This window comes from Pseudomonas viridiflava, assembly GCF_001642795.1.
GTDB classification, from domain to species: Bacteria; Pseudomonadota; Gammaproteobacteria; order Pseudomonadales; family Pseudomonadaceae; genus Aquipseudomonas; species Aquipseudomonas viridiflava.
In genome coordinates, this window is the sequence record NZ_LKEH01000019.1 from 86414 (window position 1) to 201439 (window position 115026).

The 115026-nt window shown below is 59.2% G+C and carries 108 protein-coding genes and 1 tRNA gene (1 of these 109 running past the window's edge); 59 read left to right on the forward strand and 50 right to left on the reverse strand.

Annotation, left to right across the window (positions count from 1 at the left end; genetic code table 11):
* Positions 1-105 precede the first annotated feature (105 nt).
* Both rlmF and AO065_RS06705 read right to left on the reverse strand, forming a co-directional pair.
* Entirely contained in the window at positions 106-1119 is a 1014-nt protein-coding gene (rlmF, locus tag AO065_RS06700) for a 23S rRNA (adenine(1618)-N(6))-methyltransferase RlmF (protein ID WP_004887977.1), read from the reverse strand.
* 164 nt (positions 1120-1283) lie between these two features.
* Positions 1284-4130, reverse strand: coding sequence for a valine--tRNA ligase (locus tag AO065_RS06705; protein ID WP_004887979.1), 2847 nt, complete (start codon positions 4128-4130; stop codon positions 1284-1286).
* A gap of 181 nt (positions 4131-4311) precedes the next feature.
* Here AO065_RS06705 and AO065_RS27165 point away from each other — a divergent pair, with 181 nt between their 5' ends.
* A complete protein-coding gene (locus AO065_RS27165; protein ID WP_004887980.1) occupies positions 4312-5448 on the forward strand; it encodes an RHS repeat-associated core domain-containing protein in 1137 nt (378 codons plus the stop codon).
* Between the two features lie 127 nt (positions 5449-5575).
* Here AO065_RS27165 and AO065_RS06715 read toward each other — a convergent pair whose 3' ends face one another.
* The 3 genes from AO065_RS06715 to AO065_RS06725 are packed head-to-tail and all read right to left on the reverse strand — an operon-like array spanning position 5576 to position 8009.
* Positions 5576-6025: a hypothetical protein gene (locus AO065_RS06715; RefSeq protein ID WP_004887982.1), complete on the reverse strand. Its 450-nt coding sequence runs from the start codon at positions 6023-6025 to the stop codon at positions 5576-5578.
* A gap of 7 nt (positions 6026-6032) precedes the next feature.
* Positions 6033-6461 carry a DNA polymerase III subunit chi gene (locus AO065_RS06720; protein WP_004887984.1) on the reverse strand — a complete coding sequence of 143 codons (429 nt, stop codon included), beginning with the start codon at positions 6459-6461 and terminating at the stop codon, positions 6033-6035.
* A gap of 57 nt (positions 6462-6518) precedes the next feature.
* Positions 6519-8009 carry a leucyl aminopeptidase gene (locus AO065_RS06725; RefSeq protein WP_004887986.1) on the reverse strand — a complete coding sequence of 497 codons (1491 nt, stop codon included), beginning with the start codon at positions 8007-8009 and terminating at the stop codon, positions 6519-6521.
* 318 nt (positions 8010-8327) lie between these two features.
* Between AO065_RS06725 and lptF the strand changes: the two genes are divergently transcribed.
* On the forward strand, positions 8328-9449 hold the full coding sequence (lptF, locus tag AO065_RS06730) for an LPS export ABC transporter permease LptF (RefSeq protein WP_004887988.1): 1122 nt from the start codon (positions 8328-8330) through the stop codon (positions 9447-9449).
* Positions 9442-10503 carry an LPS export ABC transporter permease LptG gene (gene lptG / locus AO065_RS06735; protein ID WP_004887990.1) on the forward strand — a complete coding sequence of 354 codons (1062 nt, stop codon included), beginning with the start codon at positions 9442-9444 and terminating at the stop codon, positions 10501-10503. Before lptF ends, lptG begins: the two co-directional genes overlap by 8 nt.
* A gap of 57 nt (positions 10504-10560) precedes the next feature.
* On the opposite strand, the gene AO065_RS06740 is transcribed toward lptG, so the two are convergent.
* The 12 genes from AO065_RS06740 to gap all read right to left on the reverse strand — a co-directional run bounded on the left by AO065_RS06740 (position 10561) and on the right by gap (position 25153).
* The gene (locus AO065_RS06740; protein ID WP_004887992.1) at positions 10561-11046 is read right to left on the reverse strand and encodes an RDD family protein; all 486 of its coding nucleotides are present in this window, start codon (positions 11044-11046) and stop codon (positions 10561-10563) included.
* Between the two features lie 85 nt (positions 11047-11131).
* A complete protein-coding gene (locus AO065_RS06745) occupies positions 11132-11344 on the reverse strand; it encodes a cold-shock protein (RefSeq protein ID WP_004887993.1) in 213 nt (70 codons plus the stop codon).
* Positions 11345-11737: 393 nt separating this feature from the next.
* Entirely contained in the window at positions 11738-12862 is a 1125-nt protein-coding gene (gene gcvT, locus AO065_RS06750; RefSeq protein WP_004887994.1) for a glycine cleavage system aminomethyltransferase GcvT, read from the reverse strand.
* A 74-nt stretch (positions 12863-12936) separates the two neighbouring features.
* Positions 12937-15801 carry an aminomethyl-transferring glycine dehydrogenase gene (gcvP, locus tag AO065_RS06755; protein ID WP_004887995.1) on the reverse strand — a complete coding sequence of 955 codons (2865 nt, stop codon included), beginning with the start codon at positions 15799-15801 and terminating at the stop codon, positions 12937-12939.
* Between the two features lie 10 nt (positions 15802-15811).
* Positions 15812-16195: a glycine cleavage system protein GcvH gene (gcvH, locus tag AO065_RS06760; protein ID WP_004887998.1), complete on the reverse strand. Its 384-nt coding sequence runs from the start codon at positions 16193-16195 to the stop codon at positions 15812-15814.
* A 298-nt stretch (positions 16196-16493) separates the two neighbouring features.
* The gene (locus AO065_RS06765; RefSeq protein ID WP_004888000.1) at positions 16494-18611 is read right to left on the reverse strand and encodes an EAL domain-containing response regulator; all 2118 of its coding nucleotides are present in this window, start codon (positions 18609-18611) and stop codon (positions 16494-16496) included.
* Between the two features lie 9 nt (positions 18612-18620).
* Positions 18621-19010 (reverse strand): response regulator, encoded by a 390-nt coding sequence (locus tag AO065_RS06770; protein ID WP_004888002.1) that lies wholly within the window; start codon positions 19008-19010, stop codon positions 18621-18623.
* Positions 18995-20710, reverse strand: a complete 1716-nt coding sequence (locus AO065_RS06775) for a PAS domain-containing sensor histidine kinase (RefSeq protein ID WP_032652499.1) — start codon at positions 20708-20710, stop codon at positions 18995-18997. Before AO065_RS06775 ends, AO065_RS06770 begins: the two co-directional genes overlap by 16 nt.
* A 169-nt stretch (positions 20711-20879) precedes the next feature.
* Positions 20880-22388, reverse strand: coding sequence for a sigma-54-dependent transcriptional regulator (locus tag AO065_RS06780; RefSeq protein WP_004888005.1), 1509 nt, complete (start codon positions 22386-22388; stop codon positions 20880-20882).
* Positions 22389-23040: 652 nt separating this feature from the next.
* Complete coding sequence (locus AO065_RS06790) at positions 23041-23397, reverse strand: DUF5064 family protein (protein ID WP_004878548.1); 357 nt, start codon at positions 23395-23397, stop codon at positions 23041-23043.
* An 81-nt stretch (positions 23398-23478) separates the two neighbouring features.
* Entirely contained in the window at positions 23479-23949 is a 471-nt protein-coding gene (locus AO065_RS06795; RefSeq protein WP_004878550.1) for a YbaN family protein, read from the reverse strand.
* A 202-nt stretch (positions 23950-24151) separates the two neighbouring features.
* The gene (gene gap / locus AO065_RS06800) at positions 24152-25153 is read right to left on the reverse strand and encodes a type I glyceraldehyde-3-phosphate dehydrogenase (protein ID WP_004878552.1); all 1002 of its coding nucleotides are present in this window, start codon (positions 25151-25153) and stop codon (positions 24152-24154) included.
* A 219-nt stretch (positions 25154-25372) separates the two neighbouring features.
* On the opposite strand from gap, the gene edd reads away from it, so the two are divergent.
* The 10 genes from edd (at position 25373) to AO065_RS06850 (ending at position 37335) form a co-directional block, all read left to right on the forward strand.
* The gene (gene edd / locus AO065_RS06805) at positions 25373-27199 is read left to right on the forward strand and encodes a phosphogluconate dehydratase (RefSeq protein ID WP_004878554.1); all 1827 of its coding nucleotides are present in this window, start codon (positions 25373-25375) and stop codon (positions 27197-27199) included.
* Positions 27196-28161, forward strand: a complete 966-nt coding sequence (locus tag AO065_RS06810; RefSeq protein ID WP_004878557.1) for a glucokinase — start codon at positions 27196-27198, stop codon at positions 28159-28161. Before edd ends, AO065_RS06810 begins: the two co-directional genes overlap by 4 nt.
* Positions 28162-28209: 48 nt before the next feature.
* Positions 28210-28947, forward strand: a complete 738-nt coding sequence (locus tag AO065_RS06815; RefSeq protein WP_004878560.1) for a response regulator — start codon at positions 28210-28212, stop codon at positions 28945-28947.
* A 61-nt stretch (positions 28948-29008) separates the two neighbouring features.
* Positions 29009-30415 carry an ATP-binding protein gene (locus AO065_RS06820; protein ID WP_004878562.1) on the forward strand — a complete coding sequence of 469 codons (1407 nt, stop codon included), beginning with the start codon at positions 29009-29011 and terminating at the stop codon, positions 30413-30415.
* Between the two features lie 129 nt (positions 30416-30544).
* On the forward strand, positions 30545-31831 hold the full coding sequence (locus tag AO065_RS06825; protein ID WP_004878563.1) for an ABC transporter substrate-binding protein: 1287 nt from the start codon (positions 30545-30547) through the stop codon (positions 31829-31831).
* A gap of 104 nt (positions 31832-31935) precedes the next feature.
* Complete coding sequence (locus AO065_RS06830; protein ID WP_004878565.1) at positions 31936-32844, forward strand: carbohydrate ABC transporter permease; 909 nt, start codon at positions 31936-31938, stop codon at positions 32842-32844.
* The gene (locus AO065_RS06835; RefSeq protein WP_004878567.1) at positions 32837-33682 is read left to right on the forward strand and encodes a carbohydrate ABC transporter permease; all 846 of its coding nucleotides are present in this window, start codon (positions 32837-32839) and stop codon (positions 33680-33682) included. Before AO065_RS06830 ends, AO065_RS06835 begins: the two co-directional genes overlap by 8 nt.
* 2 nt (positions 33683-33684) lie before the next feature.
* On the forward strand, positions 33685-34845 hold the full coding sequence (locus AO065_RS06840) for an ABC transporter ATP-binding protein (RefSeq protein WP_004878569.1): 1161 nt from the start codon (positions 33685-33687) through the stop codon (positions 34843-34845).
* A gap of 127 nt (positions 34846-34972) precedes the next feature.
* A complete protein-coding gene (locus tag AO065_RS06845) occupies positions 34973-36334 on the forward strand; it encodes a carbohydrate porin (protein WP_004878571.1) in 1362 nt (453 codons plus the stop codon).
* Positions 36335-36459: 125 nt separating this feature from the next.
* Positions 36460-37335, forward strand: a complete 876-nt coding sequence (locus AO065_RS06850; RefSeq protein ID WP_004878573.1) for a D-hexose-6-phosphate mutarotase — start codon at positions 36460-36462, stop codon at positions 37333-37335.
* A 125-nt stretch (positions 37336-37460) separates the two neighbouring features.
* Here the strand turns inward: AO065_RS06850 and AO065_RS06855 are convergent, their stop codons facing one another.
* A complete protein-coding gene (locus tag AO065_RS06855; protein ID WP_170969002.1) occupies positions 37461-38318 on the reverse strand; it encodes a MurR/RpiR family transcriptional regulator in 858 nt (285 codons plus the stop codon).
* A 227-nt stretch (positions 38319-38545) separates the two neighbouring features.
* On the opposite strand from AO065_RS06855, the gene zwf reads away from it, so the two are divergent.
* From zwf to AO065_RS06870, 3 genes are read left to right on the forward strand one after another with little or no spacing between them, the layout of a single operon-like run.
* Positions 38546-40015, forward strand: coding sequence for a glucose-6-phosphate dehydrogenase (gene zwf, locus AO065_RS06860; protein WP_004878578.1), 1470 nt, complete (start codon positions 38546-38548; stop codon positions 40013-40015).
* A complete protein-coding gene (gene pgl / locus AO065_RS06865) occupies positions 40002-40715 on the forward strand; it encodes a 6-phosphogluconolactonase (RefSeq protein WP_004878579.1) in 714 nt (237 codons plus the stop codon). The genes zwf and pgl overlap by 14 nt, the downstream gene beginning before the upstream one ends.
* 17 nt (positions 40716-40732) lie before the next feature.
* Entirely contained in the window at positions 40733-41404 is a 672-nt protein-coding gene (locus AO065_RS06870) for a bifunctional 4-hydroxy-2-oxoglutarate aldolase/2-dehydro-3-deoxy-phosphogluconate aldolase (RefSeq protein ID WP_004878580.1), read from the forward strand.
* A 433-nt stretch (positions 41405-41837) separates the two neighbouring features.
* Here the strand turns inward: AO065_RS06870 and AO065_RS06875 are convergent, their stop codons facing one another.
* A complete protein-coding gene (locus AO065_RS06875) occupies positions 41838-42080 on the reverse strand; it encodes a DUF3820 family protein (RefSeq protein ID WP_073163482.1) in 243 nt (80 codons plus the stop codon).
* Between the two features lie 218 nt (positions 42081-42298).
* Between AO065_RS06875 and AO065_RS06880 the strand changes: the two genes are divergently transcribed.
* Positions 42299-42769: a PA2169 family four-helix-bundle protein gene (locus tag AO065_RS06880; RefSeq protein ID WP_004878584.1), complete on the forward strand. Its 471-nt coding sequence runs from the start codon at positions 42299-42301 to the stop codon at positions 42767-42769.
* Between the two features lie 65 nt (positions 42770-42834).
* Here the strand turns inward: AO065_RS06880 and AO065_RS06885 are convergent, their stop codons facing one another.
* From AO065_RS06885 to AO065_RS06905, 5 genes are all read right to left on the reverse strand, one after another.
* Positions 42835-44361, reverse strand: a complete 1527-nt coding sequence (locus AO065_RS06885) for a sensor domain-containing diguanylate cyclase (protein ID WP_032650100.1) — start codon at positions 44359-44361, stop codon at positions 42835-42837.
* Between the two features lie 200 nt (positions 44362-44561).
* A complete protein-coding gene (locus AO065_RS06890) occupies positions 44562-45926 on the reverse strand; it encodes a heavy metal sensor histidine kinase (protein WP_004878588.1) in 1365 nt (454 codons plus the stop codon).
* On the reverse strand, positions 45916-46593 hold the full coding sequence (locus AO065_RS06895; RefSeq protein ID WP_004878591.1) for a heavy metal response regulator transcription factor: 678 nt from the start codon (positions 46591-46593) through the stop codon (positions 45916-45918). Before AO065_RS06895 ends, AO065_RS06890 begins: the two co-directional genes overlap by 11 nt.
* A gap of 10 nt (positions 46594-46603) precedes the next feature.
* A complete protein-coding gene (locus AO065_RS06900) occupies positions 46604-49705 on the reverse strand; it encodes a multidrug efflux RND transporter permease subunit (protein WP_004878592.1) in 3102 nt (1033 codons plus the stop codon).
* Positions 49702-50868, reverse strand: coding sequence for an efflux RND transporter periplasmic adaptor subunit (locus AO065_RS06905; RefSeq protein WP_004878593.1), 1167 nt, complete (start codon positions 50866-50868; stop codon positions 49702-49704). Before AO065_RS06905 ends, AO065_RS06900 begins: the two co-directional genes overlap by 4 nt.
* 277 nt (positions 50869-51145) lie before the next feature.
* On the opposite strand from AO065_RS06905, the gene AO065_RS06915 reads away from it, so the two are divergent.
* The 7 genes from AO065_RS06915 to AO065_RS06945 all read left to right on the forward strand — a co-directional run bounded on the left by AO065_RS06915 (position 51146) and on the right by AO065_RS06945 (position 58002).
* Positions 51146-51532: a hypothetical protein gene (locus AO065_RS06915; protein ID WP_004878598.1), complete on the forward strand. Its 387-nt coding sequence runs from the start codon at positions 51146-51148 to the stop codon at positions 51530-51532.
* A gap of 336 nt (positions 51533-51868) precedes the next feature.
* A complete protein-coding gene (locus tag AO065_RS06920) occupies positions 51869-52453 on the forward strand; it encodes a fimbrial protein (RefSeq protein ID WP_004878601.1) in 585 nt (194 codons plus the stop codon).
* Between the two features lie 61 nt (positions 52454-52514).
* A complete protein-coding gene (locus AO065_RS06925; RefSeq protein ID WP_004878603.1) occupies positions 52515-53261 on the forward strand; it encodes a fimbrial biogenesis chaperone in 747 nt (248 codons plus the stop codon).
* A 79-nt stretch (positions 53262-53340) separates the two neighbouring features.
* Entirely contained in the window at positions 53341-55905 is a 2565-nt protein-coding gene (locus AO065_RS06930) for a fimbria/pilus outer membrane usher protein (protein ID WP_004878604.1), read from the forward strand.
* A complete protein-coding gene (locus tag AO065_RS06935) occupies positions 55896-56672 on the forward strand; it encodes a fimbrial biogenesis chaperone (protein WP_412778556.1) in 777 nt (258 codons plus the stop codon). The genes AO065_RS06930 and AO065_RS06935 overlap by 10 nt, the downstream gene beginning before the upstream one ends.
* A gap of 1 nt (position 56673) precedes the next feature.
* A complete protein-coding gene (locus AO065_RS06940; RefSeq protein WP_004878609.1) occupies positions 56674-57678 on the forward strand; it encodes a fimbrial protein in 1005 nt (334 codons plus the stop codon).
* Positions 57679-57771: 93 nt separating this feature from the next.
* On the forward strand, positions 57772-58002 hold the full coding sequence (locus tag AO065_RS06945; protein WP_004878611.1) for a hypothetical protein: 231 nt from the start codon (positions 57772-57774) through the stop codon (positions 58000-58002).
* A gap of 1 nt (position 58003) precedes the next feature.
* Here the strand turns inward: AO065_RS06945 and AO065_RS06950 are convergent, their stop codons facing one another.
* From AO065_RS06950 to AO065_RS06965, 4 genes are all read right to left on the reverse strand, one after another.
* Complete coding sequence (locus AO065_RS06950) at positions 58004-58756, reverse strand: YkgJ family cysteine cluster protein (RefSeq protein WP_004878613.1); 753 nt, start codon at positions 58754-58756, stop codon at positions 58004-58006.
* Between the two features lie 97 nt (positions 58757-58853).
* The gene (locus tag AO065_RS06955; protein ID WP_004878615.1) at positions 58854-59177 is read right to left on the reverse strand and encodes a hypothetical protein; all 324 of its coding nucleotides are present in this window, start codon (positions 59175-59177) and stop codon (positions 58854-58856) included.
* A 42-nt stretch (positions 59178-59219) separates the two neighbouring features.
* Positions 59220-59681: a GNAT family N-acetyltransferase gene (locus tag AO065_RS06960; RefSeq protein WP_004878618.1), complete on the reverse strand. Its 462-nt coding sequence runs from the start codon at positions 59679-59681 to the stop codon at positions 59220-59222.
* Positions 59682-59743: 62 nt separating this feature from the next.
* Positions 59744-60640: a chemotaxis protein gene (locus AO065_RS06965; protein ID WP_004878620.1), complete on the reverse strand. Its 897-nt coding sequence runs from the start codon at positions 60638-60640 to the stop codon at positions 59744-59746.
* Positions 60641-61093: 453 nt separating this feature from the next.
* Here AO065_RS06965 and AO065_RS06970 point away from each other — a divergent pair, with 453 nt between their 5' ends.
* From AO065_RS06970 to AO065_RS07010, 9 genes are all read left to right on the forward strand, one after another.
* Complete coding sequence (locus AO065_RS06970; protein WP_004878622.1) at positions 61094-61603, forward strand: disulfide bond formation protein B; 510 nt, start codon at positions 61094-61096, stop codon at positions 61601-61603.
* Positions 61604-62066: 463 nt separating this feature from the next.
* Positions 62067-63008: a ubiquinol oxidase subunit II gene (cyoA, locus tag AO065_RS06975; protein ID WP_025995039.1), complete on the forward strand. Its 942-nt coding sequence runs from the start codon at positions 62067-62069 to the stop codon at positions 63006-63008.
* Between the two features lie 3 nt (positions 63009-63011).
* Entirely contained in the window at positions 63012-65024 is a 2013-nt protein-coding gene (gene cyoB, locus AO065_RS06980; RefSeq protein WP_004878626.1) for a cytochrome o ubiquinol oxidase subunit I, read from the forward strand.
* Between the two features lie 2 nt (positions 65025-65026).
* Complete coding sequence (locus tag AO065_RS06985; RefSeq protein ID WP_004878628.1) at positions 65027-65659, forward strand: cytochrome o ubiquinol oxidase subunit III; 633 nt, start codon at positions 65027-65029, stop codon at positions 65657-65659.
* Positions 65659-65991, forward strand: a complete 333-nt coding sequence (gene cyoD / locus AO065_RS06990) for a cytochrome o ubiquinol oxidase subunit IV (RefSeq protein WP_004878631.1) — start codon at positions 65659-65661, stop codon at positions 65989-65991. Before AO065_RS06985 ends, cyoD begins: the two co-directional genes overlap by 1 nt.
* A gap of 10 nt (positions 65992-66001) precedes the next feature.
* Positions 66002-66889, forward strand: a complete 888-nt coding sequence (gene cyoE, locus AO065_RS06995; RefSeq protein ID WP_004878634.1) for a heme o synthase — start codon at positions 66002-66004, stop codon at positions 66887-66889.
* A gap of 293 nt (positions 66890-67182) precedes the next feature.
* The gene (locus AO065_RS07000; protein WP_032650103.1) at positions 67183-68067 is read left to right on the forward strand and encodes a glycosyltransferase family 2 protein; all 885 of its coding nucleotides are present in this window, start codon (positions 67183-67185) and stop codon (positions 68065-68067) included.
* A 39-nt stretch (positions 68068-68106) separates the two neighbouring features.
* Positions 68107-68748 carry a CatB-related O-acetyltransferase gene (locus AO065_RS07005; RefSeq protein ID WP_004878639.1) on the forward strand — a complete coding sequence of 214 codons (642 nt, stop codon included), beginning with the start codon at positions 68107-68109 and terminating at the stop codon, positions 68746-68748.
* 135 nt (positions 68749-68883) lie between these two features.
* Positions 68884-69903: a branched-chain amino acid aminotransferase gene (locus tag AO065_RS07010; RefSeq protein WP_004878641.1), complete on the forward strand. Its 1020-nt coding sequence runs from the start codon at positions 68884-68886 to the stop codon at positions 69901-69903.
* Positions 69904-70312: 409 nt separating this feature from the next.
* Here the strand turns inward: AO065_RS07010 and AO065_RS07015 are convergent, their stop codons facing one another.
* From AO065_RS07015 to AO065_RS07025, 3 genes are all read right to left on the reverse strand, one after another.
* Complete coding sequence (locus tag AO065_RS07015) at positions 70313-71284, reverse strand: hypothetical protein (RefSeq protein WP_004878643.1); 972 nt, start codon at positions 71282-71284, stop codon at positions 70313-70315.
* 98 nt (positions 71285-71382) lie between these two features.
* Positions 71383-72171: a transporter substrate-binding domain-containing protein gene (locus AO065_RS07020; protein WP_004878645.1), complete on the reverse strand. Its 789-nt coding sequence runs from the start codon at positions 72169-72171 to the stop codon at positions 71383-71385.
* Between the two features lie 128 nt (positions 72172-72299).
* Complete coding sequence (locus AO065_RS07025) at positions 72300-72959, reverse strand: hypothetical protein (RefSeq protein ID WP_004878647.1); 660 nt, start codon at positions 72957-72959, stop codon at positions 72300-72302.
* 246 nt (positions 72960-73205) lie between these two features.
* Between AO065_RS07025 and sodC the strand changes: the two genes are divergently transcribed.
* Positions 73206-73724 (forward strand): superoxide dismutase family protein, encoded by a 519-nt coding sequence (gene sodC / locus AO065_RS07030; protein ID WP_004878649.1) that lies wholly within the window; start codon positions 73206-73208, stop codon positions 73722-73724.
* A 137-nt stretch (positions 73725-73861) separates the two neighbouring features.
* Here the strand turns inward: sodC and AO065_RS07035 are convergent, their stop codons facing one another.
* The 3 genes from AO065_RS07035 to AO065_RS07045 form a co-directional block, all read right to left on the reverse strand.
* Entirely contained in the window at positions 73862-75049 is a 1188-nt protein-coding gene (locus AO065_RS07035) for an MFS transporter (protein WP_004878651.1), read from the reverse strand.
* Between the two features lie 106 nt (positions 75050-75155).
* Positions 75156-75875: a carbonic anhydrase gene (locus tag AO065_RS07040; RefSeq protein WP_004878654.1), complete on the reverse strand. Its 720-nt coding sequence runs from the start codon at positions 75873-75875 to the stop codon at positions 75156-75158.
* 206 nt (positions 75876-76081) lie between these two features.
* Entirely contained in the window at positions 76082-77329 is a 1248-nt protein-coding gene (locus AO065_RS07045) for a DUF1835 domain-containing protein (protein ID WP_004878657.1), read from the reverse strand.
* A 218-nt stretch (positions 77330-77547) separates the two neighbouring features.
* Between AO065_RS07045 and AO065_RS07050 the strand changes: the two genes are divergently transcribed.
* Positions 77548-78384, forward strand: a complete 837-nt coding sequence (locus tag AO065_RS07050) for an AraC family transcriptional regulator (protein ID WP_004878659.1) — start codon at positions 77548-77550, stop codon at positions 78382-78384.
* Positions 78385-78432: 48 nt separating this feature from the next.
* Positions 78433-79002, forward strand: coding sequence for a LysE family translocator (locus AO065_RS07055; protein ID WP_004878661.1), 570 nt, complete (start codon positions 78433-78435; stop codon positions 79000-79002).
* Between the two features lie 23 nt (positions 79003-79025).
* Here the strand turns inward: AO065_RS07055 and AO065_RS07060 are convergent, their stop codons facing one another.
* Positions 79026-82448 (reverse strand): ATP-binding response regulator, encoded by a 3423-nt coding sequence (locus tag AO065_RS07060; RefSeq protein ID WP_080597858.1) that lies wholly within the window; start codon positions 82446-82448, stop codon positions 79026-79028.
* Between the two features lie 284 nt (positions 82449-82732).
* Here AO065_RS07060 and hmpA point away from each other — a divergent pair, with 284 nt between their 5' ends.
* Entirely contained in the window at positions 82733-83917 is a 1185-nt protein-coding gene (gene hmpA / locus AO065_RS07065; protein WP_004878664.1) for an NO-inducible flavohemoprotein, read from the forward strand.
* A 3-nt stretch (positions 83918-83920) separates the two neighbouring features.
* Here the strand turns inward: hmpA and AO065_RS07070 are convergent, their stop codons facing one another.
* The 5 genes from AO065_RS07070 to AO065_RS07090 all read right to left on the reverse strand — a co-directional run bounded on the left by AO065_RS07070 (position 83921) and on the right by AO065_RS07090 (position 89191).
* Positions 83921-84868: an alpha/beta hydrolase gene (locus AO065_RS07070; protein WP_004878667.1), complete on the reverse strand. Its 948-nt coding sequence runs from the start codon at positions 84866-84868 to the stop codon at positions 83921-83923.
* A 278-nt stretch (positions 84869-85146) separates the two neighbouring features.
* Positions 85147-86166, reverse strand: coding sequence for a transketolase family protein (locus AO065_RS07075; protein ID WP_004878682.1), 1020 nt, complete (start codon positions 86164-86166; stop codon positions 85147-85149).
* Positions 86163-87011, reverse strand: coding sequence for a transketolase (locus tag AO065_RS07080; protein WP_004878685.1), 849 nt, complete (start codon positions 87009-87011; stop codon positions 86163-86165). The genes AO065_RS07075 and AO065_RS07080 overlap by 4 nt, the downstream gene beginning before the upstream one ends.
* 18 nt (positions 87012-87029) lie before the next feature.
* Positions 87030-88331, reverse strand: a complete 1302-nt coding sequence (locus tag AO065_RS07085) for an MFS transporter (protein ID WP_004878687.1) — start codon at positions 88329-88331, stop codon at positions 87030-87032.
* A 110-nt stretch (positions 88332-88441) separates the two neighbouring features.
* A complete protein-coding gene (locus tag AO065_RS07090; protein ID WP_004878689.1) occupies positions 88442-89191 on the reverse strand; it encodes an SDR family NAD(P)-dependent oxidoreductase in 750 nt (249 codons plus the stop codon).
* 188 nt (positions 89192-89379) lie between these two features.
* Here AO065_RS07090 and AO065_RS07095 point away from each other — a divergent pair, with 188 nt between their 5' ends.
* A complete protein-coding gene (locus AO065_RS07095) occupies positions 89380-90297 on the forward strand; it encodes a LysR substrate-binding domain-containing protein (protein ID WP_004878691.1) in 918 nt (305 codons plus the stop codon).
* 8 nt (positions 90298-90305) lie between these two features.
* Here the strand turns inward: AO065_RS07095 and AO065_RS07100 are convergent, their stop codons facing one another.
* The 5 genes from AO065_RS07100 to AO065_RS07120 form a co-directional block, all read right to left on the reverse strand.
* On the reverse strand, positions 90306-90515 hold the full coding sequence (locus AO065_RS07100; protein ID WP_004878694.1) for a hypervirulence associated TUDOR domain-containing protein: 210 nt from the start codon (positions 90513-90515) through the stop codon (positions 90306-90308).
* Between the two features lie 96 nt (positions 90516-90611).
* Complete coding sequence (locus tag AO065_RS07105; protein WP_004878696.1) at positions 90612-91559, reverse strand: bestrophin family protein; 948 nt, start codon at positions 91557-91559, stop codon at positions 90612-90614.
* Between the two features lie 114 nt (positions 91560-91673).
* Positions 91674-92201: a BRO-N domain-containing protein gene (locus AO065_RS07110; RefSeq protein WP_004878697.1), complete on the reverse strand. Its 528-nt coding sequence runs from the start codon at positions 92199-92201 to the stop codon at positions 91674-91676.
* Between the two features lie 412 nt (positions 92202-92613).
* Complete coding sequence (locus AO065_RS07115) at positions 92614-93009, reverse strand: PA0061/PA0062 family lipoprotein (protein ID WP_235811621.1); 396 nt, start codon at positions 93007-93009, stop codon at positions 92614-92616.
* 122 nt (positions 93010-93131) lie between these two features.
* Entirely contained in the window at positions 93132-93437 is a 306-nt protein-coding gene (locus AO065_RS07120; protein WP_004878704.1) for a putative quinol monooxygenase, read from the reverse strand.
* 521 nt (positions 93438-93958) lie between these two features.
* Here AO065_RS07120 and AO065_RS07125 point away from each other — a divergent pair.
* Entirely contained in the window at positions 93959-94378 is a 420-nt protein-coding gene (locus AO065_RS07125) for a hypothetical protein (RefSeq protein WP_004878706.1), read from the forward strand.
* 133 nt (positions 94379-94511) lie between these two features.
* Here the strand turns inward: AO065_RS07125 and AO065_RS07130 are convergent, their stop codons facing one another.
* From AO065_RS07130 to AO065_RS07145, 4 genes are all read right to left on the reverse strand, one after another.
* Positions 94512-94922 (reverse strand): hypothetical protein, encoded by a 411-nt coding sequence (locus AO065_RS07130; RefSeq protein WP_004878707.1) that lies wholly within the window; start codon positions 94920-94922, stop codon positions 94512-94514.
* Between the two features lie 211 nt (positions 94923-95133).
* A complete protein-coding gene (locus AO065_RS07135; RefSeq protein WP_004878710.1) occupies positions 95134-95997 on the reverse strand; it encodes an NgoMIV family type II restriction endonuclease in 864 nt (287 codons plus the stop codon).
* The gene (locus AO065_RS07140) at positions 95997-96953 is read right to left on the reverse strand and encodes a DNA cytosine methyltransferase (RefSeq protein WP_004878711.1); all 957 of its coding nucleotides are present in this window, start codon (positions 96951-96953) and stop codon (positions 95997-95999) included. The genes AO065_RS07135 and AO065_RS07140 overlap by 1 nt, the downstream gene beginning before the upstream one ends.
* A 315-nt stretch (positions 96954-97268) precedes the next feature.
* Positions 97269-97353: transfer RNA gene (locus AO065_RS07145), tRNA-Leu, on the reverse strand.
* A gap of 117 nt (positions 97354-97470) precedes the next feature.
* Here AO065_RS07145 and queA point away from each other — a divergent pair.
* The 6 genes from queA to AO065_RS07175 all read left to right on the forward strand — a co-directional run bounded on the left by queA (position 97471) and on the right by AO065_RS07175 (position 103558).
* Entirely contained in the window at positions 97471-98535 is a 1065-nt protein-coding gene (gene queA, locus AO065_RS07150) for a tRNA preQ1(34) S-adenosylmethionine ribosyltransferase-isomerase QueA (RefSeq protein WP_004878713.1), read from the forward strand.
* Between the two features lie 14 nt (positions 98536-98549).
* Complete coding sequence (tgt, locus tag AO065_RS07155) at positions 98550-99665, forward strand: tRNA guanosine(34) transglycosylase Tgt (protein ID WP_004878719.1); 1116 nt, start codon at positions 98550-98552, stop codon at positions 99663-99665.
* Between the two features lie 55 nt (positions 99666-99720).
* Positions 99721-100056 carry a preprotein translocase subunit YajC gene (yajC, locus tag AO065_RS07160; protein WP_002552468.1) on the forward strand — a complete coding sequence of 112 codons (336 nt, stop codon included), beginning with the start codon at positions 99721-99723 and terminating at the stop codon, positions 100054-100056.
* 62 nt (positions 100057-100118) lie between these two features.
* Positions 100119-101987, forward strand: coding sequence for a protein translocase subunit SecD (gene secD, locus AO065_RS07165; RefSeq protein ID WP_004878721.1), 1869 nt, complete (start codon positions 100119-100121; stop codon positions 101985-101987).
* A gap of 9 nt (positions 101988-101996) precedes the next feature.
* A complete protein-coding gene (gene secF, locus AO065_RS07170; RefSeq protein WP_004878723.1) occupies positions 101997-102908 on the forward strand; it encodes a protein translocase subunit SecF in 912 nt (303 codons plus the stop codon).
* Between the two features lie 110 nt (positions 102909-103018).
* Entirely contained in the window at positions 103019-103558 is a 540-nt protein-coding gene (locus AO065_RS07175) for a glycine zipper 2TM domain-containing protein (RefSeq protein WP_004878725.1), read from the forward strand.
* A 63-nt stretch (positions 103559-103621) separates the two neighbouring features.
* Here AO065_RS07175 and suhB read toward each other — a convergent pair whose 3' ends face one another.
* Positions 103622-104437: a type III secretion system regulator SuhB gene (gene suhB, locus AO065_RS07180; RefSeq protein ID WP_004878727.1), complete on the reverse strand. Its 816-nt coding sequence runs from the start codon at positions 104435-104437 to the stop codon at positions 103622-103624.
* Positions 104438-104652: 215 nt separating this feature from the next.
* Here suhB and trmJ point away from each other — a divergent pair, with 215 nt between their 5' ends.
* The 14 genes from trmJ to AO065_RS07250 all read left to right on the forward strand — a co-directional run.
* Positions 104653-105420: a tRNA (cytosine(32)/uridine(32)-2'-O)-methyltransferase TrmJ gene (gene trmJ / locus AO065_RS07185; RefSeq protein WP_004878729.1), complete on the forward strand. Its 768-nt coding sequence runs from the start codon at positions 104653-104655 to the stop codon at positions 105418-105420.
* On the forward strand, positions 105420-106208 hold the full coding sequence (gene cysE / locus AO065_RS07190) for a serine O-acetyltransferase (protein WP_004878731.1): 789 nt from the start codon (positions 105420-105422) through the stop codon (positions 106206-106208). Before trmJ ends, cysE begins: the two co-directional genes overlap by 1 nt.
* 158 nt (positions 106209-106366) lie before the next feature.
* Positions 106367-106858, forward strand: coding sequence for a Fe-S cluster assembly transcriptional regulator IscR (gene iscR / locus AO065_RS07195; RefSeq protein ID WP_004878734.1), 492 nt, complete (start codon positions 106367-106369; stop codon positions 106856-106858).
* Between the two features lie 44 nt (positions 106859-106902).
* On the forward strand, positions 106903-108117 hold the full coding sequence (locus tag AO065_RS07200; protein ID WP_004878736.1) for an IscS subfamily cysteine desulfurase: 1215 nt from the start codon (positions 106903-106905) through the stop codon (positions 108115-108117).
* Positions 108118-108203: 86 nt separating this feature from the next.
* Positions 108204-108590: a Fe-S cluster assembly scaffold IscU gene (gene iscU / locus AO065_RS07205; protein ID WP_003380603.1), complete on the forward strand. Its 387-nt coding sequence runs from the start codon at positions 108204-108206 to the stop codon at positions 108588-108590.
* 34 nt (positions 108591-108624) lie between these two features.
* A complete protein-coding gene (gene iscA / locus AO065_RS07210) occupies positions 108625-108948 on the forward strand; it encodes an iron-sulfur cluster assembly protein IscA (protein ID WP_003365093.1) in 324 nt (107 codons plus the stop codon).
* 10 nt (positions 108949-108958) lie between these two features.
* The gene (gene hscB / locus AO065_RS07215; protein ID WP_004878740.1) at positions 108959-109480 is read left to right on the forward strand and encodes a co-chaperone HscB; all 522 of its coding nucleotides are present in this window, start codon (positions 108959-108961) and stop codon (positions 109478-109480) included.
* A 46-nt stretch (positions 109481-109526) separates the two neighbouring features.
* Positions 109527-111392, forward strand: a complete 1866-nt coding sequence (hscA, locus tag AO065_RS07220) for a Fe-S protein assembly chaperone HscA (protein ID WP_004878741.1) — start codon at positions 109527-109529, stop codon at positions 111390-111392.
* A complete protein-coding gene (fdx, locus tag AO065_RS07225; RefSeq protein ID WP_004878743.1) occupies positions 111392-111733 on the forward strand; it encodes an ISC system 2Fe-2S type ferredoxin in 342 nt (113 codons plus the stop codon). Before hscA ends, fdx begins: the two co-directional genes overlap by 1 nt.
* Positions 111734-111747: 14 nt before the next feature.
* The gene (gene iscX, locus AO065_RS07230) at positions 111748-111948 is read left to right on the forward strand and encodes a Fe-S cluster assembly protein IscX (protein WP_004878745.1); all 201 of its coding nucleotides are present in this window, start codon (positions 111748-111750) and stop codon (positions 111946-111948) included.
* A gap of 96 nt (positions 111949-112044) precedes the next feature.
* Entirely contained in the window at positions 112045-112470 is a 426-nt protein-coding gene (gene ndk, locus AO065_RS07235; RefSeq protein ID WP_002552482.1) for a nucleoside-diphosphate kinase, read from the forward strand.
* 31 nt (positions 112471-112501) lie between these two features.
* Complete coding sequence (rlmN, locus tag AO065_RS07240) at positions 112502-113650, forward strand: dual-specificity RNA methyltransferase RlmN (protein ID WP_004878747.1); 1149 nt, start codon at positions 112502-112504, stop codon at positions 113648-113650.
* A gap of 38 nt (positions 113651-113688) precedes the next feature.
* Entirely contained in the window at positions 113689-114447 is a 759-nt protein-coding gene (gene pilW, locus AO065_RS07245) for a type IV pilus biogenesis/stability protein PilW (protein ID WP_004878749.1), read from the forward strand.
* On the forward strand, positions 114447-115026 hold the 5' portion of the coding sequence (locus tag AO065_RS07250) for a RodZ domain-containing protein (protein WP_032650116.1). It continues 422 nt past the right edge of the window; only the first 580 of its 1002 coding nucleotides appear in the window; it begins with the start codon at positions 114447-114449; its stop codon lies off the right edge, out of view. The genes pilW and AO065_RS07250 overlap by 1 nt, the downstream gene beginning before the upstream one ends.

Below are 115026 nucleotides of genomic sequence, written 5' to 3' on the forward strand. Positions count from 1 at the left end.
AGACTTGTGTATCCCTGATCGCCACGTTCCTGCGTGGTAACGACGCCCAGGACGCTCCGCGTCCGCTCTTGCTATCCCACGCACCTCAAGCCGCAGGCAACTCCGTCATTGCGAGGCAGTGGTCTGCCGCCATGCACTCTGCTGCGCCTTGTCCAGATAGGTCCAGGCCACAAAGCGGCTCTGTTTCTGCCCCTGACCCATTTCCACCACCCTGACCTCCAGCGCGCCGGCTTTTTTGAGGGCGCTTTGAATCGGTGGCAGGTTGGAGGCTTTGGACACTAGCGTACTGAACCACAGCACCTGAGTCGGGATCAGTGCGCTTTCCTGGATCAGTTGAGTGACAAAGCGGATCTCGCCGCCTTCGCACCACAGCTCTTGAGACTGCCCGCCAAAGTTGAGCACCGGCAGTTTGCGTTTCGGGTCGGCTTTACCCAAGGCGCGCCACTTGCGCTGGCTGCCACGCTGCGCTTCTTCCAGCGAAGCGTGGAAGGGCGGGTTGCAGAGGCTCACGTCGAAGCGTTCGGCGCTGTCGAGCAGCCCTGAGAGGATGTGCTTGCGATTGGCCTGCAGGCGCACGCTGATGGTCTTGTGCAGGTTGTTGGCTTTGACGATGGTGGTCGCCGCCGCGATTGCCGTGCTGTCGATGTCTGACCCCACGAAGTGCCAGCCATAGTCACTGTGCCCAAGCAGCGGATAAATGCAGTTGGCGCCGGTGCCGATGTCCAGCGCCTTCACGGAGGCGCCACGCGGGATTTCGCCGCCATTGCCCTCGGCCAGCAGGTCGGCCAGAAAATGCAGATAGTCTGCACGGCCCGGAATGGGCGGGCACAGGTAATCCGCCGGGATGTCCCAATGGGCGACGCCGTAGAACGCCTTCAGCAGCGCGCGGTTGAACACCCGCACGGCCTGCGGGTTGGCGAAGTCGATGCTTTCCTTGCCATAGGGATTGAGGATCACGAACTTCGCCAGCTCAGGGCTGGACTTGATCAGCTTGGGAAAGTCGTAATGCCCCTGATGCCGGTTGCGCGGGTGCAACGTGGCTTTCTCGCGGGGTGGCGCAGGCTTGACGTTGCGCTGGGGCTTTTTGCGGGGAGGTTTGGGTTTTTCAGACGTGGTCATGGAGGGCGTTGCTCTGAGGATGCGAATGCCGAGTTCCGTAACAACGCGCTTGCCCGCGACCGCGTACGTTCAGCCAATGGTGCTCGACTGGCGTGATGCGGTCGCGAGCAAGCGCGCTGTTACAGATTCAGCTCAACCAGCACTTTCAGGCTGGTGGCTTGCGTTTACAGACTGGCGATACGTGCGTGTTGCTCGGCCAGCTTGCCCAGAGCCTGTTCGGCTTCGGTCAGCTTGGCGCGTTCCTTGGCGATGACTTCAGGCGGCGCCTTGTCGACGAACGCGGCATTGGACAGCTTGCCGCCCACGCGTTGCACTTCGCCCTGCAGGCGCTGGATTTCCTTGTCCAGACGCGCAAGCTCTGCGTCCTTATCGATCAGGCCGGCCATGGGCACCAGCACTTCCATGTCACCGACCAGCGCGGTCGCGGACAATGGCGCTTCGGCACCGTCGATGAGCACAGTCATGGACTCCAGCTTGGCCAGTTTCCTGAGCAGGTAATCGTTTTCGCTCAGGCGACGCTGGTCTTCGGCGGTCACGTTCTTGAGGAACAGTTGCAGGGGCTTGCCCGGACCGATGTTCATTTCCCCACGAATGTTACGCACGGCCAGCATCAGGCCCTTGAGCCATTCGATGTCGTCTTCGGCGGCCTGATCGATGCGTGCTTCGTTGGCCACCGGCCATGCCTGCAGCATGATGGTCTTGCCTTCGACGCCTGCCAGCGGCGCAAGACGCTGCCAGATTTCTTCGGTGATGAACGGCATGAACGGATGCGCCAGCCGCAGCGCAACTTCCAGCACGCGCACCAGGGTGCGACGTGTGCCACGCTGACGCTCGACCGGTGCGGTTTCGTCCCACAGCACAGGTTTGGACAATTCCAGGTACCAGTCGCAGTACTGGTTCCAGATGAACTCGTACAGCGCCTGCGCTGCCAAGTCGAAGCGGAACTGGTCGAGTTGACGGGTCACTTCGGCTTCAGTGCGTTGCAGCTGCGAGATGATCCAGCGATCCGCCAGGGACAGTTCGACGGCTTCGCCGTTCTGGCCGCAGTCTTCGCCCTTGTCGAGCACGTAGCGGGCAGCGTTCCAGATCTTGTTGCAGAAGTTGCGATAGCCTTCGACGCGGCCCATGTCGAACTTGATGTCGCGACCGGTGGACGCCAGCGAACAGAAGGTGAAGCGCAGGGCATCGGTGCCGTAGCTGGCGATGCCGTCGGCGAACTCCTGGCGGGTCTGCTTCTCGATCTTCTTGGCCAGTTGTGGCTGCATCAGGCCGCTGGTACGTTTCTGCACCAGGGTTTCCAGATCGATACCGTCAACGATGTCCAGCGGGTCCAGGACGTTGCCCTTGGACTTGGACATCTTCTGGCCCTGGCCATCACGCACCAGACCATGCACATATACAGTCTTGAACGGCACTTGCGGCGTGCCGTCCTCGTTTTTCACCAGGTGCATGGTGAGCATGATCATCCGGGCGACCCAGAAGAAAATGATGTCGAAACCGGTGACCAGCACGTCGGTGGAGTGGAAGGTTTTCAGCGCTTCGGTCTTTTCCGGCCAGCCAAGCGTGGAGAAGGTCCACAGGCCCGAACTGAACCAGGTGTCGAGTACGTCGTTGTCCTGCTGCAGCGCAACGTCCGGCCCCAGATTGTGCTTGGCACGCACTTCGGCTTCGTCGCGGCCGACGTAGACCTTGCCCGACTCGTCGTACCAGGCCGGAATGCGATGGCCCCACCAGAGCTGACGGCTGATGCACCAGTCCTGGATGTCGCGCATCCAAGAGAAGTACATGTTTTCGTATTGCTTGGGCACAAAGGCGATGCGGCCGTCTTCGACCGCAGCGATGGCAGGCTCGGCCAGTGGCTTGGTGGACACGTACCACTGGTCGGTCAGCCACGGCTCGATGATGGTGCCGGAGCGGTCGCCTTTCGGGACTTTCAGGGCGTGATCGTCAACGCTGACCAGCAGGCCTGCGGCGTCGAAGGCAGCCACAATGCGCTTGCGGGCTTCGAAGCGGTCCAGACCTGCGTATTCGGCAGGCAGGGTGCCGTCGACGCTGTCGTTCAGTGTGCCGTCGAGGTTGAACACCTGAGCGGCAGGCAGCACGGCGGCGTTCTTGTCGAAGATGTTCAGCAGCGGCAGGTTGTGACGCTTGCCGACTTCATAGTCGTTGAAGTCGTGGGCCGGGGTGATCTTCACGCAACCGGTGCCGAATTCAGGATCGCAATAATCGTCGGCAATGATCGGAATGCGACGGCCAACCAGAGGCAGTTCCACGAACTTGCCGATCAGCGCCTTGTAACGCTCGTCCTGTGGATTGACCGCAACGGCAGCGTCACCGAGCATTGTTTCCGGGCGCGTAGTGGCAACGATCAGGTAGTCCAGACCTTCAGCGGTTTTTGCGCCGTCGGCGAGCGGGTAGCGCAAGTTCCACAGATTGCCTTTCTCGTCGTGGTTTTCCACTTCAAGGTCGGAGATGGCGGTGTGCAGCTTGGTGTCCCAGTTAACCAGACGCTTGCCGCGATAGATCAGGCCGTCTTCGTGAAGGCGCACGAAGGCTTCTTTTACGGCCTCGGACAGGCCGTCATCCATGGTGAAGCGCTCGCGGCTCCAGTCAACGGACGAGCCCAGGCGACGGATCTGACGGCTGATGTTGCCACCGGACTCGGCTTTCCACTCCCAGATCTTGTCCAGAAACTTCTCGCGGCCGATGTCATGACGGCTCACACCCTGGGCTTCGAGACGACGCTCAACCAGCATTTGCGTGGCGATACCGGCGTGGTCGGTGCCCGGCTGCCACAGGGTGTTGCGACCCTGCATGCGACGGAAACGGATCAGGGCATCCATGATCGCGTTATTGAAGCCGTGGCCCATGTGCAGACTGCCGGTGACGTTCGGCGGCGGGATCATGATGGTGTACGAGTCACCCGCGCCTTGAGGAGCGAAGTAGTTCTCGGACTCCCAGGTCTGGTACCAGGAAGTTTCGATGGCGTGCGGCTGGTAAGTCTTGTCCATGCGCGGCGGGAACCTGTGGCATTGATTCGGAAACCGGCAAGTATAGCCCTGTGGGCAAGGGACAAGCCACAGGCGCTGGGCGACTGGTTGACTGCTTTCCTCGTAGATATGGCAGTTAACAGCGGATGGGCGAGGGATAACAATCAGGTTTTCAGCCTCTGATTGCAGAGCGTGTGCCGCCATGACCGATGCTCTCGAAACCATACGCACACTGTGTAGATACCGCCATGACGCGCAGGATCGTCTTGCCATTGTCGACCCAGGCGCTCAAGACTCAGTGTTGCGCTTCTATCAAAAGAGTCGTTTGACGGTCGAGATACAAGGCGCGGTGCGTCGCCGCATCTTTCAAAGTGGTGACCATTTGTTGGCTGAGCACAGCATGGAGGGTTCCGCTGCACGAGTGGATATGCTCGGGACTGACGTACAGCGCAGCGTGCTGCATGCTGTGACGGCGCAGGAGCGTCAGTCGCTGGTCTACAGCCCTTACGGCCATCGCTTGAAAGGCACGCAGGTGCCGGGCTTCAACGGGGAGCGTGCTGATCCGGTGACCGGGCATTATTTGCTGGGTAATGGTTATCGAGCGTTCAATCCGGTCCTGATGCGTTTCAATAATCCTGATACGCTAAGCCCGTTTGGTTGGGGCGGCTTGAACGCTTATGCCTATTGTTTGGGGGATCCGGTTAACGTGAGGGATCCGAGTGGGCACTTTGCAGTGTTGAACGCCTTATCAAGTTTGATGAATCGAGTAGGGGGTAGGCTTGGCTTTGTTGGGAGATCGGGTGCCTCGCTGGCAGTCTTTCCTATAGAAACATTACCCTTGGAGATAACCCGAAAGATAATCAATGTGACGCCTCGGCCGGATCTGGAAAGTTGGGCCAAGACGTCCAGAAAGTGGGGTTCAATAATTGAAGATTTGTTAACGATGCCCAAGAGAAATAGGAAAAGCACAGGTGTACTGTGGGATGTCCACAATGACCTGTTTGGTACCAAGCCTCGCGTGTCTCTCTCAAGGCTGAAAAACTCCGATGACTATCGAGCTGTCGTTAGACATATAGGCAGTCAGGAGGGAAGGGCGGCCGCTGAAAACCATATTTTACGTCAGCAGAAAGAACAGTTTTTCAGTCAAAACGTACGGCCGGGTGCAAAGTATAAAGACTTTGTGGCAAAGGTGTGGCGCCTCAAGCGGCCGGATCCGGAGGAGGCCAACTCACTATTGGCAGGTTACCGTGGTTTGTTGACATCTTCCTTTATAGTGGAAGATAGACGATTAACCGTAGACAAAATGATAGACGACATCCGCGGTAAATTGGATGAGTGATTATGCTCATGCAGTTCGGCTGGAACCGGATGTTGGGTCACCGTTCATGATCAACGGAATAATGATCGACGCGCCTCCTAACTGGGGCTGATGCTTTTCGATCCCGTCGATGCGCCGAGTATCGCATTCACTTATTCTGCTGCGCCAGCAACCGCTCCAGTCTCGCCTCGAGCCGACGCTTGATTTCGGTCTCGATGTGCGGCGCGAAGTCGTCGATCACGTCCTGCAGGATCAGCTGTGCAGCGGAACGAAGCTCGGCATCCAGATGCAGCAGGGCGTCCGGATTGGGCAATGCTTCGATGGGTGCAGGTGCCTGAAGCAGTGGCGCGACAGGTTGTTCTGCAACCACGGGCGTATCCGCAGTCAGCGTCGGGATGTGCGCTTCGTCGAGATCGTCGTCGTCATGCGAACTCGAGTTTCTGTTTCCGACCACGTCGAACAATAAGGGAATCTGTCCTTCGCGGTGGACGGTATCGGTCAGCAGCGGTGGCTGCAGGGAGTCGTCGCCGAGCAGTTGACGGATCGACTCGAGGTCGTCCAGCAAGTGCGCGGATTCAGCTTTTTTTGAAGTATCCATCGTGTCCTCAAAGACGCTGCAGTCGGTGATCCTGCGGAGGATAGCCCTGTTCGCGGTAAGAACGGAAACTCTCACGTGCGGCAAGACGTATGGCCGGGTCCTCGACAACCACTTCCGCCACACGGGCGAAGCGTTTGAAGAAGGGCGGGATGCGCAGGTCCAGATTGATCAGCAGGTCTTCATGTGTGCCAGCGTCATCGCCCAGGCCCATGACTACGGGTGCATCGTGATCGCTCTCGGCATTGCCGTGGGGCAGAAAGACTTCGCCCCGGAAACGCCAGAGACGGGCATCGAGGTCCTCACGTTGCGCCGCATCGCTGCAATGCAGATAAACCTTGTGGCCCAGACGCCAGGCTTTTTCGGTGAGCTTGCAGGCGAAATCCAGACGAGCTGCCGGATCCGGGCTGGGAAGAATGTAGAAATCGACTTGGGTCATGTCTGTTCCGCAAGGTGTGGCGTATCGATCAGTGATCGATACGCCACAGCGCTTTGCTTAAGCCCCGACGCGGTCGAGCAGGTACTGGGTCAGCAAGGGAACAGGACGGCCGGTGGCGCCTTTTTCCTTGCCGCCGCTCAGCCATGCCGTGCCAGCGATGTCCAGGTGAGCCCAGTCATACGCCTTGGTGAAGCGTGACAGGAAGCAGGCTGCAGTGATGGTGCCGCCTTTCGGGCCGCCGATGTTGGCGATGTCGGCAAACGGGCTGTCCAGTTGCTCCTGATACTCGTCGAACAACGGCAACTGCCAGGCGCGATCGTCAGCCAGTTTGCCCGCGTCGAGCAGTTGATTGATCAGCGCGTCGTTGTTGCCTAGCAGGCCGGAGGTGTGGCCACCCAGTGCAACCACGCAGGCGCCGGTCAGGGTCGCGATGTCGATCACGGCCTGCGGCTTGAAGCGTTCGGCATAGGTCAGCGCGTCGCACAGCACCAGACGGCCTTCGGCGTCAGTGTTGAGGATTTCCACAGTCTGGCCGCTCATGGTGGTCACGATGTCGCCCGGACGGGTCGCCGTGCCGCTCGGCATGTTCTCGGCACAGGCCAGAATGCAGACCAGATTGATCGGCAGCTTCAGTTCCAGCACGGCGCGCAGGGTGCCGAACACGCTGGCGGCGCCACACATGTCGAACTTCATCTCGTCCATGCCGGCCGCCGGCTTGATGCTGATGCCGCCGGTGTCGAAGGTGATGCCTTTACCGACCAGCACAAACGGCTTGTCGCTTTTCTTGCCGCCCTGGTAGTTCATGACGATCAGACGTGGTGGCTGGGCGCTGCCCTGCGCCACGGCCAGGAACGAGCCCATGCCCAGTTCGGCGAGTTTCTTCTCGTCGTGGACTTCCACTTTCAGATTCTTGTGTGCCTTGCCCAGCGCCTTGGCTTCTTCGCCCAGGTAGGTCGGATGGCAGATGTTCGGTGGCAGGTTGCCCAGATCGCGGGTCAGGGCCATGCCAGTGGCGATTGCCTGAGCGTGGGTGGCGGCGCGCTCGACATCGGCGACGCTGACCTTGGCGGTCAGCAGGGTGATTTTCTTCAGGGCGCGGACTTCGGCTTTCTGGGTCTTGAAGCGGTCGAATACGTATTCGCCGTCCGCCAGGGCTTCGACCAGCAGGCGAGCCTTGCCGTAGGTGTCGCGATTCTTGACCGACAGATCGTCCAGAACCAGCGTCGCATCGGTGCCGCCCAGGCCCTTGAGGGTCGAAAGCACGCCACCCACGATTTTCTTGAGCTGGCGATCGGACAGTTCGGCTTCTTTACCGACGCCGACCAGCAGCACGCGCTCGGCTTTCAGGTTCGGCAGGTTGTGCAGCAGCAGGCTCTGGCCGACCTTGCCTGCCAGATCGCCGCGCTTGAGGACGGCTGCGATGGCACCGCCGCTGAGGGTATCGATGTTCTGTGCGGCATTGCCCAGCACACGGTTCTCACTCACGGTGACAACCAGCGTTGCGGTCTTCAAGGTTTCTGGGCTTACGCTTTTAACAACCAATTCCATGTGGGGTCCCCGGCTGAGCGATGAGATTCGCTATACGAATAAGGTACGCGGCATGACGGCGGTCTTTTCAAGGACAATGCCTGCGACAAGTCTCGCAGTTTGACCCCGGCGCATGACTGCTGACAACCCCGTAAGGCCGCTTGTCGACTGTGTCTGTACGAACTATCCCGAGTGCGCAGTGACAGAAACGTACATTCACAGGATAATGCCGCATATTTTTGGGTGGCCCGTGTTTCTGCGGGCGTGAATATCCGGTTGCCGTGGCTCACAATTTTCCTTGTTTGGCTGCCTGAGCCTGACAACTCTGGAGTGTCTGGTTTGATTGTCTTTCGTTATCTGTCCCGAGAAGTGCTGGTTACCCTGAGCGCAGTCAGTGCTGTGCTGTTGGTCATCATCATGAGCGGACGCTTCATCAAATACCTGGCCCAGGCCGCCTCTGGCGCACTGGATCCGGGTGTACTGTTCATGATCATGGGCTTCCGCCTGCCGGGGTTCCTGCAGCTGATTCTGCCTCTGGGGCTGTTTCTCGGCATCCTGCTGGCCTACGGTCGTCTGTACCTGGAAAGCGAGATGACGGTGCTTGCCGCCACCGGCATGAGTCAGCAGCGTCTGCTGGCCATCACCATGGCCCCGGCTGCACTGGTGGCGCTTCTGGTGGCCTGGCTGAGTTTCAGCCTTGCACCCCAGGGCGCGACGCAATTCTCGCTGCTGATCAACAAGCAGGACGCCATGACCGAGTTCGACACGCTGGTGCCGGGCCGTTTTCAGGCGCTGCGTGACGGTACGCGTATCACCTACACCCAGGAAATGACGGAAGACCGCACCACGCTGAGCGGGGTCTTCATCTCCGAAAAACGGATGTCCACGGACAAGAGCAAAGACCGTGGCATTACGGTTCTGGTGGCCGAGAAGGGGCGTCAGGAAGTACGGCCCGACGGCAGTCGCTTCCTGATTCTGGAAAACGGCTACCGTTACGACGGTAATCCGGGCCAGGCCGATTATCGTGCCATCAAGTACGACACTTACGGCGCACAGCTGCCCAAGCCGGATATCAGTAACGATGTCAGTGATCGTGAAGCGATTCCCAGCGGCGAACTTTTCGGCAATGACACGCCACGATATGTCGCCGAGCTGCAGTGGCGCATCTCGCTGCCGATTCTGGTCTTCATCGTGACCCTGATGGCTGTGCCGCTGGCCCGGGTAAACCCGCGTCAGGGCCGTTATCTGAAATTGTTGCCCGCGATTCTGCTTTACATGTCGTACCTGACCATCCTCATCGCAGTCCGCGGTGCGCTGGAGAAGGGCAAGCTGCCGCTGGCGCTTGGCATGTGGTGGGTCCACGGTCTGTTCCTGCTGATCGGTCTGGGGTTGTTCTATTGGGAGCCGATGAGGCTGAAGATGGCGAGTCGCCGTAGCGTTGCGGAGGTGGCTCGTGGTTAAGCTCGATCGGTATATCGGTAAAAGCGTTTTCATGGCGATCCTCGCGGTACTGGGGATCATTCTGGGACTCGCTTCGCTGTTCGCGTTCATCGACGAGATGGGCGATATCTCGGACAGCTACACGTTGATGGATGCCAGCAGCTTCGTGTTGCTGACCGCGCCACGACGTGTCTACGACATGCTGCCGATGGCAGCACTGATCGGCTGTCTGATCGGTCTGGGCAGTCTGGCCAGCAGCAGCGAGCTGACCATCATGCGTGCGGCAGGTGTTTCCATCGGCCGCATCGTGTGGGCCGTCATGAAACCCATGCTGTTCCTGATGGTGGCCGGTGTGCTGGTAGGCGAATATGTAGCGCCTTACGCCGAGAATCAGGCTCAGGCCAATCGTTCGCTGGCACAGGGCACAGGCGACTCGCAGAGCGCCAAGCACGGTCTGTGGCATCGTCAGGGTGACGAATTCATCCACATCAACACGGTCCAGCCCAATGGGTTGATGTATGGCGTGACGCGCTACCGTTTCGACGACCAGCGTCACATGCTGACCGCGAGCTTCGCCCGTCAGGCTAATTTCAAGACGGACTACTGGGAGCTGAGCGACGTCGCGACCACGTACTTCCGTGAAGGCAAGACCGAGGTCGTCAATACGCCGATCGAGCGTTGGGACGTTGCCCTGAGCCCGCAGTTGCTGAGCACGGTGGTCATGCCGCCGGAGTCGCTTTCGATCACCGGTCTGTGGAGCTATTCGCACTATCTGGCTGATCAGGGCCTGAGCAACGGCCGTTACTGGCTGGCGTTCTGGACCAAGGTCTTGCAGCCGTTCGTGACCGTGGCGCTGGTGCTGATGGCGATCTCGTTCATCTTCGGTCCGCTGCGTTCGGTCACGCTCGGTCAGCGTGTGTTCACGGGTGTGCTGGTGGGCTTCACGTTCCGCATCGTGCAGGACCTGCTGGGGCCGTCCAGTCTGGTGTTCGGCTTCCCGCCATTCCTGGCGGTGCTGGTTCCGGCAACGGCCTGTGCCATCGCCGGTCTGTGGTTGCTGCGCCGCGCCGGTTGACGAGCCGCTGCATCGAAAAAGCCGACGCGATGTCGGCTTTTTTGTGGGCGACTGTTTTTACGTGCGTCTGGGGATTCGCACCAGCCGGGTGCCGGAGAAGCGGTCATGCCAGGTCAGACGCTGTTTGTCATACAGGCTCCAGATGAAACCGAGCCCGACGCACAGCCAGGACACAATCGCGCTGAAAAAGCGCAGCAACGCCTGCATCAGGGAAATGGCTGTGCCGTCAGCGTTCTGTACGCGTATGCCCCACACCTGCATGCCGAGGGTCTGACCAGCGTACGTCCAGAACTTCGCGAAAAAGGCGAACGTTACCACCAGCAGAAGTGACGAAAGTAGCGGATCGCCATCCAGTGCGCCAGACTCGGACAGTTCGCGCAGGCGTGCTTCGCCGATAAAGGCCATCTGCGACAGCTTGTAGAGGAATGTTGTAATAAGTTGCAGTGCGAGGATGAGCAGTGCGTCGTAGCTGATGGCAGCCAGACGGCGGGGGAGGCTTGCAGGCGGGAAATCGCCCTGTGGCCGGAGTACGTGTCGGGGCATCTGGCGGCTCTCGATCACGATGATTGTCGCGACTTGACCTGCAAAAAAGCCTCTGACATTGCTGCCAGAGGCTTTCGGGTTTCGCTTAGCCTTCGGCTTGGACTTCGTCAGCCTGCATGCCTTTCTGGCCTTGCACTGCGATGAAGGTGACTTTCTGGCCTTCTTTCAGGCTCTTGAAGCCGTTACCCTGAATAGCGCGGAAATGCACGAACAGATCCGCACCGCTTTCTGGAGTGATAAAACCAAAACCCTTCTCGTCGTTGAACCACTTGACGGTACCGCTCTGACGTTCAGCCATTTTCTTATTTCCTTGACGCTTGAATTGATGACAGTCCCTTTCAGATGAAAGAGTACTGGGGCTGGTTGCAGGAAGTAAGAAGCGTAGAGCGGGTGTAGCAAACCTAAAGCTACTGCCCAGGTCCCGATTCAGCGACCTATGCAAACACAGTTCAGAAACTCTACGCCAAGTCTCGTTACAAAAACAAGCCCCCGCTTGACACCCTGTTTGCAGGGGGTTGAAGCCTGCAGGGCACTGTTTCCCTGAATCAGTGCAGTAAATGTTTTGCAGCGTTTTTCTGCACTTCGTCGGTGCATTTGCGAGCCATCCAGACAGTCGTGCGCATCCCCGAAAGAGGGTGCGTAAACAGTGACTGATACACTTTCTATAGTGGCTGTCTTTTGACGCCTGCATTTAGCCGCGGAAGTAACGCTGTGCAACAAAAGGCATTTTTGCGACGAGCATCGGAACCTTCTTGCCGCGCACCATCGCCCAGACAGGGGTGTTCAGGGCGGTGTATCGGCTGTCGAGATAGGCCATGGCCAACGGGCCGCCCAGACTTGGGCCGAAGCCTCCGCTGCACACTGTGCCGATCACCTTGTCTTGCGCATCGACAATTTGGGTGCCCTCGCGCACCGGCGTGCGTTCCTGTGGCAAGAGGCCGACACGTTTTTTGTCTACCCTGGCTTGCTGTTGGGCGAAAATCTGCTCCGCGCCCGGGAAACCCCCGGCGCGAGCGCCGTCAGCACGGCGGACCTTGGAAATGGCCCACAGCAGACTGGCCTCAATGGGCGATGTGTCAGTGTTCATGTCGTGCCCGTAAAGGCACAGACCGGCTTCCAGACGCAGCGAATCACGTGCGCCGAGGCCGATGGGTGCAACCTCGGGTTCTTCCAGAAGGCGACGGGCAAGCGCTTCGGCCTTGTCGGAAGGCACCGAGATTTCATAACCGTCTTCGCCGGTATAACCCGAGCGACTGACGTAGCACGTCACCTCCATCAGCTTGACGGTGGCGAACTGCATGAAGGTCATGGTTGCCACTTCAGGGGCCAGTCGTGCCAATACTGTCACCGCCGCAGGGCCCTGCAGGGCGAGCAGGGCGCGTTCCTCGAACAGGGGTTCGATCTTGCAGTGACCGGCCAGGTGTTTGCACAGATGAGCGAGGTCCTGATCCTTGCAGGCGGCGTTGACCACCAGCATCAGCTGTTCGTTGCCCAGGTTGGCGACCATCAGGTCATCAAGAATGCCACCGGTTTCGTTGGTGAACATTGCGTAGCGCTGCATGCCGACCGGCAGGTCGACGATGTCCACGGGGACGAGGGTTTCCAGCGCCTTGGCAGCATCGGCGCCTGTGAGGCGAATCTGTCCCATGTGCGATACATCGAACAGACCGGCCTGAGCGCGGGTGTGTAAGTGTTCTTTCATAACGCCTGCCGGGTATTGCACAGGCATGTCGTAACCGGCGAACGGCACCATCTTTGCGCCCAGTTCACGGTGCAAAGCGTGCAGCGGAGTAGTCAGCAGGGATTCTGTGGACATGTTCGATTCCTTGTAGAACGGGCCGTGCGGGACAACACTGCCCGTCAGTGAGGGCAGTGTGTGGGCATGAGTGATCAGGCTTCCTGATAACTCTCGATGGACGGGCAGGCGCAGACCAGATTGCGGTCACCGAATACGTTGTCCACGCGGCCGACCGGTGGCCAGTACTTGTTCTCGATCAGCGACGCAACCGGGTACACCGCCTGTTCGCGGCTGTAGGGATGCGTCCACTGACCGACGATTTCGGCGGCGGTGTGCGGGGCGTTCTTCAGCGGGTTGTCGTCCTTGTCCAGCGTGCCGTTTTCCACTGCGCGGATTTCTTCGCGGATCTTGATCATGGCGTCGCAGAAGCGGTCCAGCTCTTCGCGGGATTCGCTTTCGGTCGGCTCGATCATCAACGTGCCGGCCACCGGGAACGACATGGTCGGTGCGTGGAAGCCGAAGTCGATCAGGCGCTTGGCGACGTCATCGACGCTGATGCCGCTGCTGTCCTTGATAGGACGCAGATCCAGAATGCACTCGTGCGCCACCAGACCGTTGCTGCCGGTGTAGAGCACCGGGTAATGATCTTCCAGACGGCGGGAAATGTAGTTGGCGTTGAGGATCGCCAGTTGCGAGGCGCGCTTGAGGCCTTCGCCGCCCATCATGCGGATGTACATCCAGGTGATCGGCAGGATGCTGGCGCTGCCGAACGGCGCTGCACAGACCGCGCCTTCCTTGCGTTCCATGCGAGCGTGGCCCGGCATGAAGGGCGCGAGGTGGGATTTCACGCCGATCGGGCCGACGCCCGGACCGCCGCCGCCGTGCGGGATGCAGAAGGTCTTGTGCAGGTTCAGGTGCGAGACGTCACCGCCGAACTTGCCCGGAGCGCACAGGCCGACCATGGCGTTCATGTTGGCGCCGTCGATATACACCTGGCCGCCATTGTCATGAACGATGCTGCAGATTTCGCGAATGCCTTCCTCGAACACGCCGTGGGTGGACGGGTAGGTGATCATCAGCGCGGCCAACTGGTCGCGATGTTGCAACGCCTTGGCGCGCAGGTCTTCGATGTCGACGTTGCCGCGCGCGTCGCAGGCCGTCACCACCACGCGCATGCCTGCCATGTTGGCGGTGGCAGGGTTGGTGCCGTGAGCCGAGGACGGGATCAGGCAGATGTCGCGGTGTTCATCGCCGCGGCTCTGGTGATAGGCGCGAATCGCCAGAAGCCCGGCGTATTCGCCCTGAGAGCCGGCGTTGGGCTGCAGCGAGATCGCGTCGTAGCCGGTCGCCGCGCAGAGCATCGCTTCCAGCTCGTCGGTCAGTTGCTGATACCCCGCGCTCTGTTCGGCAGGTGCGAACGGGTGCAGGTTGCCGAACTCGGCCCAGGTGACCGGGATCATTTCGCTGGCGGCGTTGAGTTTCATGGTGCACGAGCCCAGCGGGATCATGGTGCGGTCCAGTGCCAGATCCTTGTCGGCCAGCTTGCGCAGGTAGCGCATCAGCTCGGTTTCCGAGTGATAACGGTTGAACACCGGGTGGCTGAGGATCGCCGATTGACGTGTCAGCGCAGCTGGCAGGCGCGGCTGGACATTGGCCGACAGCTCGGCGAAGTCCGGCACGCTCTGGCCGTCAGTCGCGAAAATCGACCACAGCGTCTCGATGGCGGACGGCGAGGTGGTTTCGTCGAACGACAGACCCAGGTGTGAGTCGGTGATTTCGCGCAGATTGATGTGCTGGGCACGGGCCGCAGTATGCAGGGCGGCGGTTTTGCTACCGGTCTGCACGGTCAGGCTGTCGAAAAAGTATTCCTGCTCGATCGTGTAGCCCAACTGCTTCAGGCCGTCGGCGAAAATTGCGGTCAGGTGATGCACACGGTTGGCGATCTGCGTCAGGCCGCGCGGTCCGTGGTAAACGGCGTACATGCTGGCGATATTGGCCAGCAGCACTTGCGCGGTGCAGATGTTGCTGGTGGCTTTCTCGCGGCGGATATGTTGCTCGCGGGTCTGCATGGCCAGACGCAGGGCCTGCTTGCCATGACGGTCCACCGACACGCCGACCAGACGGCCCGGCATGTCACGCTTGAAGGCATCGCGGGTCGAAAAGTAGGCGGCATGCGGACCGCCGAAGCCCAGCGGCACGCCGAAGCGTTGGGCGGTACCGATGGCCACGTCTGCGCCGAACTCGCCCGGAGGCGTCAGCAAGGTCAGGGCCAGCAGGTCAGCGGCGACGGCGACCAGCGCATTGGCGGCGTGGAAGCGCTCGACCAGCTCACGGTAGTCAAACACGTCACCATTGCTGGCCGGGTATTGCAGCAGAGCGCCGAAGTAGTCGCTCACGTCACCCAGTTCCGCTTCATCCGCCACGACAACGGTGATGCCCAACGGCTCGGCACGGGTGCGCAGCACGTCAAGGGTCTGCGGATGGCAGTGGCTGGAAGCGAAGAATTGCTGGCTGCCCTTGTTCTTGCTCAGGCGTTTGCAGAAGGTCATGGCTTCGGCAGCAGCGGTGGCTTCGTCCAGCAGCGAGGCGTTGGCAATCGGCAGGCCGGTGAGGTCGCTGATCAGGGTCTGAAAATTGAGCAGCGACTCCAGACGACCCTGGGAGATTTCTGGCTGATACGGCGTGTAGGCGGTGTACCACGCCGGGTTTTCCAGCAGGTTGCGCAGGATTGGCGCGGGCGTGTGGGTGTTGTAGTAACCCTGACCGATGTAGGTCTTGAACAGCTGGTTCTTGCTGGCGATGGCCTTGATTGAGGCCAGTGCGTCGGCTTCGCTTTGCCCGGCTGGCAGGTTAAGGACGCTGGTGCCCTTGATGCTCTCGGGGATCACGCTTTCGCTCAGCGCTTCGATGGAATCGAAACCCAGTGTTTGCAGCATGGCTTGCTCGTCGTCGGCGCGCGGGCCTATGTGGCGAGCGATGAATTCGTTGGCGGTGCTCAGTTGAATGCGGTCAGTCATGGCTCGCTCCTCAGGCTTCGGCGTTGGCTTTGATCAGGCGGTCGTAGGCGTCCTGATTCAGCAGGCCGTGGATGGCGTTGGCGTCTTGCGGAATGAAGCGGAAGAACCAGCCGGCGCCGAGGGCGTCTTCGTTGACCAGTTCAGGTGTGGCGTCGAGGGCCGAATTGACATCGACCACTTCACCGTCCAGCGGCATGTTGATGCTGCTTGCGGCTTTTACCGACTCCACGACCGACACTTCGGCGTGTTGAGTGTAGGCCTGCAGTTCCGGGAGCTGTACGAATACCACATCCCCTAGCGATTCCTGTGCATAGGGTGTGATACCGACCGTGACACTGCCATCGTCTTCGGCGCGCAGCCATTCGTGATCGACAGTGAAGCGCAACTCGCTCATAAAAACTCCTAGGGACAGATTCTCGCGCTGGGCGCGACGTTATCCCTGAAGCAAAGCAATATCGTTGCCACTTTGTATTTGTCTTTTTGAATCAATGGTTTAGGCGTTTTATGATCGTCTTTGAAATCAGCAGGTGTAGTGAAATCGCTACAGTCACTGTGTTCCAGAAAAATCCCTGCCGATCAAGGCCTTGATTGCACAGGGTCAGCCCATTCTGGAATGAAATCATTACAATGGAATGATTTCATTACGAAAGATGCCTGCATGACGGTTGTCCTCTGCAACAGTCGATTTTCCGTTATGCAGGGACACCCTGACTCGACCGCAAATAGAGTTCGAGTTCGTCCAGTGGCAACGGTTTGCTGACCAGATAGCCTTGAATCTGATCGCAGTGGTTCTCGGTCAGGAAGGCTCGTTGCTCGGGCGTTTCAACACCTTCTGCAATAACCTTCAGGTCCAGACTGTGCGCCAACTCGATGATGGCCCGGGCAATGGCGGCGTCCTGCGGGTTGCTGGTCACTTCACGGATGAAGGCAATATCGATTTTCAGCTTGTCGATGGGGAACCGGCGCAGGTAAGCCAGGCTCGAGTAGCCTGTGCCGAAGTCATCGATGGAAATTCTTACGCCCATGTTCTTGAGGGTTTGCAAGGTCGTGATGGTGTGCGAGGTATTCTCCATCAGCGAACTTTCCGTCAGCTCGACCTCCAGCCACTTTGGATCGACCTTATGCCGTTCAAGGGCCTTACCGATGTCGGCAATCAGGCCGCTGCCCTCGATCTGCTGACCTGAGACGTTGACCGCCACCTGAAACGAGCCCAGTCCTGAACGTTGCCACAGGGCAATCTGGGCGCAGACGCTGTCGATCATCCAACTGCCGACCTCGCTGATCAGGGCCAGGCTTTCCAGCACCGGGACAAACACAGCGGGCGATATCCTGGGTTGATCCGGGCGCGGCCAGCGCAGCAGGGCTTCAAGTCCGCAGATGCTGCCGTCTTCCAGGCTGACCTTCGGCTGGTAGGCGATTTCGAAAGCGCGTTGCTGGACGGCCTCGCGCAGTGCGTTTTCAAGGTCCAGACGCTCCGAGACTTCAGTGTTCATCTGGGCGGTGTAGAACCGATAGCCATCCACCCCTTTCTTCTTGGCGTTGTTCATGGCCGTGTAAGCGTGGCGCACCAGTTCACGGGCGTCCTCGCCGTCCTCGGGGAACAGCGCGACGCCGATACTGGCGGTCATGACCACGCGCTGGTCTTCGATCTGGAAGGGCGTGCGCAAGGTGGTGCGGATACGTTCCAGTATCTGATGGGTGTCGGCCTGACCTTCGCGGATCATCAGAATCAGCGCGAACTCGTCGCCGTCCACCCGGCCGAGCGTGTCACTGGCATTCAGGCACCGCGCCAGACGTTTGCTGACCTCGAGCAGGGTCTGATCACCGAGTACATGTCCCCAGGTTTCGTTGATGTTCTTGAAACCGTCCAGGTTGACGGTCATCACCGCCAGCTTCCAGCGGCTGACGGCGGCCTGGGTCAGACCCATCTGCAGGCTGGTGTAAAACAGGTCGCGGTTGGGCAGGCCGGTCAGGCTGTCGTAGTGAGCCATTTTCAGCAGACGCTGATCGGATTCCTTGCGCCGGGTGATGTCGTGCACGATGCCGACGATGATCCAGTCGTTGCCCGCCTGATAGGCCTGGCGATGGATTTCCACTGACACATCCCGACCGCTCTTGTCGCGGATCATGGTTTCCAGTGGTTCGCTCGGGCCATTGCCGGCAATGATCTGGTCGTAGACCACTTCCAGCTGTTCCATGGAGCTGTCGCCCAGTTCCGCAGGCGTCTTGCGCTGCAACTCGTCGGCGGTGTACCCCAGCAGCTGGCAGGCTCGCCGATTGAATTCGATCAGGCTCATGGTGTTGCGGTTGATGAGGAAAATCGCATCGTCCGAGGCGTCCATCACCGAGCGAAAGCGCTCCAGGTCAATGGTCCGCTGCTGCAACTGATCCTCGAGGATCAGATTGTGGTCTTTCATGTAGTCGCCGAACGATTTGAGCCGCAGCAGGTTGCGTACCCGCAGCCACAGCTCGGCACTGTCCACCGGTTTGTTGAGGTATTCCTCGGCGCCCGCCTCCAGCCCGGAAATGCGCGCGCTGCGCTCGTCGAGTGCCGACAGCATGATGATCGGGATATTGGAAGTGGTCTTCCCGGACTTGAGCCGACTGGCCACTTCGTAGCCGTCCATGCCCGGCATCATGATGTCCAGCAGGATCAGGTCAGGCGCATGCTTCTCGACCATCTCCAGCGCCTGTTCGCCAGATTCCGCCGTCTGCGTCCGATAGTGCTGATTCTGCAGGAGCACTTCCAGCAGATCGCGTACATGGACGTCGTCATCGACGATCAATATCGTTGCGTTGGTTTCGGGCATGACGAGCACTCAGGTGGTTGGCCGTTCGGGCGGATTCTTTGCCAGCAAGGTCTCGATGACCCGATACAGTTCTTTGTAACTCAGCGGCTTGGTGATGTAGGCATCACAGCCGGCCAGACGGATTTTTTCTTCGTCTTCTTTCATCGCCATGGCGGTCAGGGCAATGACCGGGATGGTCGCGGTCCTGGCATCGCTCTTGAGCAATGAGGTGGCCTGCAGGCCGTCCATTCCGGGCAAATGAATGTCCATCAGGATCAGCTGCGGCTGACACTCCTGCGCCAGTCTTAGGCCAGTCTCGGCATCTGTTGCTGCTGTCACACCATGCCCGGCGCTGGTCAACAGCAATTCGGCAAGGCGCATGTTGGCTGCGTTGTCTTCGATGATCAGGATTTGGGCCATGGCGCCTCCACAGGTATGTGAGCGCGAATCGGCAGCCAGACCACGAAACGTGCGCCCAGGTCCTTGACGCTGGCGACCGCGACACTGCCGCCGTGCAACTCGGCCAGCTGTTTGACCATTGCCAGGCCCAGCCCGGTGCCTTCGAATTTGCGTGACAGGCTGCTATCGATCTGGCTGAAGGCCTTGAACAGTTTGCTCATGTCGCTTTGTGCAATGCCGATCCCGGTGTCGCTGACGCTCAGTTCCAGGAACTGATCATGCTCGCCGGCGGGCAACTCGAAGCCATGAGTTGGCCAGTCGCCCTTGATCGTGCCAGCCAGTGCACGGGGCACCTGACGCACGGCCAGCGTGACCCAGCCGCCGGGCGAGCTGAACTTCACTGCGTTGGCCAGCAGGTTGTAGACGATTTGTTTGGTCTTGCGCCGGTCCAGTTCCATCAGGCCGAAATCGGCTTCCGATTCCAGTTTGAGCTGAATGCTCTGCAGCGCGGCCTGCTCACGAACGATCAGCAGGCTATTGCTCAGCAGCTCGCTCAGTTCGACCGGCTCCAGCTCCAGCTCCATCATGCCGGCCTCGACCTTGGACAGATCGAGAATGTCGTTGATCAGCGACAACAGGTGCTGGCCGCTGTTGAAGATGTCGCCGATGTACTTGCGCTGCGTATCGGTCATGTCACCGACCATGCCGTCGCGCAGTGCCTCGGAAAAACCGATGACGGCATTGAGTGGCGTGCGCAGCTCGTGGGACATGGTGGCGAGGAATTCGGACTTCATGTGGCTGGCATGTTCCAGCTCGACGTTCTTCTCTTCTAGGGTGCGTTCGAAGCGCTTGCGCTCGGTGACATCGCGGGCGGCGGCAAACACACCCTTGAGCTTGCGGTCGCGGTCATGGAAGGTCGCGGCGTTGTAGGACACCACGGTTTCGGTGCCGTCGTAGGCACGCACGGTAAGTTCGTAATCGCTGACGGTGTGTTCGCTGAGCACGCGCTTGATGGCGGCTTCGGCGCTGGCCGGGTCGGTAAAGAAGTTCTTGCATGGCGCGCCGATCAGTTCGTCACGGGTTCTTCCGGTCAGCGCCATCATCTGCTTGTTGACGTCGGAAATGATGCCCTGCGGGTCGGTCATCATCAGTGCATCGGTGTTCGACTCGATCAGCGACCGGGTGTAGAAGTGCTGATCGCGAAGCCGCTGGTCGAGCAGGGCCTGGGTTTCTTCTTCCTGCTTGCGCGCCGTGTTGTCGGTGCCGATCAGCAGATAACCGATGATGGTTTCGTTACTGTCGCGCAACGAAGTGACCGAGACCATGGCCGACAGTCGACTGCCGTCCTTACGGATGTAGGTCAGTTCGTAAATATCTTCGATGCCGCGAGACGCTTTGAACACCAGTGCTTCGAAGCCTGGCGTGATGGGTGTGTTGAGTTCGTAGCTGAGGGCCGCCGCACGGGCGATCAGCTCGGTGGGGTCGGAGATGTCGGCCGGGGTGATCTTGTCGACCACATCTTCGGACTGATAGCCGAGCATGCGCTCGGCGCCGACGTTGAAAATCTGGATGACGCCGTGCTCATCGGTGGCGATGCTTGAAAAGTAGGCACTGTTGAAAATCGCGTCCTGCAGCGCGCCTGTCTTGAGCAGGGATTTCTGACGACGTGATTCCGTGATCCTTTCGTCGCGAGACTCAGGTTCTACTGGCGGGGTTTGCATCATTGCTCCCGTTACTTCGTGAACCAGCCTGAGGACGAGGCTATACCGTCTGCGACCGGCCACACCAGAAAGTGTTGCCAGTCACACTTCGACTATCAGCCGTTTGCCACTAAATAGCTACCAAAGGTTTGCGTCAGATCGGCCGTTTGTCGCTGCAGGCACGCTACTTTCAGGATTTGCCGGGAATGCCGTACTTGCGCAGCCGGTGGGCGATGGCGGTGTGCGAAGTGTGCAGACGCGTGGCCAGTTGGCGAGTGGACGGATAGTCGGCGTAGAGTTTTTCCAACAGGTCCTTTTCGAAAGACTCCACGGCGTGCTCAAGGCTGTCGACTTCGACCGTGCTCTGGCCTGCAATAGCGGTGCCCGCGATGTCCAGATCGCCGATGTCCACCACGGCGCTTTCACTGATGGCTGCCGCTCGGAAGATCACGTTCTGCAGTTGCCGGACATTGCCCGGCCAGCGGTTGCCCAGCAGGGCAGGGTAGGTGCCCGTGGCCAGACGACAGACCGGACGCTGGATCTGCGCGCAGGCCTGCTCCATGAAGTAGCGCGCCAGCAGCAGAATGTCCTGGCCGCGTTCGCGCAGGGGCGGCACTTCCAGGTTCAGGACGTTGAGGCGGTAGAACAGGTCTTCGCGGAAGGTGCCCTCGCTGACCATCTTTTCCAGGTCACGATGGGTGGCGCTGAGGATGCGCACATTGACCTTGACCTCGCGGTCGCCGCCCACCCGCCGGAAGCTGCCGTCGTTGAGAAAACGCAGCAGTTTGGCCTGCAGGTAGGGTGACATTTCGCCGATCTCGTCGAGAAATACCGTGCCCTGGTTGGCCAGTTCCATCAAGCCCGGCTTGCCGCCACGCTGGGCACCGGTGAAGGCGCCAGGGGCGTAGCCGAACAGCTCGCTTTCAGCAAGATTCTCCGGCAACGCCGCACAGTTCAGGGCCAGAAACGGCTCGCCATGCCGGGCGCTGCTGGCGTGGCAGGCGCGGGCGACGAGCTCCTTGCCGGTGCCGGTTTCGCCCTGAATCAATAAAGGCGCATCGAGTGCGGCAATCCGCTGCGCGCGCGCCTTGAGGGTGCGGATGGCCGGTGAATCGCCCAGCAGCGCATCGAAGCCTTCGGCGTGGTCGTGGTGCAACGCCGAAAGGCGTTCGCCGATCCGGCTGGGCAGGTACAAGGTGATCAGCGCGCCCGCTTCGGTGATCGGCGTTGCATCGAGCAGCAGTGCTTCGCCGTTGAGGGTGATTTCGCGCAGCGGCAGACGAAAGCCATTGTCCAGCAACGCGGTTTGCAGGCTGGGGTCGGCAAACAGTTCACCAATGGGCTCGCCCGAAGGCTCGCGGCCGATCAGTGCGATCAGCGCCGGATTGGCCAGCAGCACATGCCCGGCACTGTCCAGCGCCAGAACCGGATCGGTCATCGCCGCCAGCAGTGCATCGAGCTGCAGGTGACGACGTTGACCGGGCAGGATATCCACCACTGTGATCGCCTCGACACCCCGCACCCTGAACAGAGCGTCCTTTAGTTCTTCGAGCATCTGATGGCTCAGGGTCGGCGCGTCGATGTAGACGTTCGGCGGCACCATTTCCACGGCATCCAGATTCAGATTGCGTCCACCCAGAATCGCCAGTACTTCCTGGGTGATACCGACACGGTCGATGAAACTGACATGGATACGCATGAGGCAGAGCGGGTTCGCAAACGAGAGGCTGGCAAGTATGCCCTGTGGCGCGGCGTTTGGTGAAATTCAGCGTGATGACCCGAGAATGTGACGCGGAGCGTAGGCACGATCATCAACCTTACACCGATCGTTCCCATGCTTGTGCTCATCTTTATAAACAAGTTCGCAAGACGCGCAAAACGGGGGGGGGCAAAACGAAAGTTACTGACTGAATGCATACCCCGTGGGAGGCGGCTTGCCGGCGATGGCGTCCGTTCAGTCACTGACAGGTCGCTTCAGAAAAAGCATCGCCGGCAAGCCGCCTCCCACAGTCCGTGGTCGCAGCAAGACTCGGTTATAACGCTGAGCGCAAGCATGGGCATGATCGGCGTGCTTGAGATCACGCTGATCGTTCCTACGCTCTGCGTGGGAATGCCTCCCAGGACGCTCCGCGTCCGNTGAATGTAGCGCAGTGATGTGGCCAGGCACCAGCGTTATCCACGTCATGCGCTCGGCTCACTGAATCCGCAATCTGTGCCATTTGTGACGCGGAGCGTCANATGCATGCCCGCGCGGAGCGATGGGCACGATCAGTGTTGAGGCTGACTTGTGTCTAACGATGAGCGCTCTGCGTGGTAACGCCGCTCAGGACGCTCCGCGTCCGGTAGATGCCTTACTCCAGATGTTCAGGCTTCAACGGCTCGCCGGACTTGGCGTCCAGCTTGTCGCGGATGTCTTCGAACATGCGGTCGTAGTCCGGATGTCTGGCGATCGGCAGGGAATCGCTGTGGGGCAGACCATGCTTGAGGGCGATGCGTCCGGCGTCATGGGCGAAGTTGAAAGCCAGATCGCGGGGCAGGTCGAACGCTTCGGAAAAGCTCTTGCCATCGATCTCGCCCTCCATCGTGAAGTGCATGCCGGTTCCTTGCTTGGGATCTTGACTCACTTCGTAACGCAAATGAACGTCGTAAGCGACCTCCGATGGCTGGAACGCCGCGTGAGTCATGTGCAGATGGCCTGGCTCGAACATGGAGGTTGCCCCATTGAAATTGAGTGTCCACGTAGGACACTGTTCGCGTCAGGGCGGTTCAGCCGGATGTCGGACCGCTCTTCAGCGCGGAGGCGGGCGCTCGGCCTTGACCGGCTCGGGGCGCGACCATATCCACAGATTGCCCAGCGCCATCCCGGCGATTGCCAAATACAGCCACCAGACATGAGTCAGCAGGCTCAGCATCATCACCGCGCAGAACAGCATGCTGACCGTGGCGCTGATCTTGGCGCGCCGGGTGACCAGCCGCCCGTTGCGCCAGTTGTAAAGGATCGGCCCGAACACGCGGTGGTTCTCCAGCCAGGCGTTCAGGCGCGGCGAACTGCGTGTTGCAGCCCAGGCGGCCAGGAGAATGAACTCTGTGGTCGGCAGTCCCGGAATGAAAATCGCGGCAATACCGATGCCCAGGCTGGCATACGCGAGAATGCCAAACAGAAAGCGTGAAAGTCTGGAACCGGGTGGTTTGTACGTCATGGTCTCTACAGGCAGGTTCGAAAAGCCCGGCCAGCTTAACAGCACCTGACGCTTTTTCATGCGTGTGCCACTTCGGCTGTCGGCGAGTCGACGCAGGCACGCCCTGGCGTCCGGCCGTCAGGGGCAAGAAACAGGCATCGCGCAATCAGAAAACGGGCGTCACTGCCCGGGAAGACGAGCGAGGTATGCGCCTTGGCGGTCTTGTCGGAGCGCCAAGAGCTGCGTGCCGATGCAAAGCATCGGCGCGATCAGAGTGGAGGCATTACTCGGCGTTATGCAGCGCCAGACAGTTGTCCAGCATGCGGTTGGAGAACGCCCATTCGTTGTCGTACCAGGACAGCACCTTGAGCAGTTTGCCGCTCACTTTGGTGTGGTTGGCGTCGAAGATCGACGACAGCGGGTTGTGGTTGAAGTCGTGGGAGACCAGCGGCAGGGTGTTGTAACCCAGTACCTTGGAATGCTGGCTGGCTTCTTTCATCAGCGCGTTGACTTCTTCAGCAGTGGTTTCGCGTTTCAGGGTGACGGTCAGATCCACCAGCGACACGTTGATCACTGGAACCCGCACCGCCATACCGGTCAGCTTGCCTGCCAGTTCCGGCAGTACCAGACCTACGGCCTCGGCAGCACCGGTCTTGCTCGGGATCATCGACTGCGTGGCCGAGCGCGCGCGGTACGGGTCGGTGTGGTAGACGTCGATCAGGTTCTGGTCATTGGTATAGGCATGAATGGTGGTCATCAAGCCGCTTTCGATACCCAGTTCACGGTGCAGCACCTGGGCAACCGGCGCCAGGCAGTTGGTGGTGCAGGAAGCGCTGGAGATGATCTGGTGCGACTGACGCAGCGTGTCGTGGTTCACGCCGTAGACGATGGTCGCATCTGCGCCGCTGGCAGGAGCGGAGATGATGACCTTGCGCGCACCGGCAGTCAGGTGGGCGGAGGCTTTCTCGCGGCTGGTGAACAGGCCGGTGCACTCGAATACCACATCGATGTTTTGCGACTTCCATGGCAGCTCCGCAGGGTTGCGGATTGCGCTCACGGCGATACGGTCGCCGTTGACCGTCAGGCTCTCTTTGTCACACTCCACGGTGCCGCTGAACGGGCCGTGTACAGTGTCGAAACGCAGCAGGTGCGCGTTCATTTCGCTGTCGCCCAGATCGTTGATGGCGACGACCTGCAGGTCCTGTCGGTAACCTTGGGTATACAGTGCGCGTAGGACGTTGCGGCCGATGCGGCCAAAACCGTTGATTGCGATACGAAGAGTCATACAGCCGTCCTTCATAAATTTGTTGTTGGAATTACAAGATTATTCTCATAGAAATAGAAAACAAGCCTTTTTAGTGGCAATATTTTGTTTTATCTACAACTACAAGCCTGAAAGGCATGCCCCATTGATCGAAACCAGGCCTTTGCGCGACAGCATTCGGCCCCGATCATCGGAACCGTCTTTACGGGTGACCATAGACGTTAGCCTGGAGTTCATCACATGCATCCCCGCATTCTTGAAGTAACCGAGCGGCTGATCGCTCGCAGTCGTGATACCCGCGAGCGCTATCTTCAATTGATCCGCGGCGCAGCCAGCGAAGGCCCGATGCGCGGCAAACTCCAATGCGCCAACTTTGCTCACGGTGTCGCGGCGTGCGGTCCGGAAGACAAGCAGAGCCTGCGGATGATGAACGCCGCCAACATCGCCATCGTCTCCTCCTACAACGAAATGCTCTCCGCGCATCAGCCCTACGAACACTTCCCTAACCAGATCAAACAGGCTTTACGTGACATTGGTTCGGTCGGTCAGTTTGCCGGTGGTGTGCCGGCGATGTGCGATGGCGTGACCCAGGGCGAGCCGGGCATGGAACTGGCGATTGCCAGCCGTGAAGTGATCGCGATGTCCACGGCCGTGGCGCTGTCGCACAACATGTTCGATGGCGCGCTGATGCTGGGCATCTGCGACAAGATCGTGCCGGGCCTGATGATGGGCGCACTGCGTTTCGGTCATCTGCCGACCATTTTCGTGCCGGGCGGGCCGATGGTGTCCGGCATTTCCAACAAGCAGAAAGCCGACGTTCGCCAGCGCTATGCCGAAGGCAAGGCGACCCGCGAAGAGCTGCTGGACTCGGAGATGAAGTCCTACCACAGCCCCGGCACCTGCACGTTCTACGGCACTGCCAATACCAACCAACTGGTGATGGAAGTGATGGGCATGCACTTGCCTGGCGCCTCGTTCGTCAACCCGTACACCCCGCTGCGTGACGCGCTGACCACCGAGGCTGCGCATCAGGTCACCCGCCTGACCAAGCAGAGCGGCAGCTTCATGCCGATCGGCGAAATCGTCGACGAGCGCTCGCTGGTCAACTCCATCGTGGCCCTTCATGCCACGGGCGGCTCGACCAACCACACCCTGCACATGCCCGCCATCGCGATGGCCGCCGGTATCAAACTGACCTGGCAGGACATGGCCGACCTGTCGGAAGTCGTGCCGACTCTCAGTCACGTCTATCCGAACGGCAAGGCCGACATCAACCACTTCCAGGCAGCGGGCGGCATGTCGTTCCTGATCCGCGAACTGCTGGCGGCAGGCCTGTTGCACGAAAACGTCAATACCGTGGCCGGTTATGGCCTGAGCCGCTACACCAAGGAGCCGTTTCTGGAAGACGGCAAGCTGGTCTGGCGTGAAGGCCCGCTGGAAAGTCTGGACGAGAACATCCTGCGTCCGGTGTCCCGTCCGTTTTCTGCGGAAGGTGGTCTGCGCGTCATGGAGGGCAACCTCGGCCGTGGTGTGATGAAGGTGTCCGCCGTGGCCCTTGAGCACCAGATCGTCGAAGCACCCGCCAAGGTGTTTCAGGATCAGCAGGAACTGGCCGACGCCTTCAAGGCCGGTGAGCTGGAGTGTGACTTCGTTGCAGTCATGCGCTTCCAGGGGCCGCGCTCCAATGGCATGCCCGAACTGCACAAGATGACGCCGTTCCTCGGCGTGCTGCAGGACCGTGGCTTCAAGGTTGCGCTGGTAACCGATGGACGGATGTCCGGCGCTTCGGGCAAGATCCCGGCGGCCATTCACGTTTGCCCGGAAGCTTACGTGGGCGGTCCTCTTGCGCTTGTGCAAGAGGGTGACGTGATTCGCGTCGACGGCGTGAAAGGAACGTTGCAAGTTCTGGTCGAAGCGTCAGAATTGGCCGCCAGAGAACCCGCCACCTGCCAGATCGACAACAGCGTCGGCTGCGGTCGGGAGCTGTTTGGATTCATGCGCATGGCCTTCAGCTCCGCAGAGCAGGGCGCTTGCGCCTTTACCTCTAGTCTGGAGACGCTTAAGTGAAGTTGGCCCTGGTCGGTGATATAGGCGGTACCAATGCTCGTTTTGCCATCTGGGAAGACGACACGCTGCATTCTGTCCGCGTATTCCCGACCATCGACTACATCGGTCCGGAAAAAGCCATCGAGGTCTACCTGCAGGACCTCGAGCTCAAGCGTGGCGATATCGGTTACGTCTGTCTGGCGGTTGCCGGACCCGTGGATGGCGATCTGTTCCAGTTCACCAACAGTCATTGGGAGCTGAGCCGCAAGGCGTTCTGCGAAGACCTGAAAGTCGACCACCTGCTGCTGATCAATGACTTCACCGCCATGGCGCTGGGCATGACCCGGCTCAAGGACGACGAGTACCTGACGGTCTGTCATGGTGTCGGCAAGCCGGATCGTCCACGCGCCGTGGTCGGACCGGGCACCGGGCTGGGTGTCGGCACGCTGATCAAGGAAAGTGACACGCGCTGGCTGGCGTTGCCGGGCGAGGGTGGTCATGTCGACCTGCCGATCGGGACGGCACGTGAAGCGCTGCTGTGGACGCGGCTGATGGCCGAGCACGAGCATGTCAGCGCGGAAGTGGTGCTCAGCGGTGCAGGCCTGTTGCTGCTCTATCAGGTCAGTTGCGCGCTGGATGACATCGAGCCTGAGCTCAAGTCACCGGCTGCCATTACCACAGCAGCGCTTGCAGGCGACCCGGTGGCTGCGGCTGTACTGGACCAGTTCTGTGTGTTTCTGGGCCGCGTGGTCGGCAATCAGGTGCTGACGGTGGGCGGCCTGGGCGGTGTCTACATCGCTGGCGGCGTGGTGCCACGCTTTACCGACTTTTTCATGAACAGCGGCTTCAAGCGCGCACTCGCTGAAAAGGGCGTGATGAGCGATTATTTCAAGGGGTTGCCAGTCTGGCTGGTTACCGCTGAATATCCCGGCCTGATGGGCGCGGGGGTTGCGCTGCAACAGGCCTTCGGTTCAGACATCTGAGCCGCGTCCCTAACAACAAAAATCAACAGCCAACGAGGACGCCTTCACGTGAGTTCAGTCAGTAAATCGATCCTGCTGGTGGATGATGACCAGGAGATTCGGGAGTTGCTGGACACCTACCTGAGCCGTGCCGGTTTTCAGGTTCGCACGGTCGGCGACGGCGCAGGTTTTCGTCAGGCGTTCAACGAGGCGTCCAGCGACCTGCTGATTCTCGACGTCATGCTGCCCGACGAAGACGGCTTCAGCCTGTGCCGCTGGGTGCGCCAGCATCCGCGTCAGCCGCATGTGCCGATCATCATGCTCACCGCCAGTTCCGACGAGGCCGACCGGGTCATCGGTCTGGAGCTGGGCGCCGACGATTACCTGGGCAAGCCGTTCAGCCCGCGCGAACTTCAGGCGCGGATCAAGGCGCTGCTGCGCCGCGCGCAGTTCGGTCAGGAGCGTCCCGGTGGCGACGTTATCCTGTTCGACGAGTGGCGCCTGGACATGGTCAGTCATCGGTTGTTTCACAACGACGGCGAAGAAGTGATCCTGTCGGGCGCCGACTTCGCCTTGCTCAAGCTGTTTCTGGATAACCCTCAGCAGATTCTGGACCGCGACACCATTGGCAACGCCACTCGTGGTCGTGAGCTGATGCCGTTGGAGCGCATCGTCGACATGGCGGTCAGCCGCCTGCGTCAGCGGCTGCGTGACACAGGCAAGTCGCCGCGCCTGATCCGGACCGTGCGCGGCAGCGGATATCTGCTGGCCGCCAACGTCAACGCACAAGCAGGCAGCGGTTATTAACACGCCGGTGGCAGGCCCTAAAAAACGCAGCCTGCCGCTACCGCGTTCGCTGCTCGGGCGAATGCTGCTGTTGACGCTGTTGGCGGTGTTGATCGCTCAGACGCTGTCCAGCGTGATCTGGTTGTCGCAACTGCGAGCCACCCAGATGGAAGGGCTGGTGACCAGTGCGCGCAGCCTAGCGTACTCGATGGCGGCCAGCGTCAGTTACTTCCGTTCCCTGCCGCTCGCCTATCGCCCGCTAGTGCTGGATCAGTTGCGCAGCATGGGCGGCACGCGCTTCGTGGTCTCGCTCAATGATCACCCGCTGGACATGCAGATCCTGCAACCCACGCCGCGCAAACAGGCGGTGCTCGATGTGGTCGGCCAGGTGCTGCGTCAGCACTTGGGCAACGATCCCGACATTGCCGTGTGGTTCGTCAAGCCCGATGATCTGAGAATCTTCAACAGCGGGCTCAAGCTCGACGAGTTGCCGCGTTCCTGGGCGCATTACGCGCTGACCCTGGAGCCGGTCAACCCGCCGGTGCTGGTCACGCAGATCGAAATGGCGCCCGGCGAATGGTTCTACATCGCCTCGTTGCTGCCCGAGCCTTACACCACCCTCGAAGAGCAGGATCTGCCGATTCAACAGGTCTGGTTCATTGGTTTGACCAGCGCGTTTCTGCTGCTGTTCATTGGCCTGCTGGTGCATTGGCAAAGCAGGCCGCTCAAACGCTTGGCGCGTGCTGCGCGGGACATGTCACTGGGTGCGGATGTCGAGCCGGTGGTGGAGGGTGGCGGCAGTGAAGTGGTTGAAGTGAGCCGTGCCTTCAATGCCATGCGCACCCGGATCAGTCGCTACCTGACCGAGCGCGGCCAATTGTTCAGCGCCATTTCCCACGACCTGCGCACACCGATTACTCGCCTGCGGCTGCGTGTCGAGCTGCTTGAAGACGAGCAGATGCAATACAAGTTCGGACGCGATCTCGACGAACTGGAGCTGCTGGTGAAGGGCGCGCTGCAGTGCGTCAAGGACACCGATATCCATGAAAACATCGAGCAGGTGGACCTCAACGTGCTGCTCGACTGTCTCGTCGAGCCCTATCTGCGTCCTGACGGAGAAGGGCGTGTCACTCAGACCGGCGCAGCCCTGTCCTGCTATCCCGGCAAGCCGCTGGCCCTCAGGCGCTGCATCGGCAATCTGATCGACAACGCCCTCAAGTACGGCGACCGGGCGCACCTCAAGGTCGAGGACAACGCGCTGGCCTTCGTGCTGCATGTCGATGACGAGGGGCCGGGTGTGCCTGAACAGAGGCTAGAGCATGTCTTCGAGCCGCATTTCCGTCTGGCAGGTGGCAATCAGCAAGGCTACGGCCTGGGGCTGGGCATCGCGCGCAATATCGCCCATAGCCATGGCGGGGAGGTGAGCCTGCAGAATCTTCGCGAAGGCGGGCTGCGCGTCACGCTGTACCTGCCGCGGACATCAGAGTGATATCGAATGTAACCATCCGGTGACATTCGCGCATCCCTTCGTTACCGTCCTCGCGATTCGCTTGGTTAGACTCCCACGAAGCGCAAGCACCAGACTTGCTCATGCATAACAACAAGAAAGGTCAATTCGATGAATTCAATGTCACGCCTCGCCGTTGTCATCTCCCTCGCCTCCCTGTTCCCGCTGAGCGCCCATGCTGCTGATGCCAAAGGCACTGTAGAAGTCGTGCACTGGTGGACCTCGGGTGGCGAAAAAGCTGCGGTCGATGTCCTGAAAGCGCAAGTTGAAAAAGACGGCTTCACCTGGAAAGACGGCGCCGTGGCCGGTGGTGGTGGTTCCACTGCCATGACCGTGCTCAAAAGCCGCGCCGTTGCCGGCAACCCGCCTGGCGTTGCCCAGATCAAAGGCCCGGACATTCAGGAATGGGCGTCCACCGGCCTGCTCGACACCGACGCGCTGAAAGACGTCGCCAAGGCTGAAAAGTGGGACTCGCTGCTGGACAAGAAAGTCTCCGATACCGTGAAGTACGACGGTGATTACGTCGCGGTGCCGGTGAACATTCACCGCGTCAACTGGCTGTGGATCAACCCTGAGGTCTTCAAGAAAGCCGGTATCGAAAAAGCGCCGACTACCCTCGAAGAATTCTACGCCGCTGGCGACAAGCTGAAGAAAGCCGGTTTCATTGCGCTGGCTCACGGCGGTCAGCCATGGCAGGACAGCACCGTGTTCGAAGCGGTCGTGATGTCGGTCATGGGTGCAGACGGTTACAAGAAAGCCTTGGTTGATCTCGACAAGGATGCACTGACCGGCGAAGGCATGGTCAAGTCGCTCACCGAACTCAAGAAAGTCGCGACCTACATGGACGCCGACGGCAAGGGTCAGGACTGGAACCTGGAAGCGGCCAAGGTCATCAACGGCAAGGCCGGTATGCAGATCATGGGTGACTGGGCCAAGAGTGAATGGACCGCCGCCAAGAAAGTCGCGGGCAAGGATTACCAGTGCGTAGCCTTCCCGGGCACCGACAAGGCGTTCACCTACAACATCGACTCGCTGGCAGTGTTCAAGCAGAAGGACAAGGGCACGACCGCTGCCCAGCAGGATCTGGCCAAGGTTGCGATGGGTGAGGACTTCCAGAAGGTCTTCAGCATCAACAAGGGCTCGATTCCGGTTCGCGAAGACATGCTGAACGACATGGCCAAATACGGCTTCGATTCCTGCGCGCAAACCGCAGCCAAGGACTTCCTGGCGGATTCGAAAACCGGCGGTCTGCAACCGAGCATGGCGCACAACATGGCCACCTCGCTGGCAGTCCAAGGCGCGTTCTTTGATGTGATCACCAATTACATCAACAACCCGTCAGCCGATCCGGCCGCGACCGCCAAGCAATTGGCCACCGCCGTCAAGTCAGCCCAGTAATCCGCATAACCTGACGTACCGCTGCAGTCAGCGCGGGTGGAATCGGAAACCGATTTCACCCGTGCCTGTGGCCTGAATTCGATACACCGAATGGGATACTCCCGATGAGCTCTGTCGCTGTGTTCAGCAAAGCCTCGCCACTGGATACATTGCAACGCTGGCTACCGAAACTGGTGCTGGCGCCAAGCATGTTCATCGTGTTGGTTGGTTTCTACGGTTACATCCTTTGGACGTTTGTCCTCTCGTTCACCAACTCGACGTTCCTGCCGTCCTACAAGTGGGTCGGACTGGCGCAATACGCGCGCCTGATGGACAACGACCGCTGGTGGGTCGCGAGCAAGAACCTTGCAGTGTTCGGTGGCATGTTCATCGGCATCAGTCTGGTGATCGGTGTCTTTCTGGCGATCCTGCTGGACCAGCGCATCCGTCGCGAAGGCGCGATCCGCACTATTTATCTGTACCCGATGGCGCTCTCGATGATCGTCACCGGTACGGCCTGGAAGTGGCTGCTCAACCCGGGCCTGGGCCTGGACAAGATGCTGCGCGACTGGGGCTGGGAAGGCTTCCGCCTGGACTGGCTGATCGATCCTGACCGTGTGGTGTATTGCCTGGTGATCGCCGCTGTCTGGCAGTCGTCCGGCTTTGTGATGGCACTGTTCCTGGCCGGCCTGCGCGGTGTCGATCAATCGATCATCCGTGCTGCGCAGATGGATGGCGCGAGCCTGCCGATGATCTACTGGCGCGTGGTGCTGCCAAGCCTGCGTCCGGTGTTCTTCAGTGCGGTGATGATCCTGGCGCACATCGCGATCAAGAGCTTCGACCTGGTGGCTGCGATGACGGCCGGTGGCCCCGGTTACTCCTCGGACCTGCCCGCCATGTTCATGTATTCCTTCACCTTCAGCCGTGGCCAGATGGGCATGGGTTCGGCGAGTGCGATTCTGATGCTCGGCGCGATCCTGGCGATTCTGGTGCCGTACCTGTACTCCGAGCTGAGGACCAAGCGCAATGACTAGTCTTGTGGGCAAGCCAGGCATCAGCTTCAGCCGCGTGGTGATTCACGCCGTGCTGTTGCTGGCCTGTTTGATTTATCTGGTTCCGCTGGTGGTCATGCTGTTCACCAGCTTCAAGACTCCGGAAGACATCGGCACCGGCAACCTGTTGAGCTGGCCGAGCGTCGTCACCGTCATCGGCTGGGTCAAGGCCTGGGACATCGTCGACGGCTATTTCTGGAACTCGCTGCGCATCACCGTTCCGGCCGTGATCATCTCCACCGCCATTGGCGCACTCAACGGCTACGTGCTGTCGATGTGGAAATTCCGCGGCTCGCAACTGTTCTTCGGCCTGTTGCTGTTCGGCTGCTTCCTGCCGTTCCAGACCGTTCTGCTGCCTGCGTCCTTCACGTTGGGCAAGATGGGTCTGGCCAACACCACCACGGGCCTGGTGTTCGTTCACGTGGTCTACGGTCTGGCGTTCACCACGCTGTTCTTCCGTAACTATTACGTGAGCGTGCCGGATGCGCTGGTGCGGGCTGCACGCCTGGATGGCGCTGGGTTCTTCACTATCTTCGGCCGCATCATCCTGCCGATGTCGACGCCGATCGTGATGGTGTGCCTGATCTGGCAGTTCACCCAGATCTGGAATGACTTCCTGTTCGGCGTGGTGTTCTCCAGTGGCGAATCGCAGCCCATCACCGTGGCGCTGAACAACCTGGTCAACACCAGCACCGGCGCCAAGGAATACAACGTTGACATGGCGGCGGCGATGATCGCCGGGCTGCCGACACTGCTGGTGTACGTACTGGCTGGCAAGTATTTCCTGCGTGGGCTCACAGCCGGCGCGGTCAAGGGGTAATCATGGCGACTCTCGAGCTACGCAACGTCAACAAGACCTACGGCACCAACCTGCCGGATACGCTGAAGAACATCGAACTGTCGATCAAGGACGGCGAGTTCCTGATCCTGGTCGGTCCGTCCGGTTGCGGCAAATCCACCCTGATGAACTGCATCGCGGGCCTGGAAAACATCACTGGCGGCGCGATCCTGATCGATGGCGAAGACGTCAGCGGCACCAGCCCGAAGGATCGCGACATCGCGATGGTGTTCCAGTCCTACGCGCTGTACCCGACCATGAGCGTGAGAGAAAACATCGCGTTCGGCCTGAAGATCCGCAAGATGGCGCCTGCTGCCATCGAGGAGGAAGTGGCACGGGTCGCCAAGCTGCTGCAGATCGAGCACCTGCTCAACCGCAAGCCGGGCCAGCTGTCCGGTGGTCAGCAACAGCGTGTGGCCATGGGCCGTGCCCTGGCACGCCGTCCGAAGATCTACCTGTTCGACGAACCGCTTTCCAACCTCGACGCCAAGCTGCGTGTCGAAATGCGCACCGAAATGAAACTGATGCACCAGCGTCTGAAGACCACTACTGTCTATGTGACCCACGACCAGATCGAGGCCATGACACTGGGTGACAAGGTTGCGGTCATGAAGGACGGTATCGTCCAGCAGTTCGGCACGCCCAAGCAGATCTACAACGATCCGGCCAACCTCTTCGTAGCCAGCTTCATCGGCTCGCCGCCGATGAACTTCATCCCGCTGCGCCTGCAACGTCAGGATGGCCGTCTGGTTGCGCTCCTCGACAGCGGTCAGGCGCGCTGCGAACTGCCGGTTGGCGTCAGCGACGCGGGGCTTGAGGATCGGGAAATCATTCTGGGCATCCGCCCCGAGCAGATCACCCTGGCGAGCGGCGAACCTACCGCGCTGCCGACCATTCGCGCCGAAGTCCAGGTCACCGAACCGACCGGTCCGGACACGCTGGTGTTCGTCACACTGAATCAGAGTAAAGTCTGCTGCCGTCTGGCGCCGGACGTTGCGCCACAGGTCGGCGAAAGCCTGACCCTGCAATTCGATCCGTCGAAGGTTTTGCTGTTCGACGCCAAGAGCGGTGAGCGTCTGGGCGTGTTGGGCAATCAGCCTTCGGCTGAGCGTGTCAACAATGTTTCCCAGTTGAGCCGCAAGTGATAGCTTGATCCACCCGAGCACAGCTGGCGGGTCGCCTTTCGCTCAGGCAAGCGACCCACCAGCGAACACCAAGCAGTGATGTAAGACGTAAACCAAAGCTAATAACAATAAAACGAGGATTGATGGGATGAAGAAGATCAACAAGGCTAAATCGCATTCCCGGCTGCAGTTGGTAGGCAAGCTGTCCGTTATTGGTGCAATGAGCCTGGCAGGTAGCGCTCATGCGGCAGATGCGTTTTCCTACGACTCACCATGGATGACCGGTGACTGGGGCGGAAAACGTACCGAGCTGCTCGACAAGGGTTACGACTTCTCGCTGGAATACGTGTCCGAGATGGCCAGCAACATCAAGGGCGGCTACAACGATGACAAGACCGGCCGTTACAGCGATCAGTTCGCGCTGGGCATGAAGGTCGATCTGGAGAAGGTGCTGGGCTGGAACGACGCTGAATTCAAGCTGGCGATCACCGAGCGTAGTGGCCGCAACATCTCCAACGACCGCATCGGCGATCCTCGCGCCGGCACCCTCAGCTCCTCGCAGGAAGTCTGGGGTCGTGGTCAGACCTGGCGTCTGACGCAAATGTGGGTCAAGCAGAAATACTTCGACGGCGCGCTGGACGTCAAGGTCGGTCGTTTCGGACCGGGCGAAGACTTCAACAGCTTCCCGTGCGATTTCCAGAACCTGTCGTTCTGCGGCTCGCAGGTCGGTAACTACGTGAACACCTGGTACAACTGGCCAATCAGCCAGTGGGCCTTGCGCGTGAAGTACAACATCACGCCTGAAGTGTATGCGCAGGTCGGCGTGTACGAGCAGAACCCGTCGAACCTGGAAACCGGCAACGGCTTCAAGCTCAGCGGCAGCGGCACAAAAGGCATGATCCTGCCGGTGGAACTGGTCTGGACACCTACCGTCAATTCGTTGCCGGGTGAGTACCGTGTCGGCTTCTACAAGAGCACGCCGAATGCCGACGACGTTTATGAAGACGTCAACGGTCAGCCACAGGCTGTTACTGGCGCTGCATTCAAGTCGCATGACAGCAAGAAAGGCTGGTGGGTCGTCGCTCAGCAACAGCTGACTGCACACAATGGCGATGCCTCGCGTGGTCTGAGCATCTTCGCCAACGCCACCGTGCACGACAAGGAAACCAACTTTGTCGACAACTACCAGCAGATCGGTTTCACCTATAAAGGTCCGTTCGATTCCCGTCCGAAGGATGACATCGGCATCGGTTTCGCCCGTATCCACGTAAACGATGATGTTCAGGATCGCCGCCGTCTGCAGAACCAGATCAACAACATCAACGACTACGACAATCCGGGCTTCCTGCCAGTGCAGCAGACCGAATACAACTCCGAGATCTACTACGGCTTCCACGTCACCAACTGGCTGACCGTGCGTCCCAACCTGCAGTACGTCAAGCACCCGGGCGGTGTTGACAAGGTTGACGATGCCATCGTGGCAGGTCTGAAGATTCAGTCGAAGTTCTGATTCAGAGCTGACATGAATCATGAATGACGCATAGAGCGATCAAGGGTCGTGTGTGCTTTGCGGGCAGCCTGGCTGCCCGTTTTTTATTGGCTTGAATTCCCCTTTTTTTCAGGACGCGACTGGCGATGACTTCCGACGACGCGCAGATTTCCGAGCATCCCCTGCAACGCTTCTTCCGATCCCGGCGCGCCCGGCCGACGTTCGAGTGGGAGCGCCACCAGTTGCGCGATGTGCTGGTGATCGACCATCCGCAGTGTCAGGCGGTGTTCAGTCGGCAGGGCGCGCAGTTGTTGCACTTTCAGCCCCGCGACCAGAAGCCCTGGCTCTGGTGCGCGGCGCAATGGCCGCAAGTAGGGGCGATTCGTGGCGGAGTGCCGGTTTGCTGGCCCTGGTACGGGCGACATCCCGGTGAGAACGGCTGGCCGGCCCATGGCTGGGGCCGCCTGCTGGACTGGAAACTGATCGACAGCAGCGAAAGCGAGGCGGGCGTGAGCCTGCATTGGCGCTTGCAGCTCTGCGACTGGCAGGCCGACCTGCATGCCGAACTGGGGCAGGGCATGGAACTGAGCCTGAGCACTTGCCATGAAGACAGCGAGCCGTGTCATTTCAGTCATGCACTGCACGCGTATTGGCGCATCAGCGACGTCGCCGAGGTGGCGCTGCAAGGTCTGGACGGTGCGCCGGGCTATGACGAACTGAGTCGCCAGGCGTGCCAGCAACACGGAGCGCTGCGGGTGGCAGGCGGCTGCCAGCGAGTCTTCGAGCACGAGGGCGCGTTACAGCTTCAGGACCCGGCCTGGGCGCGACAGTTGAACATCGACACTGGCGACAGCACCAATACCGTCGTCTGGCACCCCGGTAGCCGTCCATTGCTGGGCGTGTGTGGCAGCGAAACCGCAGGCTTCGTTCGGGTGGAAGCGGCATCAGGCAGCGGCGAAAGCTTCAGCCTCGCGCCGGGGCAACACGCGCAGCTCAAGCTACAGGCGCAGTTGGCGTATTGAGCGTTCGCTTGCGAATGTGACGCAGAGCGATGAGCACGATCACTGCACGGTGAGGGTTGATCGTTCCTCACGCTCCGCGTGGGAATGCCTCTCGGGACGCTCCGCGTCCTCTCTCGGGCTGACGCTCAGCCCTGATCCTCGACCGGATAGCGGCTGTCGTTGAGGCTTTCCTTGATCTTGCGCAGGTGCGGCTGGAAGTCCACGCCACGGCGCAGGGTCATGCCGGTCGCCAGCACGTCCAGAACGGTGAGCTGAATGATCCTTGAGGTCATCGGCATGTAAATGTCGGTGTCTTCCGGCAGCGGGATGTTCAGGCTGACGGTGCTGGCCTGGGCCAGTGGCGACCCTGCGGCGGTCAGGCCCAGTACCGAAGCACCGTTGGCCCGTGCGATGCGCGCGACTTCCACCAGTTCGCGGGTGCGGCCGGTGTAGGAAATGATCACGAACAGCTCACCGGTGTGCGCCACCGACGCAATCATGCGCTGCATCAGCACGTCGGCATGTGCCGTCACCGCCAGATTGAAGCGGAAAAATTTGTGCTGCGCGTCGAGCGCGACAGGCGCCGAAGCCCCCAGACCGAAGAAATGGATCTGGCGCGCCTGGATCAGCATGTCCACCGACTTGCTGATCAGTGTCGGGTCCAGTTGCTGGCAGGCGCTGTCCAGCGACGCGATGGCGCTGCCGAAAATCTTCTGCGTGTAAGCCTCGGGATTGTCATCGGCTTCGACCGCACGGCTGACGTAAGCCGCGCCGCTGGCCAGGCTCTGGGCCAGTTGCAGCTTGAGCTCCGGGTAACCACTGACATTGAACGAGCGGCAGAAACGATTGACGGTCGGTTCGCTGACTTTCGCAGCCTGCGCCAGCGCGGCGATACTCAGTCGCGTCGCCATCTGCGGGTTGAGCAGAATCACTTCGGCCACCTTGCGTTCGGCCTTGTTCAGCTCATCGAGTCGGCCCTGGATTTGCTCCAGGAGGTTTCTAATGCGGTCCATTCAAAATCCTTGTCGGGGCTGATTCACCAACGGTTTTCGCTCGAGCTTTTATTAGCCCTTTAGCCTGTAGCAAAGGTGGCCTATCGTACTGAGGGCCTGTGTTGATCACCACTGGAATATGCTTTTAGGCAGAATGTTGTGGTTATTACTACATATGGCCTTGAGTAACGCCTTTAAAAAAGGTATTTGTAGCCTAACTTGATAAAAGAACCAACATTATGCCCTTGATTACGGTTGAACCGTGCACATTTGCCCTGTTTGGTGCCTTGGGGGACCTGGCAGTTCGCAAGCTGTTCCCGGCTCTTTATCAGCTTGATCGCGCTGGACTCCTGCATGAAGACACAAAAATTCTTGCGCTGGCGCGAGAGCCGGGCGACGCACCGTCGCATCTGGCCTACATCGAACAATCCATGCGTCGCTTCATTTCCGAGGCGCAGCTTGAAGACGAACACGTTTCCCGCTTCCTGGGACGCCTGAGCTACCTGCACGTCGATTTCCTCAAGGCCGAGGATTACGTTGCACTGGCCGAGCGCGTGGGTGACGCAGAAACCCTGATCGCCTACTTCGCCACACCCGCATCGGTGTATGGCGCGATCTGCGAGAACCTAGCCTCGGTCAATCTGGCAGACCGCACCCGCGCGGTGCTGGAAAAGCCGATCGGCCACGACCTTGCGTCCTCGCGTCGCGTCAACGATGCCGTCGCGCAGTTCTTCCCGGAAAACCGCGTTTATCGCATCGACCACTATCTGGGCAAGGACACGGTACAGAACCTCATTGCCTTGCGTTTCGCCAACAGCCTGTTCGAAACCCAGTGGAACCAGAATCATATTTCCCACGTGGAAATCACTGTGGCCGAGAAGGTCGGTATCGAGGGCCGCTGGGGTTACTTCGATCAGGCCGGCCAGCTGCGCGACATGATCCAGAACCACCTGTTGCAACTGCTCTGCCTGATTGCGATGGACCCGCCGAGCGACCTGTCGGCTGACAGTATTCGTGACGAGAAGGTCAAGGTGCTCAAGGCGCTGGCGCCGTTCACGCCCGAGCGTCTCGCGACCCAGGTGGTGCGCGGTCAGTACACCGGCGGCTACAGCGAAGGCAAGGCGGTGCCCGGTTACCTGGAAGAAGAAAACTCCAACACCCAGAGCGACACCGAAACCTTCGTCGCCTTGCGGGCCGACATCCGCAACTGGCGCTGGTCGGGCACGCCGTTTTACCTGCGCACCGGCAAACGCATGCCGCAGAAACTGTCGCAGATCGTGATCCACTTCAAAGAGCCGCCGCACTACATCTTCGCCCCTGAGCAGCGCTTGCAGATCAGCAACCGGCTGATCATCCGCCTGCAGCCGGATGAAGGCATTTCCCTGCAGGTGATGACCAAGGATCAGGGCCTGGACAAGGGCATGCAACTGCGCAGCGGTCCTCTGCAACTGAATTTTTCCGACACTTACCGCAGCGCTCGAGTCCCCGACGCCTATGAGCGGTTGTTGCTGGAAGTCATGCGTGGCAATCAGAACCTGTTTGTCCGCAAAGATGAAATCGAGTACGCGTGGCAATGGTGTGATCAGTTGATCGCAGGCTGGAAGAAGGCGGGCGATGCGCCCAAGCCTTATGCGGCCGGATCCTGGGGGCCGATGAGCTCCATTGCTCTGATTACTCGCGACGGGAGATCCTGGTATGGCGATATGTGACCTTGAGCTGCCAGCAGGGCTGGTAGCACGTGAATTCGACAACCCGCAGCAACTGGCCGACGCGCTGGCTGCGAATGTGGCGAGTCAACTGAAAGCGGCCATTGGCGAGAACGGCCTGGCGACTCTGGTGGTCTCCGGCGGCCGCAGTCCGGTAGCGTTTTTCCAGAGCCTGGCGCAACAGCCGCTGGACTGGAGCAAGGTAGTCGTCAGCCTGGCTGACGAGCGCTTTGTGCCGACCGAGCATGCCGACAGCAACGCGGGTCTGTTGCAGCGTCATCTGCTGCAAGGCCCTGCGGCCAAGGCGAAATTCCTCGGTCTGTACAACGTTGCGGGCAGCGTTGAGGAGGCCGCGCTGACGGCCGACAAGGCGCTGGCCGAGTTGCCGCCCATTGATGTACTTATTCTGGGCATGGGCGATGACGGTCACACCGCGTCGCTGTTCCCCAACAGCCCGAACCTGACCGAGGCCTTGAGCCTGGATGGCGAGCGCCGTTGCCTGCCGATGCTGGCACCCAGCGTGCCGCATCAGCGCCTGACCCTGACCCGTCGCCTGTTGGCGTCGGCGAAGCGACCGATCCTGTCGGTTTCCGGGCAGGCCAAACTCGATACGCTGCGCGCGGCGCTGGCGGGCGATGATCTCGCCGAAATGCCGGTCCGTGCCTTTCTAGAACCGTCTCTTGAGATTTACTGGTGCCCATAAGCAAAGGAAACGTCGCCATGACACAGAACGAAAATAATCAGCCGCTCAGCATGGCGAACAAGATTGCCCAGATCGATGAGCTCTGCGCGAAAGCGAAGATTCTGCCGGTCATTACCATCGCCCGCGACGAGGATGTTCTGCCACTGGCCGACGCTCTCGCCGCTGGCGGCATGACCGCTCTGGAAGTCACCCTGCGTTCGGCGTTCGGCCTGAGCGCGATCCGCATCCTGCGTGAACAGCGCCCGGAATTGTGCGTGGGCGCAGGCACGATCCTGGATCGCAAGATGCTGGCCGATGCCGAAGCCGCAGGTTCGCAGTTCATCGTCACCCCCGGCAGCACGCAGGATCTGCTGCAGGCCGCCGTCGACAGCCCGCTGCCGTTGCTGCCAGGTGTCAGCAGTGCCTCGGAAATCATGATCGGCTACGCCATGGGCTATCGCCGATTCAAGCTGTTCCCGGCTGAAATCAGCGGTGGGGTAGCGGCGATCAAGGCCCTGGGCGGCCCGTTCAACGAAGTGCGCTTCTGCCCAACCGGCGGTGTCAACGAACAGAACCTGAAGAACTACATGGCCCTGCCAAACGTCATGTGCGTTGGCGGTACCTGGATGATCGACAACGCCTGGGTCAAGAATGGCGACTGGGGTCGTATTCAGGAAGCGACCGCGCAGGCGTTGGCGTTGTTTGACTGAGTAAGTCTGGAAGACGCGTAAAACGGCGCCAAGACGAAAGTGCCTGACTCGACACATACCCCGTGGGAGGCGGCTTGCCGGCGATAGCGTCAGTTCAGTCACCCACGTGGCGCTTCGGAAAACGCATCGCCGGCAAGCCGCCTCCCACTGTAGTCCGTGGTTGCAGCAAGCCTTGGATATAACGCTGAGCGCAAGCATGGGCATGATCGGCGAGCGCGATATCACCCTGATCGTTCCCACGCTCCGCGTGGGAATGCCGCCCAGGACGCTCCGCGTCCGCTCTCGGGTATGACGCAGCTTCACGTGCTGCATGCGCACCCGTGATGGGCACCATCAATACGAGGCCAGGCGTCTGGCCCCGTTCAAAGAAGTTGTTGGTTGTATGGCTTTGCGGTGTGCCCTGGTCCGGCGCACCGTTTTTTTTTGCCTCCGCTCAAGCACCGCGGTCCTTGAAGGACTGACGCGGGCGAGTGCGGATCGGGTCCAGTATCTCGCTGAGGCCGTTGTGATCGATCTCCTGCATCAGGGCCAGCAGGCCACCCAGTTCACCCTTCGGAAAGCCCTCACGGGCGAACCAGTTCAGGTAATGGCCGGGCAGGTCGGCGATCAGCCGTCCCTTGTACTTGCCAAATGGCATTTCCTGGGTGACCAGCAGCTTGAGTTTTTCAGGATTCACGGACGGGACCTTCTGTCGTTTCGCTTGAACCAACACGATACGTGCATTCTGCATGCAGGCAAGGTGCGGTTCATGCAGAAATCACGATAATCATTTTGTGAAAATTTCGTAAGATATTGATTTTAAACGAATAAAATTTTTAAAAAAGCTGGCATGACGACTGCAATATTCAAGGCAGAAGCAACTTTCGTATCAACCTGCCATTAGGAAATTATCAAATGACTGATATCAACAAAGAAACGATCTCTATCCTCAATGACCTGATCGAAAACAGCATTGACGGCGAAGAAGGTTTCAAGACCAGTGCAGAGAATGCGAAAAGCCCACAGGTGAAATCCTTCCTTGCACGTCGTTCGACTGAAGTCGGCGCTGCAGTGCGAGAGCTTCAGCAGCACGTACAACAACTGGGCGGCAAGCCAGAAGATTCGTCCAGCGTATCGGCCGACCTGCACCAGGCATGGGTCAAGCTGAAAACTGCATTCACCAGCAGCGATGACAAGGCTGTGCTGGAAGAAGTAGAGCGTGGCGAAGATGTCGCCAAAAAAGCTTACAGCAAGGCTCTGGAGAAATCCCGCGAGAAGGGCGTTTCCCCGGCAGTGATCGCTGTTATCGAAAAGCAATATCAGGGCGTTCTGAAGAACCACGACGAAGTCAAAGCACTTCGTGATGCAGCCCGCGCCGCCTCGTAATCCGGTAGCTCAGCGGTACTAAGAAAACGCCAGCCAGTCTGGCGTTTTTTTATGCCTCCAATCCGTCAGGCCAGACCCGCAATACTTGCCGCAGCCACCCGCAACTCGACCCGGTTACGGCCATTGTTCTTGGCCTGATAGAGCGCCTTGTCGGCAATGCCGAAGAACGCCGCCAGCTTGTCACCTGAATGAACCATCTGCGACGCAACGCCAATGCTGACCGTGATTGGCTGTTCATCGCCGGGGAAGGGCGGCATGGATTCGATGGCCTTGCGTACGTTTTCAGCGAGTATCAGCGCGCCGTTGCTGTCGGTTTCCGGCAGCACCACGACAAACTCTTCGCCCCCGTAGCGGGCCGCCATATCACCCGGGCGCCTTATGTTATCTGCAATGGTCTGAGCCACCTTGCGCAGCGCCTGATCGCCGCCCTGGTGCCCATGGCGCTCGTTGAATGCCTTGAAGTGATCAACGTCGATCATCAGCATCGACAGCGGCTTGCCCGAGCGGTGTGCACGCGACCATTCGGTTTCCATCGCAGCGTCGAGCTGGCGTCGATTATCCAGCCCGGTAAGGCCATCGGTCGCCGCCAGGCAGGCCAGTTGGTCTTCGGCTCGCTGGCGTCTGCGTAATTCGCGGCACAGCAGGCCTGTCAGCCACAGTATCCCCAGACACAGCACACTGGTGGCCGAGCCGACCAGCCAGGCATTGCGCCGCCAGACTGCGTACACCTCTGCTTCGGACTGGCCGACCACGACAATCAAGGGCAGATTGCCGACCCTCGAAAAGGTGTAGAACCGCTGTGCATTCAACTGGGTCGACCAGGCAGAAAAGCTGCCTTCGCCCTCCTTGAGCATGCGCTGGAAGTTGGCAGTCTGGCTGAAGTCCTTGCCGATCAATTCCTGCCCGTCCCTGTCGGGGTGGCGAACAATCAAAATACCTTTGGTATTGATCAGGTTAATACTGCTGTCATTACCCAGCTTCTGACTCATGAACAACTGTTTGAAATACACCAGACGCATGGCAGCACTGGCAATACCCATGAACTCGCCATGGGGTCCTGACATTCTTCGGCTGAAACCGATGCACCAATCCTTGTAACCCCAGCGGGTCTTGTAAGGCGGACTGACGTGCAACTCCAGTGACGGGTCGGTGGCATGTTCCTTGAAATAGGAACGGTCCGAAAAGTTATCGTCGCGCGGTATGACCGATAACGAGTCTGCCAATATCTCTCCCCGATTGTCGAGCAGGACCAAATCACCTTTGTAGGGCGCGGCAGTGGAACGATCAAACAGTACCAACTGACGCAATTCCGGTGAGAGACTCATCAGGTCATGGCGTTGCCAGGCCTTTATCATGCCTTGCAGGGAAGAGTCATAGAGTTCGGCGTTGCGCATCACGTCAGCGTCGATCAACTGCACCATATTGGAGGCGGTACGTGCAGCGGAGAGCGCGGTATCACTGCGTTCGCGCACCAACAGTGACGCCACGATGGTCAGAATCGAGAGGACCGACAGCGAGCTGCCGAAAATGAGCATGAGCTCTGACCGGGACCACTTGTAAGACGCGGCTTGTGTGGATGCAGACAACGGCATTGGTGGGTACTACCTGCAAACGAATGATTCTTGATAATCGATGTGGGTCATTAACTTTATTGGCAGTCTTGTAAAGGCCAGCATATATAGCACGCCTGTTGCAGCTCTAATAAGCGCGCCTGAAGAATAAAGACTGTTTTTTTAAACCATTCAAGACCGTCAAATACCGAGCGTCAATATTAAGTTTGGCAAACGGATAATCAGTGCGGAAGACGGATGCCGAATGTATTGATGCCCCGGTCGCTGTTCACGAACACCGAGCCGCCGTGCATCAGGGCGATGGCTTTGACAATGGCAAGTCCCAGACCGTGGTTGGCACCGCTGTTGCTGCGCGATGCATCGACCCGATAGAACCGTTCGAACAGCCGAGGAAGATGTTCTTCCGGGATCGGTGCGCCCGGATTGGCCACGCCGATGCTGACGTGATTCTCCAGCGCTTGAATGCTCACCTGAATGCGTTCACCAGCTTCGGTGTGCTGTACGGCATTGTGCAGCAGGTTGATCAGTGCCCGGCGCAGGTGGGCCTTTTCAATCGGCACGCTGGCGTCACCTTCGACCTGCACCTGAACCTGTGCGTCTTCGAGGATGAAATCCAGATAGTCCAGCGTAGTGGCGACTTCCCCGGCCAGTGATGCCCGAGTCAACTCCTGAACCCGGGTGCCCTGATCGGCACTGGCCAGAAACAGCATGTCGTTGATGATCGAACGCAGGCGTTCGAGTTCTTCGAGGTTCGATTGCAGCACTTCGAAATAATGCTCAGCCGAGCGGCCTCGGGTCAGGGCGACCTGAGTCTGGCCGATCAGGTTGGTCAGCGGCGAGCGCAGTTCGTGGGCGACATCGGCGTTGAACGACTCCAGCCGCGAATACGCCTGCTCGACGCGCTCAAGGGTTGAATTGAACGAAGCCACGAACTGCTCGAGCTCGGGCGGCAATGGCGACAGTTGCAGACGCCCTGACAGCCTTGGCGGCGCGAGTTTCTGCACTTCAAGAGACAGCGTTGCCAGCGGGCGCAAGCCAATGCGCGCAACCCAGTAGCCCAGCGCTGATGCCAACAGAATGCCCAGCGCAGCAAAGCTGACCAGCGCGATCAGCAGCGAGTGCTGCGCATGCCAGAACGTCTCGGTGTCGATGGCGGTGAGAAAACGCAGGGCAGGGCGTTGATCCCTCGGGGCGAATTCGCTGACCAGCACTTTGAACGCGAAGGGATGATCGTCCAGCCTGAGGTCGCGCATGCCCAGAGGCCCGCCGGCAAACCGGCGAATGGCCGCGTCGGGCTCGCCAAACTCGAAGCGCGGATCATCGCTGACGACCCAGAACCGCAGACGCTTGTCCTCTTCACTCAGCAGGTTGAGCTTGGTCCTGATCTTGGCCCAGTGTTCCTGCGTGCCGTAACGATTGACCGCCGACTCCAGCACGCTGTAGCGCGCATCCACTTCAGCGCGGGGCAGCAGGTCCAGACTCCTGTCGACCTGCAGGTACAGCGCCCAGCCGATCAACAGGAAAACGCCCAGCGCCACGAGCGCAAAAAGACCGCCCAACCGCAGGGCAATCGAGTCAATCCGCACTGCGGCTCTCCAGCACGTAGCCCATGCCGCGGATGGTGTGCAGCAACTTCTGCTCATGCGGGCCGTCAAGCTTGGCGCGCAGGCGTTTGATTGCCACCTCGACGACGTTGGTGTCGCTGTCGAAATTGATGTCCCAGACCAATTCGGCAATGGCGGTCTTGGACAGGATGTCCCCTTGACGTCGGGCCAGCACGCTCAGCAGGGAGAACTCCTTGGCGGTCAGTTCCAGGCGCGCTCCGGCACGGGTCGCCTTGCGACTGATCAGGTCGATCCACAGGTCGGCGATGCTGATCTGCACCGGTTCATGACCTCCGCTGCGCCGGGTGAGCGCTTGCAGGCGCGCCACCAGTTCAAGAAACGAGAACGGCTTGCCCAGATAGTCGTCGGCGCCTTCACGCAGCCCGCGAATTCGATCATCGACCTGCTCGCGCGCAGTGAGCATGATCACCGGTGTCTGCTTGCGAGCCCGCAACGCCCGTAATACGCCGAACCCGTCCAGCCCCGGCAGCATGACGTCGAGCACCATGACGGCGTAATCGTTTTCCAGCCCAAGGTGCAGCCCTTCGATGCCGTCTCGGGCGACATCCACGGCATAGCCCTGCTCGGTCAGGCCCCGACGCAGGTAGTCTGCGGTTTTTTCTTCGTCTTCGATGATCAGCACGCGCATGAAGCGACTCTCACTCGTGAATGGCCAGTGCGGGCGCGGGCGCAGGATGACGCCGGTGGAACAGCCGCTCCAGTTGCAGGTAAATGACCGGGGTGGTGAACAGCGTCAACAGCTGGCTCACCAGCAGACCGCCCACCACGGCGATACCCAGAGGCTGGCGCAGCTCCGCACCGACGCCGAAGCCGAGCATCAGCGGCAGCGCGCCGAGCAATGCCGCCAGAGTCGTCATGATGATAGGCCGGAAGCGCGTCATGCAGGCCTCGTAAATCGCTTCCTGTGGCGTCAGCCCTTGCTCGCGCTGCGCCTGCAGGGCGAAATCCACCAGCAGAATACCGTTCTTCTTGACGATGCCGATCAGCAGCACCACGCCGATCAGCGCCATGATCGAGAAATCCTGCCCCATCATCCACAGCAACAGAAGCGCGCCGATGCCTGCCGACGGCAGCGTCGAAATGATGGTCAGCGGGTGCACGAAGCTTTCGTACAGCACACCCAGAATGATGTAAACCGCCACCAGTGCCGCGAGGATCAGCCATGGCTGGTTGGCCAGCGAGCTTTGGAACGCCTGCGCCGCACCCTGGAAGCTGCCGATGATCGACGCCGGCATGCCGATCTCGGCCTTGGCCTCGTCCAGCATGCGCACGGCATCGCCGAGTGCGACCCCGGAGGCGAGGTTGAAGGACAGGTTGGCGGCCGGGAACATGCCGTCGTGGCTGATCGACAAAGGCCCCATTTGCGGCGCGCCGACCTTGGCCAGTGCCGAGAGCGGCACCATTTCGTTGGTCAGCGGCGAGCGCAGGTAGAAGTACGCCAGACTCTCCGCCTTGCCACGTTGCCGGGCATCGAGTTCGAGGATCACTTTGTATTGATTGACCTCCGTCTGATATTCGCTGATCTGCCGCTGGCCGAACGCGTCGTAGAGCGCCTGATCCACGTCTGCGGTGGTCAGCCCGAAACGTGCTGCTGCGCTGCGATCGATGTCGATGTGCGTCACGCTGCCGCCCAGTTGCAGGTCGTTGGACAGGTCGCGGAACGCGGGGTTTTCTCGCAGCTTTTCGGTCAGGCGCTGGGTCCAGGTATTGAGCAGCGGCCCGTCGTTGCTTTTGAGCACGTACTGATACTGGCTGCGGCTCGGGCCGGAACTGAGGTTGATGTCCTGTCCGGCACGCAGGTACAGGACGATGCCCGGCACCTTGGCCAGCTTGGGACGCAGGCGATCAATGAACTCGCTGACCGACACATCGCGCTCCGAGCGGGGCTTGAGCGAGATCCAGAAACGCCCGTTGGCGATGGTCTGGTTGCTGCCTGACACGCCGACCGAGTGGGAAAACGCCAGGACCGCAGGATCGGCACCGACAATCTTCGCCAGCGCGAGGTGTTTTTCCACCATGTCCGGGTAGGAAATGTCGGCCGCCGCCTCGGTGGTGCCCAGCGCGAAGGCGGTGTCCTGTACCGGAAAGAAGCCCTTGGGAATGACGATGTAGCCGACCACGGCCAGGGCCAGTGTCAGGCCGAATATGCCCAGCATGATCCGCTGGTGCGCCAGAGCCTTGCGCAGGCCTCGCTCGTAAGTGGCGAGCAAGCGCTCGCCGAAGCCCGGTCGGGAATGCTTGGCGTGCGACGGGGCACGCATGAACAACGCAGCCAGTGTCGGCGCCAGGGTCAGCGAAACCACCACCGAAATCAGGATCGTCGCCGTGGCGGTCAGGGCGAACTCCTTGAACAGACGCCCGACCACGCCGCCCATGAACAGCAGCGGAATGAACGCTGCGATCAACGAGAAGCTGATCGAGACCACCGTAAAGCCGATTTCGCCCGAGCCTTTGATCGCCGCTTCGCGCATGCCTTGTCCGGCTTCCAGATGCCGGTGGATGTTTTCCACCACCACAATGGCGTCGTCCACGACGAAGCCCACGGAGACCACAATTGCCACCAGCGTCAGGTTATTCAGGCTGAACCCCAGCAGGTACATCATCGCGAAACTGGCGATCAGCGACACCCCCAGCACGGCGCTGACGATCAGCGTCGCGGAGAGCTGACGCAGGAACAGCGCCATCACGGCAACCACCAGCAGCACAGCAATCAGCAGGGTCAGCTCCACTTCATGCAGCGAGGCGCGGATGGTGCGCGTCCGGTCGTTGAGCACCGACACATCGACAGCGGCGGGGAGCATTTCCTGCAGGCGCGGCAGTTCGCGCTGAATGCGGTCCACCGTGTCGACAATGTTGGCGCCGGGCTGGCGGAAGATGGCGATGTTCACGCCTTGCTGGTCGCCGGACCATGCCTTCACATAAGCGTTTTCCGAACCGTTGACCACCCGCGCCACATCACTCAGGTGCACCGGTGCGCCATCCTTGTACGACACGATCAGTTGCGCGTAGTCCTGCGGCTTGAACAGTTGGTCGTTGGAGGACAGGGTCGAAATGCTGTCCTTGCCGTACAGCGCGCCCTTGGCCAGGTTCAGGCTGGTCTGCTGCACGGCCTGGCGGATGTCGGCGAGGGTCAGGCCCAGAGCGGCGAGTTTCTCGGGCGCGGCCTGCACGCGGATTGCCGGGCGCTGCTGACCCGTGATGAACACCTGACCCACACCTTCGACCTGGCTGAGCTGTCGCGCCAGAATGGTTTCGGTCACGTCGCTCAGTTCGGTGCCCGGCATCAGGCTGGAGCTGACACTCAGGATCAGCACCGGGCTGTCGGCCGGGTTGACCTTGCGCCAGGTCGGCAGATTGGGCATGTCGGCCGGCAGGCGGCCGGCGGCGGTATTGATCGCCGCCTGCACTTCCTGCGCGGCCGTGTCGATGCTCTTGTTCAGAGTGAATTGCAGCGTCAGGTTGGTTGACCCCAGCGCACTGCTGGACGTCATTTGCGTCATGCCCGGTATCGCACTGAACTGCACTTCAAGGGGCGTGGCGACCGACGAGGCCATGGTTTCAGGACTGGCACCGGGAAGCTGGGCGCTGACCTGGATCGTGGGGAATTCCGCTTCCGGCAGTGGCGCGACCGGCAGGCGCGGAAAGGCGATGACACCCAACAACACCAGCGCAAAGGTCAACAGCAGAGTGGCGACCGGATGGTCGATGCACCATGCGGACACCGAACCCCGGCCTTTCATTGCGCGCGCTCCACTTGTGCGGTGCGGTCTTCCTCTGCCGCGCCCTTCACCACTTCGATGGTGGTGCCGGGCTTGAGTCGGGACTGCCCGTCACTGACCAGTGTGTCTCCCGCCTGCGGGCCGCTGATCAGGGTTTGCTCACTGTCCTGGTACAGCACTTTCACGGGCACCACTTCGACCTTTTTATCCGCCGTGACCCGGTAGACGAAATGCTGGTCCATGCCGCGCTGTACGACTTGAGGCGCAACTTTCAGCGAATCGCGTTCGATGCCGGTCTGGATCTTCACCGTCACCAGTTGTCCCGGCCACAACCGCTCACCGGGGTTGTTGAACTGCGCCTTGGCGCGGATCGTCCCGGTGGTGGCCGACACCTGATTGTCGATCAGCGACAGCGTGCCTTCGCCCAGCAACAGGCCGTTGGCGGCGCTGTCACCCTGATAGGCCTTGACCACCGCGCTCGTGCGGTCGGCGATCAGCCCTTGCAGGGTGGGCAGCATCTGCTGCGGCAGTGAGAACTCCACGGAAATCGGATCGATCTGGGTGACGGAAAACAGGCCGGCTGCATCTGTCACCCGCATGAAGTTGCCTTCGTCGACATTGCGAATGCCGACCCGGCCGCTCACCGGCGAGCGGATCTGTGTGTGAGAAAGCTGGACCTGCGCGGCATTGATGCTCGCTTCGTTACCCTGCGCTGTGGCGCTGAGCTGCCGGACCAGCGCCTGTTGCTGGTCGTAGGTCTGCTTCGAAATACCGTTGTCTTCAGTGAGCTGGCGATAGCGCTTGAGGTCCAGCTGGGCAACATCGAGTTGCGCCTTGCTCTGCGCCAGTTGCGCACGGGCCTGCTCCAGTGACGCGCGGATCGAGCGGTCGTCCAGCGTTGCCAGCAGCTCTCCGGCCTTGACCTGCTGGCCTTCCTTGACCAGCACTCTGGTCAGAATGCCGTCCACTTGCGGGCGAATCACGACGCTTTGCAGCGACAGCACTGAACCAATGCCGGTCACGAAACGCGGCACGTCTTCGACCTCGACGGTCACGACTTTGACCGGAACGGCGGCTGGCGCGCTTTTGTGGGCCTTGGCAGGGCGCAGCTGGCTCCAGGCGACAACCGCTATCAGTACTGCAAGGATGACGACGGCTGTAACGGTCAGGGTCTGTTTACGCATGCGAAGAAGGCGCCGTAAGAGTCAAAGTGAAGGCAGCGAGTTTCAAGTGTTACTTATAGCCTGCAAACACGGTCAGCAGAATGACTTTCAGCTGTCAGGAATGTCAGGAAACACCGATCAAGAAATCCGGCTCCGGGGCGATACAACGAGAGAGGGGATGACGTATCGGATCATGAGTGAGTCCTCAGATAAATCCTACATTTTCATGCGCTAACTTCTGCTCTCTGATTCTTCTTCGACTTAACTGTTATCAAGCATTTTATCCGTGAGGTGTGGCATGAACAGCAAGGCATCAGCCGTCAAGAGCGTTCTGCAAATCCTGTCCACGCCTTCCGGTAGGGCGGCGACTGTTTTTATTCCGTTGCTGCTGGCTTCCAGTCTTTCGCTCGCGCGTAACGGTACCCTGAGTTTCCATGGCAGTGTCGTCAATTCGAGTTGCGAAGTGTCGGCATCCGCACCGGGCTCGGCCAACAAGGACCTGCGTTCACTGACAGTTTCGCCGGGCATTACGATACAGATCAGTACAGTGAAAGATGCGTGCGCCGCTAACAGCGCTCCCTTTGTCGCCGTTTATCAGGAGTTGCCTGCCTTGCCTGTTTCATCGACAGCCGGACAGCCGACGGTGGCGGCACGTACCGGCGTGGTAACGCTGACGTATCAATAAACTCCCCTGCCGCTTATCAAATAACCTGTCGCCTCTTCAGCGGCGACAGGTTATTGTCCGACAATGCAGTTTTCCTGCGCACTTCCCTTTTTTGTTATTCAGTATGCCTGCGGCAATCATTTGGTTGATGTATGTGCTTGGGTATTACCTGTAACGCTCTGAAACCGTGGCCTGTACGGTTATTCTGGTTATTCCTACAGATGCATCCTGCGTGGCGTGTGGTCGTGTCCGCTCATTCAAAGTAATCCCCCTGACAGCGGTCAAAAAGTTCGGGACCTATAGTGCTCGCCGTCCGAACATGGGCACACACGAAATAACACAAGGAAGGTAGTTAGCATGAAAAAGCTTTCTCTGACACTGGCAGTCATGGGCGCTATAAGTTTGGGTCTGGCGGGCACCGCCAATGCGGCAAACAACGGCAAACTGATCTTCAATGGCACACTCACCAATATCTCTTGCGATGTGGCGCCGGGCACCGGCGTGAGCGCCGGTAATAATCCGAGTGAGATCAATGTCGATCTGGGCAACGTTTCGTTTTCCGATATCGGCCTCTCCAGCGAAACCAAATATGAAACCGCCACACCTATTCAATTACTGGTCAACTGCAGTGCAGGTGCCGATCAGTACAACATGGTGAAGATGCGGTTCACCGCACGCAACGGCAGTGGACTGGACAATAACGATTCGAAACTGTTGCGCACCACCGGTGCGGCGGACGGTGTCGGTATCGGTCTTCTCAATGCTTCCAGTGTGCTGATGGACCTGAGTGGCAGCGAAACCATCGACACGTCGCTGGTCAAGGATGGTGCCGGTGGCGCAACCGCCGAGATCAACTTTGGCGCGGTCTATGTGCTCAACGGCACACCGACCAACCCTGGTAACGCCGATGGCTTCATGCCGTTCGTAATGGATTACGAGTAACGGCCTGACAGGGCGGGCTTCGCTCGCCCTGTTTCATGCTCATCAGAGGCGGGTGCCCAGTATGCTTCTCGACTTTTTTCGTTACATCGTGCTGCTTGCGATGGGATTGACCATGTCCTCCGTTCAGGCAGGCATCGTGCTGAATACGACGCGGGTCATTTATCAGGGGGGCGACAAGGAAGCGAGCCTCGGAGTTCAGAACAGCGGCGGCGGAGAAATCCTTCTGCAGTCCTGGCTTGAGACGCCCGGCGCAGCCAGTGCACAGGCTACGCCGGATCTGCCTTTCATCGTCACGCCATCCCTGGCGCGTATGGCCGGTGGCAGCAAACAGTTGCTGCGCATCATCCATTCCGGTGCCGGGCTGCCGACCGACCGCGAGTCGGTGCTGTGGCTCAATGTTCAGGAAATTCCTCAGACCGCCGCAGAAAACACGCTGCAAATCGCAATACGCCAGCGCATCAAAGTGTTTTTTCGGCCCCAGGGACTGGGCAGTGATCCGTTGCAGGCACCTGAAAAACTGCGCTGGCGCTGGGCCGGAGGTGATGTGGTTTCCGTTGAAAACCCAGGGCCTTATCACGTGTCGATGCTGCGGGTTTCGGTTCGTCAGCGCGGCACCGAGCTGGCCAGTCTGGACCGCCAGATGCTTGCGCCTCATCAGAGCCTGAGCCTGCCGTTGCGGGGCAAAAGCGCTGCGGTGCCACTGGATCTGAGCTTTATCAGCATCAATGATTTCGGCGGACAGGACCCTTATCAGGCCCGACTCGACGACGGCGGAGTCATTTACGCAAGCAAGGCTGCGGCGCGCTAGCCGGGCTGGTCCTGTCGCCCTGCGTCTGTGCGAAGGATTGCGCGGCGTGCGATATATCCGAAGTAGAGTAAAGATCGCTATGGAATGGCACAAAAAAGACATGGGCGTCATTGCACAGTCTGTTCGCCTGTATCCCGGACATTGCTCGAGACCCGGTACCACGTGGGTATCGCGCCGCAGTCGGGTCTGTATCAGTCTGGTGCTGAGCTGCTCTTGCGCCGCCTTCGCGGCCGGAGCGGATGGCCCGGCTACCACGACCCCGGTCAAGTTCAATACCGCGTTCATTCAGGGCAGCGAGCAGCCCCCGGATCTGAAAGAATTTTTGCGCGCCAACAGCGTTCTGCCGGGTATCTACCGCGTGGACATCTACGTGAACCGGACGTTGAGCGGACGGCGTGATGTGGCATTTTCGAAAAACCGGCGTTCCGGCCAGATCGAGCCTTGCCTGACGCTTGAGATGTTGCAGGGTTTCGGGCTCGATCCGGCCCGTTTGCCTGTCACCGGCGAGCCGGACGAAGCGTGCTTCGATCTGCCCGCGCAGGTAGAGTTTGCAAGGGTCGACTACCATCCCGGCGCCTTGCGCCTGAACATCAGTGTTCCGCAGGCGGTCATGGCGCGCAGTGCCCGAGGTTATGTCTCACCGCAGTTGTGGGACGAGGGCGAGCCCGCAGCGTTCGTCAATTACAACGCCAATGCCGTCAGACGGCGCAACCAGAACCTTGATACCGACCAGTACTACATGGGACTGCGCAACGGTGTGAACCTGGGCGCCTGGCGGCTGCGCAACGAGTCTTCACTGCTGTATGGCGCCGATCGCTCATGGCGTTATCGGGGCAATCGCACGTTCGCTCAGCGCGACATCACCGCCCTGAAAAGCCAGTTGACGTTGGGTGAGACATTCAGCGATTCGCAGGTGTTCGACAGCGTTCGCTTCAGGGGCGCGTCGATTGCCTCGGATGACGGGATGCTGCCTGACAGTGAGCGCAATTATGCGCCGGTCATCCGCGGTACCGCCGAAACCAACGCCACGGTCGAGGTTCGCCAGAACGGATTCCTGTTGTACAGCGGCAACGTTTCACCCGGTCCCTTCGAAATCACGGATATTTACCCCAGCGGTTCCAACGGCGATCTTGAGGTCACGATCATTGAAGCCGATGGCCGCCGACGTTCATTCACCCAGGCGTATGCGTCGCTGCCGATCATGGTGCCAGCAGGTGCGTTGCGCTTCAGCCTGGCTGCCGGGCAGATCGACAACGACGGTCAGGATTCTCCGGCTTTCACCAGCGCCGCGCTGATCTACGGTCTGTCAGAACGAATGACCGGCTTTGGCGGACTGCAACTGGCCGAGGATTATCAGGCAACGAACATCGGCACCGGAGTGAACACCGGAATCGGCGCGGTCTCTCTGGATATCACCCATTCGGTCAGTCAGCAGAAGCCGCAGACGCTTGCGGGCCAAAGCCTGCGGGTTCGTTATGCCAATACTCTGGATGTGACGGACACCACCCTGGCCATCGCCGGGTATCGCTATTCCACCGAACAATACCGGACGCTCAATCAGCACGTCAGCGAGACGGGGGACCCAGTGAACGGACTCCCGGGCGGCCAGCCCAGGGACCGGCTGGAACTCAATGTCACTCAGGTGCTGCCAGCGCAAAATGCCTCCCTGAGCCTGACGGCTTCCGAGCAGCGCTACTGGAACCTGCCCGGCAAGACCCGGCAGCTTTATCTGTCGTACAACGCGGCCTGGCGCAGTCTCAATTACAGCCTGTCCGTGGAGCGTAATCAGGATTTCGGCCGTTCGGGTGATGCGACCCCGGACACTCGGATCGCTTTCAGTGTGACCCTGCCGCTGGGCACGAGTCCGGGTTCGTCACGCCTTTCGTTCAACGGGGTGCGCAGCAGTGCTGGCGATTACAGCGTGCAGGCGGGCCTTAATGGTCAGGTGCTTGATGACCGCGACACGTTCTATTCCGTGCAGACCGGACGTGACAGCAGTTCCGGGAGTTACGGTGCGGGTAAGGTCAATACCACCCTGCCTTACGGCCGGTTCGAGGCCGGTTACAGCCAGGGCCAGGACTATGACGCGTTGACCCTGAGTGCTACCGGTTCTGTCGTCGCTCATGCGGGTGGCGTCAATCTGGGCCAGCCATTGGGTGAAACCTTTGCGCTGGTGCATGTGCCGGATGTCGGAGGGGCGCGGCTCAGGTCGTTCAACAACGTGGCCACCGCCGCCAACGGTTATGCGGTGATGCCCTATGCGCAGCCGTATCGCACTAACTGGGTCAGCCTGGACACTCGGCAACTGGGCGCCGACATCGATCTGGAAAGCGCCATCACCCAGATCGTGCCTCGACGCGGAGCCGTACCTCTGGTGCGCTTCAAGGCGGCGGTGGGTCGCCGTGTGCAGTTTGAACTGGTGCGCGCCGATGGCAGCAAGGTGCCGCTGGGGGCCAGTGTCGAGGACGGGCAGGGCAAGGCGCTCGCGGTGGTGGACCTGAGCAGTCAGGCGTTGGTGTTGAGTGATCAGGACAGCGGCCGTTTGCACGTTCGCTGGTCGGATCAGCATTGCGAAGCGCCTTTTGTGCTGCCGCCCAGAGATCCGGCACGGGCCTATGAACGGCTCAAGGTGATCTGCCAATGACCTGCGCTTACCGACTCATGCTTCTGGCGGTGCTGTCGCTGACCAGTGTCTGTGCGCAGGGTGCGCTGTCGCTGACCGGAACGCGGCTGATCTTCGATGGCCGGTACCGGGAAGTCAGCCTGGAGATGCGCAACCCCGGGCAGGACGAGGTCCTTGTTCAGGTCTGGCTCAGTGATCCGCTGGACGATGAAACGTCATCGGTATCGCCCCGGCTTCTGCCCTTTGTGGTGACGCCACCCCTTTCGCATGTCAGCGCGGGCGGCAGGCAGGCATTGCGGGTGTTGTACCAGGGAGCAGGAATGCCTGAGGACCGGGAGTCCCTGCTGCACCTGTCGGTGCTTGAAATCCCTCGGCATGAGCCCGGCAGACGCCAGCTCACGATCGCCGTACGTCAGCGCATCAACGTGTTTTACCGACCCGTCGGGCCGCCGGGCGATCCGGCCGAGTCCACCGAGCGACTGAACTGGACGATGACGCATAACGGAACGGGCATGACGCAGTTGCAGGTCAGCAACCCTACGGCTTACCACGTCTCCCTTGAATCCCTGGAGCTGGATGGTGTTCAGGTCAGCGACCATTTGTTGCTGGCCCCGGGTGCGCGGATCGAATTGCCGGTTTCGGCGAGCACGCAACCCTCCGGACACAGGCTCGTTTTCAAGGCGCTGACCGACTACGGCGGCCAGCGCGGCTACTGCACGCATCTGAACGCGCAGGCCTCGTCCAGCGCCCGTCTTCTGGAAAACCTCACCCTTCAGGAATCCTGCTGATATGAAATCTTTCTTCATGCGCCGCCGGTTCAGCGCTGCCGCATTGCTGATGCTGCTGAGCCCTGCGCCCGCGTTTGCGCTGGTCTGCAAGACACAGGGTGCGGGCGAAACCCTCGTTCATGGTCCGTTGAGCAGTACGGTGGCCATTCCCGCCACGGTCCCGAATGGCGAAGTGGTCTGGCGCTCCGAGCCCATGAACGTCCAGGTCGAGTGTGCCAAGGATGGTCAGCAGGCAGTTCAGGAGGAGATTGCCCTGTACCTGAACCCGGACAACATCATGATCGGACAGGGCATTCGTGCGGGTCTGACCTACAGGGGAATTGATTATGTGCAAGGCAGCGGACGGGTTGCCACCGGGCAGTACCTGCCTGCGTGCCATGAAGGCGATGCGAACATCGACGATTGCCCCAAAATCCGTTTCAATCTGCCGTTTTCGGTGTTCATCCAGAAGTTCGGCGCAACCCCGCCGTCGGGCGTCGCAAGCGATCTGCTCGATTACCGTTTTTTCCAGCTCGACAGCGCGTCCGCTCTGCAACCGTCGCCGGGGCGCAGTCTCAGTTATGTGATCGACAGCCTGACCGGTCTGCGCTTCGTGGCCTGCGACGCCGATTTGCAAGTGATGCCGCAAACCGTGGAGTTCGGTGCGATACCCATCAAGAACGTCGCCGTTGGCAAGGTTTTCGCCACTCAGCCATTTTCACTGCTGACCCGTCGCAACTGCGATTCACCTTTCAGCATCAATGCGCGTTTTCGTCCGGTGAGCGGCATGATTTCGGGCGCGGGCGATCTGTTGCTGCCAGCCGGCAATCAGTCGCTGGGCATCCGCATCAGCGGTGCGTTGGGAGGCAAGGCCCTACGCTACAACGAACCGTTCCACATGGCCGAATTGCTGGACGATACCCAGGCTTCCAGAGCGGATTTCAATGCCGAACTGGTCTGGAACAGCGCCCCGCCGCAGGTCGGGCCCTTTGATGCGCAAATCATGGTGGATCTGTTCTATCGGTAAGGGCGACAGGAGGCTCGGGCGGGCGTTCGACGTTTGCTGTATGCTGCGCGACCGCGGGCGTTCGCCCGGCCATTTCGACTTTCTGGTGACACCATGACCACTCCTGAACAACCCTCTGTTCAAGAAGCCGCAACCGACTCCGTAGGCGCTGCCGACAAGAAGGCTGCGATTGCCCCGTTCAGCTTTCCGTTCAAGCCGTCGGAGTTCGCACAGGCCAAAAAAGACAAGGATCAGGCCTGGTATCAGAAATCGAACAAATCCGGCCATCACAAAACGCCAGGTGCCGCGCCGTCCGGAACCCGTCGTTCCATGGGCAAGCGCTGAGTCAGGCTGCCTGCAGCGGGATGAACAGGTAGGAAACCGGTTCCCTCAGGGTCACGTCGGCACCTGCCGCCTGCAGCGTGTCGATGACCGTCTGGCCTGCGACATGAAATTCCCAGTCGGCTTTTGCCGATAATTCGCTCTCGTGGCTGGCAACCTGCTCGATGGCTGCCGCGAAGGCCGCCATGTCCGGCAGGTACGCCACGAAACCGTTGCCCTTGAGGGCCGTGGTGCGAATTCCCAGCGTCTGACAGATTGCCTGCTTGGCCTCGATTTCATCGCGGTCTGCCTGGCGTGACTGCTCGATCAGCGCCATCAGTTGTGTGTCCACCAGCGTGTTGCCAACGATCAGATCGGGACCCTGTTCCCAGGCCTCCGGCGGACAGCCCTTGGTTTCAGGACGCAGCGGGATGTGCGGATTGATTTCCATCGGATAGATCCGGCACACCAGCGGGCGACGCTCGTAAATGCCGCAGAGGTTCTGTTCGTCAAGATTCCGGCAGCGGCCCACGTTGTATGCGGCGAAGGTGATGGCGACGTAGGCGGTGGTCAGGCCACTGTTCACTTCGGTCGAGCGTCGGGTGGCGTGTGTCAATTGCGCGTCGGGAACGCCATAACCGTTACCGAGAAAGGCTTCGGTCAGCACGATCACCGTACCGCCGTCCGCCGCCCACTGCGTGGCTTCGGTGAGTGTCAGCGGTACGTGATGATCGGTGCAGCAGCCGCCGCAACCTGTGCAGGAAAACTGGGTGTTCATTGGGTCGGTAACCTGTCCATGACGGGCGCCGGGGTGACGACAAGGCTGTCATCGTTCCGACTGATGCAGGCCATGAAGCAAGTTGCGCGCCACAGGCCTAGCGGGCAGGCGATGGGTTGATGCTGTCCCACTCAGTCACGCTGGCCTGCCTGCTTTTACGGTTGTACAAACAGAGCTCGGTGCCTGGGCGGTTGTTCATGTGCTTTTGTGGATAGCGACCTTTCAACAGCAGCGCGCTGTAGCCGACCCGGTCATCAAACTGGGCGCTGTTGCCAACGGCTGAAACATTCTTGAGCTGGCTGGCTTTCAGGCAACTGTCGAGCATCGCCTTGTCCAACTCGCTCCAGGCTTGTGGTGTCGAGGCACTGGCTTGGGTGGCGACAACGGCCAGACCTGCCAGCAACAGAAGGGATGCTTTCATCTCGGTCTCCGCGTGAAATGTTCGGGCGCAAATTATGCCAGATCAGTTCTGCGTAACTGCCAGACGAGCGACGTAGGACAAGTCTGATTTTTCATAAAGACGCCTTGCGACCTGATTGTTTTCCATCACTTTCAGATCGACTGCCGCCTCGCCACAACGCTTCAGGTGGACGAACAGATAGTGGAGCAACGCTGCGCCAATCCCTCTGTTCCGGTAATCCGGGTACACGGCCAGATCCTTGATGAAGGCGCTGGTCCAGCAGGTAATCACTCCCACCACGCGATCGCTGTCGATTGCCACAAAACAGCGTGACCGGTCGAACTCCGGGTTGTGCTCGAAAGCGTCGAGCCAGTCCGGGTGGTGCAGCCACTGCCCGTCTTCCAACAGATGACTCTGCGTCAGAAGGCTGTGAGCCTGAAGACTGTGTCGGGGCGTCAAGGTGACGCAAGTGACGCCCGGCGGCCAGGGCGCGAGCGGTAGCGCTGCGGTCAGATCCCGACGCATCAGCCAGCAATGGTCTGGCGAGGCATCGTCGGGATCCGGCGCCGTGGCGGGTGGTCTGTGGATCAGATGCCCTGAGCCACGACCGTGCGGGCGGCCTCGATCAGGCATTTGGTCAGCTCGGGCGAAGAGAACTTGGTCAACACGGCGTTGGCGCCGGCGATCCTGGCCTTCTCACTGTTCATCGCACTGTCCAGTGACGTGTGCAGCAGGATGTACAGGTCGTTGAAGTCCGGCGTATCGCGCAGGGTACGGGTCAGGGCGTAACCGTCCATCTCCGACATTTCGATATCGGACACCACGACATTGATCTGCGCTGCCGTGCCTTGCAGCTCCAGCAGGACATCGATGGCTTCCTTCGCGCTGCGGGCCGTGTGGCAGTTGATGCCCAGATTGCGCAGCGTGATGATCGACTGCTGCAGGGCGACCTGGCTGTCATCGACCACCAGAATGCGCGCTTGCGCCAGTACTTCGGCGTCTTCCCTGGCCAGTTCGGTCGACTGCACGACGATCTGTGCGGGGGCGATGCCGTGGATCACTTTTTCGATGTCCAGCACCTGCACCAGCACGCCGTCGACCTGGGTGACGCCAGTGATGAACGACTTGCTGCTCGAGCCGTAGGGCGGCGGGCGGATATCGGTGGTCAGGCAGTGCACGATCTTGCTGACCGCCTGCACATGCAGACCTTGCTTGGAACGGCTGACGTCGGTGACGATCAGGCAGCCGCCATCCGGGTCGGCAAGCGGCCGCTCGCCGATGGCCCGGCTCAGGTCGATGACCGAGAGCGATGAGCCGCGCAGTGTTGCGATGCCTTTGACGTGCGGGTGCGATTCCGGCAGATGAGTCAGGGCAGGGCAGGGGATGATTTCGCTGACCTTGAGCAGGTTGATCGCCATCAGCTTGCCGCTGCGCAACGTGAAGAGGAGCAGCGAAAGTGAATCTGCTCGGACGTTCTTGGACATATGAACCTTCTGGCTATAGGTGTTTCGTCGCCTGGAGGCGACAAACATCTTTCTCTGAGAGGTTATCGACCCGCGTCGGTGTGGCTTTAGGATTTTTAAAGGATAGCGCTTTGCAGGGTCAAAACCCGAGGTGCGACAAAATACCGCGCCCTTCTATATATAGAAGGGGTGCGACAAACTGACGCACGCTTCTATATATAAGGAAGAGATTGGATCGCTGCGCAGAAACCGTCCGCACGGCGCGGCGGCAACGCTGCCTCGCAGGTGCACCACCATCCGGCAGGCAGATTCGGCCGTACGGCCGTTGCGCCCTTGAGTTGTCGGGGCCGGCAGATGATTATCGCGTGCGATCCGGGGCGGGCGATTCTACACTGCGCGTCCCATCCTCAGGTGGCTGAGCATGTCGGGCGTTCGGGCCCTTCAGCCACTTCATCAGTTCAGTAAGGTGTGTGAATGAGCGACAACCTGATGTACCTGCGACGCGAGAAACGCTTTCTGGTCCTGCTGGGGATTATCTGCCTGTCCCTGATCGGCGGTGCCCTGTACATGCAGATCGTGCTGGGCGAAGCGCCATGCCCGCTGTGCATCCTGCAGCGCTACGCACTGTTGTTCATCGCGATCTTCGCCTTCATCGGTGCCGCCATGCCTGGCCGTCGCAGCGTGACCCTGTTCGAAGTGCTGGTGATCCTGGCTGCGCTGGGCGGTATTGCTGCTGCCGGCCGTCACGCCTGGGTGCTGGCCAACCCTGAGGTGAGCTGCGGGATCGATACGTTGCAGCCAATCGTTGATGGTCTGCCGCTGGCGGATCTGTTTCCCACGATTTTCCAGGTCGGCGGGTTCTGCTCGACGCCTTATCCGCCAGTACTGGGACTGTCGCTGGCGCAGTGGGCACTGGCAGCCTTCATTCTGACCGCGGTACTGGTCCCGGTCTGTGTGTTTCGCAATCGGCGTAAACCTTACTGAATACAAGGGCTTTCATGAAAATGGCCTCGTGAAATCGGGGCTTTTTTTTGCACCGTGAAAGCCAATCAGCGGTTATTGTTACCGATATGGAGAATAACTGTTGCAAAATTAGGCATAGTCATTAAAAATTTACGTATCTACAATCCCCGTCACTTGTCGTCAGGCTTCACTTGACGATCAGCAATTTTGAGGCCTTTTAGCGCCACCTGTGTACCCTGAACAGGCAGCGCAATGCTTGCCTCCGAGGGCGTACAATGGCCGCTGAAGGCGTCTGCCCTGCACATCGGGCAGTTTCAGCAGCTCAAAATAAGAATCCATAGCTAAACCCGGATTTGTCGATACGTCACGTTGGCGTGCTGGCAGGCCCTTGTTCAATTCAAAAAAAATTGCCGGCACTGGCAGGGTGAAGTGTTGGCGGTCGAAACCCAACTGCACCGCGCAAGCTGCTTTTAGAGGTCGTGAAATGAGTAAAAAAAGGTACCCCAGGTTTTTTGGCTTCTTGGCCCTTTTCTGTATGCTTTTGCTCAGTGGATGCGACGGCGTACCTCTGCTCGATCCGAAAGGGCAGGTGGGTATCGAGCAGCGTAACCTGATCGTTATCGCCACATTGCTGATGCTGATCGTCGTGATCCCGGTCATTTTGATGACCCTGATCTTCGCCTGGAAGTATCGCGCCACGAACAAGGCTGCCAAGTACACGCCGGACTGGTCGCACTCCACCAAGATTGAAATCGCGGTCTGGGGCGTTCCCATGCTGCTGCTGGTGTTCCTGGGCTACTACACTTACGTCTCGACGCACGAGCTGGACCCTTACCGTCCGCTTGAGTCCGACGTCAAGCCGGTCACCATTCAGGCGGTTTCCGTAGACTGGAAGTGGATTTTCATCTACCCGGACTACAACATCGCGACGGTCAACAAGATCGTGTTCCCGGCCAACACGCCGATCAATTTCCAGGTCACCTCCGATAGCGTGATGAACTCATTGTTCATTCCGGGTCTGGGCGGCCAGATCTACGCAATGGCGGGCATGCACACCAAGCTGCACCTGATCGCCAACGAAGTTCACGAATTCAACGGTATCTCCGCCAACTACAGTGGCGCAGGCTTTACCGGCATGAAGTTCAAGGCCAACTCCGTGAGCCAGGCCGATTTCGACAACTGGATCACAGAAGTCAGGAACTCGCCGAAGAAGCTTGGCCAGACCGAATACGCTGAACTGCTCAAGCCGAGCGAGCGTAATCCTGTTGAACTGTTTTCTGCGGTCACTCCGAACCTGTTCCAGATCATCATCGACAAGTATGAAGGTATGAATCCAGGCAAGAAGCTTGTTGCAGGTGAGAAAGAAACCGCCAGTAACGAAGGCGCGGAAAAGAGCAAAAATTCAGCTGCTGGGGCAGAGGAGTAAACGATGTTTGGCAAATTAAGTCTGGAAGCGGTGCCGTTCCACGAGCCGATAGTCATGGTGACACTTGCCATGATCGCGCTCGGCGGCCTCGCGGTTGTCGGGTTGATCACCTATTTCCGCAAGTGGACCTACTTGTGGTCTGAATGGCTGACGTCCGTCGACCACAAGAAAATCGGCGTGATGTACATCATCGTTGCCATGGTCATGCTGCTGCGCGGCTTTGCCGACGCAATCATGATGCGTACCCAACTGGCCATGGCCCAGAACGGTGCCGAAGGCTTCCTGCCGCCGGAACACTATGACCAGATCTTCACCGCTCACGGTGTGATCATGATCATCTTCATGGCGATGCCGTTCTTCACCGGTCTGATGAACATCGTTCTGCCTCTGCAGATCGGTGCTCGCGACGTTGCCTTCCCGTTCCTGAACTCCCTGAGCTTCTGGCTGCTGGTTGCCGGCATGCTGCTGATCAACCTGTCTCTGGGTGTCGGTGAGTTCGCCAAGACCGGCTGGGTTGCCTATCCGCCGCTGTCGGGGCTGCAATACAGTCCTGGCGTGGGTGTTGACTACTACATCTGGGCGCTACAGTTATCCGGGTTAGGTACGACGCTGACGGGGGTCAACTTCCTCGTGACCGTACTGAAGATGCGTACCCCTGGCATGAAACTGCTGGACATGCCGATCTTCACCTGGACCTGCACCTGGGCAAACATCCTGATCGTGGCTTCGTTCCCGATCCTGACGGCTACCCTTGCGTTCCTGACGCTTGACCGCTACCTGGACTTCCACATCTTCACGAACGAAATGGGCGGTAACCCCATGATGTACGTGAACCTGTTCTGGGCGTGGGGTCACCCTGAGGTGTACATCCTGATCCTGCCGGCCTTCGGTGTGTTCTCGGAAGTCATCTCCACGTTCTCCGGCAAGCGTCTGTTCGGCCACAAGTTTATGATCTTCGCCTCCGGTGCGATCTGCGTCCTGGGCTTCATGGTCTGGCTGCACCACTTCTTCACGATGGGTGCGGGGGCCAACGTCAACGCCTTCTTCGGGCTGGCGACGATGCTCATTGCGATCCCGACGGGGGTGAAGCTATTCAACTGGCTGTTCACCATGTATCAGGGCCGTCTGCGCTTCACTGCACCGGTACTCTGGACCCTGGGCTTCATGGTCACCTTCTCGATCGGCGGCATGACCGGCGTTCTGTTGGCGATTCCAGGTGCTGACTTCGTACTGCACAACAGCCTGTTCGTGATCGCTCACTTCCACAACGTCATCATCGGCGGTGCGGTGTTCGGTTACATCGCTGGCTTCGCGTTCTGGTTCCCTAAAGCGTTCGGTTTCACACTGAACGAGAAGTGGGGCAAGGCAGCGTTCTGGTTCTGGATCGTCGGCTTCTTCGTCGCATTCATGCCGCTGTACGCGCTGGGCTTCCTGGGCATGACCCGTCGTCTGAACGCTACCGACATGCCAGAGTGGAACATCTACCTGGACGTCGCGCTGTTCGGCGCCGTGCTCATCGCATGCGGTATCGCTTCGCAACTGATCCAGCTGTTCGTCAGTATCCGTGACCGTGCCAAGAACCCTGATCTGACCGGTGACCCGTGGAATGGCCACACGCTGGAATGGTCGACTTCTTCGCCGCCACCGTTCTACAACTTTGCCGAACTGCCGAAGGCAGACGACATCGACGCGTTCACTGACGCCAAGCGTGCAGGCACTGCCTACAGCGTTCCGGCCAAGTACTCGGCGATTCACATGCCTAACAACACGCCTACCGGCCTGTACATGGGCCTGCTGCTGACCGTATTCGGTTTCGCATTCATCTGGCACATCTGGTGGCTGGTTGGCGCAAGCCTGGTCGCGACCATTGCGGTCTTCGTTGCTCACGCTGCACGTGACGACCAGGGCTACATGGTGCCGGCCGAAGAAGTAGCGCGTATTGAAGGTGAGCATCACAAGGTCCTGGCGGCCAACGGTGCATACACTCCTGTCAAGTCCTCGCTGGAACAGGTTTAAACATGTCGAATATTGCAATCAACCCTGGAGCCCACGATCACGGTCACGATCATGATCACGGGCATGACGATCACCACGACAGCGGTGGCATGACGGTTTACGGCTTCTGGCTGTACCTGATGACCGACTGCGTGTTGTTCGCCTCGTTCTTCGCGGTCTATGCCGTGATGGTCAACAGTGTCGCGGGCGGCCCGTCGGGCCAGGACATCTTCCTGCTGCCATTCGTGGCCGTGGAAACCGCGTTCCTGCTGGTCAGTAGTATCACTTACGGTTTCGCCATGCTGGCCCTGTACAAGGGCAAGAAAAGCCAGGTACTGGGCTGGCTGGCGCTGACCTTCCTGTGTGGTGCTGCGTTCATCGGCATGGAAATCTACGAGTTCCATCACCTGATCCACGAAGGTTACGGTCCTAGCCGCAGCGGCTTCCTGTCAGCGTTCTTCGCGCTGGTAGGCCTGCACGGCGTGCACGTCACCAGCGGTCTGATCTGGATGACGATCATGATGATTCAGGTCCAGAGAAAGGGCCTGACCAACACCAACAAGACGCGCCTGAGCTGCCTGAGTCTGTTTTGGCACTTCCTGGACGTTGTCTGGATCGGCGTGTTCACTGTTGTCTACCTGATGGGGGCTTTGTAATGTCGAATTCACATCACCCGGCTGAAGACAATAGCCACGGCTCCGTGAAGTCCTACATCATCGGTTTCGTACTGTCGATCATCCTGACGGCCATCCCGTTCGCGCTGGTTATGTCTCCTTCGCTGCCGAAGGACATGACGATCGCGATCATCCTGGCGTTCGCAATCATTCAGATCCTGGTGCACCTGCATTACTTCCTGCACCTGGACTTCACGAGTGTGCAACGCAACAACGTGATGGCCTTCGCCTTTACCACGATGGTTATCGTTCTGCTGGTTGGCCTGTCGTTGTGGATCATCTTCAGCATCCACCGCGAAATGATGGCGCATTGAGGAATACCAGATGTCACTGAAGCACTTTATCCAAATCACCAAGCCGGGGATCATTTTCGGTAACGTGCTTTCGGTGGCAGGTGGCTTTTTTCTGGCTTCCAAGGGGAATATCGACTTCAGCGTGTTTCTGGCTGCAGTCATCGGTACTTCCCTGGTCGTTGCGTCCGGTTGCGTGTTCAACAACTGCATTGATCGTGACATCGATCAGCGCATGGAACGGACCCGTAACCGGGTCCTGGTGCAGGGCCTGGTTTCGCTGAAACTGGCCCTGCTCTACGCCACCGTACTCGGTATTGCAGGCGTAAGCCTGCTGTATACCAAGGCCAATCCGCTGGCTGCACTGTTCGCGGTGATCGGTTTTGTCATCTACGTCGGCTTCTACAGCCTGTACCTGAAACGCAAATCCGTTCACGGCACGCTGGTCGGCAGCCTTTCCGGGGCGATGCCTCCGGTCATCGGCTACTGCGCAGTGAGCAACAGCTTCGATTTCGCGGCACTCACGCTACTGGTGATGTTCAGCCTGTGGCAGATGCCGCACTCGTATGCGATCGCGATCTTCCGTTTCAATGACTATCGTGCGGCGAAGATTCCGGTTCTGCCGGTCAAGCGCGGCATTCTGGTCACCAAGCGCCACATCCTGCTCTACATCCTGGCGTTCCTCGTGGCGACCCTGATGTTGACGGTGGGCGGCTACGCAGGTCTGAACTACCTCGCCGTTGCGGCGGGCATGGGCATGTACTGGTTGTACATGGCATGGAAGGGCTACAAGGCCGTTGACGATACCGTCTGGGCCCGCAAGCTTTTCGTGTTCTCCATCTTCACTATCACTGCGCTGAGCGTGATGATGTCGGTGGACTTTCAGGTCACCAAAGAGCTTTTGGTCACCTACGCGTTCTGACTGATAGCCTGTTTTACGAAAAACCCCATTCCATCCGAATGGGGTTTTTTTTCGCCTGGGTTTCGGGGCGCCTGATGCGCTAACGGGCTCTGAGCTGCGATTTAGACGTATCGCCATGATATGGATCATGCAGTCAGGCGGTTCAGCGCCTTTGCGAGTGAACAAATGCTCATGGGCTGGCCTTGGAAAAGCGAGTTCACTTGTCGCATCATGTGCGCCTTGTATTCAAACTGTTACGCAACGCCCTGTATTTCAAAGCCCAAGGCTAGATAATAATTATGGCTGTTACCCCTATGACGTCCTCAACTGTTCAGGACACTGCCCCAAAACCGCTCGTGTCGATCATCGCCCCCTGCTACAACGCCGAGCGATTTCTGGAAGCTGCCATTCAGAGCATTTTTGCTCAGGATTACGAGAACTTCGAAGTCATCATTGTCGACGACGGTTCGACTGATAACAGTATTGCGATGCTGGAGGCGCTACAGAGCCAGTATCCGTTCCAGCTCTATCGCCAGCCGAACCAGGGCGTGAGTGCCGCGCTCAACCACGGGCTCAAGTACGCCAAGGGTGTCTACGTGTCCACGCCGGATCTGGACGACATCATGCTGCCGTCCTCCATCAGTGTTCGTGCCCGGTACCTTAATCAGCACCCGAAAGTGGGCTGTGTCGGCGCGCTCATCAGCTACATGGATTGCGACGGCAATGAAACCAAGTGCCAGTCCCGCAATTACATCGAACGTCTTGGATTTGACGACGTGCTGCGCGGCGCCGTGGTCGTAGGGGCTCCGGTCGCGCTGTACCGCATGCAGGCCATTCGTGACGCGAACGGTTATGACCCCGAGATCAAGGTTCAGGATTTTCAGATGACCCTGAGAATCGCGTTTCAGGGCTACGAAATTCACGTCATCCCGGTAGTGGTGACGCGTTACCGCCGTCACCCCAACAACCTGTCGCGAAAATACAAGGTGTTGCTCGAGGCTGATCTCAAGACCATCGAGCCTTACCGCGATCATCCCGGTTATCAGAAAGGCCGAACCTTCATCGTCAACAAGGCCCTCAAATACGCCTCGGTTTCAGACAAGCGATACGCCTGGAAACTGCTTTGCTCTATTCCGTTGAGGCATGTGGACCGCACCACCTGGCGTCGCTGCAAGCGCCTGCTGCTGAGCTATCGGTAGGTAGCCAGACCTCTCGCAACCCATTGATCCAGAGTGCTCATGAGATTCATCGAACGGCTCAAAGCCAGAAAAGTACGCAAGCAGCTTCGCCAGCTGGACAAGCTGGAAAGGGCTGCCGAGAAAATCAGGCTGCGCTATCCGCGCTACCAAGTCGGAGTCGGTACCTACGGCATCCCTGACGTTATCGAGTTCGGCGATGACACGGTTCTGCGAGTAGGGTCCTACACGTCCATCGCCGAAGGCGTCAGGATTCTGCTGGGCGGTGAGCACCGAACCGACTGGATCACCACCTACCCGTTTCCGGCAATGGTCGACCAGGTCAGCGACATCAAGGACTACGCGCCGAGCAAGGGCGACGTGACCATCGGCAGCGACTGCTGGATTTGCGCAGACGCAGTGATTCTGTCCGGCGTGACGATCGGACATGGCGCGATCGTGGGTGCCGGAGCCATGGTCGTGCGCGACGTCGCTCCCTTTTCCGTGGTGGGCGGCAATCCGTGCAAGTTCATTCGCTGGCGTTTCGAGGAAGACGTTCGCGAACTGCTGCTTCAGGCCGCGTGGTGGGACTGGCCCATGGAAGAGGTCAAGCAGGTGGCGCGTACCTTGTGCAGCTCGGACATGGAGGCGTTTCTGGCCTACGTCCGGCAACGTCAGGGCGCTGGGCAAACGGTGGCAAACTGATAGGCTGGCAGTTCGAACGGATGCAAAAACGCCAGACCGGTTTGTATTTATTTCAAGCCTCAGGTTTCGAATGATCTGGCAGAATACGGCAATGGCCTGACTCGTCCAGGCAGTCGCTAAATGATAGAGGGCGTTATGAGTCACGAAAGCATCAACTGGGACACTCTGGGTTTCGATTACATCAAGACCGACAAACGCTACCTGTCTCACTGGCGCGACGGCGCCTGGGATGCGGGCTCGCTCACGGAAGACAACACGCTGCACATCAGCGAAGGCTCCACTGCGCTGCATTATGGTCAGCAGTGCTTCGAGGGGCTCAAGGCCTATCGTTGCAAGGACGGTTCGATCAACCTGTTCCGTCCCGACCAGAACGCCCAGCGCATGCAGCGCAGCTGTTCCCGTCTGTTGATGCCCCACGTGCCTACCGATGTATTCATCGAAGCCTGCAAGCAGGTGGTGAAAGCCAATGAACGTTTCATCCCGCCTTACGGTTCCGGTGGCGCGCTGTACCTGCGTCCGTTCGTGATCGGCGTGGGTGACAACATCGGCGTGCGCACTGCACCTGAATTCATCTTCTCGATCTTCTGCATTCCGGTGGGCGCCTATTTCAAGGGCGGCCTGAAGCCGAACAACTTCGTGATCTCCGGCTACGACCGCGCAGCGCCGAATGGCACCGGTGCGGCCAAGGTCGGTGGCAACTACGCCGCCAGCCTGATGCCGGGTTCCGAAGCCAAGAAGCACAGCTTCGCCGATTGCATCTACCTGGACCCGCAGACCCATTCCAAGATCGAGGAAGTGGGTTCGGCCAACTTCTTCGCCATCACCAATGACGATGTGTTCCTGACACCGAAGTCGCCTTCCGTGCTGCCGGGCATCACCCGTCTGTCGCTGATCGAACTGGCAAAATCCCGCCTGGGCCTGACGGTCGAAGAGGGCGATGTGTTCATCGACAAAATCGGTGAATTCAAGGAAGCCGGCGCGTGTGGTACGGCAGCAGTGATCACGCCGATTGGCGGGATCTCGTACAAGGACAAGCTGCATGTGTTCTACAGCGAAACCGAAGTGGGTCCGGTTACCCAGCGTCTGTACAAGGAACTGACCGGCGTGCAGTCCGGTGATATCGAGCCGCCAGCGGGCTGGATCGTCAAGGTCTGATTCTGGCCTTGATCGTGCCCACCGCTGCGCGCTCGGCGTTATACACAAGTCTGCCTCGACACTGATCGTGCCCATCGCTCCGCGTGGGCATGCATCGCGTGACGCTCCGCGTCACAAATGGCGCAGATTGCGGATTCAGTGAGCCGAGCGCATGACGTGGACAACGCTGGAGCTTGGGCACACATCTGCGCCACATTCGAGAGCGGACGCGGAGCGTCCTGAGCGGCATTCCCACNNNGCGGAGCGTAGGAACGATNNGAGCACGCCGATCATGCCCATGCTTTTGCTCAGCGTAATACCCGAGTCTTACTGCGACCACGGGTACGTATTCAGTCAGATACTTTCGTTTTGGCCCCGTTTTGCGTGTCTTCCGGACTGTGCGTATCACGATGACTGCGGTTTGAAGCGGTCAGGCCGCAGGCTCTTTCTGCGGACCCAGCACAATTGCCAAGTGCCGCAGATCATCTACCTCAACGCTAAAGCTCTTCCCCGAAGGGCTCTTCGTCAGCGTGCCCAGCGCGTAGACCGTGAAAAACTTCACTTCATCGGCATGGCTCAGCAGTTCGCTGATGTAGCGGCTGGAGCGATAGGCCAGCATTTGCGCAGGCGACACGTAGAGCGTCACCAGCTTGCCCTCCAGCCGGTCAAAGAACTTGAACTTGAAACCCTGTCCGTAGCGCTGTTCCACCAGCCCGCCGCCGTACAGCACACGTCCGTTGTCGCCCAACTGTGCGTATTTGATGTGGCGAAAGTACGAACGCAGTGACAGCTCGCCCTGACCCGGAATGCGCAGTTTCAGCAGCTTGAACTCCTCGGGCGAGAGCTCGGCCCTTGCCTGGCGATAACTGTCCACCAGACGTTCAAGGTTGTTGGTGCGGGTTTCGCTGTAACGTGGCGCTTTTGGTTCGGCAGGCGGGACAGGTGCAGTGCTGACAGCCGGTGCCGGGGCGGGGCTGCCGGCTTTTTCCACGCCGGACTTTTCCTTGGCGGGCTCCTTTATCGTCGGGTCGAACACGTCGATATAGTCGTCCAGCTTGCGCTTGGCCTTGCGCAGCGCCGCTTGAGGGTCATTGGTGTCGACCTGTTCTTCAACGGGTTCGTCTGCATCCGCATCCACCCATTCACAATCCGGGTGATGGTCGTAATGCGGGTTGGCGCGAAAGTGCGCGGCGACAAAGGTCGGGTTGTCCTGAGGCTTCACGTCGTAGCGAACCCCGGTCACCTTCGCACCCATTGCCCGGCAGGCTTCGTTCGAGCACAGAAATTCGAAGCGCTTGCGGGGCAGCTCTTGAGAGAAGTATTCGCGACGGGCGCCTGCGATGGACATTTCCTGCTGCAGTTCGACACAGAACGCGCGGGTGATGGGTTTTGTGGGCTTCATGCTCGCAGTTGCCTTCCAGACAGTGGATTCTGCAACACGCTATTTCAGCCGGGCCCGCCATGCAACCAGTGCCGGGCGGGCTCAGGCCATCGTGTCGGTTACTGGGCGGATACGGCAAGCCATTCACTCAGAGCCTGCTGATAGGCGCCTGTGGCTTTACTCAGATGCAGCCACTGATCGACGTAGGCTTTCCAGGTCACATCGTCACGTGGCAGCAGGTAGGCCTTCTCGCCGTATTGCATGTACCGCGTCGGGTTGACTGCGCACAGACCGGGCATACGTTTCTGCTGATAAAGCGCTTCCGAAGCGTCGGTGATCATCACGTCGGCTTTCTTGTCGAGCAGTTCCTGAAAGATGGTTTTGTTGTCGTGGAACGCGATGGGTGCCTGGGGCAGATAGGCGCGAGCAAACGCTTCGTTGGTGCCGCCTGCGGGCTCGATCAGGCGAACCGACGGCTTGTTGATCTGCTCGATGGTCTGATACAGCGCCTGGTCTTCACAGCGCACCAGCGGAATCTTGCCGTCGATATCCAGCGTGTTGCTGAAGAACGCTTTCTTCTGACGCTCCAGCGAAACGGAGATGCCGCCCATCGCGATGTCGCACTTGCCGGCGATCATGTCCGGCATCAGGGTTTTCCAAGTCGTCGGCACCCATTGCACGTTTACGCCCAGGCTCTTGGCCAGCGAGCGGGCCATGGTGATGTCGATACCTTCGTACTCACCGTCTTCGCGATGAAAGGTGTAGGGCTTGTAGTCGCCCGTGGTGCATACCGACAACTGGCCAGCCTGCAGCACCTTGTCCAGGTGCGAAGACGATTCCTCTGCCTGCGCCATGCCTGTCAGGCCCAACAGAAGGGCAGCCGATACGCTGTAGTTCAGTTTCATCATGAGAGTGGAGGCTCGCGTGTGTCGTCGGTTGTTATTGGAAGCGACAGAGTGCTTCATTTGCAGGCCGGATGTGAAGCAGGAACAAGGCCTTGCGTGCAAAAGAAGCGCGCTCAGGACACAGCAAGTTGTCAGGTATACAACTCTTCCAGTGACATCAGCTGTTCTTCGATAAGGGTCATTTGCGATTCCCAGTCGGCCTGGGTTCTTTTCCAGGTTTCGCCTTCGTGGGCGTAGAGGAAGTCGACGATGGTGTGAGTAACCTTGCCTTTGCCTACCGCGCCGAACGCCTCGGCGCTCAGCGCCCGGGCCAGCATGTCCAGTTGTGCAGCATGGTTCAGCCAGTGCCAGTGATCCTTGATCACCACCTTGTCGAGCAGGATGCATTGCTTCTTGAAGGCCCTGAGTGCCGATCCCAGAGCGCTTGCCGCCAGCAGTGAATTGATCTTGCCGGCATCGTGGCCGGACTTCTGATTGGCCGTCGGACCGAAAAACCATTCGTTGAAACCGATTTCTATCTCCCGGAACGCGACATTGGCGTCCCAAATAATGCTCAAGGCCTTTTGCTGACGGGTCTCGCGCTTCCACGAGCCGTAGGCCTTGAACACCACACCGGCGATACCGATCACCGCCAGCGCTTCGCTCAGCGAAGACGCCGCCTCGACAATGTAATAGGCATTGGCGGCACTGCCCGGCGATGTGCTGACGGCTGCGCTGTAAAAAACTGCTGCTACAACGACCACCAGCGCAAAACAGGCACTGTAGAACCCGAAAGCGTAGGGGTCTTTCATGGGGTGTTACGACCGTAAGTGATGAAAGAGTTTGTGTCAGGTTAGCCGAGGCTGCAGAGGTTTGCCGGGTCGCCGGGCAGAGCACGCATGTCGAAGTTTTTGCATCAAAACCGCACCGGTTGTGGTCACAGGTGATGTCGTATCCGAAAACGCTGAGGAGCACAGCGAAGAAGGCCGCTTGATCGATGCCTTTTCACGCTCATCCGCGTTCAACCTCGATTCCTCCATCAAGGACGTACTGACTTTATGAAACCTTATCTTTGGCTAGGCCTGCTGGGCATGTTTTCCGTCGGCATACAGGCCGCATCGCTGGACGTTCCGATCAATCTGGTCAGCGCGGATGGCGCACCGAAGCCGATTGGCACCGTGTCGGTGAGCGAAACGGAGTACGGGCTGGTGTTTACCCCCAACCTCAAGGACCTACCGGCAGGCGTTCATGGTTTTCACGTTCATGAAAACGGCAGCTGCGATGCAGGCACCAAGGATGGTGTGAAAGTCGCCGCGCTGGCCGCTGGCGGTCACTTCGATCCGGCCAAGACCGGCAAGCACCTGGGGCCATACGCCGACGGTCATCTGGGCGACCTGCCTGCTCTGTACGTCAATGCCGATGGCACCGCCAACTATCCGGTCCTCGCGCCGCGCCTGAAGAAAATCTCCGAAATCAAAGGCCATGCGCTGATGGTGCATGCCGGTGGCGACAACCATTCCGACCATCCGAAGCCTCTGGGCGGTGGTGGTGATCGGGCTGCCTGTGGCGTGATCTGATCGCGGTTTCTTAATTCTGACGAGCACGCCTGACCTGCTGAAGGCACTTTTTTTGCGGCAGGTCTGGCGCTGCCGCGCAGCAAATGCCGGACTGTGGAGCTGCCTCCGTGTGTGCTGTGGAGCGGCGTGAGCATCGCTCACTTCAGATCAGTACGACCTGCAAACAACCGAAGCGCCAGCCCGCCGAGCAGGGCGGTCAGCAGTCCCAGTGCCACGATGATCACGCGAATGCCCAGCGGCCCGGCCAGCAGCGCGACCAGCAGGCCGGCAATCGGTTGTGAAAGGTTGTTCAGCAGCGTCATGACGCCCACGGTCTTGCCGAAATCTTCCCGGGGTATGACCTGTTGGCGGAGGCTGCGCATGTAGACGTTGAACATCTTGTCGAAGCCGACGATGAGCAGAAAGCCCGCCGCGTAGCCACTCAGGGCTGGACTCAAGGCGCAGATCAAGGCCCCGCTGGTAATCATCACGTACGACACCATGCCGAGCGCCCGCATCGGTATCACCACCCGTGCCAGGAAAAACAGAATCAGAATGGTCGCCGCTCCACCCGCCATCTGCAGTCCGGCGTAGTGCTCCTGATCGCTGCCGTACTCACCGATGACCATGGCGGCAGAGGTCGCCAGTGTCACGCCGACGATCAGGTTCACTCCGGCCGCCAGGGTGATGAGTTTCTTCAGTTCGGTGAGGCGCCGAATATGCCCGACCGCAATGCTTAATGATTGCCAGGCGCTGTCGTGCTTCTGCTCGAATACCTTGGGATCCAGGCGGCGAGTGCGTTGCCAGATGAGCGTGGCCAGGTCCGCCAGCAGAAACAGAGCAGCGCAAGCCAGCACCACCCAGTGCCATGCCCACGCGTTCAGCAACAGCACGGCCACCAACGGACCAAGCACCAGCCCTGTCTGATCGGCAATCTGAGAGTAGGAGAGCGTGCGCGCATAGCTGTAGCGCGGGAACACGTGCGGCATCAGCACTTCACGCGCCATCACGCCCTGAGTGGTCAGTACGCCGCATAGCGCCGACAGCAGGACCAGCCAGACAAGTACGCCGAAAACCATGTACAGCAGCATCGCCAGCAGACACAGAAGTGCCCGATATATCTGGCTGACGTGGAGAATCCGGACCGGAGAGAATTTATCGCACAGCGCTCCGCAGATCGGAAACGCCAGAAAGCGTGGGAGTGACTCGGCAAAGAACGCTAGGCCCGCCCATGACGCGCTGTTGGTGGTCTGAAAGACAACCAGTGGCACGATGAAAAGTAGAATTTGATCGGCCTGTCGTGACAGAAACAGAGCGCTGAAAAACGCCAGATAATCCTTGCTCACGCGACACTCCTTTTGGCGATGATTCTCAATGCCACATCAAGGAGGGTGGCGCAATCCATGCGCTTGAATCTATCCGGCATTTGTATCCGATACGGCGGACCCGGTATCAAACGTCGAAGAAATCGACCTTGCCGTTTTCCAGGCTGTAGTACGCGCCGACGACCTTGACGGTGCCTGCCTTGATCGGGTTCATCAGCGCTGGCTCGGAAGCCGAGCGCAGACGGGCCACGGTACGCTGGATGTTGCTTTTGACGGAGTCTTCCAGAAGGTCTTTGCTTTTCTTGCCCTTGGCTGTCAGGACCGCAGGAATGATCGGCTCGATCATCTGACCGATAGCGCCTTGAAAGACCGTGCCGTCTTCGACCACCGAAACGGCAGCAGCCACGGCACCGCATTTTTCGTGACCCATTACCACGACCAGCGGAACGCCGAGCTGGCTGACACCGTATTCGATCGAGCCCAGTGCGGTGGTGTCGACCGTGTTGCCAGCGTTACGCACGATGAACAGTTCACCCAGCCCACGGCCGAACAGCAATTCCGGCGGAACGCGTGAATCCGAGCAGGAAATCAGAATGCAGAACGGCGTCTGGCCCTTGGCGATTTCCAGACGGCGATCACGATTGCCTTCCGTCTTGATAGTGGTGTCTTTCATGAACGCGTCATTGCCGTCGCGCAGGGCTTTCAATGCCTGGTCGGCAGTCATGTTGGTACGGGGCGATGCAGGTGAAGCAGCATTGGCAATGGAAGGCAATTGCATCAGTGCGGCGGCAGCCGGAAGGCAGCAGGCACCCTGAAGAATCTTGCGGCGTGACAAGGACGAATTCATAAAAAGCCTCAGGCTTGTTAACTGTCGATAGGGGGGAGAATTCAGCGCCCGATGGCAGTGTGTTTCGGGCGCAGAATCCTTTCACTTCATACAGTTAATGGAATTTATTTTCCAATTATATTTGTCTTCTTTGTCACGATTACTTCACGAAAAAGTCATCTGGCTCGGCGATGTTTTCGGACGTTCGCGTAACCGCATTGATGCCTTCAAACGCGCCATACCGGACGGTTTTCAAGGTTGATCGTCCAGTGAGGCCGACCTGGAACGATGCACACGCCACCCACCCAACGCAGGTGCTGCGCGTGTTCCAGCCAGTAAGCACCTCCCTCCAGCACTCGCTCACCCAAGGCTGTCAGTGCCAAAGTCCGCTGCGGCCATTTCAGGTGTGTTTCTGTTTCTTTCAGCAAAGGAGCCTTTGAATCGATCAAGGGCCGAAGCAGCGCCTGAAACATCATGTCACCTAAAAAGGGCAGGGGGTCGCGTTTGTCCATCAGTTCAGTGAAGACGCGACCAAAAGTGGTCGGGCCTGCCTCCTGAAGATACTGCAATGAAAGTCGTTCGGTGAGCGACAATCCGTCGTCGCTGCCCGGCAGCTCTTGCAACTGTCGCAACAACGCTGGAGCCAGCAGTCGCAGAGGCAGTCGCGGGTCATGAGCCAGAGTGGCCAGTGCGACAGGTGAGGCATCGCAATAGGCTCGCCATGCCTTGCGAGCGCAGTCCAGCATGGCCTGAGTCACCGGCTTGCGCTGTGGCCACAGCCAGGCAAGAACGTCCGGTGCCAGTTGCCCAATGCCGATGAAACGCTGAACCCCCGGCACCCGGTCCACTTCGATGAGTTCAAGCCGTGGCGGCAGTCGCTTCAGGCTCGCGAGGGTCTTGATCAGAAAGAGCTGGTCGTAGGCATCGGCCTCGCACCACAGCACATTGTGCTGATCGCTGCCCAATTGTTCGAGACGGCCGTATTCCTCGTCCGTCCTGCGTGCGACATCGGCGTGATTCATATCGAATGTGGCGCTGATGAAGTCGCTGCGCTGCGCTCGAAACTCTGCATCCGGCAGGTCCTGAACAGGCCCCATGCACAGCGGGTCGCTGAGCATGTGGAACGAGCCTTTGAAACCGGCCAGTTGCAGGCTGTGAGCGATGTCGTTGCCGCACCGCCAGTGCACGGTCCGTGGCTCGTCGCTGGCGTGGAAGTCAGGGTGCTGCGCGGCAAAGGCAACGGCGTCGACATGGGCCTTTAGCTTGGGCCAGCTGCTGAAACCCAGCTGGCGCGCAATCAGCCACTGTGCGTCGGAAAGTGTTGGGGCAAGCGGCCGGCCCGACGTGCCGAGCAGTGCGAGCTGATCGGGGGCGTTACCCTGTTTCAGATTCAGCAACAGTTCCTTTGCGCGCTTGCGCTGTTGCTCAAGGTTGATGCGGCCGTCCTGGGAACGGAAATCGGTATTGATGGACATACGAGCTCCTTGTACAAACCTTGTCCGCTTGAAGGTCGGGAGTCGTAATGACAAGAGGGTGAAGCAGTGTCCTGGGCGCTGCCCTTTCCGCGGATGGAGGCGTGGAGGCGCCGGGGGCAAATATAGACGACCCCGTGCCTGCGCACAAACCTTCTAGACTTTGCGCCTCTGCCGCGCGATAAAAGCAGACACGCTCACTCAAGCCAATCAAGCCGCTCATGAAGTCAGCCAACTGGATCGACCTCGCTCAGGACCGGGATACCGGGATCGAGACGTTGCGCGCCCATTTCCGAGGGCACGCCTACGATCCGCATTGGCATGACAGTTATCTGGTCGGCGTCACGGAGCAGGGCGTGCAGCAGTTTCACTGTCGCAGGCAGCGGCATGCCAGCACCTCGGGCCAGGTATTCATGCTTGAACCCGGTGAGGTCCACGACGGCGACGCGCCGAATGCCGATGGTTTCACCTACCGCATGCTGTATCTGGACCCACACTGGATCGGCCGTGAACTGACGTCGTTGTTCGAAGACGCACCGCAGGGCTTCCAGCCCGGGTTCGCCAGCACGCTGGTGCGTGACCCGCGGCTGGCCCAGTCCATCATATTTGCGTTTTCGGCGCTGCATGGCCAGGAGTCGCGCATTATCCGGCAGAGTGCGCTGGACGGTTTGCTGGAACGGCTGACCGCCCATGTGCACTGGCGAGTCAGGCATGAACATGACCCTCGGCTACCCTTGGTCGCCCTGCGTGCCCGTGATTATCTGCATGCCCATTTTCGGCGTGACCTGGGGCTGGACGAACTCGCATTGGCCTGTGGCGTGGACCGTTTCAGGCTCACCCGCGCCTTCAAGGCTGCCTTCGGTCTGCCACCCCACGCTTACCTGGTGCAATTGCGGCTGTCCATGGCGCGCAGGCTTCTGGCCCGTGGCGCGCAGCCTGTGGAGGTCGCCAGCGATCTGGGGTTTGCCGATCAGAGTCATCTGGGCCGCTGGTTCCTGCGCGCCTACGGCCTGACGCCTGCGGCGTATCGCACACGCTGCACAGACCTTCCAGACTGATGTCGTCCATTGCGCGAGCATGACGGCCTGTCATTCAGGAGTTCGGTCATGCTGTCATTTCTGCTGTTCGCTTTCGTTGCCTCGATCACCCCCGGCCCCACCAATCTGCTGGTGCTGAGCAACAGTGCCCGGTACGGTCTGAAAGCCAGTCTGCCGATCATTCTCGGTGCCTGCATGGGCGCAGCCGGGCTGGTACTGTTGGTGGGCACCGGCGTCGGTCGTTCGTTGATGCAGGTGCCTGCCGTACAGCCCGTCATGGCGGCGATTGGTGTCGGCTGGCTGACCTGGCTGGCGTGGAAAATCTTCAACAGCCCGGCTGACCCCATGAGCCCCGATGACAGCCGTCCGCGCCTCGGATTCGTCGGCGCGGCGGGTCTGCAGGTGGTCAATCCCAAGACCTGGATGATGGCGCTGGCTGTCGTCAGTGTGTTCAGTCAGGGAACCGTGGCCCATCTGGCGCTCGCGTTCTTCCTCGTGTCGCTGCCTTGCCTGGCCTGTTGGGCGCTGTTGGGCGCAGGGTCCGCACGCTTGCTCAAGTCCGCCCGTGCCCTGCAATGGCTTAACAGGAGCATGGCGGTGTTGCTGCTGGTGTCTGCCTGGGCGGCTTACTTAAACTGAGAAATTCGCAGGCGCGACTGCCTTCACGTCTGCATCGAGCGCTCCAGTTGTTCGCGCACGCAGCCCAGCAGGTCCGAGTAGGTGAAGGGTTTGGCGAGCGATGGCCAGTCGATTTCCAGCGTCGCATAGCCAGTGATGACCAGCACGGGCAGGTCCTGAACCAGCGTCACAGCCTTGGCTGCCAGTTCCGAGCCATTGATGCCGGGCATCTTGAAGTCCGTCAGCAGCAAGTCTGGCCGCAGACCCTGGCGAATCAGGTCAAGCGCCTGCTCGCCGGACGACGCCTCGGTCAGCGTGTAGCCTTCGTCCACAAGCATTTCCATGATCGTCATGCGCACCAGATCCTCATCGTCGACCACCAGAATCGAGGCCGCTCTGGCAGCGGGTTGCTGGCCGGGCATCGGCTGCGCATCTTCGTCCGGCTCGGCGTTGCTGGTCTGCAAAAGCATGTGCACCTGGGTGCCGACGCCCGGTTTGCTGTCGATCTGCAGGTAGCCGCCCATCTGGGCCACGACCCCATGCACCATCGACAGGCCAAGGCCCGTGCCCTTGCTGCCCTTGGTTGAGAAGAAAGGTTCGATGGCACGTGTTCGGGTGTCTTCATCCATGCCGCTGCCGTTGTCGATCACGCTGATCTTCAGGTAATCGCCTGGCGTGACATCGTCCTGGACCTGCGCCTGCCAGCCAGTGAGTTTCACCTGCAGGACACCGCCGTCCGGCATGGCATCGCGTGCGTTGAGGCACAGGTTGAGCAGGGCCAGCTCAACCTGATTGCCATCGATCAGAGCCAGATGCCTGACCGGGTCCAGATCCAGAATGAGCTCGACGTGGGGCTCGACAGATTGTTTGAGCAGGTCCTGCATGTTCAGCACCAGCTGGCGCAGGTCTGTCGGGCGCGGCGCCAGCGTCTGCTTGCGCGCAAAGGCCAGCAGGCGGCTGACCAAAACCTTGGCGCGCTCGGCAGACTGCAGGCCTGCACTGGCCATGCGAACCGCGCGCGGGTCGCCGTCCACGCGGCGTCTGAGTATGTCCAGACTGGCGAAGATCGGCGTCAGCAGGTTGTTGAAGTCGTGCGCCACGCCGCCGGTCAACTGGCCGATGGTTTCCATCTTTTGCATCTGATGAAACTGCACCACCAGCGCCTCACGGTCGCGACTGGCTTTCTCAAGCAGTTCGCGCTCACGCTTCTGCGCGTCCTGACGCTGTCTGGCCAGCCTTACTGCGCCATCGATCCGGGCACGCAGTTCGCGGGCGTTAAAGGGCTTGACCAGATAGTCGTCCGCGCCGGCCTTGAGACCTTCCACCCGCGCTTCTTCGCCCGCGCGCGCCGACAGCAGGATGAACACCGAATTGCCCAGATCCGGGTCTTTGCGCACTGCATCGAGCAGGGCAAAGCCATCCAGACCGGGCATCATGACGTCGCTCAGAAACAAGTCGGGTTTGACCACCTGCGCCGCTTCCAGCGCTTTCAGACCGTTGTCGACCGGGATGACCTCGTAGCCGCCTTCCTCGAGAATCCGCGCGATGTAGCCGCGCATGTCGGCGTTGTCGTCAGCCAGCAGGATCTTTGCCGGCGTACCCTGGCCAGGATCGCCATGTGGCGGCGCAGCGTGCTTGTCGATATCCATTCCATCGGACAGCCAGCGCAGCGCTTCTTCGACGTAGGCCTGGGTTCGGATGCCGGTCGAGATCAACGTGTGTTCGGCGTCGATACGGTCCCCGGGCAAATGCGCGTTGCCCAGCTGGAGCGTGACAGTGAAGGTCGTGCCAGCGCCGGGCTCGCTTTCAACGGCAATGGTGCCGCCGTGCAGCCTGACCAGTTCATCAACGAGGGACAGGCCGATGCCGCTTCCTTCGAAGGTTCGTCCTCCCTGATTCTCGATACGGTGGAAACGCTGGAACACCAGTGCCTGTTGGTCCTGCGCGATACCGACTCCCGTGTCGATCACCTTCAATACTGCCGAGCCTTCGTTCTGGCCTGCCACGACTTTGATACCGCCGTTCAGGGTGTATTTGAACGCGTTGGAAATCAGGTTGAGAACGATCTTCTCCCACATCTCCCGATCCACGTAGACCGGCTCGGACAGCGGGGCGCACTCAATGGCGAGCTCCAAGCCAGCCTTTTCGCAGGCCGAGCGGAAATTGCTGGCCAGTTCACAGGTCAGGCTGCTCAGCTCGACAGGTTGGAAACTGGCCTCGGTACGTCCGGATTCCAGGCGAGCAAAATCCAGCAGCGAGTTCACCAGCTTGAGCAGCCGCAACGCGTTACGGTGCGCAATGGTCAATCGCTCCCGCTGGGTATCGGACAGTTCGTGAGACTGCATCAGTGCGTCTTCGAGGGGGCCGAGCATCAGGGTCAGCGGGGTTCTGAATTCGTGGCTGACATTGGAAAAGAAGTTGATCTTGGCTTTGTCGAGCGCCGCCAGTGCTTCGACCCGTTGGCGTTCTTCCTCGTAGGTCCTGGCGTTGGCATAACCGGCTGCCAGTGTTGCCCTGAGCAGGCTGTAGAACACCCGGTAGGAATCATTCATCGGCAGGCGCGAGCTGGCACCCATGACGACGATCGCGATGGGCAGTTCGACGCCAGGCACATGGATGGGCAGCAGGAAGGCCTGATCGGGCGCTTCTTCATAAGGTCCGCATGCCGTGTCCTTGAACAACGCTTTCAGGCCGCTGACGCTGAGCGGTTCACTGGCTGTCATCGCCTGCTCGAACGGCAGGGATGTGCGGGTGTGCGCGTCGACCACGGCAGGCAGGACCTGCGTGTCGGCAATGCCGGTCTGGGTGACGCACGTATAGCTATTGTTTTCCGGATTCAGTTCGTAAAACGCCAGAAACGGCAAGTCCAGATCGAACGCCTGCAGCGACGTCTGTGCGGCGGCGGCGATGTCCGGGGTGGCTTTCACGTCGGCCATGTCTGCGTGCAAATCCCGCAACGCCCGTGTGCGGCGTTCGCTGAGAATCGTCGCGGTGGTCTCGGTCACTGGATGAAACAGGCCGCCGATTCCGCCGGTTTCATCCCTGATCGGGCTGGTGGAAAAGGTGAAGAAGGTTTCTTCCAGATAGCCGTTGCGCGCCAGGAACATGCGCTGGTTTTCAAGGAACGATGTATTGCCCGCCAGCGCATTGGCAAACGGCTCGCCGATGGCAGGCCAGGCCGATCGCCAGGTCACGGTATAGGGCTCGCCCAGCGCCTGCGGGTGCGAGGCGCCGCAGAGGACCTGATACCCGTCGTTGTAGATCTGAACGTGTTCAGGCCCCCAGATGATGTTGATGGGGAAGTTCGAGGCCAGGCACAGACTCACGGTGGTCTTCAGGCTCTGCGGCCAGTCTTCGATAGGGCCCAGTGGCGTTCGGGACCAGTCCTTGTCGCGAATCAGGCTGGCCATTTCACCATCCCCTACGAGAAAAGCGGAAGGCCCGGAAGGGGCGGCAGGGGAATTCATGGATGGAAACGGCTCCGTGCTGGATGTGCGCTGTGCAGCGTTATTCTGGCTCATGGAACAATCGGGTTCCAATTTCGATGTGGAATACACGTAATTGTTCAGCCGTTTTCGACAGGACCCGAGAAACGGGTCGGAATGACCTGTTCGTCTTGGGACGAGTCATTATGACCTTGTCATTTTGACTTTATTGATCACTTTTCCATTGATTTTGTTAGGTTTTTTAGTTGGCACATGCGTTGCTCTCTATTCAGGTATCGATTTCAAAAACGTTCTGGAGCTGACCCATGCTGACCGACATTCAACGTGACATCGTCAAGAAAACTGTCCCGATTCTGGAAGTGGGTGGCGAAGCCCTGACCACGCACTTCTACCAGATCATGCTGCGCGACTACCCTGGGGTTCGCCCGTTGTTTAACCAGGCCAATCAGGCCAATGGTGCTCAGCCTCGCGCTCTGGCCAATGCGGTGCTGATGTACGCCCGCAACATCGATCGTCTGGAGAACCTCGGTCCGCTTGCCAGCCAGATCGTCAACAAACACGTGGCGTTGCAGATCCTGCCCGAGCATTACCCTATCGTCGGAACGTGCCTGCTGCAGGCGATTCGCGAAGTGTTGGGGGTCAAAACGGCTACTGACGAAGTGATCGCTGCATGGGGAGCGGCGTATCAGCAACTGGCTGACATCCTCATCGGCGCAGAACATGAGGTGTACGAAAGCATCGCCGCCGCTCCAGGCGGCTGGCGTGGCGGTCGGGCGTTCAAGGTCAAAGCGAAGACACCGGAAAGCGACGAGATCACCTCGTTCTACCTCGAGCCCGTGGACGGTCAACCTGTCATTGAGCACAAGGCGGGTCAGTACATTGGCCTGCGTCTGAACGTACAGGGACGGGAAATCCGTCGTAATTACTCGCTGTCAGCCGCATCGACCGGTATCGGCTATCGCATCAGCGTCAAGAAAGAAGTGGGTGGGTTGGCTTCCAGTTACCTGCACAATAAGGTCCGGGTGGGTGAAACGCTGGAACTGTTTCCACCGTCCGGCGAGTTCACGTTGATCGAAGGCAGCAAGCCGTTGGTGTTGATCAGTGGCGGTGTAGGCATCACGCCCACCCTGGCGATAGCAGAAGCCGCGCTGGAGGCTGGCGGTCGGGATGTGGTGTTCATCCACTACGCGCGCAACGCTGAGGTGCATGCGTTTCAGGCAGTGCTCAAGGAGTGGCAGACACGCTATTCGCAGTTCCGAGCCCATGTTGTCTATACCGATACGGTTGCTGATCCAGCCCAACCCAACATTGTCGGCCTGCCTGCGGTGGCGCATCTGCAACAGTGGCTGCCTGCGAACCGGGACGTCGAAGCTTACTTCCTCGGTCCCAAACCGTTCATGGCGTTCATCAAGCGGGCGCTGCATGATCTGGGTGTTCCGGACGAGCAGAGCCATTACGAATTTTTCGGCCCGGCTGAAGCACTGGTCTAGCGGCTACAGCGTGCCCTTGTCTGCGCACAGGCAGGCGAGGGCGCGGGTGATGTCCTGTTTGAGCTGGTCGGTCGGACGGCCGGGATATTGATCGAACATGTGTGGCACACCGGGGTACACATGCAACTCCACCGGCACGCCGGATTTGGAAAGCCTGAGCGCGAAGGCGACGTCTTCTTCCAGAAACAGATCGAGCGCACCGACGCTCATAAAACTTGGCGGCAGACCTGTCAGGTCATCGGCCAATGCGGGTGAAAACAGCGCCGCCTGATCATCGTCCAGTGCGTACGCACCTTGCAGGCATTCCCAGCAGAACCGGTTCGCTTCACGGGACCAGCTCAGGGTTCCGGTGGTGGGGTTGTCCGCTGACGAAGTGGTCGAGCCGGTGCGGTGGTCCAGCATCGGATAGACCATCAGCAGCCCGGCCAGCCGATACTCGTTCCGGTCCCGTGCCATGATCGATACGGCAGCAGCCAGACCACCGCCTGCGCTGTGGCCCATCACCATTACCTTTTGCTTATCCACGCCGAGTGCCAGCCCTTCGTTGAATATCCAGGCCAGCGCCGCGTAGCAATCTTCAAGCGGTGTGGGGAAGGGGTGTTCGGGCGCAAGTCGATAATCGACGGCTACGATCAGGACATTCAGCTCGTTGGCCAGATCGGCAAGATAATCGTCAGCCATCTCGGGCCGACCGAGCACGAAACCGCCGCCGTGGATGTACAGCAGCGTGGCGCGTTTTTGCGCAGGCTTGGGGCTGTCTTCAGGGTGATAGATGCACAGCCTGATCTGATCCTTCTGTGTCCAGTATTGCTCGTGCCGAGCCTCTTCTGGCTGTTTCCAGGCGGCGTCTACACGGCGTCTGATCGCGGGCAGGTTATCGAGCGTCCAGACACTTGCAGGCTCATCGAGGAAAGCCTTGTAGGCCGGGTCGAGCAGGTGGTGGGTATCCATCGTTCACTCTCATCAAAAGGCGCAGCAGACACCGGGCTGTTTAAGATGCCCCTGTGTCTTGCAGCAAACACCAAAACCGTGGGAGGCGGCTTGCCGGCGATGAACGATGACGCGATTTTCCTGACATACCGCGTCGACTGCATCGCNAGGCCTGCGCATGCGGTGTGCCAGATACAACCAAGGGCCGCTGCGCAGCCCATCGCTGCCGTCGTAACCTCCGAAAGCTCCTACGCCCTGCGGGCAGAAGCAGAACTCAGCGCCATTTCACCATCCGACCGCTACAGCCACGCCTTGATCTGCGCACAGACCGCTGGCGTGGAAATGCCATAGCGATCATGCAGCGTCGGCAGTGCACCCGCATCGAGAAACGCATCCGGGAGTGCGATCTGTCTGAAGGTCGGCGTGACGCCATTGCGCAGCAGCACGGTCGCAACCGCTTCACCCAGACCGCCGATGATCGAATGGTTTTCCGCCGTCACCACCAGCCGCCCCGGTTTTCTGGCTTCGGCCAGAATGGTCTGTTCGTCCAGTGGTTTGATGGTCGGCACGTGCAGCACTGCCACATCGACGCCATCGGCCTGCAGTTCCTTGGCGGCTTCCAGCGAGCGCATGGTCATCAGGCCGGTGGAGATGATCAGCACGTCGTTGCCGGTGCGCAGGGTCTTGGCCTTGCCGATCTCGAATTGATAGCCGTACTCGTCGAGCACCAGCGGAACGTTGCCGCGCAACAACCGCATGTACACCGGCCCTTGGTGCGCGGCGATGGCTGGCACGGCCTGCTCGATTTCCAGTGCATCGCACGGGTCGACGATCATCAGGTTGGGCATCGCGCGGAAGATTGCCAGATCGTCCGTGGCCTGGTGACTTGGGCCGTAGCCGGTGGTGAGGCCGGGCAGGCCGCAGACGATCTTGACGTTGAGGTTCTCCTCGGCAATCGCCATGCAGATAAAGTCGTAGGCGCGGCGCGAGGCGAACACCGCGTAGGTGGTCGCGAACGGTACACAGCCCTCACGGGCCATCCCGGCAGCGGCGCTCATCAGCAATTGTTCGGCCATGCCCATCTGGTAGAAACGCTCGGGGTGCGCCTTGGCGAAAATGTGCAGGTCGGTGTACTTGGACAGATCCGCCGACAGCCCGACGATGTCCGAACGCTGGTCGGCCAGTGCCGCCAGCGCATGACCGAACGGTGCAGAACGGGTGGCCTGACCTTCAGAGGCAATCGAGGCGATCATCGCCGACGTGGTGAGCTTCTTTTTCACGGCAGGTGCCGCAGCAGGATTCTGGTTGGCAGTGCTCATGCGGTTTGCCCCTCGTTGAGGTTATTCAGTGCAAGGTCCCACTCGTGTTCGTCGACACGGATGAAGTGAGTCTTCTCGCGGGTTTCCAGAAAGGGCACGCCCTTGCCCATTTTCGTGTCGCAGATGATCACCCGAGGCTGTGCGCCCGGATGCTGGCGGGCGGCGTCGAACGCGGCGACCAGTGCTGGCAGGTCGTTGCCGTCGACCCGTTGCGTGAACCAGCCAAAGGCCTGCCAGCGATCCACGATAGGCTCGAAAGCGAGTACTTCGCTGGAATGGCCGTCGGCCTGCTGGTTGTTCACATCGATGATCGCGATCAGGTTGTCGAGCTTCCAGTGGGAGGCCGACATCGCCGCTTCCCAGGTCGAACCCTCGTTCAGTTCGCCGTCTGACAGCAGGTTGTAAACGAAGGACGCCGAATTCTTTCGCTTCAGGCCCAGGCAGGCGCCGACCGCGATGCCCAGACCGTGTCCGAGCGAGCCGCCGGTGATTTCCATGCCCGGCGTGTAGGCGGCCATCCCCGACATGGGCAGACGGCTGTCGTCCGAACCGTAGGTTTCAAGCTCGTCCAGCGGAATGATTTCAGCCTCGATCAAGGCCGCATACAGCGCAATGGCGTAGTGACCGATCGACAGGTAAAAGCGATCACGCTGTTCCCATTCCGGGTCTTCAGGCTTGTAGCTCATGGCATGGAAGTAGGACACCGCCAGCAGGTCGGCTGCGCCCAGCGCCTGGCCGACATAGCCCTGACCCTGAACCTGACCCATGCGCAAGGCATGGCGACGAATGTTGTGGGCACGCTGTGCCAGCGACGTGGATGTGGCAGATAACGCTTGGGTTGTCATGATGATGACTCCGTGAACTCAACGATTGACCGAGGCGGCTGGGATACGCAGGACCAGAAACGCGCCGATGAACAGCACGCCGGTAATCAGGTACATGCCGATGGCGCTGGAGCCGGTGGTGGTCGTGATCCAGCCGATCAGGTAGGGCGAGCAGAAACCCGCGAGATTGGCGAAGCTGTTGATGCCGGCAATGCCCGCCGCTGCAGACACGCCGCCCAGCAGGGTGGTGGGCAGCATCCAGAACAGGGACGACGCCGAAAGCACGCCGGCTGCGGCCAGGCACAGGCTCAGTACCGAGAGCAGCAGGCTGTTGCCGAACACCGCCGCCAGGCTCAGGCCCAGCGCACCGGCGATCATTGGGAGCACCAGATGCCAACGGCGCTCGCGGTGCTTGTCGCCGCTGCGACCCATCAACAGCATGGCGACGATGGCGCACAGATACGGCACGCTGGTCATCAGCCCAATGTGCAGCGGGTCGGCGAGCCCTGCGTTACGGATCAGGGTTGGCAGCCAGAAAGTGATTGCGTACTGACCCATCACCACGCAGAAGTAGATACAGGCCAGCAGCCACAGACGGCGGTCGCGAACGAATTCACCCACCGATGCGTGCACGACCTTCTGGCTGTTGTCTTCGGCCAGTTCTTTTTTGATCAGCTCTTTTTCGTCATCGGTGAGCCAGGTCGCCTGATGCACGCCGTCTTTCAGATACGCCAATACCATCAGACCGACGATCACCGTGGGAATGGCCTCGATGACGAACATCCACTGCCAGCCTGCCCAGCCATGAAAGCCTGCGAAGGTGCCCATGATGTAGCCCGACAGCGGCCCGCCGATCATCCCGGACAACGGAATGGCGATGAACCACAGCACGGTCATGTGCGCACGGCGGTAGGACGGAAACCAGTAGGTGAGGTAAAGCAGCAGACCCGGTGCCAGACCGGCTTCTGCCACACCCAGCAGAAAGCGCAGGGCGTAGAACTGCCATTCGGTTTCGACGAAGGCGAACAGCGCGGAAATGATGCCCCAGGAAATCATGATGCGTGCGATCCAGCGGCGTGCGCCGACGCGATGCAGAATCAGGTTACTGGGCACTTCACAGAGGAAATAACCGATGAAGAACATGCCGGCGCCGAGGCCGTAGACGGCTTCGCTGAACGCCAGGTCATTCATCATGGTCAGCTTGGCGAACCCGACATTGACCCGGTCCAGATAGGCGCACAGGTAGCACAGCATCAGGAACGGCATCAGCCGCCAGGCGGTCTTGCGGTAGGCATTGGCACGGGCGGTCGAGACCGCGTCGAGGGGCATCGTGGTTATCATGATGGTCTGATCTCTTGTTTTTATAGACCGCCAGGCAACCGGCCGGGCGTGTCATCGATCCAGAGCAAATACGGGCCGTCACACTGTCTGATCGGCCCGCCGATGGGCTGTCAGTGAATCAGCATGCCGCCGTTCACATCCAGCGTAACGCCGGTCAGGTAGGAAGACAGGTCACTGGCCAGAAACAGCGCCGCATTGGCCACGTCCTGAGCCGCGCCCAGGCGACCCAGCGGGATGCCTTCGATGATCGCGTGGCGTCGCTCGTCCTGCATCAGCCCGCCGGTGATATCGGTATGAATCAGGCCTGGCGCGATGGAGTTGATGCGAATCTGGTCCGGGCCGAACTCCCGCGCCATGGCCTTGCCCAGACCGAGTACGCCGGCTTTTGCAGCGCTGTAATGCGGGCCGCCGAAGATGCCGCCGCCACGCTGCGCCGAGACCGACGACATGCACACGATGCTGCCCGAGCCTTGCGCACGCATGGTCGGAATGACCGCCTGCGACATCAGCAACGTGCCGCGCAGACTGACGTCCAGCACCTTGTCGTAATCGCCCGGGCGGATGTCCAGTGTCTTGATCGGTTGGGTGATACCGGCGTTGTTGACCAGTACGTCGATACGGCCGAAGTGCTCGATGATCTTCGCAACGGCCTGTTTGACCTGGGATTCGTCGGCCACGTTGGCGGCCAGGCCCAGATGGCCTTCGCCCAGCGCGGCGGCAGCATCGCGTGCGGCGGCTTCATCGAGGTCGAGGATCACGACGCGAGCACCGTGTTGCGCGAAGGTGACAGCGGTGGCACGACCGATTCCACGTTCGGAGGCAGCACCGGTGATGATTGCAACTTTGCCTTGAAGCAGCATGAGGGGAGTCCTCTGATTGTTTTTATGGGTTCGATTCAAGTGATCGATAGGCTCAGAGTGTTCCCGGTAATGCCCGCGAGCAATAACGCTACCCTCACTGGTCGATGAAAAAAATTCACCTCTCGTCATTTCCGCCGAGCAGTGCTTGAATGCCAAAAAACCACTCTTCCTGATGCTTCGGAGCCACCATGCGTGCCGATGACGACCCCCACTCGAACCTGCCACCCCTGAAAGCCATTCAGGCCTTCGAGCAGACGGCACGCTTCGGCAACCTGGCCCGCGCCGCCGAAGTGCTGGACCTGACGCCTTCGGCGGTCAGTCATCAACTCGCCAAACTGGAAGCGATGATCGGACGGCAACTGTTCGTGCGGGCGGCACGCGGCGTCACCCTGACGCCGGTGGGTGAGCAGTATCTGAAAGAGGTTTCCGGGTTGCTGCACAGCCTGGCCGTGGCGACCGAGCGGGCTGCCAGCGACGTCAGCCTCGACTGCCTGCGCCTGCACTCGTCACCCAGTTTTGGACTGCTGTGGCTGATGCCGAGACTGGAAGCGTTTCGGATCAGCCATCCGGATATCCAGATCAACCTGTCGTGTTCCTACGAGTCGCTGCACTTCAGCCGTGACAAGATCGACGTCGATATCCGCCATGGTCGGCCCAACTGGGCAAGCTACGAAGTGCGCACCGTGCGCCACGAAACCTTCGCAGTGCTGGCATCGCCGAAGCTGCTGGAACGGTATCCGGTCAATAGCGCAGCGGACCTGCTTAACGGCGAGCTGATTCTTTCCGAAGCCACGCTGTTGAAATGGCCGGAGTTGTTCGCCCAGCACGGCCTGGCGCGTCCTGAAAAGCCCTACACGCTGAGTTTTGACCGTTCCTACATGACGCTGGAAGCCGCGAGTCATGGCCTGGGCTTCGCGCTGGAAAGCACGCTGCTGGCGCAGAAATACCTGCAAAGCGGCGCGCTGCTGGAAGTCGCGCCGCACCTGTTGAGTTCACCGGTCGCGGCGCACCACTTGGTGTTTCCCAAGGCGCACTCCAGCTTTCCGAGGGTCAGACGTTTTCTGGAGTGGATGGAAAACGAATTGGGGCACGGGTTCGTGTTCTGAGCCGGGCGTCAGACTTTGTGCAGCGCATCCTCGTGATGCATCGCCAGATGCCCGGTCTTGTCACTCTTCACTTCATATTGCGGACTGTCTTTCGACGCGGGCCGATGCTTGCCCATGAACTCCACGTCCTTGAGGTGCACCTTGGTGACCTTGCCGTGAATTTCGCCAGCTTCCGAGTTCCAGCGCACGGCATCGCCAACCTTGAATGAAGTGGTCATGAAGTTCTCCTAGAGCGCGTTTTCCGAGTTGCTGGTTAGAGCCTGGCCCTCGGGGAGCGTTCACAGGATTATGAGCACAACCACCCTGCGATCAGTTCACGCCGTCGCCTGACGAACCGAGGGCGCAATCGGCCCGATCATCGCTTTCAGGTGTGCCAGCAGCGGCCCCTGTTCGGGCTCGTTGTACATCGAGCACAGATTCTTTTCGATGTTCTGGCACAGGTCTTCCATGCGGATCCGGTGCTGGCTGTTGCCGAACGGCGCCTGCAGATCCGTGCCGATCCGCTCCATGGCCAGCAACAGACAGCCCACCACCGTCGAAATGAGCGGCGTGAACCAACCCAGGGTCGTCACCATGCTCAGCGGCATGATCACGCAGAACAACGCGCTGAACAGGCGGGGAAAGTAAACATAAGGGTAGGGCAGTGGCGTATTGGCAATACGCTCCATGCCGCCCTGACAGTTGGACAGGTCCACCAGCGTCGTTTCCAGCCGCGAAAACCGGATGCTGTCCAGCCGACCTTGCGCGAACTCGTCGGCGATGATCGACGCCGAACCGCTCAGAATGTCGTTGGGAAAGTTATTGCTGTCCCGCGCCCGTTCGATTTCGAACGTAGGCAGCAGACCGTCGAGCCGGGCTTCGCTGACGTCGCCCTTCAAGTGCGCACGCAGCGCTCGCAGATAAGCCACGTGGCGACGAAACAACTCACCCTTGACTGGGTTCTCTCGAGCGCGGCCTTCGCCATCGATCAGGGTCAACACTTGCCGGCCATAACTGCGCGAACTGTTGACCATCGCCCCCCACAAGGTGCGCGCTTCCCACCAACGGTTATAGGCACTGGTATTACGAAAACTGATTAGCACAATCAGCGCCGAACACAGCAGCGTCAGCGGCATCAGCGGGAAATCGATACCAATGCCTTCCATCAGCATGAAATCCATCGTCACGCCCACGTCCCAAAGCAACAGCCATAACAGCGACCAACCCACGTAGGTCAGCGTCCTTCTGAAGCACTTCCATTTCTTTTCAAAGAGACCGGTCATGGCGAAACTCCTGCCCGAGGTGGGTGAATGGCTCGCTACGTAGTTGTAACAAGCCGTGACACAAACCTACGGCACGACGCTTAACGCTCGCTTAATTCATGACCGGTCAGTCATTCAGGGCTGGCGCCTGAATGCATGGGTCCAAAGGCTTCTTTTCGAACGCGGAGCCGCTTCAGGTAAGACATTCGGCATATCCCGCAACCGGATCCATGACTCGTCTCGCCAGTGGAGCACGCTCAGGGACGTCCCCGGCCATTTCAGCTGGCTCACCTTCGGGTTATCCAGCGTCACGTTGTGCTGATCCCGAAGCACGGTCAGGACCTCATGGGTCAGCCATTGCCGCAGCGCCCGGTTTTCAGGCACGTAGTGATGAACCAGCAGCGCGAACACGCCCGACTCACTGACCATCAACTGCCTGCACCACTCGCCATTGGCCTGAAGCCAGACCACTCGCCGTTGATCGGCATCCAGCTTGAGGGTGGCGCGCTCATCCAGCGCCTTGCCCATCAAACGGGCAAGGTCTGCCAGACAGAACCACGCCTGCGCTTCAGAAACGGCGGCCCGGAGCATGCGGTGGTGACGAAAGAAAAGGATGGCTTCGAAATGAGCGGTGCAGGGCTCGGAAGGGGTAACGTTCAACATGGGTACAGCTCCTGAATAGAGAACTGCCACCGGACGTCGCTAAACGAAAAGGTGGCAGCTGTGCGAAGGTTAGCGAACCGGTATCCAGGAAACCGGCAGGCCCGAAGGCCTCCGACGCACAGCCGCCATAACACATGCTTCAAGTTTTGACTTGATGCAGGGGAGGGCGATGATACGCCTGGATAGAACGGATCGCTAAATCCGGTTGCTGATGGGGCAGCGAACGGCGAGCAGGTTGAACTGTCTGCCTGCCTGAAAATAGAGGCTGATTCGCTGAGTCTTGTAGGAAAGGGATTTGCTCGATAGGAAGAGGTTTTTTAAGTCTAGCGAAGGGGAAGTTTGATGCCTGGATACGCCTCGCAAATGGCCCAGCCCTGCGAGACGTATTCTTGTGATGTGACAGTGAATGAGATCAGAGGCAAGGCACCTTGTCCGTCTGCGCCAACGCCTTCCCCTTACTATCGAACAGCGTGACTTTGACCTCGGCCCCCGACCTGCTTTCGATCAACGTATAAAACTCATCGGCGGCAAACGCGCTGTATTCAAGCGTTGCCACGCAACGGCGCTGACTCTTCTGATAACCTCTCGCCACAATACCCAGTTCCATTGAATGCCTGCCGGGCGAAACTTCGAAATGAGTCAGGCTTTCGGCAGGTGTCGCATCAAGACGTCGTGCGATCATCTCATCACCCACCTGAGCTTCAATATGAACGATGGCATTACCTTTGTCAGGCACAGGCGTTGCAGTTGCACATCCAGCCAGGCCTGATAGGGCTACAACGAACGCTGCAAGTTTCAAGAGCTTCATGTTAAAACCTTTATATAAAAAGAGTGGGTATGGCGAGAAGTAACTTTTCAATCGTGCGCGTGCATTTCTGACAGGCGTGTCAAAGCCCGGTCGAGCTGTTTAAGTTGCCGGGTATAACGGGGTCAGGCGGTAATATCGATATTGGCTGCGAAGCGAGCGAACGCGATATTGGCCTCGGCGTCGATGAGTTCATCAATGAACTCAGTCATTGCAGCCGTACAGAAATGATCGGTCATTTGTCCTTCATTCGACCAATAACCGCTGACGATCCAGCGGGCGGTGCTCTTTGTGCTCCTGCTCAGCGCATAGCTCAAGCAGCCCGGCGCCTTGTTCAATTGCTCGATGTGCTTGAGCAACAATGCCTCGACATCATGTCTCGGACTTTCCAGGAAACTGATCTCCAGAGTATTGATTGAGGTGATAGTCATACGCCTGAACCTTTGTTGCCTGTCGAATACTTGATCCTTTACTGGGTGCCTATGCGTTGGACCGTTGCCAGGTATGTGAGCAGGCTACTGGCTTTTCCTCGAAAAGGTTACCCACTCAAAAGCTCATGCAGACATGAGATTTGCTCAGCAATGATCAGGTACGCAGCGGCAAGCCTTCATCCAGAAGCCTTTCCTACCGATCACCCTTGCGGACCGGATGCTCTATGGAGCGCCAGCCGAAAGCGGATAAATGTATCGATTCGCTCTCCATGCAATAGAAAACTCATCACCTGTCGCGCAAGCAGTTCGCCGAAGTGCCGGTCAAATCATCCGCGACTCCCCGAAACACCGGTGACCGGTTTTTCAGAGACAGCGACGTGAGTAGGTAGGCAGCAAGGCGCAGCGCAATTGATGAGCTGCTAAAAAACGGAAATTCAGGAAGGGGTACTTGCACGCCACATGCAACGTTAATGGACCAGATTCAGTAACCACTTCCCCCTTATCCATTTGGAAAAAAACTGATGCGCATGCGTAAGAATCTGGCTGCAAAGATCGGCGGTTTTCTGCTCGCGTCCTTGATCGCAGGCACTTCATTGCCCGCGTTCGCGGCTAACGATTGCGACCTCGACAATGACCACATTACCGACGCCACGTGCGGCGGTAATGACAAGGACCTCGACAACGATAACGTCACCGACGCAAGGTTTGGTGGCAATGACAAGGACATGGACAACGACAACAAGACCGATGCCTCATTTGGCGGTACAGACACCGACCTCGATAACGACAACAGCACCGACGCGTCGTTTGGCGGTAATGACAAGGATCTGGACAACGACCAAAGCACCGACGCCGCGTTTGGTGGCAACGACACCGACCAGGACAATGACCACAGCACGGACAAATACAACGTCGGAGCACCGCCACACACGAAAAAATAGTGATCCGGTTCTATCCAGCGCTTATAGGGTTTGGTTGAGCTGCGCCTGAAGCGATCAGGTCTATAAGGGTGCGATGCGCTTGCCAGTAATCGGGGCAAGCGCACTTCTTTAGGACGACTGTAGCGCCTGGTCGTTATGCAGCAGGATTCTGAATTTTCCTGGCGATCAAGGTGACGCCTTCGGTGAAGCTGAAACCATACCCGTAGCCATACCCCCAGCCTCCGCCCGGAGCGCCCATTTGTTCAGGAAAATTTATATCCTTGTGCTTGAATTCGTAGTTATAGGAACCCGACAGGATCGGCAAGATGGTCTGAATCTCATAACCGTCAGCATTGAGCTGCGCCACCGCTTCTTCAATATCTTTCGACAGCCGCTCGCCATCAATCTCGCAATCCGACCAACCGGTTTGCTGCCATTGTTTCTCTTTCCGAGTCTCTTCTTTCGTACCGAACAGCCCCCACGTCATCTCGCCCGTGGGCACTTTGACGGTGACTTCTTCACCGATAGGGCGGAAGTGGGCTTTTACATAAACGATCTTGTTCACTGGGCTGTCCTGAGGTCCATTCTGCGGTGATTATACCGATGGGGTAACGTCCTATGCTAAAAAGTGCTCTAAGAGCACTGAAGAAAATAAATTTGGAATTAGATACTGTTTATGCATCACAAGAAATGGCAGATGGACCGCCAAATACTTTCTATGCGTTGTGCCAACTTATCTAAAAAAGGCCGCGTAGGCGGCGCAGTATAAAATCTATTTAATTAGCCAGGTCTAGAGGTAGATCGCTTATGTCTTTCAGGCGTTTGCCATCAACCATGATTGCCAGCAGGTCCGCGGACTCGTCCATGCCAAGCTCACGTAGAGTCTCTTGAAGCTCGTACAGTGCGAAATGATAAACGCAGTCGATATCGCCGGTGCCCAGTGCGATTGACGCCAAACGGCTCGGAGTTGGTTCGGCTGTCACTACCATGATGTTTGGTAGGTGACCTTTCCGGTTGCGCATTAGGTTTAACGCTTCGGAGCGAGCATTTTGTGCCCGGTCACTTCTGATAGTCCACTTGCACGAAATGCTAGCGTGTAGAAGTGGTTTACCGCCATTGGAAGCTCGTAAGCTGGATCTGGTGCTCACGGTGGGATCTACCAGGAACTCATGCAGGTTAATTTTTTCGTCGCTTTCTAGCCCTCTGACTACGACAATGTCAGGGGTAATTGTGTAGTCGCTTCCTAACGCAGCAGCGAGCTCTGGATCAGCCTTAGCTGCTCGATCTAGAGCTATCAGATGAGCGTACTGCTCATATTTCGCGATTTCCAAACGATTACGACCAGAAACCTGGTGTATATCCCAAGCTCCTGGGCGAAGGTGTCCCAGCTTTAAAAATGTATTTTTAACGTATTCTGAGCATATACCTTCGAACTCATTGCCCGACGTCTGACCAGCTTGACGCTCTGCTATCGTTTCAGCTTTTAGGAGGTCTGCTATTCCTTTGGCAATCGCGACGCTGCTTCGGTTACTACCGTCAGCATTGCTGGGTATGCCTTTGTCGTTAACAGTTAGGGTTGTTTTGAGAAGTGAAGCGTGAAATTCTTTTCGGGCTTGTAAAAATTCTGGGGGGATATTCATTAGGCAACTTGCACCAAACGTTTGGCCGATAAGGCTTTGAAAATCTGCGTTGCTACTGCGCAGGCCACTGGAGGTGGAAAAGCGTTGCCGATTTGTCTATATACAGCGGTTTTTTTGCCATAGAACTGCCAACTGTCAGGAAATCCCTGAATGCGTGCAGCCATGCGAGTAGTCAGCTTAGGCATTCCTGCAAAATCCTCAGTAGGTGGTGCATTAGCAATTCCCATGCCACATACTCCAATGGATGCCCAGGCTTTCTTTGCTCTTGTTGGACCTAAATCAGGCCCGCCATGTTTTTTCGAGCCACCAACAAGAGTGGGTGCGATTGTATTGGCTTTCTCTCTCCAAGCATCAGCGCCACGCCACCCATCTTCCTTCATCAAGTCATGAAGAAGCTCGCCAACAGTCGGTGGGGTGATTATTCTCGGCTCAGGCCAGGAAAACCCCTCAGTAAGATCTTTCCGGATTCCTACAAATACAACTCGAGGCCGAAGCTGGGTAACCCCATAGTCCGACGCATTCAGCAGACGCCACTCCGAGACGTACCCCAGCTTTCTAAGCTGCTCTTCGACTTTTTCTCGGTAGCTTTGAAACACGTTATCAAGCAGTCCACGAACGTTTTCCAACATTACGGCTTTCGGACGGCATTCATCAACTAAGCGCAGAGCCTCTGGAAAAAGATCGCGCTCGTCATCAGCCCCAAGCTGTTTGCCAGCTTTTGAAAAAGGAGGACAGGGAACTCCTCCCGCCACAAGATCCACACCAAAGTAGGGGAGGCCGTTGAAGTGACGCAGGTCTTGTTGCTGCACGTACCAATCTGGACGATTTAGACGAAGAGTTGCGCAGGCAGGAGGCTCTATTTCGATCAAGACTTCGTGTCCAAAGCCCGCCATTTCTAGGCCTAGAGCCTGCCCGCCGGCTCCGGCGCACATTTCCAATGACGTGAATGAGCTCATTTTGTCTCCTCGGGCGGCCCTAGTCTGAGCAGCATCTTTAAAACCAGTGATACTAGCATAGTGTATGGATATACAGTATTTTGAGTGTTGGTCAAATTTTGACCGCTGCGCGCCGTTGCAGAGGTATCGTACGCTAGCGAAAAGCTTTTTATAGGAGCCTATGGCTTAAGATACTCGCAACTTATCGCCAGAATGAAAATCAGCGTGGAGCTGTGGTTTTGGCAAAAAGGGAGAGGAAGGACAGGAATTTTAGACAAAAAAAAGGGTAGAAATAGCTTTCTACCCTTTCCTATGCCTTGCCATGCAAGGACTGTTTGGTGCCCCGAGGGAGAATCGAACTCCCACTTCTTTCGAAAACGGATTTTGAATCCGCCGCGTCTACCAATTCCGCCATCAGGGCTCAATGGCGGCGAAGTATAGGGATCGGTTTTCCGTTGGTCAACAGGGATTTGCGGTGGTTTTTTACTAATTCCGCCAAACCGGATAAACTTCCCGGCCCTGCTAAACGAACCCCATCATGCGCGTCGCTGACTTTACCTTCGATCTCCCGGATTCCCTGATTGCTCGTCACCCGCTGGCCGAGCGTCGCAGTAGTCGTCTGTTGACCCTGGACGGGGTGAGCGGCGCGCTGGCACATCGTCAATTCACTGATTTGCTTGAGCATTTGCGCCCGGGCGATTTGATGGTGTTCAACAATACCCGCGTCATTCCTGCGCGTCTGTTCGGGCAGAAAGCCTCTGGCGGCAAGCTGGAGATTCTGGTCGAACGCGTGCTGGACAGCCACCGCGTGCTGGCCCATGTGCGCTCCAGCAAGTCGCCCAAGCCGGGCTCGTCGATCCTGATCGAAGGCGGCGGGGAGGCCGAGATGGTGGCGCGGCATGATGCGCTGTTCGAGTTGCGTTTCGCCGAAGAAGTGTTGCCGTTGCTCGACCGTGTCGGGCACATGCCGTTGCCTCCTTATATAGACCGCCCGGACGAAGGCGCGGACCGTGAGCGCTATCAGACTGTTTACGCTGAGCGCGCCGGTGCTGTGGCGGCGCCGACGGCGGGTCTGCATTTCGATCAGCCGCTGCTGGAGGCGATTGCCGCCAAGGGCGTCGAGACGACGTTCGTCACGCTGCACGTAGGTGCGGGTACGTTTCAGCCGGTGCGCGTCGAGCAGATCGAAGATCACCACATGCACACCGAATGGCTTGAAGTCGGTCAGGACGTGGTCGATGCCGTGGCCGCGTGCCGGGCGCGTGGCGGGCGGGTGATCGCGGTCGGGACCACCAGCGTGCGTTCGCTGGAAAGCGCGGCGCGCGATGGCGTGCTGAAGCCGTTCAGCGGCGACACCGATATCTTCATCTATCCAGGCCGACCGTTTCATGTGGTTGATGCCCTGGTGACCAATTTCCATTTGCCCGAATCCACGCTGTTGATGCTGGTTTCGGCGTTCGCCGGTTATCCCGAGACCATGGCGGCCTACGCGGCTGCCATCGAGCACGGGTACCGCTTCTTCAGTTACGGTGATGCGATGTTCATCACCCGCAATCCCGCGCCGACGGCCCCACAGGAATCGGTACCAGAGGATCACGCATGAGTCGCACCTGTCGTATGTCTTTCGAGTTGTTGGCCACCGACGGCAAGGCCCGTCGCGGTCGCCTGACCTTTCCCCGTGGCGTGGTCGAGACCCCGGCGTTCATGCCGGTGGGCACCTACGGCACGGTCAAGGGCATGCTGCCACGGGACATCGAAGCCACCGGCGCGCAGATCATTCTGGGCAACACCTTTCACCTGTGGCTGCGTCCGGGCACCGAGGTCATCAAGGGCCACGGCGACCTGCACGATTTCATGCAGTGGCAGGGGCCGATTCTGACCGACTCCGGCGGTTTTCAGGTGTTCAGCCTGGGCGCCATGCGCAAGATCAAGGAGGAGGGCGTGACCTTCGCCTCGCCGGTCGACGGTGCCAAGGTGTTCATGGGGCCGGAAGAGTCCATGCAGGTTCAGCGTGATCTGGGTTCGGACATCGTGATGATCTTCGACGAATGCACGCCGTACCCGGCCGATGAGGACGTGGCGCGCATTTCCATGGAGCTGTCGCTGCGTTGGGCCAAGCGTTCCAAGATCGCTCACGGCGAGAACACCGCTGCGCTGTTCGGCATCGTTCAGGGCGGTATGCATGAAAGCCTGCGCATGCGCTCGCTGGAAGGCCTGGACCAGATCGGTTTCGACGGACTGGCCATTGGCGGGCTGTCGGTGGGCGAGCCCAAGCACGAGATGATCAAGGTGCTGGATTATCTGCCGGGCCAGATGCCGGCTGACAAACCCCGTTACCTGATGGGAGTAGGCAAGCCGGAAGATCTGGTCGAAGGTGTTCGCCGCGGAGTCGACATGTTCGACTGCGTGATGCCGACCCGCAATGCCCGCAATGGTCATTTGTTCATTGATACCGGTGTGCTGAAAATTCGCAACGCGTTCCATCGGCATGACAATTCGCCGCTGGATCCGACCTGCGACTGCTACACCTGCAAGAACTTCTCGCGCGCTTATCTGCATCACCTGGACAAGTGCAACGAAATGCTGGGGAGCATGCTCAATACGATCCACAATTTGCGGCACTACCAGCTGCTTATGGCTGGTTTGCGCGAGGCTATTCAACAGGGTACATTGGCCGCCTTTGTCGATGCCTTCTATGCCAAACGCGGAATTCCCACGCCGCCTCTGGGTTGAAACAGAACGAGTTTTTCCTGCTTTTTTATACTAATTATGTAACTTGGAGCGACACATGAGCTTTTTCATCTCTCCCGCTTTTGCGGATGCTGCTGCACCGGCTGCCGGTCCTGCGGGCAGCGGTTTCGAGTGGATCTTCCTGGTTGGCTTTCTGGTCATCTTCTATCTGATGATCTGGCGTCCACAGGCCAAGCGCGCCAAAGAGCAGAAGAACCTGCTGGGCAACCTGCAGAAGGGTGACGAAGTTGTGACCAGCGGCGGCATCGCCGGCAAGATCAACAAAGTGACCGACGATTTCGTCGTGATCGAAGTGTCTGACACCGTTGAGTTGAAAATCCAGAAGGGCGCAATCGCAGCCACTCTGCCAAAAGGCACCCTGAAAGCGATCTGAGTACCAACTTTTACCCATCGACGGGGCGCGCAAGGCGCCCCGCGTTTTAAGCGGGCGGCGTGATGCTGAACAAATACCCTCTGTGGAAATACGTACTGATCCTGGCGGTGCTGGTGGTCGGTTTTATTTATTCCGCACCCAATCTCTACCCTGACGATTCGGCCATTCAGATCAGTGGCGCAAGTACTGCGTTGCAGGTCACCCAGGCAGATGTGGATCGTGCAGCCAGGGCGCTGACCGATGCCGGGATCCCGGTCAAGGCTTCTTCTCTGGCTGAGAATGGCAAAGGCGGTTTGTTGCGTCTGAGCAAGCAGGAAGACCAGTTGCCGGCCAAGGATGTCGTGCGCAAGGCGCTGGGTGATGACTATGTCGTCGCGCTGAACCTGGCCCGCACCACGCCGAACTGGCTGCGCAATATTGGCGCAACTCCGATGAAACTCGGCCTCGACCTGTCCGGTGGTGTGCACTTCCTGCTGGAAGTCGACATGGACAAGGCAATCGATGCCCGTCTGAAAGTCTACGAAGGTGAAGTCAAGGCGCTGCTGCGCAAGGAAAAGGTGCGTTATCGCAGCCTGCCGCAGCTGGGTAACGTGATTCAGCTGGGCTTTGGTGACGATGCAGAGCGCGAGCAGGCTCGTGCGCTGGTACGCAAGACCTTTACCGATTTCGAAATCACGCCTGCCGAGCTGAACGGGATTCCCGTGCTGCGCATGGCGCTGACCCCGGCCAAGCTGGCCGAGATTCGTGAATACTCCATCAAGCAGAACCTGACCACCGTACGTAACCGGGTCAACGAGCTGGGCGTTGCCGAGCCGCTGGTTCAGCGTCAGGGTGCCAACCGCATCGTTGTCGAGTTGCCGGGCGTGCAGGACACTGCAGAAGCCAAGCGTATTCTGGGCAAGACCGCCAACCTCGAGTTCCGTCTGGGCGCAGGTCCCGACGATTCGAAAGGCACCACCGAAATGTTCGAATTCCGCGAAGGCGGACGTCCGGCAGCAGCGGTGGAGCGTGGCTTGATCATCACCGGTGACCAGGTAACCGACGCCAAGGCGAGCTTCGACGAGCACGGTCGTCCACAAGTGAACATCAACCTTGATGGTCACGGTGGCGAGCTGATGAGTCGTGCAACCCGCAGCAACGTGGGTCGCAGCATGGCGGTGATCTTCATCGAGCAGCGTCCGACCACTACTTTCACCAAGCAGATGGTCAACGGCGTCGAGAAAGACGTGCCGGTCCAGACGTTCAAGGAAGACAAGAAGATCATCAGCCTGGCGACCATCCAGTCGCCACTGGGCAGTCAGTTCCGTATCACGGGCCTGAACGGTCAGGGCGAATCGTCCGAGCTGGCGCTGCTGTTGCGTGCCGGTGGTCTGGCGGCACCGATGTACTTCGCTGAAGAGCGCACCATCGGTCCGAGCCTGGGTGCCGACAACATCACCAAGGGTGTCGATGCTTCCCTGTGGGGCATGCTGTTCGTGTCGCTGTTCATCATGGCCATCTACCGTTTCTTTGGTCTGATCGCGACCGTGGCGCTGGCCTTCAACATGGTCATGCTGCTGGCACTGATGTCGCTGCTGGGTGCAACGCTGACCCTGCCGGGTATCGCCGGTATCGTATTGACCATGGGTATGGCGGTGGACGCCAACGTGCTGATCTTCTCGCGGATACGTGAAGAGATCGCCAACGGCATGACGGTTCAGCGCGCAATCAGCGAAGGTTTCGATCGTGCCTACACGGCGATCCTCGACGCCAACCTGACGACGCTGCTGGTCGGCGGCATTCTCTTCGCGATGGGCACCGGTCCCGTCAAAGGGTTTGCGGTGACCATGTCGCTCGGGATCTTTACCTCGATGTTCACAGCCATCATGGTGACCCGCGCAATGGTCAACCTGATCTATGGCGGTCGTGACTTCAAGAAGTTGTGGATTTAAGGGGCTGCCATGAAACGTACCATCAACTTCATGGGCGTTCGCAACGTTGCGTTCGCCATTACCATGCTCCTTACCGCACTGGCGTTATTCAGCTGGTTCCATAAAGGGCTTAACTTTGGTCTGGACTTTACCGGCGGTACGCTCATCGAGCTGACCTACGAGCGTCCGGCCGATCTGGGCAAGGTCCGTCAGGAACTGGTTCAGGCCGGTTATCACGAAGCCGTTGTACAGAGCTTCGGTGCCACAACAGACCTGCTGGTGCGCATGCCGGGTGAAGACCCTCAACTGGGCACTCAGGTTGCTGAAGCGCTGCGCAAGTCGGGTGCTGACAACCCGGCAGTGGTCAAACGCGTCGAGTTTGTCGGTCCTCAGGTAGGTGAAGAACTGCGTGACCAGGGCGGTATCGGCATGCTGCTGGCGCTCGGTGGCGTACTGATCTATCTGGCGTTCCGCTTTCAATGGAAGTTTGCGGTCGGTGCCATCGTTTCGCTGATCCACGACGTGGTCGTGACGATGGGTATCCTGTCGTTCTTCCAGATCACCTTCGACCTGACGGTGCTGGCGGCGGTGCTGGCGATCATCGGCTACTCGTTGAACGACACCATTGTGGTATTCGACCGGGTTCGCGAGAACTTCCGTCTGCTGCGCAAGGCGTCGTTGATCGAGAACATCAACATCTCCACCACCCAGACGCTGCTGCGCACCATGGCGACATCGATCTCCACGCTGCTGGCAATCGTTGCGCTGTGGGTGTTCGGTGGTGACAGCCTGGAAGGCTTCTCCATCGCGTTGTTCATCGGTGTGCTGGCGGGTACCTACTCGTCGATCTACATCGCCAACGTGGTGCTGATCTGGCTGAACCTGACCACCGAAGATCTCATTCCTCCGGTCGTGGTCGAGAAGGCGGATGATCTGCCCTGATAGCCAGTTGTCATAAAAAAGGCGCGAGTGATGAACTCGCGCCTTTTTTTATGCTCCAAGGCTAGGCATTGCGCAGTCATGCTGCGTTTCGATTGGGTCAGGAGGTTCACGTGAACAAGTCTATGCTTGTTGGTGTTGTATTAGGTGCTGCTGTAGTAACTGCTGGCGGTGCCGTTGCCACCTATAGCCTGGTCAAGGGTGGTCCTGAGTATGCGGACGTATTGGCTGTAGAGCCGATCAACCAGCAGATCAAAACTCCCCGCGAAGTTTGCAAGGACGTAACCGTTACCCGTCAGGCGCCGGTCAAGGACCAGCACCAGATCGTGGGTAGCGTCATCGGTGCTGTAGCCGGCGGTTTGCTGGGTAATCAGATCGGTGGTGGTAACGGCAAGAAGATCGCAACCGTTGCAGGTGCGGTCGGTGGTGGTTATGCCGGTAACAAGGTTCAGGAAGGCATGCAGGAGCGTGACACTTACACCACGACGCAGAACCGTTGCACAACAGTCAACGACGTGAGCGACAAGGTTGTAGGCTACAACGTGAAGTACAAGTTGAATGAGAAAGTGGGTCAGGTCCGTATGGAGCGTGATCCAGGCAATCAGATTCCTGTCGACAAGAACGGTCAGCTGATTCTGGGTCAGGCCCAGTAAGTCAGCCGAGCTTCTGCAAGGCATAAAAAAACCGGCTTTCGCCGGTTTTTTTACGTCTGTCGCTTAACGCTTGAGCGAAGGCGGCAGGTGCGGTGCGATTGCAGTCAGCACGGCTTTGAAGCACTTGGTGTTACCGGCAACGATGTGGCCTTTTTCCAGGAAGTCATGACCGCCTGTGAAGTCGCTGACCAGACCGCCCGCTTCCTGAATCAGCAGTGCGCCTGCAGCGATGTCCCACTCGGACAGACCCGACTCCCAGAATGCGTCGAAACGACCGGCTGCGACATAGGCGAGGTCCAGGCTGGCGGCACCTGCGCGGCGGATGCCTGCGGTCTGGCCAACCAGGCTGCGGAACATGCCCAGGTAGTTTTCGAGATTGTCCATCTGGTTGTCGCGGAATGGGAAGCCGGTGCCCAGCAGCGCGCCTTCAAGGCTCTTGCGCTGGCTGACACGCAGACGACGACCGTTCAGGGCAGCGCCACGGCCACGGCTGGCGGTGAATTCTTCCTGGCGGACGGGATCAAGGACGACAGCGTGTTCGAGACGACCACGGTATTTGCAGGCGATGCTGACCGCGAAGTGCGGGATGCCGCGAACGAAGTTGGTGGTGCCGTCCAGTGGGTCGATGATCCACAGGTAGTCGGTACCTTCGCCGCTGCCTTCGTGCATGCCGCTTTCTTCACCCAGGATGCCGTGGGTCGGGTAGGCTTTGCGCAGAGCGGTGATGATGCTCTGCTCGGCAGCACGGTCGATCTCTGAGACGTAGTCTTTGGCTTCTTTTTCGTCGACCTTGATGGTATCCAAGCGCTCGATGGAGCGGAAAATCAATTCGCTGGCGCTGCGGGCGGCGCGCAGCGCGATATTCAGCATGGGCTGCATGGACAATTCACCTAAGGTTGTTAAAGAGAGCCGGCCATTCTATTGGGTGCGTCGAATTATTTCCAGCCTTGCGTTGTAACGGTTGTCGGGTTCAAGCCCATTTCTGATCACGGCTCCGAGTGCTCAAAGGCTGCCCGGCTTGAATAGGTTCATAGCGTTAGTCCGGGCGTTTCTGTAAGATTTGCCCCCCTAATTCGCGTCAGTGAGCGTTCGCTTTGTTGCAGAACATTCGTGTTGTCCTGGTCGGCACTACCCATCCCGGAAATATCGGCGGGGCGGCTCGCGCCATGAAAAACATGGGGCTTTCGCGCCTGGTGCTGGTCGATCCGCGGATCTTCCCTTCACCTGATGCCGACGCCCGTGCCTCAGGTGCCACTGATATTCTGGAAGGCGCGCAGGTGGTCGCCACGCTGGAAGAGGCGCTGACGGGTTGCCGTCTGGTGCTCGGCACCAGTGCCCGTGATCGCAGTCTGCCGTGGCCGATGCTGGACCCTCGCGCTTCAGGCGTGAAGGTTGTCGAGCAGGCCGGGCAGGGCGCCGAGGTGGCGCTGGTCTTCGGTCGCGAGCACGCAGGCCTGACCAACGAAGAGCTGCAACGTTGTCACTTCCATGTGCACATCCCTTCCGACCCCGGCTTCAGCTCGTTGAATCTGGCCGCTGCCGTGCAGGTGCTCAGCTATGAAGTGCGTATGTCCTGGCTGGCGGCTTCCGAGCAGCCCGCTCATGACGAGCCCTCGAAAATGGCGCACAACGCCGAGCTGGCGACCATGGATGAAATGGAGGGCTTTTATGGCCATCTTGAAGCCACGCTGGTGGCGATCGGTTTCCTTGATCCCGAAAAGCCGCGTCACCTGATGGCGCGCCTGCGCAGGCTTTTTGGCCGCAGCGAAGTGGAGCATTCCGAGCTCAGCATCCTTCGCGGGATCCTGACCGAAACCCAGAAAGCTGCGCGCGGTGAACCCTACAAGCGGAAGGATCAGTGATGTTCGAGCGTCTGCGAGAAGATATTCAAAGTGTGTTCCATCGTGACCCGGCCGCGCGCAATGCTTTCGATGTGCTGACCTGCTATCCGGGCATGCACGCTATCTGGCTGCACCGCTTCGCGCACATTCTGTGGGGCAAGGGCTGGAAATGGCCGGCTCGCGTGGTCTCCAATTTCGGTCGCTGGATGACCGGAATCGAAATTCATCCGGGGGCGCGCATCGGTCGCCGCTTCTTCATCGACCATGGCATGGGCATCGTCATCGGTGAAACCGCCGAGATCGGCAATGACGTGACGCTGTATCAGGGCGTGACTCTGGGCGGGACCAGCTGGAACGCAGGCAAGCGTCACCCGACGCTGGAAGACGGCGTAGTGGTGGGTGCGGGCGCTAAGGTGCTAGGCCCGTTCACCGTCGGTGCCGGCGCCAAGATCGGTTCCAACGCGGTCGTGACCAAGGCTGTGCCAGCAGGCGCGACGGCGGTGGGTATTCCGGGTCGCATCATCGTCAAGTCGGACGATGAGACCGAAGCCAAGCGCAAGGCAATGGCCGAGAAGCTGGGTTTCGATGCCTATGGCGTCAGTGCCGATATGCCGGACCCGGTCGCACGGGCCATCGGCCAGTTGCTCGATCACCTGCAGGCTGTGGACGGTCGTCTCGAGGATATGTGCGGCGCGCTCAGTCGGCTGGGTAGCGATTACTGCGCCAAGGATCTTCCGGAGCTTCGCGACGAGGTCTTCGACTGCGTCAAGGATAAGCGCGAAGAGCCGCTGGAAAATAAGATCGGCTAGGCAGGGCAGGGGTTTGGGGCGTGTCATTGCGCCGCACCTTTGCTATGATGCAGCCCGCACTTTTTGCTAAACCCGACTGTTTTACTCGGTCTAATAGTTGACTCATTTACTCGGGAATAGCATACTCACGCTCATTCCGATCCTCTGCGGTACACGCCATGCGACTGACTACAAAAGGCCGATACGCTGTAACAGCCATGCTTGACCTGGCCTTGCACGCGCAGAACGGGCCAGTGTCTCTGGCCGATATCTCCGAGCGACAGGGCATTTCCCTGTCTTATCTCGAGCAGCTGTTCGCCAAGCTTCGCCGCGGCAATCTGGTTTCCAGTGTCCGTGGCCCTGGTGGCGGTTATCAGCTTTCTCGCGACATGAAAGGTATCCAGGTGGCGCAGGTCGTCGATGCTGTCAATGAGTCGGTCGATGCCACGCGCTGTCAGGGGTTGGGTGATTGCCACGCTGGCGACACCTGTCTCACTCACCATTTGTGGTGCGACCTGAGCCAGCAGATTCACGAATTTCTAAGCGGTATCAGCTTGGCGGATCTTGTCACTCGCCGTGAGGTACAAGAAGTCGCCCAGCGCCAGGATATGCGCCGTAGCCATTGCAATACGTCGCAACTGGGTAAGATTGAAACGTCCGCCGTTGAATGAACGCAGATGAATGAGCGGTGCGCCTGCCTGATAGGAGAGCTTCAATGAAATTGCCGATTTACCTCGATTACTCCGCGACGACCCCGGTCGATCCGCGCGTCGCGCAGAAAATGATCGATTGCCTGACAGTCGAAGGAAACTTCGGCAATCCGGCTTCGCGCTCCCACGTCTTTGGCTGGAAAGCCGAAGAAGCGGTCGAGAATGCCCGCCGTCAGGTCGCCGACCTGGTCAACGCCGACCCGCGTGAAATCGTCTGGACTTCCGGTGCCACCGAGTCCAACAACCTCGCGATCAAGGGCGTTGCGCACTTTTACGCCAGCAAGGGCAAGCACATCATCACCTCCAAGGTCGAGCACAAGGCTGTCCTGGACACCACGCGCCAGCTGGAGCGTGAAGGTTTTGAAGTGACGTACATCGAGCCGGGCGAAGACGGTCTGATCACCCCTGCCATGATCGAAGCTGCACTGCGTGACGACACCATCGTGGTCTCGATCATGCACGTGAACAACGAGATCGGCACCATCAACGACATCGCGGCGATCGGTGAACTGACCCGTTCGCGTGGCGTGCTGTTCCACGTTGACGGTGCTCAATCGACCGGCAAGGTTGAAATCGATCTGGCCAGCCTCAAGGTTGACCTCATGTCGTTCTCTGCCCACAAGACCTATGGTCCGAAGGGCATTGGCGCGCTGTACGTGAGCCGCAAGCCACGTGTTCGTCTGGAAGCTGCCATGCACGGCGGCGGTCACGAACGTGGCATGCGTTCCGGTACGCTGGCGACCCACCAGATCGTTGGTATGGGTGAAGCCTTCCGTATCGCCAAGGAAGAAATGGCCGCTGAAAACGTGCGTATCAAAGCGCTGAGCGACCGTTTCTACAAGCAGGTCGAGAATCTGGAAGAACTTTACGTGAACGGCAGTCTGACTGCCCGCGTACCGCACAACCTGAACCTGAGCTTCAACTACGTTGAAGGCGAGTCGCTGATCATGGCGCTCAAGGATCTGGCGGTATCGTCCGGTTCGGCCTGTACGTCTGCATCGCTGGAGCCTTCGTATGTACTGCGCGCTCTGGGCCGCAACGACGAACTGGCACACAGCTCGATCCGTTTCACCTTCGGCCGTTTCACCACCGAAGAAGAAATCGATTACGCCGCGCAGAAAGTCTGCGAGGCCGTTACCAAGCTGCGGACACTTTCGCCGCTGTGGGACATGTTCAAAGACGGCGTCGATATCTCCAAGATCGAGTGGGCGGCGCACTAATTTAAAGTCGCCTCCAACACAGGTCGTGGTCGGCATCTGCCGCCACGACCTGAAGAGCGGCTCCCTGATGTGAGAGGAATAGAATCATGGCTTACAGCGAAAAGGTCATCGACCACTACGAGAATCCGCGCAACGTCGGCAAGATGAACGCGGAAGATCCTGATGTTGGCACCGGCATGGTCGGCGCTCCGGCGTGCGGCGACGTGATGCGTCTGCAGATCAAGGTCAACGAGCACGGCGTTATCGAAGACGCCAAGTTCAAGACCTATGGCTGCGGTTCGGCAATCGCTTCCAGCTCCCTGGCAACCGAGTGGATGAAAGGCAAGACTCTGGATGAAGCAGAGACCATCAAGAACACTCAGCTGGCTGAAGAGCTGGCACTGCCTCCGGTAAAGATTCACTGCTCCGTGCTCGCAGAAGACGCCATCAAGGCGGCGGTTCGCGATTACAAGCAGAAGAAAGGTCTGCTGTAAGCAGCCCTTTTTCAGAAACGCGTAAGGAGTTCCGATGGCTATCAGCATGACAGAAGCTGCCGCTAACCACGTACGACGTTCCCTCGAGGGACGTGGCAAGGGTGATGGCGTTCGTCTGGGTGTTCGCACCACAGGCTGTTCAGGTCTTGCCTATGTGCTCGAGTTCGTCGATGAGGCGGCCAGCGAAGACACCGTCTTCGAGATGCACGGCGTGAAGGTGATTATCGACCCGAAAAGCTTGGTCTATCTCGATGGCACCGAGCTCGACTTCGTTCGGGAAGGGTTGAACGAAGGCTTCAAGTTCAACAACCCCAATTCGCGCGGCGAGTGCGGCTGCGGCGAAAGCTTCAACGTCTGAGGCTTTTATTGTGGGTACTCCCTGTCACTTCGCCCTGTTCGAGCTCAAGCCTGATTTTCAGCTTGATCTTGATCAGTTGGCGACGCGTTATCGCGAATTGGCGCGTGGCGTCCATCCAGACCGTTTTGCCGACGCTTCCGAGCGGGAGCAACGTACGGCGCTGGAGCGTTCCGCCAGTCTCAACGAAGCCTATCAGACCCTCAAGAGCCCGCCGAAAAGGGCACGTTACCTGTTGGCCATGAATGGCAATGAGGTACCGCTTGAGGTCACCGTGCACGATCCGGACTTTCTTCTGCAGCAGATGCAGTGGCGCGAAGAACTCGAAGATCTGCAGGATGAAGCTGATCTCGCCGGGGTCGCGACGTTCAAACGTCGGCTCAAGGTGGCTCAGGATGAACTGAATCAGAGCTTTGCTGCCTGTTGGAATGACGCTGCACAGCGCGAGCACGCCGAAAGGCTGATGCGGCGCATGCAGTTTCTCGACAAGCTTTCTCACGAAGTGCGCCAGTTAGAAGAGCGCCTCGACGATTAACCCCGTGCTGCCCTGGCCGCACGCCCAGTGATTATTCTGAATACGCATGGCCTTACTGCAGATCGCCGAACCCGGCCTCAGTCCTCAACCGCATCAGCGCCGTCTGGCTGTGGGGATCGACTTGGGCACCACCAACTCTCTGGTTGCTGCAGTGCGCAGCGGCCTGTCCGAGCCACTGGCCGACGCAGAAGGTCAGGTCATCCTGCCCTCTGCCGTTCGCTATCACGCCGATCGGGTCGAAGTGGGGCAGTCGGCGAAAGTCGCCGCTTCCCAGGATCCGTTCAACACCGTGCTCTCGGTCAAGCGGCTGATGGGGCGTGGGCTGACCGACGTCAAGCAACTGGGTGAGCAACTGCCTTACCGCTTCGTCGACGGCGAGTCGCACATGCCGTTCATTGAGACCGTCCAGGGGCCTAAAAGCCCGGTGGAAGTCTCTGCCGACATTCTCAAGGTGCTGCGTCAGCGAGCTGAAGAAGCGCTGGGCGGCGAGCTGGTCGGTGCGGTGATCACAGTTCCTGCCTATTTCGATGACGCTCAGCGTCAGGCCACCAAGGATGCTGCCAAGCTGGCAGGTCTTAACGTGTTACGCCTGCTCAACGAGCCGACGGCTGCTGCAGTCGCCTACGGTCTGGACCAGAAAGCCGAAGGCGTGGTCGCGATTTATGACCTGGGTGGCGGCACGTTTGATATCTCCATCCTACGTCTGACGGGGGGCGTCTTCGAGGTGCTGGCAACTGGCGGCGACACTGCGCTGGGCGGCGATGATTTCGACCACGCGATTGCCAGCTGGATTGTTGCCGAAGCCGGCCTTTCCGCCGACCTTGCGCCTTCTGCCCAGCGCAGCCTGCTGCAGGCAGCGTGCGCAGCCAAGGAAGCGCTGACCGATGCCGACGTCGTTGACGTGACCTACGGCGACTGGAAGGCCGTGCTGACTCGCGAAGCGCTGAACGCGATGATCGAGCCAATGGTTGCCCGCAGCCTGAAAGCCTGCCGCCGCGCCGTGCGTGATACCGGCATCGAGCTTGAAGAAGTCGAAGCGGTCGTCATGGTGGGCGGTTCGACGCGTGTACCGCGTGTCCGTGAAGCCGTTGCCGAACTGTTTGGTCGTCAGCCGCTGACCGAAATCGATCCGGATCAAGTGGTGGCCATCGGGGCCGCGATCCAGGCCGATACACTGGCAGGCAACAAGCGCGACGGTGAAGAATTGCTGCTGCTCGACGTGATTCCGCTCTCGCTGGGGCTGGAAACCATGGGCGGGCTGATGGAGAAGGTCATTCCGCGCAACACCACGATTCCTGTTGCGCGCGGTCAGGACTTCACCACGTACAAAGATGGCCAGACGGCCATGATGATTCATGTGCTGCAGGGCGAGCGAGAGCTGATCAGCGATTGCCGTTCTCTGGCGCGCTTCGAACTGCGCGGTATTCCACCGATGGTGGCGGGCGCGGCGAAGATCCGCGTCACCTTTCAGGTGGACGCCGATGGTCTGCTGAGTGTTTCGGCGCGCGAACTGGGTTCGGGCATCGAAGCTAGCATCCAGGTTAAGCCGTCGTATGGCCTGACCGACGGTGAAATCACCCGCATGCTCAAGGATTCCTTCGCCTACGCCGGTGACGACAAGGTCGCCCGCGTATTGCGTGAGCATCAGGTTGATGCCGAGCGCCTGCTTGAAGCGGTGCAGGGCGCGCTGGATGCCGATGGTGAGCGTCTTCTCGATGAAGAAGAACTTTTGGTAATCAACCTGCAGATGGACGAACTACGCGAATTGATGAAAGGCACCGATGGACATGCCATCGAGCAACAGACCAAGCGTCTGTCGCAAGTGACCGATGCATTTGCCGCCCGCCGCCTGGATTCGACGGTGAAAGCCGCACTGGCCGGACGCAACCTGAATGAGATTGAGGATAACTGATGCCGCAGGTGATTTTTCTGCCCCACGCCGAGCACTGCCCGGACGGGCTGGTTGTAGAAGTTGAACCCGGTATATCCATCCTCGAGCTTGCTCACGAGCATCACATCGAGATCGAAAGCGCCTGTGGCGGCGTGTGCGCCTGCACGACCTGTCACTGCGTCATTCGCCAGGGCTTCAGCTCGCTGAAAGAAGCCGACGAGCTGGAAGAGGACATGCTCGACAAAGCCTGGGGCCTTGAGCCGCAATCGCGTCTATCCTGTCAGGCAATTGTCGGCACCGAAGACCTGACCGTCGAAATACCCAAATATTCGCTCAACCACGCTGCCGAAGCGCCGCACTGATTCAAGGAACGCTCATGAGTCTCAAATGGGTCGATGTGCAGGAAATCGCTATCCAGCTGGCCGAAAAGTATCCGGAAACGGATCCTTTTTCACTGAATTTCGTCAAGCTGCGCGATCTCGTCATGGCGCTTCCCGGCTTTGACGATGAGAAGGATCGGGGCGGGGAGAAAGTCCTCGAGGCGATCCAGACCACGTGGGAAGAAGAGCGCGATTGACGTTCAGTTACTTACGCAGTTAGGCAATACACCAGAACCCGCGTATAATTCGCGGGTTTAATTTTTCGCTTCAATCACTGTTTCTGGAGTTTCACCATGGCTGTTCAACGTACTTTCTCCATCATCAAGCCTGACGCCGTTGCAAAGAACGTAATCGGCGAGATCACCACTCGTTTCGAAAAAGCCGGTCTGCGCGTTGTTGCTTCCAAGCTGAAGCAGCTGTCCAAGGCCGAAGCTGAAGGTTTCTACGCTGAGCACAGCGCTCGTGGTTTCTTCGGCGACCTGGTTGCGTTCATGATCTCCGGTCCGGTTGTCGTTCAGGTTCTGGAAGGCGAAAACGCTATCGCTCTGAACCGCGAGCTGATGGGCGCTACCAACCCTAAAGAAGCTGCTGCCGGCACCATCCGCGCTGACTTCGCTGATTCCATCGACGCCAACGCTGTTCACGGTTCCGATTCCGAAGCAGCCGCTGCTCGTGAAATCTCGTACTTCTTCGCAGCTACCGAGGTAACCGCTCGCTAAGTCTTGCGACTATCGAGTGAAGGGTGAATTCATGATTGCATCGACTGGTAAAACCAACCTGCTGGGTCTGACTCAGCTGGAAATGGAGAAATTCTTCGACTCTATCGGGGAGAAGCGCTTCCGTGCCGGTCAGGTCATGAAGTGGATTCACCACTTTGGCGTCGATGATTTCGACGCCATGACGAACGTCAGCAAGGCTTTGCGCGAAAAGCTCAAGGCCTGTGCCGAAGTTCGGGGTCCTGAAGTCGTCAGCGAGGACATTTCGAGCGATGGCACCCGTAAATGGGTGGTGCGCGTCGAGTCCGGCAGCTGCGTCGAGACCGTCTATATTCCGCAAGGCAAGCGCGGCACTCTGTGCGTGTCTTCCCAGGCGGGCTGTGCCCTGGATTGCAGTTTCTGCTCCACCGGCAAGCAAGGCTTCAACAGCAACCTCACCGCCGCCGAAGTTATCGGTCAGGTGTGGATTGCCAACAAATCCTTTGGCAGTGTCCCGGCAACCGTCGACCGTGCAATCACTAACGTGGTGATGATGGGCATGGGTGAGCCATTGCTGAACTTCGACAATGTCATCGCCGCCATGCATCTGATGATGGATGACCTGGGGTATGGCATTTCCAAGCGCCGGGTGACCCTGTCCACCTCAGGTGTGGTGCCGATGATCGACGAGCTGTCCAAGCACATCGATGTATCGCTGGCCCTGTCGTTGCACGCGCCCAATGATGCGCTGCGCAACCAGCTGGTGCCGATCAACAAGAAATACCCGCTGAAAATGCTGCTCGAATCCTGCCGTCGCTACATGTCGAACCTGGGTGAAAAGCGTGTGCTCACCATCGAGTACACCATGCTCAAGGACATCAATGACAAGGTCGAGCACGCCGTTGAAATGATCGAGTTGCTCAAGGACACGCCTTGCAAGATCAACCTGATCCCGTTCAACCCGTTCCCGCACTCCGGTTACGAGCGTCCGAGCAATAATGCGATCCGTCGTTTCCAGGACCTGTTGCATCAGGCTGGCTATAACGTCACTGTGCGTACCACGCGTGGCGAAGACATCGATGCCGCTTGCGGCCAGTTGGTCGGCCAGGTGATGGATCGCACGCGTCGTAGTGAACGCTATATCGCAGTGCGAGAGTTGAGTGTCGAGGCCGATTCAGTGCCAGGCGCGGCGACCCGAACCTGACTGCCCAAACGAACGCGAAACTGACCAAGAGGGACTTCATGTCTGTGCGCGCCCCGTTGCTGCTGTGTGTTGTCATGTTGCTCGTGGGCTGCGTATCAACCGGCAATGTCAATCCGCTCTCGACCTCCCAGGGACGTGAAGAAGCGCGCAAGGCATACGTTCAGCTCGGAATCGGCTATCTGCAGCAAGGCCAGACCGAACGCGCCAAGGTGCCGTTGAAGAAGGCGCTTGAGCTGGATAGTTCGGATGCCGGGGCCAACGCGGCGCTTGCACTGGTCTTTCAGGCCGAAATGGAACCTGAACTCGCCGACCAGTACTTTCGCAAGGCGCTGTCGGCAAGCCGCAACGACACTCGCATCGTCAACAATTACGGCAGTTTCCTCTACGAGCAGAAGCGCTACAAGGAAGCCTATGAGCGTTTCGAGCAGGCGGCCGCCGATAACCTATATCCTGAGCGTTCGCGGGTGTTCGAAAGCCTGGGCATGACCTCGATCAAGCTGGGCAATCGCGAGCAGGCCCGAGAGCATTTCACCAAGGCCCTGCGGCTGGACAACCAGCAGCCGCGTGCGTTGCTGGAAATGGCTGAGTTGTCTTACGAAGACGGGCATTATGTGCCGGCACGTGACTATTACGATCGTTTTAGCCAGCTGAGCGAGCAAAATGCACGTAGTCTATTGCTCGGTACGCGGTTGGCTAAAGTGTATGAAGACCGCAACAAGGCAGCCAGTTTTGGTCTGCAATTAAAAAGACTCTATCCCGGTACGCCGGAATATCAGCAATACCTGTCGGAGCAATGATGAAAGCGGCGCATCCCGAAGTTGTAGCAACCACCCGCGTGAATCCTGGAGAAACCCTGCGCCAGGTTCGCGAGAGCAAAAACTGGTCGCTGCCAGATGTGGCTTTGAGGCTGAACCTCACCGTGACTTCACTGAGTCATCTGGAGAACGGGAACTTTGAAAAGCTGCCTGGGCACACCTTCGCCCGGGGGTATGTACGTGCCTATGCGAAACTGCTGGAGCTGGATCAGGCCGCGATGGTCGAGCAGTTCGATCAGTTCACCGGCACCGACGGCAAGGGCAGCCCTGTTCACGCCCTGGGTCGCATCGAAGAGCCGGTGCGCCTGTCGCACAATATCCTGCGTATCGTCAGCCTGCTGCTGCTGATCGCGCTGATCGGTGGCGGTTTCTTCTGGTGGCAGGACCAGGCCTCGATGCGCGGCAAGGATCTTTCGGGGCTCAACCTTGAGCACGTCGAAGTCGAAAGCGCTGACGGCACCACCCAGATTCACCCGCTGGACGAGCCCGAGGACCAGGCGGTCGTCGAAAACCAGTCAACCGGCGAGACGTCATTGCCGTTGAATATCGGTACGCCGTCCA

Coding starts and splice junctions, on each gene's coding strand:
- AO065_RS06725 (WP_004887986.1), bottom strand. CDS start 8,009: ATGGAATTGGTTGTTAAAAGCGTAAGCCCAGAAACCTTGAAGACCGCA.
- AO065_RS06870 (WP_004878580.1), top strand. CDS start 40,733: ATGACACAGAACGAAAATAATCAGCCGCTCAGCATGGCGAACAAGATT.
- AO065_RS06820 (WP_004878562.1), top strand. CDS start 29,009: ATGCTGCTGTTGACGCTGTTGGCGGTGTTGATCGCTCAGACGCTGTCC.
- AO065_RS06795 (WP_004878550.1), bottom strand. CDS start 23,949: ATGAAAAAGCGTCAGGTGCTGTTAAGCTGGCCGGGCTTTTCGAACCTG.
- gcvP (WP_004887995.1), bottom strand. CDS start 15,801: ATGACTGACCGCATTCAACTGAGCACCGCCAACGAATTCATCGCTCGC.
- AO065_RS07055 (WP_004878661.1), top strand. CDS start 78,433: ATGCTGTCATTTCTGCTGTTCGCTTTCGTTGCCTCGATCACCCCCGGC.
- AO065_RS06740 (WP_004887992.1), bottom strand. CDS start 11,046: ATGCCCCGACACGTACTCCGGCCACAGGGCGATTTCCCGCCTGCAAGC.
- suhB (WP_004878727.1), bottom strand. CDS start 104,437: ATGCAGCCCATGCTGAATATCGCGCTGCGCGCCGCCCGCAGCGCCAGC.
- AO065_RS06965 (WP_004878620.1), bottom strand. CDS start 60,640: ATGTCCAAGAACGTCCGAGCAGATTCACTTTCGCTGCTCCTCTTCACG.
- AO065_RS06885 (WP_032650100.1), bottom strand. CDS start 44,361: ATGCCGTTGTCTGCATCCACACAAGCCGCGTCTTACAAGTGGTCCCGG.
- AO065_RS07075 (WP_004878682.1), bottom strand. CDS start 86,166: ATGAGCACTGCCAACCAGAATCCTGCTGCGGCACCTGCCGTGAAAAAG.
- hmpA (WP_004878664.1), top strand. CDS start 82,733: ATGCTGACCGACATTCAACGTGACATCGTCAAGAAAACTGTCCCGATT.
- AO065_RS06850 (WP_004878573.1), top strand. CDS start 36,460: ATGACTTCCGACGACGCGCAGATTTCCGAGCATCCCCTGCAACGCTTC.
- AO065_RS06905 (WP_004878593.1), bottom strand. CDS start 50,868: ATGCGTAAACAGACCCTGACCGTTACAGCCGTCGTCATCCTTGCAGTA.
- cyoB (WP_004878626.1), top strand. CDS start 63,012: ATGTTTGGCAAATTAAGTCTGGAAGCGGTGCCGTTCCACGAGCCGATA.
- AO065_RS06950 (WP_004878613.1), bottom strand. CDS start 58,756: ATGAACACCCAGTTTTCCTGCACAGGTTGCGGCGGCTGCTGCACCGAT.
- AO065_RS07070 (WP_004878667.1), bottom strand. CDS start 84,868: ATGGATACCCACCACCTGCTCGACCCGGCCTACAAGGCTTTCCTCGAT.
- iscX (WP_004878745.1), top strand. CDS start 111,748: ATGAGTCTCAAATGGGTCGATGTGCAGGAAATCGCTATCCAGCTGGCC.
- AO065_RS06825 (WP_004878563.1), top strand. CDS start 30,545: ATGAATTCAATGTCACGCCTCGCCGTTGTCATCTCCCTCGCCTCCCTG.
- yajC (WP_002552468.1), top strand. CDS start 99,721: ATGAGCTTTTTCATCTCTCCCGCTTTTGCGGATGCTGCTGCACCGGCT.
- AO065_RS07105 (WP_004878696.1), bottom strand. CDS start 91,559: ATGACCGGTCTCTTTGAAAAGAAATGGAAGTGCTTCAGAAGGACGCTG.
- AO065_RS07085 (WP_004878687.1), bottom strand. CDS start 88,331: ATGATAACCACGATGCCCCTCGACGCGGTCTCGACCGCCCGTGCCAAT.
- rlmF (WP_004887977.1), bottom strand. CDS start 1,119: ATGACCACGTCTGAAAAACCCAAACCTCCCCGCAAAAAGCCCCAGCGC.
- AO065_RS06745 (WP_004887993.1), bottom strand. CDS start 11,344: ATGGCTGAACGTCAGAGCGGTACCGTCAAGTGGTTCAACGACGAGAAG.
- AO065_RS07040 (WP_004878654.1), bottom strand. CDS start 75,875: ATGAATTCGTCCTTGTCACGCCGCAAGATTCTTCAGGGTGCCTGCTGC.
- queA (WP_004878713.1), top strand. CDS start 97,471: ATGCGCGTCGCTGACTTTACCTTCGATCTCCCGGATTCCCTGATTGCT.
- iscA (WP_003365093.1), top strand. CDS start 108,625: ATGGCTATCAGCATGACAGAAGCTGCCGCTAACCACGTACGACGTTCC.
- pgl (WP_004878579.1), top strand. CDS start 40,002: ATGGCGATATGTGACCTTGAGCTGCCAGCAGGGCTGGTAGCACGTGAA.
- zwf (WP_004878578.1), top strand. CDS start 38,546: ATGCCCTTGATTACGGTTGAACCGTGCACATTTGCCCTGTTTGGTGCC.
- AO065_RS06835 (WP_004878567.1), top strand. CDS start 32,837: ATGACTAGTCTTGTGGGCAAGCCAGGCATCAGCTTCAGCCGCGTGGTG.
- AO065_RS07100 (WP_004878694.1), bottom strand. CDS start 90,515: ATGACCACTTCATTCAAGGTTGGCGATGCCGTGCGCTGGAACTCGGAA.
- AO065_RS06900 (WP_004878592.1), bottom strand. CDS start 49,705: ATGAAAGGCCGGGGTTCGGTGTCCGCATGGTGCATCGACCATCCGGTC.
- AO065_RS07045 (WP_004878657.1), bottom strand. CDS start 77,329: ATGTCCATCAATACCGATTTCCGTTCCCAGGACGGCCGCATCAACCTT.
- AO065_RS06775 (WP_032652499.1), bottom strand. CDS start 20,710: ATGCAAACCCCGCCAGTAGAACCTGAGTCTCGCGACGAAAGGATCACG.
- AO065_RS07135 (WP_004878710.1), bottom strand. CDS start 95,997: ATGAATATCCCCCCAGAATTTTTACAAGCCCGAAAAGAATTTCACGCT.
- AO065_RS07005 (WP_004878639.1), top strand. CDS start 68,107: ATGAGATTCATCGAACGGCTCAAAGCCAGAAAAGTACGCAAGCAGCTT.
- AO065_RS06880 (WP_004878584.1), top strand. CDS start 42,299: ATGACTGATATCAACAAAGAAACGATCTCTATCCTCAATGACCTGATC.
- AO065_RS07080 (WP_004878685.1), bottom strand. CDS start 87,011: ATGACAACCCAAGCGTTATCTGCCACATCCACGTCGCTGGCACAGCGT.
- AO065_RS06970 (WP_004878622.1), top strand. CDS start 61,094: ATGAGCGACAACCTGATGTACCTGCGACGCGAGAAACGCTTTCTGGTC.
- AO065_RS06960 (WP_004878618.1), bottom strand. CDS start 59,681: ATGCGTCGGGATCTGACCGCAGCGCTACCGCTCGCGCCCTGGCCGCCG.
- AO065_RS06845 (WP_004878571.1), top strand. CDS start 34,973: ATGAAGAAGATCAACAAGGCTAAATCGCATTCCCGGCTGCAGTTGGTA.
- AO065_RS06985 (WP_004878628.1), top strand. CDS start 65,027: ATGTCGAATATTGCAATCAACCCTGGAGCCCACGATCACGGTCACGAT.
- AO065_RS06930 (WP_004878604.1), top strand. CDS start 53,341: ATGGAATGGCACAAAAAAGACATGGGCGTCATTGCACAGTCTGTTCGC.
- AO065_RS07110 (WP_004878697.1), bottom strand. CDS start 92,201: ATGTTGAACGTTACCCCTTCCGAGCCCTGCACCGCTCATTTCGAAGCC.
- gap (WP_004878552.1), bottom strand. CDS start 25,153: ATGACTCTTCGTATCGCAATCAACGGTTTTGGCCGCATCGGCCGCAAC.
- AO065_RS07200 (WP_004878736.1), top strand. CDS start 106,903: ATGAAATTGCCGATTTACCTCGATTACTCCGCGACGACCCCGGTCGAT.
- AO065_RS06765 (WP_004888000.1), bottom strand. CDS start 18,611: ATGCCCGAAACCAACGCAACGATATTGATCGTCGATGACGACGTCCAT.
- iscU (WP_003380603.1), top strand. CDS start 108,204: ATGGCTTACAGCGAAAAGGTCATCGACCACTACGAGAATCCGCGCAAC.
- hscA (WP_004878741.1), top strand. CDS start 109,527: ATGGCCTTACTGCAGATCGCCGAACCCGGCCTCAGTCCTCAACCGCAT.
- AO065_RS06720 (WP_004887984.1), bottom strand. CDS start 6,461: ATGACCCAAGTCGATTTCTACATTCTTCCCAGCCCGGATCCGGCAGCT.
- AO065_RS06925 (WP_004878603.1), top strand. CDS start 52,515: ATGCTTCTCGACTTTTTTCGTTACATCGTGCTGCTTGCGATGGGATTG.
- AO065_RS06945 (WP_004878611.1), top strand. CDS start 57,772: ATGACCACTCCTGAACAACCCTCTGTTCAAGAAGCCGCAACCGACTCC.
- AO065_RS06770 (WP_004888002.1), bottom strand. CDS start 19,010: ATGGCCCAAATCCTGATCATCGAAGACAACGCAGCCAACATGCGCCTT.
- AO065_RS06830 (WP_004878565.1), top strand. CDS start 31,936: ATGAGCTCTGTCGCTGTGTTCAGCAAAGCCTCGCCACTGGATACATTG.
- cyoD (WP_004878631.1), top strand. CDS start 65,659: ATGTCGAATTCACATCACCCGGCTGAAGACAATAGCCACGGCTCCGTG.
- edd (WP_004878554.1), top strand. CDS start 25,373: ATGCATCCCCGCATTCTTGAAGTAACCGAGCGGCTGATCGCTCGCAGT.
- rlmN (WP_004878747.1), top strand. CDS start 112,502: ATGATTGCATCGACTGGTAAAACCAACCTGCTGGGTCTGACTCAGCTG.
- tgt (WP_004878719.1), top strand. CDS start 98,550: ATGTCTTTCGAGTTGTTGGCCACCGACGGCAAGGCCCGTCGCGGTCGC.
- cysE (WP_004878731.1), top strand. CDS start 105,420: ATGTTCGAGCGTCTGCGAGAAGATATTCAAAGTGTGTTCCATCGTGAC.
- iscR (WP_004878734.1), top strand. CDS start 106,367: ATGCGACTGACTACAAAAGGCCGATACGCTGTAACAGCCATGCTTGAC.
- cyoE (WP_004878634.1), top strand. CDS start 66,002: ATGTCACTGAAGCACTTTATCCAAATCACCAAGCCGGGGATCATTTTC.
- sodC (WP_004878649.1), top strand. CDS start 73,206: ATGAAACCTTATCTTTGGCTAGGCCTGCTGGGCATGTTTTCCGTCGGC.
- AO065_RS06705 (WP_004887979.1), bottom strand. CDS start 4,130: ATGGACAAGACTTACCAGCCGCACGCCATCGAAACTTCCTGGTACCAG.
- AO065_RS07025 (WP_004878647.1), bottom strand. CDS start 72,959: ATGAAAGACCCCTACGCTTTCGGGTTCTACAGTGCCTGTTTTGCGCTG.
- AO065_RS07120 (WP_004878704.1), bottom strand. CDS start 93,437: ATGACTATCACCTCAATCAATACTCTGGAGATCAGTTTCCTGGAAAGT.
- secF (WP_004878723.1), top strand. CDS start 101,997: ATGAAACGTACCATCAACTTCATGGGCGTTCGCAACGTTGCGTTCGCC.
- AO065_RS07010 (WP_004878641.1), top strand. CDS start 68,884: ATGAGTCACGAAAGCATCAACTGGGACACTCTGGGTTTCGATTACATC.
- AO065_RS07140 (WP_004878711.1), bottom strand. CDS start 96,953: ATGAGCTCATTCACGTCATTGGAAATGTGCGCCGGAGCCGGCGGGCAG.
- AO065_RS06920 (WP_004878601.1), top strand. CDS start 51,869: ATGAAAAAGCTTTCTCTGACACTGGCAGTCATGGGCGCTATAAGTTTG.
- AO065_RS07050 (WP_004878659.1), top strand. CDS start 77,548: ATGAAGTCAGCCAACTGGATCGACCTCGCTCAGGACCGGGATACCGGG.
- gcvH (WP_004887998.1), bottom strand. CDS start 16,195: ATGAGCGAGTTGCGCTTCACTGTCGATCACGAATGGCTGCGCGCCGAA.
- fdx (WP_004878743.1), top strand. CDS start 111,392: ATGCCGCAGGTGATTTTTCTGCCCCACGCCGAGCACTGCCCGGACGGG.
- AO065_RS07115 (WP_235811621.1), bottom strand. CDS start 93,009: ATGAAGCTCTTGAAACTTGCAGCGTTCGTTGTAGCCCTATCAGGCCTG.
- AO065_RS06940 (WP_004878609.1), top strand. CDS start 56,674: ATGAAATCTTTCTTCATGCGCCGCCGGTTCAGCGCTGCCGCATTGCTG.
- AO065_RS07125 (WP_004878706.1), top strand. CDS start 93,959: ATGCGCATGCGTAAGAATCTGGCTGCAAAGATCGGCGGTTTTCTGCTC.
- AO065_RS07015 (WP_004878643.1), bottom strand. CDS start 71,284: ATGAAGCCCACAAAACCCATCACCCGCGCGTTCTGTGTCGAACTGCAG.
- gcvT (WP_004887994.1), bottom strand. CDS start 12,862: ATGTCCACAGAATCCCTGCTGACTACTCCGCTGCACGCTTTGCACCGT.
- ndk (WP_002552482.1), top strand. CDS start 112,045: ATGGCTGTTCAACGTACTTTCTCCATCATCAAGCCTGACGCCGTTGCA.
- secD (WP_004878721.1), top strand. CDS start 100,119: ATGCTGAACAAATACCCTCTGTGGAAATACGTACTGATCCTGGCGGTG.
- AO065_RS06840 (WP_004878569.1), top strand. CDS start 33,685: ATGGCGACTCTCGAGCTACGCAACGTCAACAAGACCTACGGCACCAAC.
- AO065_RS07095 (WP_004878691.1), top strand. CDS start 89,380: ATGCGTGCCGATGACGACCCCCACTCGAACCTGCCACCCCTGAAAGCC.
- AO065_RS06915 (WP_004878598.1), top strand. CDS start 51,146: ATGAACAGCAAGGCATCAGCCGTCAAGAGCGTTCTGCAAATCCTGTCC.
- AO065_RS27165 (WP_004887980.1), top strand. CDS start 4,312: ATGACCGATGCTCTCGAAACCATACGCACACTGTGTAGATACCGCCAT.
- AO065_RS06780 (WP_004888005.1), bottom strand. CDS start 22,388: ATGCGTATCCATGTCAGTTTCATCGACCGTGTCGGTATCACCCAGGAA.
- AO065_RS07060 (WP_080597858.1), bottom strand. CDS start 82,448: ATGAATTCCCCTGCCGCCCCTTCCGGGCCTTCCGCTTTTCTCGTAGGG.
- AO065_RS07090 (WP_004878689.1), bottom strand. CDS start 89,191: ATGCTGCTTCAAGGCAAAGTTGCAATCATCACCGGTGCTGCCTCCGAA.
- AO065_RS06895 (WP_004878591.1), bottom strand. CDS start 46,593: ATGCGCGTGCTGATCATCGAAGACGAAGAAAAAACCGCAGACTACCTG.
- AO065_RS06715 (WP_004887982.1), bottom strand. CDS start 6,025: ATGGATACTTCAAAAAAAGCTGAATCCGCGCACTTGCTGGACGACCTC.
- AO065_RS06790 (WP_004878548.1), bottom strand. CDS start 23,397: ATGTTCGAGCCAGGCCATCTGCACATGACTCACGCGGCGTTCCAGCCA.
- AO065_RS07020 (WP_004878645.1), bottom strand. CDS start 72,171: ATGATGAAACTGAACTACAGCGTATCGGCTGCCCTTCTGTTGGGCCTG.
- pilW (WP_004878749.1), top strand. CDS start 113,689: ATGTCTGTGCGCGCCCCGTTGCTGCTGTGTGTTGTCATGTTGCTCGTG.
- AO065_RS06955 (WP_004878615.1), bottom strand. CDS start 59,177: ATGAAAGCATCCCTTCTGTTGCTGGCAGGTCTGGCCGTTGTCGCCACC.
- AO065_RS07000 (WP_032650103.1), top strand. CDS start 67,183: ATGACGTCCTCAACTGTTCAGGACACTGCCCCAAAACCGCTCGTGTCG.
- cyoA (WP_025995039.1), top strand. CDS start 62,067: ATGAGTAAAAAAAGGTACCCCAGGTTTTTTGGCTTCTTGGCCCTTTTC.